The 112,657-nt window shown below is 65.4% G+C and carries 105 protein-coding genes and 2 pseudogenes (2 of these 107 cut by a window edge); 37 read left to right on the top strand and 70 right to left on the bottom strand.

The window, feature by feature from the left end:
- Both QFZ94_RS21005 and QFZ94_RS21000 read left to right on the top strand, forming a co-directional pair.
- Positions 1–352, top strand: the 3' portion of a protein-coding gene (locus QFZ94_RS21005; RefSeq protein ID WP_429459251.1) for an SRPBCC family protein. Its footprint begins 110 nt before the window's first position; the window shows 352 of its 462 coding nt (coding positions 111–462); its start codon lies beyond the left edge, outside the window; its stop codon occupies positions 350–352.
- Positions 336–701 carry an ArsR/SmtB family transcription factor gene (locus QFZ94_RS21000; protein WP_429459249.1) on the top strand — a complete coding sequence of 122 codons (366 nt, stop codon included), beginning with the start codon at positions 336–338 and terminating at the stop codon, positions 699–701. Before QFZ94_RS21005 ends, QFZ94_RS21000 begins: the two co-directional genes overlap by 17 nt.
- A gap of 176 nt (positions 702–877) precedes the next feature.
- Here the strand turns inward: QFZ94_RS21000 and QFZ94_RS20995 are convergent, their stop codons facing one another.
- On the bottom strand, positions 878–1,243 hold the full coding sequence (locus tag QFZ94_RS20995; RefSeq protein WP_013089482.1) for a hypothetical protein: 366 nt from the start codon (positions 1,241–1,243) through the stop codon (positions 878–880).
- 249 nt (positions 1,244–1,492) lie between these two features.
- The gene (gene tam, locus QFZ94_RS20990; protein WP_429459247.1) at positions 1,493–2,290 is read right to left on the bottom strand and encodes a trans-aconitate 2-methyltransferase; all 798 of its coding nucleotides are present in this window, start codon (positions 2,288–2,290) and stop codon (positions 1,493–1,495) included.
- 94 nt (positions 2,291–2,384) lie between these two features.
- Here tam and QFZ94_RS20985 point away from each other — a divergent pair, with 94 nt between their 5' ends.
- The 3 genes from QFZ94_RS20985 (at position 2,385) to QFZ94_RS20975 (ending at position 4,494) form a co-directional block, all read left to right on the top strand.
- Entirely contained in the window at positions 2,385–3,284 is a 900-nt protein-coding gene (locus QFZ94_RS20985; RefSeq protein WP_429459245.1) for a LysR substrate-binding domain-containing protein, read from the top strand.
- Positions 3,285–3,367: 83 nt separating this feature from the next.
- Positions 3,368–3,991, top strand: coding sequence for a glutathione S-transferase family protein (locus tag QFZ94_RS20980; RefSeq protein WP_429459243.1), 624 nt, complete (start codon positions 3,368–3,370; stop codon positions 3,989–3,991).
- Between the two features lie 158 nt (positions 3,992–4,149).
- The gene (locus tag QFZ94_RS20975) at positions 4,150–4,494 is read left to right on the top strand and encodes a hypothetical protein (RefSeq protein ID WP_429459241.1); all 345 of its coding nucleotides are present in this window, start codon (positions 4,150–4,152) and stop codon (positions 4,492–4,494) included.
- Positions 4,495–4,593: 99 nt separating this feature from the next.
- On the opposite strand, the gene fabV is transcribed toward QFZ94_RS20975, so the two are convergent.
- Complete coding sequence (gene fabV / locus QFZ94_RS20970) at positions 4,594–5,790, bottom strand: enoyl-ACP reductase FabV (protein WP_429459239.1); 1,197 nt, start codon at positions 5,788–5,790, stop codon at positions 4,594–4,596.
- A gap of 134 nt (positions 5,791–5,924) precedes the next feature.
- On the opposite strand from fabV, the gene QFZ94_RS20965 reads away from it, so the two are divergent.
- The gene (locus tag QFZ94_RS20965; protein WP_429459237.1) at positions 5,925–8,456 is read left to right on the top strand and encodes a transglycosylase domain-containing protein; all 2,532 of its coding nucleotides are present in this window, start codon (positions 5,925–5,927) and stop codon (positions 8,454–8,456) included.
- A gap of 53 nt (positions 8,457–8,509) precedes the next feature.
- Here QFZ94_RS20965 and QFZ94_RS20960 read toward each other — a convergent pair whose 3' ends face one another.
- Positions 8,510–9,862: an MFS transporter gene (locus QFZ94_RS20960; RefSeq protein ID WP_429459235.1), complete on the bottom strand. Its 1,353-nt coding sequence runs from the start codon at positions 9,860–9,862 to the stop codon at positions 8,510–8,512.
- Between the two features lie 297 nt (positions 9,863–10,159).
- On the opposite strand from QFZ94_RS20960, the gene QFZ94_RS20955 reads away from it, so the two are divergent.
- Entirely contained in the window at positions 10,160–10,567 is a 408-nt protein-coding gene (locus QFZ94_RS20955; protein WP_368586237.1) for a hypothetical protein, read from the top strand.
- A gap of 72 nt (positions 10,568–10,639) precedes the next feature.
- On the opposite strand, the gene QFZ94_RS20950 is transcribed toward QFZ94_RS20955, so the two are convergent.
- From QFZ94_RS20950 to QFZ94_RS20930, 5 genes are all read right to left on the bottom strand, one after another.
- Positions 10,640–11,086 carry a cupin domain-containing protein gene (locus QFZ94_RS20950; protein ID WP_429459233.1) on the bottom strand — a complete coding sequence of 149 codons (447 nt, stop codon included), beginning with the start codon at positions 11,084–11,086 and terminating at the stop codon, positions 10,640–10,642.
- A 4-nt stretch (positions 11,087–11,090) separates the two neighbouring features.
- Positions 11,091–11,774: an FMN-dependent NADH-azoreductase gene (locus QFZ94_RS20945; RefSeq protein ID WP_429459231.1), complete on the bottom strand. Its 684-nt coding sequence runs from the start codon at positions 11,772–11,774 to the stop codon at positions 11,091–11,093.
- A 116-nt stretch (positions 11,775–11,890) separates the two neighbouring features.
- A complete protein-coding gene (locus tag QFZ94_RS20940) occupies positions 11,891–12,961 on the bottom strand; it encodes a DNA-binding protein (protein WP_429459229.1) in 1,071 nt (356 codons plus the stop codon).
- 341 nt (positions 12,962–13,302) lie between these two features.
- Complete coding sequence (locus QFZ94_RS20935; RefSeq protein ID WP_429459227.1) at positions 13,303–13,953, bottom strand: response regulator; 651 nt, start codon at positions 13,951–13,953, stop codon at positions 13,303–13,305.
- A 249-nt stretch (positions 13,954–14,202) separates the two neighbouring features.
- Positions 14,203–14,895, bottom strand: a complete 693-nt coding sequence (locus QFZ94_RS20930) for a response regulator (RefSeq protein WP_429459225.1) — start codon at positions 14,893–14,895, stop codon at positions 14,203–14,205.
- A gap of 511 nt (positions 14,896–15,406) precedes the next feature.
- On the opposite strand from QFZ94_RS20930, the gene QFZ94_RS20925 reads away from it, so the two are divergent.
- From QFZ94_RS20925 to QFZ94_RS20915, 3 genes are all read left to right on the top strand, one after another.
- On the top strand, positions 15,407–16,093 hold the full coding sequence (locus QFZ94_RS20925; protein WP_429459223.1) for an NnrU family protein: 687 nt from the start codon (positions 15,407–15,409) through the stop codon (positions 16,091–16,093).
- Between the two features lie 153 nt (positions 16,094–16,246).
- Positions 16,247–16,954, top strand: coding sequence for an SDR family NAD(P)-dependent oxidoreductase (locus tag QFZ94_RS20920; RefSeq protein ID WP_410848058.1), 708 nt, complete (start codon positions 16,247–16,249; stop codon positions 16,952–16,954).
- Positions 16,955–17,004: 50 nt separating this feature from the next.
- A complete protein-coding gene (locus QFZ94_RS20915; protein ID WP_429459221.1) occupies positions 17,005–17,469 on the top strand; it encodes a RidA family protein in 465 nt (154 codons plus the stop codon).
- Between the two features lie 65 nt (positions 17,470–17,534).
- Here QFZ94_RS20915 and QFZ94_RS20910 read toward each other — a convergent pair whose 3' ends face one another.
- The 6 genes from QFZ94_RS20910 to QFZ94_RS20885 form a co-directional block, all read right to left on the bottom strand.
- Positions 17,535–17,735, bottom strand: coding sequence for a copper chaperone (locus QFZ94_RS20910; protein ID WP_429459219.1), 201 nt, complete (start codon positions 17,733–17,735; stop codon positions 17,535–17,537).
- Between the two features lie 176 nt (positions 17,736–17,911).
- The gene (locus tag QFZ94_RS20905) at positions 17,912–19,210 is read right to left on the bottom strand and encodes an HlyD family efflux transporter periplasmic adaptor subunit (RefSeq protein WP_429459217.1); all 1,299 of its coding nucleotides are present in this window, start codon (positions 19,208–19,210) and stop codon (positions 17,912–17,914) included.
- Positions 19,211–19,244: 34 nt separating this feature from the next.
- Positions 19,245–20,765, bottom strand: a complete 1,521-nt coding sequence (locus tag QFZ94_RS20900) for an efflux transporter outer membrane subunit (protein ID WP_429459215.1) — start codon at positions 20,763–20,765, stop codon at positions 19,245–19,247.
- Positions 20,766–20,819: 54 nt separating this feature from the next.
- Complete coding sequence (locus tag QFZ94_RS20895; protein ID WP_176369334.1) at positions 20,820–21,257, bottom strand: MarR family winged helix-turn-helix transcriptional regulator; 438 nt, start codon at positions 21,255–21,257, stop codon at positions 20,820–20,822.
- A gap of 106 nt (positions 21,258–21,363) precedes the next feature.
- Positions 21,364–22,926, bottom strand: a complete 1,563-nt coding sequence (locus tag QFZ94_RS20890; RefSeq protein ID WP_429459213.1) for a DHA2 family efflux MFS transporter permease subunit — start codon at positions 22,924–22,926, stop codon at positions 21,364–21,366.
- Positions 22,927–23,043: 117 nt separating this feature from the next.
- On the bottom strand, positions 23,044–23,199 hold the full coding sequence (locus QFZ94_RS20885; protein WP_410848053.1) for a hypothetical protein: 156 nt from the start codon (positions 23,197–23,199) through the stop codon (positions 23,044–23,046).
- Positions 23,200–23,393: 194 nt separating this feature from the next.
- Here QFZ94_RS20885 and QFZ94_RS20880 point away from each other — a divergent pair, with 194 nt between their 5' ends.
- On the top strand, positions 23,394–23,816 hold the full coding sequence (locus tag QFZ94_RS20880; RefSeq protein ID WP_410848052.1) for a VOC family protein: 423 nt from the start codon (positions 23,394–23,396) through the stop codon (positions 23,814–23,816).
- Positions 23,817–23,879: 63 nt separating this feature from the next.
- Positions 23,880–24,002, top strand: a pseudogene (locus QFZ94_RS20875) (3-oxoacyl-ACP reductase); the annotation flags it as partial.
- A 33-nt stretch (positions 24,003–24,035) separates the two neighbouring features.
- On the opposite strand, the gene QFZ94_RS20870 reads toward QFZ94_RS20875, so the two are convergent.
- The 5 genes from QFZ94_RS20870 to QFZ94_RS20850 form a co-directional block, all read right to left on the bottom strand.
- Positions 24,036–24,989, bottom strand: coding sequence for a LysR substrate-binding domain-containing protein (locus tag QFZ94_RS20870; protein WP_429459211.1), 954 nt, complete (start codon positions 24,987–24,989; stop codon positions 24,036–24,038).
- Between the two features lie 80 nt (positions 24,990–25,069).
- A complete protein-coding gene (locus QFZ94_RS20865) occupies positions 25,070–26,170 on the bottom strand; it encodes an NAD(P)H-dependent flavin oxidoreductase (protein WP_429459209.1) in 1,101 nt (366 codons plus the stop codon).
- Positions 26,171–26,200: 30 nt separating this feature from the next.
- Positions 26,201–26,380 carry a hypothetical protein gene (locus QFZ94_RS20860; protein ID WP_368586943.1) on the bottom strand — a complete coding sequence of 60 codons (180 nt, stop codon included), beginning with the start codon at positions 26,378–26,380 and terminating at the stop codon, positions 26,201–26,203.
- Positions 26,377–27,585, bottom strand: coding sequence for a YbfB/YjiJ family MFS transporter (locus QFZ94_RS20855; protein WP_429459207.1), 1,209 nt, complete (start codon positions 27,583–27,585; stop codon positions 26,377–26,379). Before QFZ94_RS20855 ends, QFZ94_RS20860 begins: the two co-directional genes overlap by 4 nt.
- Before the next feature lie 120 nt (positions 27,586–27,705).
- Positions 27,706–28,638 carry a LysR family transcriptional regulator gene (locus QFZ94_RS20850; RefSeq protein WP_429459205.1) on the bottom strand — a complete coding sequence of 311 codons (933 nt, stop codon included), beginning with the start codon at positions 28,636–28,638 and terminating at the stop codon, positions 27,706–27,708.
- Positions 28,639–28,865: 227 nt separating this feature from the next.
- Here QFZ94_RS20850 and QFZ94_RS20845 point away from each other — a divergent pair, with 227 nt between their 5' ends.
- On the top strand, positions 28,866–30,230 hold the full coding sequence (locus tag QFZ94_RS20845) for an MBL fold metallo-hydrolase RNA specificity domain-containing protein (protein ID WP_429459203.1): 1,365 nt from the start codon (positions 28,866–28,868) through the stop codon (positions 30,228–30,230).
- A 51-nt stretch (positions 30,231–30,281) separates the two neighbouring features.
- On the opposite strand, the gene QFZ94_RS20840 is transcribed toward QFZ94_RS20845, so the two are convergent.
- From QFZ94_RS20840 to QFZ94_RS20805, 8 genes are all read right to left on the bottom strand, one after another.
- Positions 30,282–30,974 (bottom strand): BON domain-containing protein, encoded by a 693-nt coding sequence (locus tag QFZ94_RS20840; RefSeq protein ID WP_429459201.1) that lies wholly within the window; start codon positions 30,972–30,974, stop codon positions 30,282–30,284.
- A 50-nt stretch (positions 30,975–31,024) separates the two neighbouring features.
- Complete coding sequence (locus tag QFZ94_RS20835; RefSeq protein WP_368586938.1) at positions 31,025–31,459, bottom strand: Hsp20/alpha crystallin family protein; 435 nt, start codon at positions 31,457–31,459, stop codon at positions 31,025–31,027.
- Positions 31,460–31,591: 132 nt separating this feature from the next.
- Complete coding sequence (locus QFZ94_RS20830) at positions 31,592–31,867, bottom strand: DUF1488 domain-containing protein (protein ID WP_368586937.1); 276 nt, start codon at positions 31,865–31,867, stop codon at positions 31,592–31,594.
- Positions 31,868–31,976: 109 nt separating this feature from the next.
- Positions 31,977–32,831, bottom strand: a complete 855-nt coding sequence (locus tag QFZ94_RS20825) for a potassium channel family protein (protein ID WP_368586936.1) — start codon at positions 32,829–32,831, stop codon at positions 31,977–31,979.
- A gap of 159 nt (positions 32,832–32,990) precedes the next feature.
- Complete coding sequence (chrA, locus tag QFZ94_RS20820) at positions 32,991–34,232, bottom strand: chromate efflux transporter (RefSeq protein WP_368586935.1); 1,242 nt, start codon at positions 34,230–34,232, stop codon at positions 32,991–32,993.
- 149 nt (positions 34,233–34,381) lie between these two features.
- On the bottom strand, positions 34,382–35,422 hold the full coding sequence (locus QFZ94_RS20815) for a zinc-dependent alcohol dehydrogenase family protein (protein WP_429459198.1): 1,041 nt from the start codon (positions 35,420–35,422) through the stop codon (positions 34,382–34,384).
- 203 nt (positions 35,423–35,625) lie between these two features.
- Entirely contained in the window at positions 35,626–36,897 is a 1,272-nt protein-coding gene (locus QFZ94_RS20810; protein WP_410848077.1) for an MFS transporter, read from the bottom strand.
- Positions 36,898–37,099: 202 nt separating this feature from the next.
- Positions 37,100–37,975, bottom strand: coding sequence for a helix-turn-helix domain-containing protein (locus tag QFZ94_RS20805; RefSeq protein ID WP_429459196.1), 876 nt, complete (start codon positions 37,973–37,975; stop codon positions 37,100–37,102).
- Positions 37,976–38,235: 260 nt separating this feature from the next.
- Between QFZ94_RS20805 and QFZ94_RS20800 the strand changes: the two genes are divergently transcribed.
- Positions 38,236–39,252: an alcohol dehydrogenase gene (locus tag QFZ94_RS20800; RefSeq protein ID WP_368586931.1), complete on the top strand. Its 1,017-nt coding sequence runs from the start codon at positions 38,236–38,238 to the stop codon at positions 39,250–39,252.
- 132 nt (positions 39,253–39,384) lie between these two features.
- On the opposite strand, the gene katG is transcribed toward QFZ94_RS20800, so the two are convergent.
- Positions 39,385–41,643 (bottom strand): catalase/peroxidase HPI, encoded by a 2,259-nt coding sequence (katG, locus tag QFZ94_RS20795; RefSeq protein WP_429459194.1) that lies wholly within the window; start codon positions 41,641–41,643, stop codon positions 39,385–39,387.
- Between the two features lie 557 nt (positions 41,644–42,200).
- Between katG and QFZ94_RS20790 the strand changes: the two genes are divergently transcribed.
- The 5 genes from QFZ94_RS20790 (at position 42,201) to QFZ94_RS20770 (ending at position 50,037) form a co-directional block, all read left to right on the top strand.
- The gene (locus QFZ94_RS20790) at positions 42,201–43,445 is read left to right on the top strand and encodes a tyrosine-type recombinase/integrase (RefSeq protein ID WP_368586929.1); all 1,245 of its coding nucleotides are present in this window, start codon (positions 42,201–42,203) and stop codon (positions 43,443–43,445) included.
- Between the two features lie 175 nt (positions 43,446–43,620).
- A complete protein-coding gene (locus QFZ94_RS20785; RefSeq protein ID WP_429459192.1) occupies positions 43,621–44,268 on the top strand; it encodes a hypothetical protein in 648 nt (215 codons plus the stop codon).
- 437 nt (positions 44,269–44,705) lie between these two features.
- On the top strand, positions 44,706–45,305 hold the full coding sequence (locus QFZ94_RS20780; RefSeq protein WP_429459190.1) for a DUF2760 domain-containing protein: 600 nt from the start codon (positions 44,706–44,708) through the stop codon (positions 45,303–45,305).
- Positions 45,302–47,161, top strand: coding sequence for an Hsp70 family protein (locus QFZ94_RS20775; RefSeq protein WP_429459188.1), 1,860 nt, complete (start codon positions 45,302–45,304; stop codon positions 47,159–47,161). Before QFZ94_RS20780 ends, QFZ94_RS20775 begins: the two co-directional genes overlap by 4 nt.
- A 5-nt stretch (positions 47,162–47,166) precedes the next feature.
- On the top strand, positions 47,167–50,037 hold the full coding sequence (locus QFZ94_RS20770) for an Hsp70 family protein (protein ID WP_429459186.1): 2,871 nt from the start codon (positions 47,167–47,169) through the stop codon (positions 50,035–50,037).
- Between the two features lie 7 nt (positions 50,038–50,044).
- Here QFZ94_RS20770 and QFZ94_RS20765 read toward each other — a convergent pair whose 3' ends face one another.
- Entirely contained in the window at positions 50,045–50,323 is a 279-nt protein-coding gene (locus QFZ94_RS20765; protein ID WP_429459184.1) for a hypothetical protein, read from the bottom strand.
- Between the two features lie 144 nt (positions 50,324–50,467).
- On the bottom strand, positions 50,468–51,310 hold the full coding sequence (locus QFZ94_RS20760; RefSeq protein WP_429459182.1) for an EamA family transporter: 843 nt from the start codon (positions 51,308–51,310) through the stop codon (positions 50,468–50,470).
- Between the two features lie 120 nt (positions 51,311–51,430).
- On the opposite strand from QFZ94_RS20760, the gene gcvA reads away from it, so the two are divergent.
- Positions 51,431–52,321, top strand: coding sequence for a transcriptional regulator GcvA (gene gcvA / locus QFZ94_RS20755; RefSeq protein ID WP_429459180.1), 891 nt, complete (start codon positions 51,431–51,433; stop codon positions 52,319–52,321).
- A 78-nt stretch (positions 52,322–52,399) separates the two neighbouring features.
- On the opposite strand, the gene QFZ94_RS20750 is transcribed toward gcvA, so the two are convergent.
- The 6 genes from QFZ94_RS20750 to argG all read right to left on the bottom strand — a co-directional run bounded on the left by QFZ94_RS20750 (position 52,400) and on the right by argG (position 61,412).
- The gene (locus tag QFZ94_RS20750) at positions 52,400–54,460 is read right to left on the bottom strand and encodes a D-(-)-3-hydroxybutyrate oligomer hydrolase (protein ID WP_429461872.1); all 2,061 of its coding nucleotides are present in this window, start codon (positions 54,458–54,460) and stop codon (positions 52,400–52,402) included.
- A gap of 270 nt (positions 54,461–54,730) precedes the next feature.
- Positions 54,731–56,554, bottom strand: a complete 1,824-nt coding sequence (locus QFZ94_RS20745; RefSeq protein WP_429459178.1) for an FAD-dependent oxidoreductase — start codon at positions 56,552–56,554, stop codon at positions 54,731–54,733.
- A 37-nt stretch (positions 56,555–56,591) separates the two neighbouring features.
- Complete coding sequence (locus tag QFZ94_RS20740; RefSeq protein ID WP_429459176.1) at positions 56,592–57,086, bottom strand: RidA family protein; 495 nt, start codon at positions 57,084–57,086, stop codon at positions 56,592–56,594.
- Between the two features lie 104 nt (positions 57,087–57,190).
- Positions 57,191–58,732, bottom strand: coding sequence for a transglycosylase SLT domain-containing protein (locus QFZ94_RS20735; protein WP_429459174.1), 1,542 nt, complete (start codon positions 58,730–58,732; stop codon positions 57,191–57,193).
- Positions 58,733–58,866: 134 nt separating this feature from the next.
- Positions 58,867–59,898, bottom strand: coding sequence for a sensor domain-containing diguanylate cyclase (locus QFZ94_RS20730; RefSeq protein ID WP_429459172.1), 1,032 nt, complete (start codon positions 59,896–59,898; stop codon positions 58,867–58,869).
- A 179-nt stretch (positions 59,899–60,077) separates the two neighbouring features.
- The gene (gene argG, locus QFZ94_RS20725; RefSeq protein ID WP_429459170.1) at positions 60,078–61,412 is read right to left on the bottom strand and encodes an argininosuccinate synthase; all 1,335 of its coding nucleotides are present in this window, start codon (positions 61,410–61,412) and stop codon (positions 60,078–60,080) included.
- Between the two features lie 309 nt (positions 61,413–61,721).
- On the opposite strand from argG, the gene QFZ94_RS20720 reads away from it, so the two are divergent.
- Positions 61,722–62,939 (top strand): amidohydrolase family protein, encoded by a 1,218-nt coding sequence (locus QFZ94_RS20720; RefSeq protein ID WP_429459168.1) that lies wholly within the window; start codon positions 61,722–61,724, stop codon positions 62,937–62,939.
- 62 nt (positions 62,940–63,001) lie between these two features.
- Positions 63,002–63,931: a LysR family transcriptional regulator gene (locus QFZ94_RS20715; RefSeq protein WP_429459166.1), complete on the top strand. Its 930-nt coding sequence runs from the start codon at positions 63,002–63,004 to the stop codon at positions 63,929–63,931.
- An 18-nt stretch (positions 63,932–63,949) separates the two neighbouring features.
- On the opposite strand, the gene phnX is transcribed toward QFZ94_RS20715, so the two are convergent.
- Entirely contained in the window at positions 63,950–64,753 is an 804-nt protein-coding gene (gene phnX, locus QFZ94_RS20710) for a phosphonoacetaldehyde hydrolase (RefSeq protein WP_368586959.1), read from the bottom strand.
- Between the two features lie 48 nt (positions 64,754–64,801).
- Positions 64,802–66,055: a 2-aminoethylphosphonate--pyruvate transaminase gene (locus QFZ94_RS20705; RefSeq protein ID WP_429459164.1), complete on the bottom strand. Its 1,254-nt coding sequence runs from the start codon at positions 66,053–66,055 to the stop codon at positions 64,802–64,804.
- Between the two features lie 114 nt (positions 66,056–66,169).
- On the opposite strand from QFZ94_RS20705, the gene QFZ94_RS20700 reads away from it, so the two are divergent.
- A complete protein-coding gene (locus QFZ94_RS20700; RefSeq protein WP_429459162.1) occupies positions 66,170–67,069 on the top strand; it encodes a LysR substrate-binding domain-containing protein in 900 nt (299 codons plus the stop codon).
- A gap of 114 nt (positions 67,070–67,183) precedes the next feature.
- On the opposite strand, the gene QFZ94_RS20695 is transcribed toward QFZ94_RS20700, so the two are convergent.
- Positions 67,184–67,930, bottom strand: a complete 747-nt coding sequence (locus QFZ94_RS20695; protein ID WP_368586961.1) for a glucose 1-dehydrogenase — start codon at positions 67,928–67,930, stop codon at positions 67,184–67,186.
- 813 nt (positions 67,931–68,743) lie between these two features.
- On the opposite strand from QFZ94_RS20695, the gene QFZ94_RS20690 reads away from it, so the two are divergent.
- Positions 68,744–69,631: a LysR family transcriptional regulator gene (locus QFZ94_RS20690; RefSeq protein WP_013089555.1), complete on the top strand. Its 888-nt coding sequence runs from the start codon at positions 68,744–68,746 to the stop codon at positions 69,629–69,631.
- A gap of 35 nt (positions 69,632–69,666) precedes the next feature.
- Here QFZ94_RS20690 and QFZ94_RS20685 read toward each other — a convergent pair whose 3' ends face one another.
- The 3 genes from QFZ94_RS20685 to QFZ94_RS20675 all read right to left on the bottom strand — a co-directional run bounded on the left by QFZ94_RS20685 (position 69,667) and on the right by QFZ94_RS20675 (position 71,566).
- Positions 69,667–70,038 (bottom strand): copper resistance CopC family protein, encoded by a 372-nt coding sequence (locus tag QFZ94_RS20685; protein WP_368586963.1) that lies wholly within the window; start codon positions 70,036–70,038, stop codon positions 69,667–69,669.
- 19 nt (positions 70,039–70,057) lie between these two features.
- Positions 70,058–70,990 carry a hypothetical protein gene (locus QFZ94_RS20680; protein WP_429459159.1) on the bottom strand — a complete coding sequence of 311 codons (933 nt, stop codon included), beginning with the start codon at positions 70,988–70,990 and terminating at the stop codon, positions 70,058–70,060.
- 108 nt (positions 70,991–71,098) lie between these two features.
- A complete protein-coding gene (locus QFZ94_RS20675; protein ID WP_429459157.1) occupies positions 71,099–71,566 on the bottom strand; it encodes a DUF2946 domain-containing protein in 468 nt (155 codons plus the stop codon).
- Positions 71,567–71,773: 207 nt separating this feature from the next.
- Between QFZ94_RS20675 and QFZ94_RS20670 the strand changes: the two genes are divergently transcribed.
- Positions 71,774–73,123 carry a TAXI family TRAP transporter solute-binding subunit gene (locus QFZ94_RS20670; RefSeq protein ID WP_429459155.1) on the top strand — a complete coding sequence of 450 codons (1,350 nt, stop codon included), beginning with the start codon at positions 71,774–71,776 and terminating at the stop codon, positions 73,121–73,123.
- A gap of 27 nt (positions 73,124–73,150) precedes the next feature.
- Here the strand turns inward: QFZ94_RS20670 and QFZ94_RS20665 are convergent, their stop codons facing one another.
- From QFZ94_RS20665 to QFZ94_RS20640, 6 genes are all read right to left on the bottom strand, one after another.
- Positions 73,151–74,065 (bottom strand): ProQ/FinO family protein, encoded by a 915-nt coding sequence (locus QFZ94_RS20665; RefSeq protein ID WP_368624180.1) that lies wholly within the window; start codon positions 74,063–74,065, stop codon positions 73,151–73,153.
- A 91-nt stretch (positions 74,066–74,156) separates the two neighbouring features.
- Positions 74,157–75,521, bottom strand: coding sequence for an ATP-binding protein (locus QFZ94_RS20660; protein WP_368586968.1), 1,365 nt, complete (start codon positions 75,519–75,521; stop codon positions 74,157–74,159).
- The gene (locus QFZ94_RS20655) at positions 75,518–76,180 is read right to left on the bottom strand and encodes a response regulator (protein ID WP_368586969.1); all 663 of its coding nucleotides are present in this window, start codon (positions 76,178–76,180) and stop codon (positions 75,518–75,520) included. The genes QFZ94_RS20660 and QFZ94_RS20655 overlap by 4 nt, the downstream gene beginning before the upstream one ends.
- Before the next feature lie 128 nt (positions 76,181–76,308).
- Positions 76,309–77,142: a hopanoid biosynthesis-associated protein HpnK gene (gene hpnK, locus QFZ94_RS20650; protein WP_429459152.1), complete on the bottom strand. Its 834-nt coding sequence runs from the start codon at positions 77,140–77,142 to the stop codon at positions 76,309–76,311.
- Entirely contained in the window at positions 77,139–78,404 is a 1,266-nt protein-coding gene (gene hpnI, locus QFZ94_RS20645) for a bacteriohopanetetrol glucosamine biosynthesis glycosyltransferase HpnI (RefSeq protein ID WP_368586971.1), read from the bottom strand. Before hpnI (QFZ94_RS20645) ends, hpnK begins: the two co-directional genes overlap by 4 nt.
- Positions 78,405–78,423: 19 nt before the next feature.
- Entirely contained in the window at positions 78,424–78,774 is a 351-nt protein-coding gene (locus QFZ94_RS20640; protein WP_368586972.1) for a hypothetical protein, read from the bottom strand.
- A 382-nt stretch (positions 78,775–79,156) separates the two neighbouring features.
- Here QFZ94_RS20640 and QFZ94_RS20635 point away from each other — a divergent pair, with 382 nt between their 5' ends.
- The gene (locus tag QFZ94_RS20635) at positions 79,157–79,816 is read left to right on the top strand and encodes a response regulator (protein WP_429459149.1); all 660 of its coding nucleotides are present in this window, start codon (positions 79,157–79,159) and stop codon (positions 79,814–79,816) included.
- Positions 79,813–81,216, top strand: a complete 1,404-nt coding sequence (locus QFZ94_RS20630) for an ATP-binding protein (protein ID WP_429459147.1) — start codon at positions 79,813–79,815, stop codon at positions 81,214–81,216. Before QFZ94_RS20635 ends, QFZ94_RS20630 begins: the two co-directional genes overlap by 4 nt.
- A gap of 60 nt (positions 81,217–81,276) precedes the next feature.
- Here the strand turns inward: QFZ94_RS20630 and QFZ94_RS20625 are convergent, their stop codons facing one another.
- The 6 genes from QFZ94_RS20625 to QFZ94_RS20600 all read right to left on the bottom strand — a co-directional run bounded on the left by QFZ94_RS20625 (position 81,277) and on the right by QFZ94_RS20600 (position 86,157).
- Positions 81,277–82,338 (bottom strand): lysylphosphatidylglycerol synthase domain-containing protein, encoded by a 1,062-nt coding sequence (locus QFZ94_RS20625; RefSeq protein ID WP_368586974.1) that lies wholly within the window; start codon positions 82,336–82,338, stop codon positions 81,277–81,279.
- The gene (locus tag QFZ94_RS20620) at positions 82,335–82,523 is read right to left on the bottom strand and encodes a hypothetical protein (protein ID WP_429459145.1); all 189 of its coding nucleotides are present in this window, start codon (positions 82,521–82,523) and stop codon (positions 82,335–82,337) included. The genes QFZ94_RS20625 and QFZ94_RS20620 overlap by 4 nt, the downstream gene beginning before the upstream one ends.
- 26 nt (positions 82,524–82,549) lie before the next feature.
- Positions 82,550–83,710: a bacteriohopanetetrol glucosamine biosynthesis glycosyltransferase HpnI gene (gene hpnI / locus QFZ94_RS20615; RefSeq protein ID WP_429459143.1), complete on the bottom strand. Its 1,161-nt coding sequence runs from the start codon at positions 83,708–83,710 to the stop codon at positions 82,550–82,552.
- Positions 83,707–85,128, bottom strand: coding sequence for a hopanoid biosynthesis associated radical SAM protein HpnJ (hpnJ, locus tag QFZ94_RS20610; protein ID WP_429459141.1), 1,422 nt, complete (start codon positions 85,126–85,128; stop codon positions 83,707–83,709). The genes hpnI (QFZ94_RS20615) and hpnJ overlap by 4 nt, the downstream gene beginning before the upstream one ends.
- A 378-nt stretch (positions 85,129–85,506) precedes the next feature.
- Positions 85,507–85,917: a hypothetical protein gene (locus QFZ94_RS20605; RefSeq protein WP_429459139.1), complete on the bottom strand. Its 411-nt coding sequence runs from the start codon at positions 85,915–85,917 to the stop codon at positions 85,507–85,509.
- A gap of 36 nt (positions 85,918–85,953) precedes the next feature.
- Complete coding sequence (locus QFZ94_RS20600; protein ID WP_007181784.1) at positions 85,954–86,157, bottom strand: cold-shock protein; 204 nt, start codon at positions 86,155–86,157, stop codon at positions 85,954–85,956.
- A gap of 270 nt (positions 86,158–86,427) precedes the next feature.
- On the opposite strand from QFZ94_RS20600, the gene QFZ94_RS20595 reads away from it, so the two are divergent.
- Positions 86,428–87,873 (top strand): NAD-dependent succinate-semialdehyde dehydrogenase, encoded by a 1,446-nt coding sequence (locus QFZ94_RS20595; RefSeq protein WP_410848019.1) that lies wholly within the window; start codon positions 86,428–86,430, stop codon positions 87,871–87,873.
- A 121-nt stretch (positions 87,874–87,994) separates the two neighbouring features.
- Entirely contained in the window at positions 87,995–88,615 is a 621-nt protein-coding gene (locus QFZ94_RS20590) for a GNAT family N-acetyltransferase (protein WP_410848018.1), read from the top strand.
- A gap of 49 nt (positions 88,616–88,664) precedes the next feature.
- Here the strand turns inward: QFZ94_RS20590 and kdgT are convergent, their stop codons facing one another.
- Positions 88,665–89,669: a 2-keto-3-deoxygluconate transporter gene (gene kdgT, locus QFZ94_RS20585; protein WP_429459136.1), complete on the bottom strand. Its 1,005-nt coding sequence runs from the start codon at positions 89,667–89,669 to the stop codon at positions 88,665–88,667.
- Between the two features lie 289 nt (positions 89,670–89,958).
- Between kdgT and kduI the strand changes: the two genes are divergently transcribed.
- The 5 genes from kduI to QFZ94_RS20560 all read left to right on the top strand — a co-directional run bounded on the left by kduI (position 89,959) and on the right by QFZ94_RS20560 (position 93,965).
- Positions 89,959–90,795 carry a 5-dehydro-4-deoxy-D-glucuronate isomerase gene (kduI, locus tag QFZ94_RS20580; protein ID WP_429459134.1) on the top strand — a complete coding sequence of 279 codons (837 nt, stop codon included), beginning with the start codon at positions 89,959–89,961 and terminating at the stop codon, positions 90,793–90,795.
- Between the two features lie 21 nt (positions 90,796–90,816).
- Positions 90,817–91,572 (top strand): 2-dehydro-3-deoxy-D-gluconate 5-dehydrogenase KduD, encoded by a 756-nt coding sequence (gene kduD / locus QFZ94_RS20575; RefSeq protein ID WP_429459132.1) that lies wholly within the window; start codon positions 90,817–90,819, stop codon positions 91,570–91,572.
- Positions 91,573–91,683: 111 nt separating this feature from the next.
- On the top strand, positions 91,684–92,550 hold the full coding sequence (gene kdgR / locus QFZ94_RS20570; protein WP_429459130.1) for a DNA-binding transcriptional regulator KdgR: 867 nt from the start codon (positions 91,684–91,686) through the stop codon (positions 92,548–92,550).
- A gap of 707 nt (positions 92,551–93,257) precedes the next feature.
- Complete coding sequence (locus QFZ94_RS20565; RefSeq protein ID WP_429459128.1) at positions 93,258–93,641, top strand: hypothetical protein; 384 nt, start codon at positions 93,258–93,260, stop codon at positions 93,639–93,641.
- 75 nt (positions 93,642–93,716) lie between these two features.
- A complete protein-coding gene (locus QFZ94_RS20560; RefSeq protein ID WP_026228520.1) occupies positions 93,717–93,965 on the top strand; it encodes a hypothetical protein in 249 nt (82 codons plus the stop codon).
- Positions 93,966–94,010: 45 nt separating this feature from the next.
- Here the strand turns inward: QFZ94_RS20560 and QFZ94_RS20555 are convergent, their stop codons facing one another.
- The 3 genes and pseudogenes from QFZ94_RS20555 to QFZ94_RS20545 all read right to left on the bottom strand — a co-directional run bounded on the left by QFZ94_RS20555 (position 94,011) and on the right by QFZ94_RS20545 (position 95,743).
- Positions 94,011–95,393 carry an MFS transporter gene (locus tag QFZ94_RS20555; protein ID WP_429461870.1) on the bottom strand — a complete coding sequence of 461 codons (1,383 nt, stop codon included), beginning with the start codon at positions 95,391–95,393 and terminating at the stop codon, positions 94,011–94,013.
- A gap of 138 nt (positions 95,394–95,531) precedes the next feature.
- Positions 95,532–95,576, bottom strand: a pseudogene (locus tag QFZ94_RS20550) (hypothetical protein); the annotation flags it as partial.
- The gene (locus QFZ94_RS20545) at positions 95,573–95,743 is read right to left on the bottom strand and encodes a hypothetical protein (RefSeq protein WP_368586985.1); all 171 of its coding nucleotides are present in this window, start codon (positions 95,741–95,743) and stop codon (positions 95,573–95,575) included. The pseudogene QFZ94_RS20550 and the gene QFZ94_RS20545, both read right to left, overlap by 4 nt.
- A 15-nt stretch (positions 95,744–95,758) precedes the next feature.
- On the opposite strand from QFZ94_RS20545, the gene QFZ94_RS20540 reads away from it, so the two are divergent.
- The gene (locus tag QFZ94_RS20540) at positions 95,759–96,649 is read left to right on the top strand and encodes a helix-turn-helix domain-containing protein (protein ID WP_368586986.1); all 891 of its coding nucleotides are present in this window, start codon (positions 95,759–95,761) and stop codon (positions 96,647–96,649) included.
- Positions 96,650–96,684: 35 nt separating this feature from the next.
- On the opposite strand, the gene QFZ94_RS20535 is transcribed toward QFZ94_RS20540, so the two are convergent.
- From QFZ94_RS20535 to QFZ94_RS20515, 5 genes are all read right to left on the bottom strand, one after another.
- The gene (locus tag QFZ94_RS20535) at positions 96,685–97,875 is read right to left on the bottom strand and encodes a 4-hydroxybenzoate 3-monooxygenase (protein WP_429459126.1); all 1,191 of its coding nucleotides are present in this window, start codon (positions 97,873–97,875) and stop codon (positions 96,685–96,687) included.
- 255 nt (positions 97,876–98,130) lie between these two features.
- Positions 98,131–99,702: a threonine ammonia-lyase, biosynthetic gene (ilvA, locus tag QFZ94_RS20530; RefSeq protein ID WP_429459124.1), complete on the bottom strand. Its 1,572-nt coding sequence runs from the start codon at positions 99,700–99,702 to the stop codon at positions 98,131–98,133.
- A gap of 359 nt (positions 99,703–100,061) precedes the next feature.
- On the bottom strand, positions 100,062–101,327 hold the full coding sequence (locus QFZ94_RS20525) for a virulence factor family protein (protein WP_429459122.1): 1,266 nt from the start codon (positions 101,325–101,327) through the stop codon (positions 100,062–100,064).
- Positions 101,324–103,915 carry a bifunctional lysylphosphatidylglycerol flippase/synthetase MprF gene (gene mprF / locus QFZ94_RS20520; protein ID WP_429459120.1) on the bottom strand — a complete coding sequence of 864 codons (2,592 nt, stop codon included), beginning with the start codon at positions 103,913–103,915 and terminating at the stop codon, positions 101,324–101,326. Before mprF ends, QFZ94_RS20525 begins: the two co-directional genes overlap by 4 nt.
- Positions 103,916–104,269: 354 nt before the next feature.
- Positions 104,270–104,413, bottom strand: a complete 144-nt coding sequence (locus QFZ94_RS20515; RefSeq protein ID WP_368586991.1) for a hypothetical protein — start codon at positions 104,411–104,413, stop codon at positions 104,270–104,272.
- Positions 104,414–104,642: 229 nt separating this feature from the next.
- On the opposite strand from QFZ94_RS20515, the gene QFZ94_RS20510 reads away from it, so the two are divergent.
- The gene (locus QFZ94_RS20510) at positions 104,643–106,046 is read left to right on the top strand and encodes an MFS transporter (RefSeq protein ID WP_368586992.1); all 1,404 of its coding nucleotides are present in this window, start codon (positions 104,643–104,645) and stop codon (positions 106,044–106,046) included.
- A gap of 63 nt (positions 106,047–106,109) precedes the next feature.
- On the opposite strand, the gene QFZ94_RS20505 is transcribed toward QFZ94_RS20510, so the two are convergent.
- From QFZ94_RS20505 to QFZ94_RS20485, 5 genes are all read right to left on the bottom strand, one after another.
- Positions 106,110–106,604 carry a DUF421 domain-containing protein gene (locus QFZ94_RS20505; RefSeq protein ID WP_429459117.1) on the bottom strand — a complete coding sequence of 165 codons (495 nt, stop codon included), beginning with the start codon at positions 106,602–106,604 and terminating at the stop codon, positions 106,110–106,112.
- Between the two features lie 89 nt (positions 106,605–106,693).
- The gene (locus QFZ94_RS20500; RefSeq protein ID WP_429459115.1) at positions 106,694–107,359 is read right to left on the bottom strand and encodes a glycosyltransferase; all 666 of its coding nucleotides are present in this window, start codon (positions 107,357–107,359) and stop codon (positions 106,694–106,696) included.
- On the bottom strand, positions 107,356–107,961 hold the full coding sequence (locus QFZ94_RS20495; RefSeq protein ID WP_368586995.1) for an SAM-dependent methyltransferase: 606 nt from the start codon (positions 107,959–107,961) through the stop codon (positions 107,356–107,358). Before QFZ94_RS20495 ends, QFZ94_RS20500 begins: the two co-directional genes overlap by 4 nt.
- Positions 107,962–107,994: 33 nt before the next feature.
- A complete protein-coding gene (locus QFZ94_RS20490; protein ID WP_429459113.1) occupies positions 107,995–109,149 on the bottom strand; it encodes an acyl-CoA dehydrogenase in 1,155 nt (384 codons plus the stop codon).
- A 120-nt stretch (positions 109,150–109,269) separates the two neighbouring features.
- Entirely contained in the window at positions 109,270–111,240 is a 1,971-nt protein-coding gene (locus QFZ94_RS20485; RefSeq protein ID WP_429459111.1) for a hybrid sensor histidine kinase/response regulator, read from the bottom strand.
- Positions 111,241–111,557: 317 nt separating this feature from the next.
- On the opposite strand from QFZ94_RS20485, the gene QFZ94_RS20480 reads away from it, so the two are divergent.
- Entirely contained in the window at positions 111,558–111,752 is a 195-nt protein-coding gene (locus tag QFZ94_RS20480; protein ID WP_429461868.1) for a hypothetical protein, read from the top strand.
- Positions 111,753–111,800: 48 nt separating this feature from the next.
- Here QFZ94_RS20480 and QFZ94_RS20475 read toward each other — a convergent pair whose 3' ends face one another.
- A protein-coding gene (locus QFZ94_RS20475; RefSeq protein WP_429459109.1) for an NAD(P)/FAD-dependent oxidoreductase crosses the window boundary here: on the bottom strand, positions 111,801–112,657 show its 3' portion. The gene runs 202 nt beyond the window's last position; 857 of the gene's 1,059 nt are visible here — the last part of the coding sequence; its start codon lies off the right edge, out of view; it ends in the stop codon at positions 111,801–111,803.

The following is a 112,657-nucleotide window of genomic DNA, read 5'->3' as shown; positions in this document are numbered from 1 at the left end:
GAACCTTGCCGGCAAGCAGTTCGTCGCCGGGCAATCCACGCAGGGGCACATCACCTATCCGGGCTACGAGCACCTGGTGATGGACGTGCTGGTCGAGCGTGTCGAGCCCGAGCATCATCTGTCGTGGCGCTGGCATCCGGCCGCGATCGACATCACGATCGACTACACGCCGGAGCCGACCACGCTCGTTGAATTCGATTTGAGCGAAGTCGAGTCCGGCACGCTGCTGCGCGTCGTCGAATCGGGCTTCGACCAGTTGCCGGTCGGGCGCAGCGCGGAAGCGTTCCGGCTGAACGACGGCGGCTGGGGACAGCAGATGCTCAATATCGAACGATATGTCGGCGCGGGTTAAGGCGGGCTCCGCGAAGGCGGGCCTCAAGGCGACGACGCTGCGCAATTCGGCGGCGGTGTTCGCGGCGCTCGGTGACGAGACGCGCCTGCGTCTCGTCGCGGCGTTGTGCGCGGGCAGCGCGATGTCGATCGCGCAACTGACGGCCGGCACCGACATCACGCGGCAGTCGGTCACGCAGCATCTGCAGGTGCTGGCCGACGCGGGGCTCGTACACGATGTGAAGGTCGGACGCGAGCGCCTGTGGGCATTCGAGCCCGCGCATCTCGACGCGGCGCGCCGTGCGCTCGACGCGATTTCGCTGCAGTGGGATCGGGCGCTGCTGAAGTTGAAGACGGTGGTGGAGGAATAAAGGGCGGGGCGGTCGCGGCGCTTGCGCGAACGAACAAAGATGACGCGCGACGGCGCGTAACGCATTTTTTACCGATTCCAAGCAGCGCAGCGTGCGGGCTAGAGCGGAACAACGCAAAAGGGGCCAAAAATTGGCCCCCAAAACACCGCAAAAAAGGAAGAAAAGCCAGCCCGCGGCTAATCGGCGATCCGCTTGTCGGCTAGCGCGCTCTGACAGTCGGCGATCACCTGCCGGACGAGCCGGGCTTGCGGATCGAGTTCGTCGGTATCGAGAATTTCCTCGACCGCGTCGCGCGCCCAATCGGTATCCACGAAGCGCGCGTGGCGCCGCGCGATTTCGACCGCGGTGGCCGACAGCTTCGCGATGCACAGCCAGTCGGCTTCGCGCGCGCGGCGGTCGAGCCACTTGTGCGCGGACTGCACGTGAAACGCCGCGTCGGGCCAGTCTTCGTTCAGATAATAAGCGCCGAGGCTTCCGCATGTGAGCCAGCACAACAGCTCAAGGCGGTCACGGGGACTCAGATGTTGGCGTACATCACTCATGGCGACGCTCGCTGCAGTAAATGGCTTCCCGGTGAGGCCGGCGGGCGCCGTCCTCCGCTTTTTATACACATTAGCATGCGGAATTCCCGGGCGGCAATTCCTGACCAACCCTAGCGTGCGGCACCGCAACAGGCGAGCTTTCGGGCGAGGCATCCGCGACGTGCGCGGGACGCCCGGTCGAGCCCGCAGCATTCGCCGGCCCCCCCGCCGCACGGCGCTCAGCGGCTTGCGCGGTTTCCGGGCGCGGACTCAGCGTTGGCCGCGCGTCGCGACGATGAAAAGCCGCGGAAACGGCAGCAGCACCGTGCCATCGGCGAGCGCCGGGTAGGCTTTGGCGATTTCGTCGCGATAACGTTGAAGAAACGCGCTGCGTTCGGCGTCGTCGAGCGCGGCGAGAAACGGCCGCAGCGCGCTGCCCTTGAACCATTCGACCACTGCGTCGGCGCCCGCGAGCGGGTGGTGATAGATCGTGCTCCACACGTCGACGCGCGCGCACAGCGGCCTGAGCAGCGCGTAGTACCAGCTCGCGTCGTGGCGCACGGTGCGCTCGACGCCCATCAGCCTGGACGCCCAAGGTCCGTCGGCGGCGATTTCGCGCAACAGCCGGTGCGCCGGTTCGTCGAGATTGGCGGGCATCTGCACGGCGAGGCTGCCGCCCGTGGCCAGTTTTGCCACCAGCGCGGGGAACAGCCGCTCGTGGTCGGGCACCCATTGCAGCACCGCGTTCGCGAGGATCACGTCGAAGGGGCCACGGGCGTCCCACGCCGACACGTCGCCGATGTCGAAGCGCAATTGCGGCAGCCGCCGACGGGCCGCCGCGATCATGTCGGCCGAGCTGTCGATGCCGCTGACCGACGCGCCCGGCACCCGCTCGGCCAGCATCTCGGTCGAGTTGCCCGGGCCGCAGCCGATATCGACCGCGAGCCGCGCACCTTCCAACGGCACCGCCGCGAGCAGATCGCGCACCGGCCGCGTGCGCTCGTTCTCGAACAGCGTGTACTGCTTCGCGTGCCAATCGCTGTGCTCGTTGGTCGTTTTGCCGGTCATCTTTGGCTCCTTCGTGGGGTTCGTTGCGGCCATTCTCGGCCGCGATCAGCCCCGAGTAAAATGAATTTATGATTCCAATTACTTCATTTTTCTAATGAAAATCGACACGCTCGGCGTACAGGCATTCGTCGCGATTGCCGATCGCGGCAGCTTCCAGAGCGCGGCGGATTCGCTGCACGTGACGCAAACCGCGATCACGCAGCGGCTGCGCAAGCTCGAAACCTATCTCGGCGTGACGCTGATCGAGCGCACCACGCGTTCGATGGCGCTCACCGAAATCGGCCTCAATTTTCTGCCGCAGGCGCGCCGGCTGCTCGGCGAGCTGGCCGACGCGCTCGTCGAAATCCGCGAAACGGGGATCGCGCGACGCGGCGACGTGTCGATCGCGTGTGTGCCGACCGTCGGCGTGCAATATCTGCCGCGCATCCTGCAGGCGTATTCGGCGCGCTATCCGCACAATCGCATCAAGATTCTCGATCACGCGTCGTCGGCGGTGGAAGAGGCAGTGTTGCGCAGGGAGGTCGAGTTCGGCATCAATATCGCGCGCGAGCATCATCCGGATCTCGCTGCCGTGCCGCTCACCGAAGACCGCTATGTGCTGATCTGCCACGAAGACCATCCGCTCGCGAAGCGGCGGCGCATCGCGTGGCGGCAGTTGCAGGCGTTCCCGCTGATTTTCGCCGGCGAGGTCAGCGGCAACCGAGCGCTGCTCGACGTCGCGTTGGCATCGAGCGAGCTCGCGCTGCGGTCGTTCTACGAAGTGCAGCGCAGTTCGACCGCGGTCGGGCTCGTCGCGCAGCGTGTCGGCGCGGCCGTGGTGCCCGCGCTCGCGCTGCAGAAGGGCGCGTATCCGAGCGTGCGAACGGTCGAGCTCACGCAGCCGACCGTGTCGCGCACGCTGGTGCTGGTCGCGCGCAAGACCGCGCAGTTGTCGCCGGCCGCACAGGCGCTGTACGACATGATCCGCGAACAGGCGACGCTGAAAAGCGGATGACGCTGCGCCGCGCGCAAGGCAAACTCTCTGGCGGCTGAGTTTGATTCCTTCAACCGTTCTACCGACGCGAGATACAACAACTGATGCTGCAGATACTCGGCAAGACCACCTCGATCAACGTGCGCAAGGTGCTGTGGACCTGCGCGGAACTGGGGCTCGCGTTCGAACAGGAAGACTGGGGCTCGGGCTTTCGCTCGACCGATGTCGCCGAATTCCGCGCGCTGAATCCGAATGCGATGGTTCCCGTGATTCGCGACGGCGACTTCGTGCTGTGGGAGTCGAACTCGATCATCCGTTACCTCGCGAACCGATATCGCGGTGACGCGCTGTATCCGGCCGATCCGGTCGAGCGCGCGCGCTGCGATCAATGGATCGACTGGCAGGCGAGCGAATTGAACCGCTCGTGGAGTTACGCGTTTCTCGCACTCGTGCGGCACTCGCCCGAGCATCAGGACCCGCGGCAGATCGCCGCGTCGTGCGCGAACTGGTCCAGGCATATGGCGATCGTCGAGCAGCAACTCGCGCGCACCGGCGCTTATATCGCGGGCGACGCGTTCTCGCTCGCCGATATTCCGACCGCGCTGTCCGCGAACCGCTGGCTCGAAACGCCGCAGCAGCACGACGATTTGCCGGCGGTAGCCGCTTATATGGCGCGCCTCGCCGAGCGCGACGGGTATCGCAGCTATTGCCGTAACGGCACGCCGTAATCATCGATTCGTGCGAGCGTCGGCAGACCCGCGGATGCTGGCAGATCCCACCCTCAATGCTTACGCATCGCTTTCGAATTGAAGCACCTGACGGCTGCTGCGCGTGCAGCCCGCGTCGCCTACAATGGCGCCCATTTAGCGACATTGAAGGTCCAACGATGCGGGTAACAAAATTCGCGCTGGCTGTGCTGACGGCGTGCTTCACTCTGAACGCGAGCGCCGAAATGACCGCCGCCCAATACAGGAAATGGGCGCACGCCGACAACAACTCGATCTATGCGGCGTACATTACCGGCACGATCAACGCGTTCGGCTGGGCGAACGGCGATCTGGTCTCGCGCAAACAGCGGCAGCTGTTCTGTCCGCCAGAAACGCTCGCGATCGGCAACCAGACGGTTTATCCGCTGCTCGATGCGTTCTTCGCGAACCACCCGGGCATTTCCGACGATTTTCCGATCGGGCTCGCGATTCTGCGCTCATTGCAGGGCGCGTATCCGTGCTGACGTGTGTGCGGAAGGGGTGAGGGGAGGGAGTAAGGGGAGGCAGTCGAGCGGGGGCAACAGCAGGGGCGAACTCGCGATGCGGGCCCGCCCCTCGGGGAATCAAACCTGCACGAGATTCGGAATCTGCACGTCCGGATTGACGTCCGCCTCGTAGTCGACGCCCTTCATTTCAAAGCCGAACAGACGCAGGAAATCGGTCTTGTAGCCGGCGAAGTCAGTGAGTTCGTAGATGTTGTCGTTGGTCACCTGGTTCCAAAGCTCCTGCACGCGGCCTTGCACCTGCGGATCGAGTTCCTTGTAGTCGGCGCGCAGACGGCCCTCGTCGTCCAGATGCGGCTGGCTGCCATAGAGACTGTCCTTGTACAGGCCGTACACCTGTTCGATGCAGCCTTCGTGCGTGCCTTTTTCCTTCATCACCTTGAAGAGCAGCGACAGATACAGCGGCATCATCGGAATCGCCGAGCTTGCCTGCGTGACGACCGCCTTCAGCACCGCGACATGCGCATCGCCGCCTTTGGCCGCGAGCTTTGCGCGGATGCCGAGCACCTTCTGGTCGAGATCCTTCTTGGCCGCGCCGATCGAGCCGTTCCAGTAGATGTCGTGCGTGATCTTCTCGCCGAGGTAGGTGAATGCGGTGGTCTTCGCGCCGTCGGCGAGCACACCGGCTTCGCCCAGCGCGTCCATCCACATCTGCCAGTCCTCGCCGCCCATCACCGCGACCGTGTGCGCGATTTCTTCCGGCGTCGCCGGTTCGAGCACGGTTTCCCTGATCACTTCCTTGTCGGTATCGATGCCGCGCAGATTGACTGCCTTGCCGATCGGCTTTAGCACCGAGCTGAACACTTCGCCCGTTTTCGGGTGCTGGCGCTTCGGCGCCGCGAGGCTGTACACGACCAGATCGACCTGGCCGAGATCGCGTTTGATCACTTCGATGGTGCGCGCCTTCACTTCGTCGGAGAACGCGTCGCCGTTGATGCTGGTCGCGTACAGGCCTTCGGCGGTGGCGAACTTCTCGAACGCCGCCGTGTTGTACCAGCCGGCCGTGCCCGCCTTGGTTTCGCTGCCCGCGCGCTCGAAGAACACGCCGAGGGTCGACGCGCCCGAGCCGAACGCGGCGCTGATGCGCGCGGCGAGGCCGTAGCCGGTCGACGCGCCGATCACGAGCACCTTCTTCGGGCCGTTGGCGATGGGGCCGCGTGCCTTCACATACTCGATCTGTTCCTTGACGTTGGCTTCGCAGCCGGTCGGATGGGTCGATACACAGATGAAGCCACGCACACGCGGTTTGATGATCATGAAGCACCTCTTGTCGGAATTGGCGACATTATAGTGGCCCCGCCGAGGCCGCACGCCATCCCGCGAAGGGAGCAAAAATCGGCGCACCCCCCACATCTTGGTACGATTGCGCCTTTCCCAGCCGACGACAGTACGTGAAGCGCCTCTTTTCCTCCTTTCTGGCGGCCCTCGACAAAGGGCTGACCCTCGCGAACCCGCTGTTCGCGAGGGCCGCGTGGCATCTGCGCCACCCGACCCGCCGCACGTTCGCATGGGGACTCGCCGCGCTGCCGGTGCTGTTCGTGCTGTACGTGCTGCTGCTGATTCCGTTCACGCCGAGCATCGGCGACATCCGCAAGGCGAAGATCGAGCAGCCCGCGCAGATCCTGTCGGCGGACGGCAAGCTGCTCGCCGAGTTCAAGCCGTCGAACCGCGAGTGGGTCAAGCTGAAGGACATCTCGCCGAACGTCGTCAACGCGCTGATCGCGACCGAGGATCACCGCTTCTATCAGCATTTCGGGCTCGACTGGCGGCGTACCGCTTCGGCCGCGCTGCACACGTTTTCCGGCGACCGCCAGGGCGGCTCTACGATCACGCAGCAGCTCGCGCGCAATCTGTATCCGGATGAAATCGGCCGCGCGCCGACGCTGACGCGCAAGCTGAAGGAAGCGATCACCGCGCTGAAGATCGAGGCGTTCTACACGAAGGACGAGATCCTCGAAACCTACCTGAACACGGTGCCGTTCCTGTACAACGCGTACGGCATCGAAATGGCCGCGCGTACCTATTTCGACAAGTCCGCGTCGGAGCTGAACGTGCTCGAAGCGGCGACGCTGACCGGCATGCTGAAGGGCAACGCGTACTACAACCCGGTGCTGAACCCCGAGCGCGCGTTGCAGCGGCGCAATACGGTGCTCGCGCAACTGGTCAAGTACGGCAAGCTGACGCCCGCGCAGTACGACGGGCTCGCCCGCAAGCCGCTGCGTCTGGACTTCGAGCGCCAGATCGAGCCACCCGGACCCGCGCCGCACTTCACGCAGCAGCTGCGCAAATGGCTGGTCGCGTGGGCCGATCGCAACGACTACAACATCTATTCCGATGGACTCGTCGTGCGCACGACGATCGACTCGCGCCTCCAGACGATGGCGACCCAGGCGGTCACGCTGCAGGGCAACCAGTTGCAGAACATCGCGAACTCGGCGTGGGGCACGCGCGCGGGCTGCTCGGCGGACAAGGACCTGCTGCGCACGTTCCTGCGCGAAACGCCCGACTTCCGCGCGGCCAAAGACACGGGCCTGTCCGACGACGACGCGCTCAAACAGCTGTTCGCCGATCGCAAGCTGGTGCAAAGCGTGTGCGACACGAAGACGCGCGTGCAGGCCGACTTCCTCGCGATGGACCCGCGTACCGGCGAGATCAAGGCGTGGGTCGGCAGCCGCGACTTTGGCGTCGATCCGTTCGATCACGTGCAGCAGGCGCGCCGTCAGCCGGGCTCGACGTTCAAGCCGTTCGTGTACGCGGCGGCCTTCGAGGCCGGCGCGAAGCCCGACGACAAACTGCCCGACAATCCGGTCCAGATCGAACTCGCCGGCGGCGAACTCTGGAAGCCGAACGACGAGGACGAGCCGAGCGGCCGCATGATCAGCCTGCGCGATGCGCTCGCGTATTCGCGCAACCGCATCACCGCACAGGTGATGGAGTCGGTCGGTCCGAACCGGGTCGCGAAGCTCGCGCGCGCGATGGGCGTGCGCGACAGCCAGCTCGACCCGGTGCCGTCGCTCGCGCTCGGCACGAGCCCGGTCACGCTGAAGGAAATGGTGTCGGCGTACGGCACGATCGCGAACCTCGGCAGCTACGTCGAGCCGCTGATGGTCACGCGCATCGAGGACCGCAACGGCAACCTGCTGGCCGAATTCAGCCCGGCCACACCGAAGCGCGAGTTGCCCGCCGACGCGGCGCGCACGCTCGTCGACGTGATGCGCGACGTGGTCAGCCGCGGCACCGGCGCGAGCATCCGCACGCGCTTTGGCGTGCGCGGCGACGTCGCGGGCAAGACCGGCACGACCCAGGGCAACGCGGATGGCTGGTTCATCCTGATGCAGCCGCAACTGGTAGCGGGGGCGTGGGTCGGCTTCAACGACAGCCGCGTGACGTTGCGCAGTGACTACTGGGGGCAGGGCGCGCATAGCGCGCTGCCGATCGTAGGCGATTTCTTCCAGCGCGCGCAGCGCTCGCGGCTCGTCGACAGCCACATGAAGTTCGATACCGCGCAGCAGCCCGGCTGGTTGGCCGAGCGCGCCGAACGCTTGCGCAACTGGATCGAGAACCTGTTCACGCGCACGCCGACGCAGCCGGACAAACCGGTCGTGGCGCGTGCTCCGGCGCGGCGTGCGCCGGTGGCGCCGGTGCAGCCCCCGGCGTCTGCCGTGGCCTCCCCGGCGGGGTCAGAGGCAGCGGGTGCGTCCGCGGTGCCGGGCGAAGTGCGCGAATTGCCGCCGTTGCTGCCGGCGCCTGGGTCGGGGCCGGAAGGGGCTCCCACGACGCCGCCCGGCAATACCGTCGACGGTGAAACCCGTGGCGGTGGTGCGGCCGCGCTCGCGCCGACCCCGACGCCAGACGACGTCGTGCCGCCCGATGCGGGCGCTCAGGGCGGCGCAGGGTCGAACAACGGCAGCGCGGTGAACTGAATCCGACCCGGGCGCGCTGCCCGGGTGCGTATCGAACTGGGTGAGGCAGAAGGCTAGGACCTCGCGACGCCCGTTTCACCCGACGGCCGCGCATGCGGATTCCCATGCACCGTCTCGAGCGACGTGTCGTGATGCAGCAGCAACACTGCCGCCATCCCGATCAGCCCCGCGCCCGAGAGGCATAGCAGCCCCGCGCCGAAGCCGCCGGTGCTGTCCTTGATCCAGCCCATCGCGAACGGGCCGAAAAAACCCGCCAGATTGCCGAGCGAATTGATCGCGGCGATGCCGCCCGCGGCCGCCGCGCCCGACAGGAACGCGGCCGGCAAGGTCCAGATCACCGGCAGGCAACCGAAGATGCCGAAGCCGGCAATCGATAGCGCAACCATCTTCAAGACCGGATTGTCGAGCCCGGCCGCGACCGCGATGCCGCCCGCCGCAATGAACAGCGCGATCGCGACGTGCCAGCGGCGCTCGAGGTGTCGATCCGAATGCCGCCCCCACACGATCATGCCGATCAGCCCGACGACGTACGGCAGCGACGTGACGAAACCCGTCTGCAGATTGGTCAGACCGAACGCCTTCACGATCTGCGGCAGGAAGAAGCTCAGGCCGTAGTTGGTCGCGTTCGCGCCGAAATAGATCAGCGCGATGGCGAGCACGCGCGGATTGATCAGCGCCTCCTTTACGCTGAAGTGGCGCACCGCCTCGCGATGCTCACGCTCCTGCTTCTGGCGCGCGATCAGCCATTCGCGCTCCTCGGTGCTAAGCCAGGTGGCATCGGCGGGCTTGTCCGTCAGATAGAGCAGCACCGCGACCGACAGCAATATCGCGGGCGCCGCCTCGATCAGATACAGCCACTGCCAGCCGCCGAGTCCACCGATGCCGTCGAGCGACAGCAGTGCGCCGGAGATCGGGCCGCCGATCACCGTCGACAGCGGAATCGCCGCCATGAAATAGCCGACCACGCGCCCGCGATACGCGGCCGGAAACCACAAGGTCAGCAGAAAAATGATGCCCGGGAAAAAACCGGCCTCGGCGATGCCGAGCAGGATGCGCAGGCCGTAAAACACGTGCGCGGGCGAGAGCCCGGTGAAGCGCGCGATGTCCGGGATGAAGGCCATCGCGCCCGCGAGGATGCCCCACGAGAACATGATCCGCGCGATCCAGCGGCGTGCGCCGAATCGTTCGAGCAGCAGGTTCGACGGCACTTCGAAAAAGAAGTACGCGAGAAAGAATACGCCCGCGCCGAAGCCGAACGCGCTCGCGGAAAGATCGAGCGCCTTGTTCATCTGCAACGCCGCGAAGCCGACGTTGACGCGATCCAGATAAGCGATGAAGTAGCAGAGCATCAGAAACGGGATGAGCCGCATCGTGACGCGATGAAGGGTACGTGCCTCGAGATCCATATGTGTCTCCTCCGGTTCGGCGACCGGTGTATGCCGCTATGTGGTGGGGGTCCGTCCGCGGTTCGATATGCCTGTCTGTCGAACAGGCATCGCTACAGACTAAACGCTCCAAAGGGATTCTGGAAGCTCTTTCGTGAACCACATGGTCCGCTCATTGCGGACTTCGTCGCGGCATCGTGCTCGTGACCATTGTTAAGAGCCGCGCAACAGTGTTTTCGGTTGTATCGGCTGATCTTGCGCGAACGATTCCGGATAATTACTGCCTGACTAATCAGTTAAAAATGCAGGTGATCCACGATGTCGAATCAGGGTTCGGACAGTCTTGCCGGAGCGTGCGCAACGGTGCGGGTATGCGAAGCCGAGTGCGCCGCGCGAGTTGCGAGCGCAGAAAGGAAGAGGGCGCCGCTGCTCACGCGTGTGAGCGCAGCGGTCGCAGTGGCGCTCGCGTGCGCGAGTCTCGTCGGCTGCGCGTCCAGCACGGATGTGGTCGCGAGCGGCAAGCCCGGCAGCTATACGGTCGCCGCTAGCGCGACCGGCGGGCGCATGGCCTGGGCGCGCGCGCACGAACTCGCGATGAACGAGGCGCGCGACTACTGCGATCGTCGCGGCATGCAAAGCAGTGTGAACAGGGAGACGGTCAGCGGCGTCAGCGCGATGACCGAGCACGCGTCGTCGGTCAGCTTCGAGTGTCATCCGCGCTTCTGATGCTGCGTTGCGCGCGCATCGTTGCACCTGCATCGATGCGCGCGGGCGGCGAGGGCCACCGCACGATGACGATTACTTTTTATCGAACGTCACCAGGTGTTGGTCGTTCGTATCCGCGATGAAAATCGCGAGCAGTTTTGCCGGCTCGGTCGTGCTCGCGTTCTCGCTGACCATGTGATGCGCGCCGGGCTTCTCGGTCCACGATTCGCCCGCATGGTAGACGCGCTCCCCGCCGCTATCGACGCGGCTGCGGATCGCGCCCGACAGCACATAGCCCACCACGAACGCCTGGCCATGCCGATGCGGCGCCGACTTGCCGCCCGGCGCATAGTCGACGACGAGCGCGGTCATCGTCTTGCCCGGCACGTTCGCGATCGGGACGGCGAAGGCGGGGGCGATGGTTTCGTGAGGGGCTGCGCTCGCCCCGGCGGTGTCGGCGGCATAGGCGGACTGCCATGCGCCCGTGATCGCGGCGCCGGCCAGCAGCGCCGACGCGAATAGAGTGCGGATCGTGTTCATAGCTTCACTCCACGTCGGCCTGGCACAACGCCTCGGCTTGCTGGTTTGCCACCCGTTCGCCTTGCGCCCACTGCGCCGCAACCGCGGCCAATTCTCCACGCGCACGTTCGAGCGCCACGGCCCGCGCCTCGGGATTGGCGAACTGCAGCGGCTGCGCATCGACGAAAGTCGGCGCGGCGACGCCAAGAAAACCGAATGCCGCCTTCAGCGCCGGCGTCAGCGCATCCATCGATTCATACGGCGAGCCCGCGCGCAGATCCGCGCCGCGGCTCGTGATGAACAATGCCTTGTGCCGGCCGAGCTGCCCGACGATGCGGCCGTCTTCCGCGTGCAGGTAGGTCACGCCGGTCCGCGTGACGCTGTCGATGAACGCCTTGAACGCCGAGGGCATCGACCAGTTGTACATCGGCATGGCGAACACCAGCGCGTCGGCGGCGAGCAGGCGTGCGCACAGCGCATCCGATGACGCCAGCGTCGCTTTCATCGCCGCCGTGCGCTCTTGCGCGGCGGTGTAGGTGGCGATCGCGAACGCTTCGGAGACGTGCGGTGGTGTGTCGACTGTCACGTCCAGATAGTCGACGTCGAACTTGACGCGCTCTTCGCGCAGACGCTCGAGAAAATAGCGGGCGAGCGCGCGGGAATTGGATCGCTCGCGCTTCGCGCTGGCGTCGACGTGCAAGATTTTCATGAGGGCCGTCCTCGCGGTGGGTTTAACGTGAGCTCAGGTTAAACGGTCGACTGGCTTGGTGGAATAACCGGTTTTGTCGAATTCAAGGTAGCCACCTGTGCCGCTTTTGCGCGTTGTTACGACTCGTGTGATTTAGCGCTGGCCGAGCGTTTGACGAACGGTCCGCCCGAGAAACCCGCCACTGCGCGGCCTTGCGCGGGCGATTTTTCGCGGGCGCGGCGGGCAGGGCGCGCGGACGTTTTTTCTGTTCGCGCCGTCTCGATCTGCCGCGACAGCGTGTCGATGCGCTGGCGCAACAGGTCGGCCGCAGCCACGCGTTCGGCCAGCAACGCGTCCTTTTCCGCAAGCTGCCCGCGGGTCTCCGCGTGCCGCGCAACCGAGGCAGCCAGTTCCGCCTTCGATGCGGCCAACTCGTCCCGCAGCGCGTCGCGCTCGGTTCGCGATTCGGCTTCGAGCGTCGCCGCCCGTTCGTGACTCGCCTGAAGCTCCTTGCGCAGACGTTGCGCCGCGGCACGTTCTCCTTCGATTTCGAGTAATGCGCGCTTTTCCGCCGCGGCGAGCCGCTGCTCGTTCTGCTCGTGCGAGCGGCGCAGCTTCGCGAGCTCGTCGGCGAAATCGCGGCGGGCATCGGCGAGCGCGGCGGCGCCTGCCGCGATTTCTTCCTTCGATGCCGTCAGTTGCGACGTCAGCATGTCGTTGGCCGTCTGCAGTTCGACGATGCGCGCCTCGAGGCCGGCTAGGCGCGCGCGCAGGGTCGCGGCGTCGTTGGCCGACTGCTCGGCCCGGTCGACGGCTTCCTGACGCTGCCTGTCCCGTTGGTCGGCCTGTTCTTGCGCCGCGGCGATCTGGGCGTCGGCGTCCTGCCTGAACACGTCCAGCGCGGCGTTCGCGGCGTCGCTGGACAGACGCCACATCTGCGCCGCGAAGTCGCCGGCTGCCGCTGCGACTTCGGGCGGCAAATCGGGACGGCCGACGTCGACACGCGTTTTGTCACGCACGTCGGTCCAGAAATCGCGCAACGCTTTGGCCGGCGCGCTCATGCTGCCTTTGCGGACTAATTGATACAGGCGATTGGCGGTCGGCGTTTCGCCGTAGCGGAAAAACAGCAGCGCGCAGACCTCACGATAAAGCGTCTGCGTGTCGGACGCGTTTTGACGGACGACTTCGATGTCGGCTTCGAGGGTCATGGTGGAAGCGGCCAAGAAATGTTGATGCGTTGATAATACAACGTAAAATGCATGGAATGCTACATAGACGCATCCTACACACGACATTAGTACTATAATGTCGTGTGTAGAATCTGCCGCCCGGGACACCGCAGCGCTGAGGTTCACAACGCCACTTCACCGGCCCGCGACTTGGAAAGTCCTGTGGGCTGAAGACTTGGTGTCAATGTGTAGTGGCCGCGCGCGCCCGAAACGGCAGCGGTCGCGCAGTCCAACGTCGGGAGCGTCGCCAGGGAAGCCGGCACGCGCGGCACGCTCACGCTGATTCCTGCCTAAGCCAAAAACTTACGCGTCGGTTCGTGTTACGAATTGCCGGGCTCCGCGGACGGCACCAATCCGCTTTCCATTCCGTAACGCACCAGGTCCGCGTCTCGCTCGATACTCAGTTTGAGCATTGCCGAGCTTTTTTGCGTACTGATCGTTTTTTTACTGCGACGCAATAGCTCGCCAATTTCCGTAACAGTCATCCCGGAAACAAACAGGCGTACGACCTCCAGTTCACATCGCGTCAATGGGGATCCCGCCGTGTTGCCGCGCCCACCCGGTTTGATCGTGTCCGAGATGGCCGCCATGCGCGGCGACAGATAGCGGCCATTCGCGTAGGCGGCATGTACCGCGATCGTCAGGTTACTGATCGGATCAGCCTTGCTGAAAATACAGCAGTGGCCTCCCTGCATCAGCAGGCGCACAACCGCCGGATTTTCCATCATGCTCAGCACAACCACCCGCACGCTCGGAGAGTGCTGGCGAATGGCAGCGAAAAGCGCCAGTCCGTCGCCATACCGTCCACCGGGCATCACGTAGTCCGAGACGACCACGTCGCAAGGCGAGTTGGTCAGCGCGGCCATCAGTTCGGTCGAATTTATCGCCGTGCCAACCACCGAGATCGTGCTGCTTCTTTCGAGTTCGTATCCCGTCGCGCTTCTCGAAACCTGTTTTTTTGATCCCTTCACGTTTTATGGCGCCTCCAACGCCTCTAATTACATTGCGACGGAAGTCGATTATGACCACATCAAGGATTCGCGTAATACTCGCGGTCTTGAACAGTCTGCGTGCGGGCGACCGTGTTCCGCCGCAGTGACGGCGACTCAATCCAGATGTTTCGTGGTTGAAGCGGGGCGACGGAATCCAGATCCGCAAGAATGCAAGCATTCCGTAAGAGCTTTACATTGTTATTTGCAAGGCTGAATCGCTCCCTGCATTTATTCTGTGGAGGAAGAACTGTCAGACGTCTTCTGCGACGAGGTCACCAGCCCATTTTCCATCGCATACCGAAACAGATCGACTTCTCGTTCAATGCCGAGTTTTTCCATCGCCTTCGATTTCTGCGTGCTGATGGTTTTCTTGCTGCGACTCAATTTCTCGGCAATCTCGTTCACAGTCAGCCCGGATGCAAAAAGACGCACAACTTCGGATTCGCGCTGGCTCAGCACGTCCGATGAGCCCCTGCCCCGACGGTTCCAGTCGATCGACTGGACGATCTGATTGATCGTTGGCGAATAGTATTTGCCGCCGCTATGGACGGCATGAACGGCGGGGATAAGGTGGGCGCCAGCATCGGATTTGCTGACGATGCACGTTACGCCTTGCGTAACGAGCGCACGTATCACCGCCGGGTTGTCCAGCATGGTCAGAACGACGATCTTGATCTCGGGATAGCGACGTCTGATCAGAGAGAACAGCGCGATTCCATCACCGTATTCGCCCGCAGGCATCGCGTAATCGGATACGAGAACGTCGCATTGTGTGCTCGTGAGAAGCGCGATCAGCTCAGTCGAATTCCTCGCTGTACCTACGAGCTGGATTGTCTTCACCTCTGCAAACTCATGCGAGATACCGCTGAGCATGACGGGGTGGTCATCGGCAAGGATGACCCGAATTGCGAACGCATCCATATTGTCAATATCGTCGAGATAGGACCTTTGTATGATAGCCAGCGGCGGGACGTTTGCTCTGCGGGTTTACCTTCACGTTTTGCGATCCCTGGCTTCTTTTAAGCCAAACACCGTCGCAGATCGCCGCAGAGCAGGAAGCTTCGCATTGCAAGGTCGCACGACACGCGATAAAACAGATCGGCGCCCGGGCGGCGACACTCTGCCCGGCCATGTCACACAGCGCTTCGCGGCGCCTCAACCAGCGACCTGCCGCAGCGGCCAGGCAGCGCTTGCTGAATGAACTCCCCCTTGCAAAGTTGGCTTCGGCGATCGTTCGATCACCTACTCTCTTCAACTAACGAGGGGCAGTTCTCGTCCCGTCGACGGGCCGTGTGAAGGCTTGTAACCCTAGCCGGATGCCCGCGCGCGGCAATCGAACTCGCGAAACGCTCGCCGCGCTCATTGCGGCACACGAAGTAGTATTCTCCAGTGCACACGTTCCACCGATCATCTGACTCGAGGAGCCGGGCCCATGGAAAGCACACTCGTCGTGGCGGCATTCGCTTTTGTCGGTAGCCACTTTCTCCTGTCCCATCCGCTGCGGGCCGCTATGGTCCGGGCAATCGGCGAACGGGCCGCCATGGGCGTCTATTCGCTGATCGCGATACTGACGTTCGGCTGGATGGTCATGGCTTACGACCGGACGCCCGTCTCCGAGCCGCTCTGGCCGGCAGGCAACGTGCTGTGGGCGGTTGTGACCGTGGTCATGCTGATCGCATCGATCCTTCTGATGGGCTCGCTGATCCGCAACCCGGCGTTGCCCACCGCGGGCCGCCCCGCTGCTCTTCCCGACGCGGCGCACGGCGTGTACGCGGTGACACGTCACCCGATGATGTGGTCGTTCGCGCTGTGGGGGCTGTGCCATATCGCCGTGTTGCCGGTCACCCGAAACATCGTGCTTGCCGGGGCGATCATCATCCTCGCGCTGGTCGGCGCCGCATTACAGGACCGCAAGAAGCGGCGTCTGCAACCCGATCTGTGGCCCGCATGGGAGTCGCAGACGAGCTATCTGCCGTTCGCGGCGATCGCCGCCGGACGCGCGCGGCTGGGCGGCTTCGGCATGCACGCGCTGGTTGGCGGCGTGGTTTTCTGGCTCGTGGCGACATGGGCGCATATCCCGCTCTCCGGTTGGCCCGCGGGGATCTGGCGCTGGCTCTAGCCGGCCGATTCCACGAGATTTGTTCTCGTGGCGCAAGACTCTTTGTCCACGGTGTGTGTTCGAATTCGCGGCTGATGCGCCTACAGTGCGCTGCATCGAGTCCATCGATTCGAACGGCCAGCAGGCCGAATCAATCACACTGTGAGAGAAACCATGAGCACTTCCAGGGTCGTCATCGTCACCGGCGCATCGCAAGGCATCGGCGCTGAAACCGTCAAAGCCTTCCGCGCGCAAGGTCATCGCGTCGTCGCCACGGCTCGTTCCATCGTACCGGCCGTCGAGGCCGACTATGTCGCCGTGGCCGGCGACCTCGGCGACGCAGCTACCGCCCGCCGCGTCGTCGACGCTGCCATCGAGCACTTTGGACGCGTCGATACGCTCGTCAACAACGCGGGCATCTTCATCGCGAAGCCTTTCACGCAGTACAGCGCCGAAGACTATTCGGCGATTCTCAACGTCAATCTGAACGGCTTCTTTTACATTACCCAGTACGCGATCGAAGCGATGCAGAAGCATGGCAGCGGCCACGTGGTCAGCGTGACCACGACGCTCGCGGAGAAAGCGAACAGCAAGGTGCCGTCGGTGCTCGCGTCGCTGACGAAAGGCGGTCTGAATGCCGCGACGCGTTCGCTCGCCATCGAATATGCGCACGCCGGTATCCGTGCCAACGCGGTGTCGCCCGGCATCATCAAGTCGCCGATGCATCCCGCCGAGTCGCACGCGACGCTCGCCGCAATGCATCCGGTCGGGCGCATGGGCGAGATGAGCGACATCGTGAATGCGATCCTCTATCTCGACTCGGCACCGTTTGTGACTGGCGAAATCCTGCATGTGGACGGCGGGCAGAGCGCAGGCCAGTAAATGGTCTAGCGCCGCCGCCCGCGCTCGACACTACACTCGAGGAGCCCACCATGTCCGTCCAACAGAAACTCGCCGAACTCGGTCTCGAACTGCCCGCTCCGCCGCAACCGCTAGGCAGCTATACCGCTGTCAGTGAAGCCGGCAACCTGCTCTTTATCTCCGGGCAGGTGCCGCTGTCCGCCGGCAAAATGGTCTATACGGGGCGTGTCGGCGAGTCCCTGACGCTCGAACAGGGCCGCAAGGCGGCCCAACTCGCCGCGCTCAACGCGCTCGCGCAGATCTCCCGTCATCTCGGCGGCTTCGAGCGCCTGCATCACATCGTTCGCGTCGAGGGGCACGTCAGTTCCGCCGATGGTTTCCACGATCAGCCCGCCGTGGTCGATGGCGCTTCGGATCTGTTCGCCGCCGTGCTCGGTGACAAGGCGGGACATGCGCGCTCGGCGTTCTCGCATAGCCAGGGTCCCGCCAACGCCGCTGTCGTGATTGTCGTCATTGCCGAGATCGTGCCCGCCTGACCGACCCGAGCGACGCACGACGCATGCCCTGCCCGCCGGGCACATCCGCGCGAGCGTCGTTCGTGTCACCAATCCTTGATGGCCACGTCGTAGTCCTCGTCGTAGAACGCGACCAGAAACTCCTCGGGCATCAACCACGAGTCGACGCTCACGCTTTGCGTGCCAACGTCGACCGCGACTTTCGCGTCGGGATCCACCGACTTCATTGCATGCTCGATCGTCGAAACATCGTCTGCGCGGATTTCGGTTTTCATCGAGAACTTCACGTTTCCCCTCTCCAGTCAGCAACGTTGGATATCGAACGGGACGATGCCCGTCCAGCCATGGCGTGTCATCTACCAGCCGCTGACCGTCGCACCGATCGCACCGCCGAATGACGATGCAGATACTAGCGCCGCCTGCCGTTTCGTGCTCTGTCGCCGCAAGCTCTCCCTGAATCGGATCAACCTGCGTTCGCCTTGCGCTGATGCGTCGCCACGCGTTGCGGTTGCGGTTGCGCCGCCATCGCGCGCGAGACCATTTGGTTTTGCTTGATGATCTTGTCGATCTCGGCGTCGGCCTGAGCATCGTATTGTCCGAAAACATCGGTGCTGTAGCGCGTGTTCCGCGCTGCGCCCAGCTGCGAACCGGATTGGTCGCGCGTATCGGCATCGACCGTCATCGACAGGCCGATACGCAGCGGATGCGCGGCCAGCTCGGCCGGATCGAGCGCGATGCGCACCGGCAGACGCTGCACGATCTTGATCCAGTTGCCGGTGGCGTTCTGCGCCGGCAGCGTCGCGAACGCGCTGCCCGTGCCTGCTGAGAAGCCCTCGATCCGCCCGTGATACCTGGCGCCTCTGCCGTAGACGTCCGAGCTCAGCGTGACCCGCTGGCCAATCCGCATGTGCTTGAGCTGCACTTCCTTGAAGTTCGCGTCGACCCACACGCCGTCGAGCGGCACGATCGCCATCAGCGGCGTGCCGGGCGCGACGCGCTGGCCGACCTGAACCCGGCGTTGCGCGACATAGCCGGTCACCGGCGCCGGCAAGGTATCGCGCGCATAGGCGAGCCACGCGGTCCGCACTTTCGCGGCGGCGGCCTGCACGTCCGGGTGCTGCTCGACCGTGGTGCGGTCGGTCAGCGCGTGATTGGCTTCGCCCTGCTGGCGCGCGGCGTCGAGCGCGGCCTGCGCGACGCTGACCGCGTCGCGGGCGTGCGCGATGTCTTCGGCGGACACGGCGCCGGTATCGGCGACGGCCTCGCGTCGATGCAGGTCGTCGCGCGCGCGGTTCAGATCGGCTTCGCGCTGCGCGACGTTCGCCGCGTAGAAGTCGTTGTTGACATACAGGCCGCTCACGCGACGCACGGTCTGGCCGAGCTGCGCTTCGGCATCGGCGAGCGCGAGTTTGGCATCGGCCGGATCGAGCGTGACGACGGGGTCGCCTTGCTTCACGATTTGCGTGTCGTCGGTGTTGACGGCGATCACCGTGCCAGTGACCTGCGGCGTCAGTTGCACGAGATTGCCGCTGACGTACGCGTCGTCGGTCTCTTCGTGATAGCGGCCCTCGGTGAAGTAGTAAGCGCCGTAGGCCGCGCTCCCGAGCAACACCGCGGCTCCGAGCAGCGCGATCAGGCGCTTGCGGCGTGCCGGCGGCGTGGCCTTGTTGTCGCCTTCGGGCGTGGCGGGCGCTTGCGCGCCGCTCTTGCGTTCGTCTTCCTGATCCGCCAGTTCGCGGTCGGTCGTGATCGAATCGCTCATTGCAGTTCTCCTGACAGGTTTCCCGACGTGCCGTTCAACGCGCGGCAACCGCGGATTTGACTTGACTGGTGGATGCGGCGGCGACATCCGCGTGAGGGTCGGTTTGCGCCGACGTATCGACATAGCCGCCGCCCAACGCCGACGCGAGCTGGATCTGCTGGTCGCGACGGTTCATCTTCAGATTGGCGATCGCCTCGTCGGCGTTCAGCGCGGTGACGTCGGCATTGAGCACGGTCAGCTGATTGGTCAGGCCGGCCTTGTATTGCGTGGTCGCCAGACGATCCGCATCGCTCGCGGCCTGCTGCGCGGCCAGCGCATCGCCGAGCTGCGCGTCGCTCGAGCGGATCTGCGCGATCTGCGTGGCCACGCCGCTCAGCGCGCCGATCAGCGTCTGGTTGTAGGTCGCCACCGCATAGTCGAACTCGGCGTAGCGGCCCTTCAACTGCGCGCGCAGCTCGCCCGCATCGAAGATCGGCAGATGGATCGCCGGGCCCACCGACGCGGTGCGGCTCGCGGCGCTCAGGAAACGGCCGAAGCCGAACGCGTCGAGGCCGATCGCGGCGCTCAGGTTGATGTCGGGATAGAACTCGGCCTTCGCTTCCTTCACTTCGTGCGTGATCGCGTCGACGCGCCAGCGCGCCGCGACGATGTCGGGCCGCCGGCTCAGCAGATCGGCCGGCAGGTTGTCCGGCAGACGTACGTCGTCGCCGACGCCGAGGGTCGGCTGCGTGATCGCGAGTCCGCGGTCGGGACCCTTGCCAAGCAGCGCCGCCAGTTGATAGCGGCTGCTCAGGATGCTGCCGTCGAGCGCGCTGACGCGAGCGCGGCTCGTCGACAGATTCGCCTCGGCCGTCTTGCGCTCCACTTCGGTATCGAGTCCGTTTGCGATACGGCCCGCGGTGATGCGCTCGATCTGCTCGCGCCGCGCGACTTCCTGCTGCGCGATGTCGCGCAAAGCGTAGAGCCGCGCCAGCTCGTTGTAGGTGCGGGCGATCGAGGTGTCGAGCGTGAGCCGGACGACTTCCGCGTCGGCCTCGCTCGCGGACGCCTCCGAGACAGCTGCGCGCAGCGCCTCGCGGTTCTTGCCCCACAGGTCGAGATCGTCGGAAGCGGTGAGCAGCCCCTTGTTCTCGGTCTGCCAGGAGCCGGCGTATGGCGGCGGAATCAACGCGGTGCTGCTGAATTGCTGGCGCGTCAGCGTGTACGACGCATCGACGCGCGGCAGCGTGTTCGCCTTCGCCGTTTCGCTATAGGCTTGCGCCTGCGCGACTCGGGCGCGCGCCTGCTCGAGCGTCGGGCTGCCTTGCAGCGCCTCGGCGATCAAAGCCTTCAGTTGCCCATCGCCGAACTGGTCGACCCAGTCGGCGGATGGCCAATGCCCCTGCTCTTGCGGCAGGCTCCGCGACGTTTCCAGCTGTTGGGGTTGATCGATCTGCTTGTCGCTGTGGATGCCCGCATAGTTTGCACATGCTGCCAGCACCGCGAAAGAGATCACCGAAACACCGACCTTCAGCGAACGGATGACGGTGTTTGCCTTCGAAGTCTGCGTTTTCATTTTCTGATAAATCAGATTAATGAGTGAAAAAAACGCGGCCCACGGCCGCGCCGCTCAATCGCCTGTGAACTTGCGAAGCAGGCGGTCCAGCTCCGCAAACTCGGCCTTCGTGAATTTGCGCAAGCGGGCGTTCAACACATGCGGTGCGACTTCCGGAATCCGCGCGGCGGTTTTCTGCCCTTCCGCGGTCAAGGTCAGATTGACTACGCGGCGATCTTGCGGGTCGCGCGAACGTTCCAGCAGCCCCTTCGATTCCAGCTTGTCCAGCATCCGCGTCATCAGGCCGGTGTCGATTCCGAGCAGCTTCGACAGCTCGAAAGGCGTGGTTGCCACACCCTGCTTCAGCGAAAGCAGGATACCCATCTGCTGGCCGTTGATGTCGAGGTCCTTGAGCGCCGCGTCCATTTCCGCGACGACGACGTTGCGCGCCTTGACGAGCCTGAAGCCAATACTCTCTGTAAGCATGAAGTTCTTCGTCGTGTAGTGGTCCATGGCGGCCTCCTCCTCGTTGATTTGCACAATATCTGCAGTATCAGATAAGATCAAGAAGAGGATGGTGTGTTTGATTTTCCGCTCCAACCGGGTTGCCCAATCGGGTTCAATGTCCGCCGGCGGCTGCCGCGCCCGCGGCACCGCCTTTGGTCGGCTTCGTCACCCAGATCAGCGGGATGATGACGATAAAGATCAGCGCCGAGATCCAGAAGATGTCGTTCAGGCCCAGCATCGTCGCCTGCGCGTTCAGCGAGGCTTCGTAAAACGCCGTGGCCTTGGGAATGCCCGCGTCCAACGCCGCCTGCAGGTGCGCGATCGCGCCGGAAAAACCAGGGTCCTCCACGCTGCTGTGCTCGGCAAGTCGCGCATGGTGCAGGATCGTCCGGTCGCTCCATGCGTTGCTCATCAGCGAAGTGCCCACCGCTCCCGCAAAAATGCGCACGAAGTTGGACAGACCCGCCGCCGCCGGAATCTCCTCCGGCTTCAGCCCCGACAGGATGATCGCGGTGAGCGGCGTGAAGAACAGCGCGGTCGGAATGCCCTGCAGCAACGTGGGCAGCACGAGCGTCCACGCGTCGATGCCGGTCGTGTAGTTCGAGCGCATGAAGAACACCCCGGCGAATCCGACGAACGCGAGCGTGGCGAGCACCCGCATGTCCGAGCGCGGCATGATCTTGCCCATCACCGGCGCGAGGATCACGGCGAAAATGCCGAGCGGCGCGGTCACGAGCCCCGCGTCCACCGCCCGGTAACCGAGGAAGCCCTGAATCCACTGCGGCAGGATCACGAGATTGGCGAAGAAGATCGCGTAGGCGACCGAAATCGCAATCGTGCCGCCGAGGAAGTTGCGTCTGGCGAAAAGCCGCAGGTTGACGATCGGCTTTTCTTCGGTCAATTCCCAGATCAGGAAGAACAGGAAGCTGACCACGGCGACGATCATCAGCGCCCAGATCACCGGCGAGCTGAACCAGTCGAGGTCGCGGCCCTTGTCGAGCATGATCTGCAGCGGTGCGACCCATGCGATCAGCGAGATCAGGCCGACCTTGTCGATCGGGAGTTTGCGGGCCGGCGTCTCGCGATCGCGGTAGATCGCCCAGATCGCGCCCGCGGCAAACAGGCCCACCGGCACGTTGATGTAGAAAATCCACGACCAGCTGTAGCTGTCGGTGATCCAGCCGCCGAGCGCCGGACCCGCGATCGGTCCGACGGTCGCCGTCATCGCCCATAGCGCCAGCGCGTTCGAGCTTTTTTCCTTCGCAAACGACGCGAGCAGCATGGCCTGCGACAACGGCACTAGCGGCCCTGCCACCGCGCCCTGCACGACGCGGGCAACCAGCAGCACCAGCAGGTTCGGAGCGAGTCCGCACGCCGCCGATGACAGCACGAACAGCAGGATCGCCCAGACGAACAGCTTGACCTGGCCGATGCGCTGCGTGAGCCAACCCGTCAACGGAATCGACACCGCGTTGGCCGCGGCAAACAGCGTGATGACCCATGTGCCTTCGTCGATCGACACGCCGAGGTTGCCGGACAGCGTTGGAATCGCGACGTTGGCGATCGACGAATCGAGCACGTTCATAAAAGTGGCGAGCGCTACGGCAAACGTGCCTAACGCAAACTTCGCGCCGGTCAGTTGCGCTGGCGCGCCCGGGTTGGTCGATGGATTCATGTTGCGGCCTCGTCTCGGTTCGAAGCGCCCCTCAGTGTCGGGCGATTATCTGCAATGTCAGATAAATGATTAAAAAAATGCCGCCTTGGCGGTCGAGCAATCTTGAAAGAAGCAGGCTCAACGCGTCGAAGTCCGACTTCGAGAAACGCGAAAGCCGCTCGCTCCATTCGCGAGCCCTGCCCTGAGTTCGCTGGCAATCAGCTGACGCGCCTGCCCCAGCACGGACACCAGCTTCTGCGTCCGCTCGAACTCGTCGTTGATCGAATCGTCCATCGATCGCCTCCGCAATATCTGACTTCAATATATTTGACTTTGCAGATTCAGGCAAGCGGATTTCCTCGCCGTCTGTACTGCATGGTGTAAAACTGAATTGAGCTGCCGGCGACAATCGCTCCGATTTCCTCGGGGCTTTGTTTTCTCCGGCACGGATTCGCGCGCTGCCCGCGCGCTCTGAGGAGGACAGAACGATGGCTGACAAGCCGCTTACCCTGGGTATCGATCACGTCGGACTCACCGTCCGCGATCTGAACCTCACACGCGACTTCTTCGTGAAGTGTCTGGGCTGGAAGCAGGTGGGCGAAAGGCCGGCCTATCCGGCGGCATTTGTATCGGACGGACATGTAGTGTTGACGCTCTGGCAGGTCACTGACCCAAGCCGTCTCGTCGAATTCGATCGCAAGGTCAACGTCGGACTGCATCATCTTGCGTTGCGCGTGGGCAGCGAGGAAGCACTGAAGGATGTGTTCGCGCGCGTGTCCGCATGGCCGGGCGTCAAAGTCGAATTCACGCCCGAAGAACTCGGTGGCGGCCCCAAACGCCACACGATGTTGTACGAGCCGGGTGGCATCAGACTCGAGTTCGATCACGACCCGCGAACCCAGGCATCGTGAACGCGGGCGCGCGCTAGACCGAAGCGCGATCACTCACCGCTTGTTCCTGCGGCTCGCAACTGTCACGCGATCGGCGGCGTGCCTTCCGTGCTGGCCTCGCTGACCAAGGGCGGCCTCGCCGCCGCGATCGGCTCGCTCGCACTCGAGTATGCGAAGCGCGGCATTCGCGCCAACGCGGTGTCGCCTAAGCCGGCCATGCGATGAAGGCGCACGCGCCACTCAGTGTGCGCGCGTGCGCGGCGCGGTCACTGGGGGTATCGTGGGTTTGGCCAACTGCTCGATCAGAAATTCGACGAACGCCCGCACGCGCGAAGTCAGATAGCGAGCGTGCGGATACAGCAGGATGAATGGCCGCGTGCGCCCGCCCGCTTCGCGCAACACTTCCACCAGCCGACCTTCGCGCAGGTCGTCTGCCACGACGAAGCGATACGTCTGAAAGAGACCCGCGCCGGCACGCGCGAGCGTCACGCCGGCGAGCGCATCGCCCGAGGTTCCATAGCTTCCCCTCGTCAGCACGTCGCCATTTTCAGCGGAGCCCTCGAAGGTCCACGCGAGATGACGCCCGCTGCTCGGCATTTCGAACTGGATGCACTCGTGGGTCTGCAGGTCCTCGACGGTTTTCGGCACCCCCGCGCGCTTCAGATAGGCCGGCGTCGCCACCACGACCATCTCCGCATCTTCGAGCTTGCGCGCGACCAGGTTCGAATCGGCCGGTGCGCGTCCGCGTATCGCGAGATCGAAACCTTCGTCCGCGAAGTCGATGTTGCGGTTGCTCAGGTGCGTCTCCACCTGAACTTGCGGATAGCGCTCGCGAAACGCCGGCAGCAACGGCAACACGCGATAGTGCCCATACGGCGTCGGCATGCTGATGCGCAGCACGCCGGCCGGCGTGGTCTGTTCGCCCGTCACTTCGCGCTCGGCGTCCGTCAGTTGCGACAACGTCTGACGGCACTGCTCGAAGTAGCGCCGCCCCGCGTCGGTCAGACGGATCTGGCGCGTCGTGCGCACGAACAGGCGCACACCGAGCCGTTCCTCGAGCCGCGCCACAGAGCGGCTCACGGCCGCCGGCGTCACACTCGCGGCGTTGGCCGCGAGCGTAAAGCTTCCGAGCTCCGCCGCGAGACAGAAAAGCTCGATGCTGCCCAGCAGCAGATCGTCGAATTTGCGTTGCATGCCTGTCTCCGTTTGTATTTTTGTTGCGAGGGATGCGTGCCGATGTCTTCGATCGATGCGAGGCATGAAAACCAGACTGCTCAGCTCCACACCGATTGCAGCCGCTCGATACTTTCACGCGTTTCACGTTCGAGTTGCGCGATCAGTTCGCCGGCGGGCATCGAACGCGCAAGCGGCGCGGCCTGGCCCGCCCATTGCGCGCCGTAGCCGGACTCACCCTTGGCCTTGGCGGCTGCATTGAGCGCTTTGCCCGCGTCGTAGGTGATCGGATAGGAAGGCGTTTGCGGAGCTTTCGGGTCCTCGCCGAGCGCCGTGAAGCGATTGACGATGCTGCGCGCGAGGCGCCCCGAAATGGCAGACGTCAATGTAGTCGAGCGCGCCGCATCGCTGAGCAACGCGCTGCGATAAGCGTCGTCGATCGAGGTTTCCGGGCACGCGACGAAGGCCGTGCCCATTTGCGCCGCCTGCGCGCCCAGCGCGAGCGCGGCCGCGATGCCGGCGCCGTCCATGATGCCGCCCGCCGCGATCACGGGCAGGTCGAACTCGCTCGCCAGCAGACGCGTCAATGCGAACGTGCCGAGGCGCTCGTCACGCGAGGTCGTGTCGAATATGCCGCGATGACCGCCCGCCTCGATGCCCTGCGCGACGATCGCATCGACGCCTGCTTCGACGGCCGCCGCCGCTTCGTCGAGATTGGTCGCGCTCGCGAGCAAACGGATGCCCGCGTGCTTCAGTTGCGCGATCACCGCATCGGGCGGCAAGCCGAAATGGAAGCTGACGACGGCCGGCTTCTCCGCGAGCAGCATCGCCTGCATCGCGGTGTCGACGACGAAGCTCGTGTAGATCTCGGAGAGCGCTTGCGGCGGCGTCGCGCCGTATTGCCGGAACACCGGTTCGAGCCAGGCGAGCCATGCACGCTCGACGGCCGCATCGGGGGTGGCCGGGCGATGGCAGAACACGTTGATGTTGAACGGTTTCGTCGTTAGCTCGCGGGTCTGGTGGATCGCCCGGCGCGCGTTCTCGACGTTCATCGCGGCAACGCCGAGCGAGCCCAGACCGCCCGCGTTCGACACCGCGGCGGCGAGCGCCGGCGTGGTGACGCCGGCCATCGGCGCCTGAATGATCGGCTTGTGGATGCCAAGCGTGCGCAATAACGCCCGATTGTTCGTTTGAGTGCTCATGTTCCCTTTCCCACCGATGCGTTAAAAGGTTCAATGTACCTGCCGGCTTGCCAGCTTGCCAGGTTCCAGCGTGGCCGTGCGCCGGCGCGCGAGGCCACCGCGGGCGATCGGACGCAGCGCGACCCGCTCGTCAACATTGTGCGCCACGCCGATCGACGGCATCGCCAGGACCATACCGATCGCCGGTGCAGATGAAACCGTCGCATTCATTTGGCGCTGCGCGCGGCGAACAGATCGACGGCGAGTGCGAACAGAAGCGCCACCGCGCCAATCGCGTAGAGCACCGGATAATTGCCGCCGCTCGAAGAGAACACGAACGAAAGACCGTAGGCCGCCAGCGCCTGCATCACGGCGAAGCTCGTCGTCGCGCGGCTCCAGGCGTCCTTGACGGCGGACGGATGGTGCACGAGCAACTCGTTCACGCGACCGAGCGCCAGCGGCACGATGCCCGGCGTGAACGCACCCACGATAAAGGCGGACACCATCAGCCCCGCCGGCCCGAATAAGCCCGCGGCCGGAATCGCGACCGCAACGGCCTGCACCAGAAACGCGACACGCAACGCGCGGCCGAACCCCGCGCGATCGGCGAGATGCCCCGCCGCGAGCGGCCCGACGATCGCGCCCAGGCCGTACAGCACCCAGAACTCGGCGCCCGCATCGACGCCCCGGCCGAGCCCGCGCGCGACGAAATCGACGAGGAACAGCATGTGCGGCACGAGTCCCACGGCGTTCAGGCCATATTCGGCATAGAGCGCGCGCAGGCCGGCGCGGGGATACGCAGGCGCTTTTTCGAAGCGCGAATGCGCGGCGGCGTGCGCTGGCGCCGCCTGCTCGGGCCAGCCGTTCCACGCCACGGCGGTCAGCACGAGCGAAACGGCCGCGAGCCCGAGCCACGTCCACGTGAGCCCCTGGTGCAACAGAATCGGCACGATCGTGCCCGAAGCGGCGATGCCGAGTCCGATGCCCGTGAAGATGCCGCCGCTCGCGAAGCCCCGGCGCGCCGCCGGCACGTGCGCAAGGATCGTCGGCGCGGCGAGCACCATCAATGCGCCGCCCGCGAGCCCCGAGGCCAGACGCCAGACGAAAAACCACAGGAACGACACGGGCGCCGCGCAGGCGACGAAGGCGATGGTCACGAGCAACATCATCGCGCGCAATACGGTGGCGGGTTTCGCCACTCGCACCATCGAGCCCGCCAGCAGCGCGCCGGCCAGGTAGCCGCCGAGGTTCGCCGCGCCCAGATAAGCGGCGCTCGAGGCGGGAAACCAGTGCGCGCCGATGATGGCCGGCAAAAGCGGCGTGTAGGCAAAACGCGCGAGACCAATGCCGATCAGGCTCGCGCTGGCTCCGGCGAGGGTGCCTCGCCAGACGTTGTAGCCGGCCGAAGCGGCCGGATTCGAGACGGCTTGCTGCATGACGACTCCCATGGATCGGTGTTGTTAAGCACCTGATGAATATGGAAGGCAGTCTAGATCGAGTCGCGTGCCGAGAGAATCACCGCGCCGTGGAAGTCATTCTTCCGCGTAGCGATCGAATCAGCGTCGATCGGCGTCGATGATTTGCTGGGCCCGCTCGAAATACTCGCGCAGCAGTGGCGCGGCGAAATCGACGAAACTGCGCACCTTCGGCACCGCAAGGCGCCCCTGCGGCGTCATCAGATTGACGGGCAGCGGAGCATGCTCGTTGTCGCGCAGCACGATTTTCAGCGCACCGGCCTTGACCTGTTCGGCCACGTGATACGAGAAAAGCCGCGTGACGCCGTGCCCGTCCACAGCCGAAGCCCGCGCCGCGCGGATCGTGTTGACGATCAAGCGCGGCGTGAAGCGCACGACCTGCGGCAGCGCCGTTTGACGCGCGGCCGGAAAGCTCCACGAGTCGAGCCCGAAATGCGTCATCGAGATGATCGGATGGCTGGCGAGATCGGCGGGCATCGCGATGGCCGGATGCGTGGCGAGATAGTCGGGCGAAGCGACCACCACCCGCCTCACTTCGCCCACCGGAATGGCGACGAGCGTCGAGTCCTGCAGATGCGCGATGCGCAGCGCGACGTCGATGCCCTCGTCGACGATGCTCACGGGCCGGTCGTGCAGGTGCAGACGGATCGACGCCTGCGGGTGGCGATCGAGAAACGCATCGACGATCGGGCGCAGCACCTCTTCGCCCACCGCCACCGCCGCCGTCACGCCAAGCAGGCCGCGCGGCGCGGAGCGCTCGTCGGCGGCGAGCAGGTCCGCCTCCTCGAGATCCGCGAGGATGCGCCGGCACGCTTGCGCATAGCGCTCGCCCGCTTCGCTGAGCCGGATCGTGCGCGTGGTGCGATGTAGCAGCGGCGTGCCCGTGTGCGCTTCCAGAAACGCGATGGCCCGGCTCACTGCCGCGGGCGAGCGGCCCAGCCGGCGGCCTGCGCCCGCCAGACTTCCCTCGTCGAGCGTGGCGACGAATACCTTCATGGCGTCGATACGGTCCATTGCGTGTTGGTTTTGAGATTGGGCTTTGGGAGCGCCGCGGTCTTTTGGGTCGATGAATTCCGGCACGATCTTAGCGGAATACGGGAAGCGTCAGAGCGGCAGTTTGTTTCGCCACTTCGTCCTCGACCGTTTTCGGGCGAGCGCTGCGCAACCGATGATCCAGATCAAGAGTACGGCGCCCACATCCGTTGAAATAGTCCCATCCATCCGCGAGCAACGGAGGAATCATGAAGCTGACCTTTCTCGGTGCGAGCGAGACCGTCACCGGTTCGAAGTATCTGCTCGAAGAACCCGGCTTGCGCATCCTCGTCGATTGCGGGCTGTTTCAGGGCCTCAAGAACCTGCGGCTGCGCAACTGGGCCGCACTGCCGGTGCCCGCCGACTCGATCGACGCGGTGCTCCTGACTCACGCGCATCTCGACCACAGCGGCTATCTGCCATTGCTCGTGCGAAACGGCTTTCGCGGTCCCGTGTATTGCACGCCCGGCACCGCCGCGCTGTGCGAGATCATGCTGCGCGACAGCGCGAAGCTACAGGAAGAGGAAGCGGAATTCGCGAACCGCCACGGCTTCTCGAAGCATCGGCCGGCGCTGCCGCTCTACACGCAGGACGACGCGCAGCGCGCGCTGCATCTGCTTGCGCCCCACCGCTTCGATACGCCGGTCGACCTGCCGCATGGGCTGTGCTTTCGCTTTCTGCCGTCGGGGCACATCCTCGGGGCGGCGAGCGTCGTCATGTGCCGCAATCACAAGGTGCTGGCGTTTTCCGGCGACGTGGGCCGCCCCCACGACCCGATCATGCGTGCGCCCGCGCCGCTCGCGCATGCCGATTACCTCGTCGTCGAGTCGACCTACGGCGATCGCCTGCATCCGGACTCGAACCCGCGCGACGACCTCGAACGGATCTTCAGCCGGACCTTCGCCAAAGGCGGCGTGGTGGTGATGCCGTGCTTCGCGGTCGGCCGCGCGCAGGAAGTCCTTTACTACATCGCGAAGCTGAAAGAGACAGGGCGCATGGCGCACGTGCCCGTCTATCTGGACAGTCCGATGGCGACCAGCGTCACCGACGTGTATCGCAGGCATCTCGCCGAACATCGTTTGACGATCTCCGATGCAAATGCGATCGACAAGGCCGCGATCATGGTCCGAAGCGTCGAGCAATCGAAGGCGATCGCGTCGCATAACGGACCCATGGTGATCATCGCGGGCAGCGGCATGGCGACCGGCGGGCGCGTGCTGCATCACCTGCGTTTATACGCGTCCGATCCGCGCAATACGATCGCGCTGGTCGGCTTCCAGGCGGCCGGCACGCGCGGCGCGGCGCTGGCGGCCCACGAACCGTCGATCAAACTGTTCGGTGAATACGTGCGGGTGCGCGCGAACGTCGAATCGATCCCGTCGCTATCCGCGCATGCCGATTACCGCGAGTTGCTGAACTGGCTGTGGAGTCTGACCGACGCGCCCGCTCGCACCTTCGTCACGCATGGCGAGCCCGCCGCGGCCGATGCGATGCGGCGGCATATCGTCGAGACGCTCGGCTGGTCATGCGAGGTGCCGGTGTATGGGCAAAGCGTCGAGCTCGGGCAGTTTTAGGCCCGTGCAACGGTCGAACGGAATCGTCGGTCGCGAGTGGGAACGTGGCTGTTATCGTTCGGCTGCGTCACCGATGGGTTCGCGTGGCGGGCTCGCATCGACGACGAGATCGTCGACCACCGCGCAGACGCCGGGCGCGCTCCACGCGACGCCGCGCACGACCTTGCGTTCCGCGTATGAGCCCACCTTGCCCGTCAGCGTGACCGTGCCGTCCTTCACCTCGACGCCGATGTGCCTGACTTCGCGCTCGGCGTGCCGCCGCATCGCTTCTTCGATGTTCTTGCTGATCTCGTCGGTCGCCACCTTGCGGCGCACCTCGATCGCGTTCGTCAGGCCGCGAATGCCGCGCATCTGGCCGACCGCGCGCGCGACGATGTGGCGCTGGTAGGCCCAGTCGACCATACCCGTCAGCGTGACCCAGCCTTTTTCCACCTGGATCTTGATCGCATCGTGGGGCACGGCGACGCTCCAGTACAGAATCGCGTGGACCGCGCCCGCCACGTCCTCGTCGCTGTGTTGGTCCGGCTTCGGCAGCCGGACCTGCATGTCCACCGCAACCGCCTTCACACCCGCCACGCGCTGCGCGGCTTTTTCTGCGGCCAGTTTTTCGGCGAAGCTCGGCGGATGGCCCGACAGCGTGACGACGCCGTTCGTCACCTCCACGCCGATATCCGTCGCGGTGACCGCGGGGTCCCATTCGAGTTCTTCCTCGACTTCCCGCTGCAGTTGTCTGTCGGTTTTCACCAGGTGTCTCCTCGCGACTAGCCCGTGCGACGGCGCGCCAGCCTGCCGTGTCAGTCGATGGTCAGCCGCTTGCGATCACCGGACGTCTTTTTCGGCAAGCTGAGCGACAGCACACCGTCCTTATACTCGGCTTTCGCGTTCGCCTCGTCGACCTCGCCGCCGAGCGAGAACGAGCGGCTGAAGGTCCCGGCGTAGCGCTCGCGGCGGATCACGCGCTCTCCTTCCTTTTCCTCCGTGTTGCGCTCGACCTTCGCGTTGATCGACACGACGCTCCCGTCGATCTGCACGTCAATGTCTTTCTTGTCCACGCCGGGCAGTTCAGCTTTCACCGAGTAAGCCGCGTCGCTTTCCGTCACGTCGATCTTCATCGACGCGAGTTCGGTCTCCTGGGTCGACAGCATCGACCGCATCGGCCGGAAGAAACCCTGGAACAGTTCCGACACAGGGTCCAGCGAAAGCGGATCAAAACGCGTCAGATTGCTCATTGCACTCTCCTTAGGATAAGCAGGCCACGACCGGGCCCAGTCGACCGAGCCGAGCTGGGCTCACCATGCCTTCAGCGTAGCGGGGCGCGCGGGCGCGTCGTTGATCCACGTCAAGCGCGTCCGCTCGACGGGTCACGCGGAGAACCTGAAGAACCCGCTATGCAGCAGCACGGGCTTGGCGCCAACCTCTTCGAGCAGTTGTCTGGCGGCCTGTTCGATCTGATAGCGGTGCGCGAGGAACGCCTGGACCAGATCGTCTTCCCGCAGCGAGCGTGCGCCGAAATGATCTTCGAGCGCCTCGGCCGTGATCGCGCATTGCACGGGCCGATCGTCGACGAGCGCCGGAAACGCCAGCACCAGATCCCGGGCGCAGTATTCGGGCATGCAGGATGGAAAGGAAATATGCATGGTGAGGCCCCCACGGGCATGAAGTGCCGCGACGTCTCCAGCTTAAACACGCAATTCACGGCGGATTTGACGTACGTCAAGGCGGCCGCGGCGGTGTCGGCACGAGGAGTCATTCGCCCGTGCGCGTCACGGAGTCCGCATCGGTGTCGCTGCGTCGCGCGGCGGCGTCGAGCGTCTGCCGCAACGCCTTCAGTTCGGCGTGCAGGCGTACGATTTCATCGTTCAGATGCTTGATATCCCGATGCATCTCACGCCGCAACGCCCTCTCTTCCTTGCCGATGAATGCGGCGGCGATGCTCGCGAAGACCAGAGACAACATGCCGTAGCCAAGCAGCACGACAAATGCAGCGAACACGCGCGATGCGGGCGTCGTCGGCGCGATGTCGCCATAGCCGACCGTAGCGCTGCTTTCGAACGCAAGCCACAGCCCTTCGGAGTAGGAATGCACGTGCGGTTCGAGCCAGTAAAAGCCGGCACCGGCCATCGCGAGCACGAGCGCGCCGGCGAGTAGCAGCCACATCAGACGGTTCGGCGTGACGAACTCGCGCAATGACAGCACGATACGCAACGCGACGACGCCCATGAACGACAGCCGCAGCAGCCATTCGACCGGCTGCCACGGCGGCGTGCCGAAACCGGTGCTGAGCGCCGCGCCCAACGCGATGAGCAGGTCGAGCCAGTTGTTTGCGAGCAGCGTCTTTGGCCGTCTGCTCAGATGGGCCAGCCAGGTGAACGACAACGCAAAGCCAGCGAACATGCCCAGGTACAGGGTACGCGACAGGATCAGTGCAAACGGAGTGGGCACCGTCAGTTCGATGTAGAACGCGGGGATCGCGCAGAAGCTCAGCGCGCACAGCCCCCAGCGCAGGCGGCGCCATGCCCGCACGGCGCGCGGGCCGTCGTGCGCGCTTGCACCGCCCAATCCGTAGCCGCCGGGGCCGTGGTCGATCATGTGGTCCGTCATCGCGCGAATGGCTTGCGGCCTGTCGGGTTTCGCGCGATACCGTCGTGGTGCGGCAAACGCACAGAGGCCGCGCGATCATCGTTGCAGGCTAACCGACGCGTGGCTGTCAGCCTTGATGCAGATCAGTGCTTGTGAAAAAGCCGTGCGCGTTTAGCGCTGTCAAAGCGGGTGCCATACGGTTTGAGCAACGCCGGCCGCGACACACAGCACGACGACCGCAAGCGGCGGCACCTTCCAGCGCAGCAACAGCAAAAAGCCGATGCACGCGACGGCGAAATCCGTCGCCGACAACACCGCGCTAGTCCATACCGGCGAATAGAGCGCGGCGGCCAGCAGGCCGACCACCGCGGCATTGACGCCGGCAAGCGCCGCCGCCATCGCCGCACGCGCGCGCAGCGCCTGCCACCACGGCAATGCGGCGAGCACGAGCAGCAGACCCGGCAGAAAGATGCCCACTGTCGCGAGCAGTGCGCCGCTCCAGTGTCTGGGTGGCAGCGCCATCATCCAGCCGAGAAACGCCGCGAACGTGAACAGCGGTCCGGGTACCGCCTGGGCCGCGCCATAGCCAGCCAGGAAGTCGTTGGGCGCGACCCATCCGGTCGCGACGGTTTCGCGCTGCAACAGCGGCAGCACCACGTGCCCGCCGCCGAACACGAGCGCGCCCGAGCGATAGAACGCGTCAAATACGCGCAAGCCTTGCGAGGTTCCGCTTGCCGCCCACAGCGGCAACGCGAACAGCAATGCGAAGAACACCACCAGCGCGGCGATGCCTGCCGTGCGCGACACCTGGAAATCGGCGGTCCGCAGCGCAATGGCGTGCGGCGCTTGCGTCCCCGTGGTCCGGCACAGCGCGACACCGAGCACGGCTCCGGCGCCGATCACGATCAGTTGGGCGTAGACGGTGCCAAGCACACTCAGCAATGCGAGCGATGCGAGCGCGATCGCCGCGCGGCGGCGGTCGGGACACAGACGCCGCGCCATGTCCCAAACGGCCTGCGCGACGACGGCCACCGCGACGAGTTTCAGCCCGTGGATCACACCCGTGCCGAACGCGCCGCCGAGGTCCGGCGCGATCGCGGCAAAGGCCAGCATCACGAGCACCGACGGCAGCGTGAAGCCGCACCAGGCGGCTAGGCCCCCGGCCCACCCGGCGCGCAGCAACCCGATCGAAAATCCCGCCTGGCTGCTCGCGGGGCCCGGCAGAAACTGGCACAGGCCGATCAGGTCGGTGAAGGCTTCGTCGTCGAGCCAGCGGCGCCGCTCGACGAACTCGCGCCGGAAGTAGCCGATATGAGCGATCGGGCCGCCGAAACTGGTCAGCCCGAGCTTCAGAAATGCGCTGAAAACCTCGATAACGCGGGTGAGCCGCGAGCGGCGCGGCGACGACAAATCAGTATCCATGGATGGGCGGGTCGAGCGATGCCGATTTAGCGAGGTGACGGAACCTCGGGTCGGCGACAGGGCCTCGTGTTTTGACGACGCACAGTATAGAGGTCTGCGGCGCGGCGCACGCGTGCCACGTACCATCGCCCCGGCTCGCCGCGCCCCGCCTACGACGCTTCGATCAACACCTTCAGCGCGCGCGTGCTCGACGCGCTGGAGAACGTGTCGTAAGCCGCAAGAATATCGTCGAGCCTGAACCGATGCGTGATCAGACGCGTCGGATCGATCCGCCCCGCCTTGACCGTCTTCATCAGCATCGGGGTACTGACGGTATCGACGAGACGCGTCGTGATCGCGATGTTGCGATCCCACAGCTGTTCCAGATGCAGATCGCACTTCACGCCGTGCACGCCGACGTTCGCGATCGTTCCGCCCGGCGCGACCAGTTGCTGGCAAAGCTCGAACGTCGGCGGAATGCCGACCGCTTCGATCACGCAGTCGGCGCCGACCGCTTCGGTCAGCTTCAGCACTTGCGCGACCGCATCGGTATGCGCGTTGTCGACGCACGCGGTCGCGCCGAAGCGGTGCGCGACCTCGAGCCGATTGTCATCGGGATCGATCATGATGATCTGCGCCGGCGAGTAGAACTGCGCGGTCAACAACGCCGCGAGCCCGATCGGCCCGGCGCCGACGATCGCCACCGTGCAGCCCGGCTGAACTTTGCCGTTGAGCACGCCGCATTCGAAGCCGGTCGGCAGAATGTCGGACAGCATCACGAGCGCCTCTTCGTCGAGGCCGGCCGGAATGCGGTACAAACTGCTTTGCGCATGCGGAATGCGCACGTATTCGGCCTGCGTGCCGTCGATCCGGTTACCGAGAATCCAGCCGCCCGTCGTGCAATGCGAATACATGCCGCGCCGGCAGTAGTCGCAGCGGCCGCACGAGGTGATGCACGAGATCAGCACGTGATCGCCGGCTGCGAGCCCGCTCACCGCGTCGCCGACCTGATGCAGGACACCGACGCCTTCGTGGCCGAGAATGCGGCCCGGCTCGCAGCTCGGCACGTCGCCTTTGAGAATGTGCAGATCGGTGCCGCAGATCGTCGTGCGGGTGACTTTGACGATTGCATCGGTGGGCGCCGCGAGTTCGGGGATCGGCCGTTCGTCGAGCGACTTTTTGCCCGGACCGTGATAGACGAGTGCTTTCATGACGGACTTCTCCTGTGGCCGGAATGAAACACGATGCGTGGCGGCAAAGGGGTTCTCGCGTCAAACCGGTCGAGTCATGCGTCGGCTAGCGGCGGCGGGTACGCCATGCGTCACGCGCTTACATCATGCGCCCCGGCGTCGCGGGCGGCTTGATCTGCGTCAAGCACCCGGGGTTCGACTGATTGCGGGCTGCTGCGTCCGAGCTACGAAAACAACGCCGACACGTCGATGTCGGCCATTTTTTCGAGTTCGTCGCGGCGGGTATCGCACGCTCGCCTGATCGTCGCGCCTGGGATGATCCACACGGCCAGCGAGATGAACGCGAGACTACCGAGCGCAATGAAGGCCGTCGGGTAACCGAAGCGGCTGGCGAGCCATCCGCCGAGCAATGGACTCAGGCAGCCGCCCGCCGCTTCCACGCTTTTCACCGCGCCCTGACCGAGGTTCACCCGCCCGCTGCCATGCAACAGGTGCACGACGAGAGCCGGTATCGCGACGCTTTGCAGCCCGGAGCCCAGACCGTCGAAGATTTGCACCGGCACGATCCCCCACTCGGCCGTGATCCACGCCGCGGTCAGGCCTCGCAGCGGCAGCGTGACCAGTGTCGCGAGGATGACCCACCAGAAACCCCAGCGACGGATCGCGCGGCTCGCGTAGACAGCGGCGCACAGCATCACGAGCTGGGAAATGATGATATTGGCCGCCGTGATCGCGCTGGCGTCGCTGTGGTGGGCCGCCGCCTGCGCAAGGCTGTAAAGCGGCAGCAGCGTGGAATTGCCGAGGCTGAAGGCGGCCAGCGCGAGCGCGAGCAACAGCAACGGGCGGCAGCGGATCAGCGCGCGTACGCTGTCCGCGCGCACCTCCGAGCGATCCTTGTCGTCCTCGTGCGCGAGGCCGCGCGCATAGTGCCGATGCACCGCGCGCGCGGGAATCAGCAACACGGAGACAATGCACGCGATGCCGAACGCCGCCCCGAGCGCGAACACCCAGACGATGCCGAGCCACCAGCCGATCGCGCCGGATAAAGCCGCCGCCACGATGTTGCCGGCGTGGTTCGCCACCTGGTTGCGGCCGTACTGCCGGTCGAAGTTTCTGCGGCCGCTCATGCCGAGCGTCAGTCCCATCAGCGCGGTGCCCATGACCGAGCCCGCTACTGCCGTTGCGATCTGCGAGAGCGCGATCGGCCAGTAGCCGCGCGAGAGCCAGATCACGCACGCGGCGGCGACCGTCAGCGCGCTTGCGGCAACCACCACCGCGCGCCGATGGTAAATGGCATCGACCAGCGCGCCAGCCGGAGCCGTCACGAGCACGCTGACGATGGCCCCCAACGTCAGCACGGTGCCGATCATGTCGGGGCTCCATCCATGCGCTTGCAGATAGATGCCGAGAAAGGGTCCCGCGCCTGCCTGCACATCGGCCGCGAAGAAGCTGACTGCCAGTAAGGGGGTGGTCGGTTTCGTGTTGTGTTCTTCCAGTTTTTGACGGGCGCGAACGATGGACTTCCATCGATCAGTCGTCCGTCCGGACATTGCGCAAGGCGATCAGCGCATATCTCGCCGGAGCATCGAGCGTGCCTGGGACTCAGTAGAAGCCCGTTGTCCATGGAGAGTAAGTGGCGTCGGATTGCTCAAGCTGACCGGCTCGGATGATCGCGCAAAAACCGAAGGCACTGCTATATCACGGCGCACGGTTTGCCGATAATGGAGGTTGCGGCAACGCATGCTTCGCAAGCAACTGCTGATGGCGCGCTTCGGTGGCCTCGTCGGCGGGGAACATGCATTCGATGCGCAGCTCCTGCGCGGCCACGTTTTGCGGTGTGCCCACGGTCGTGACCATCGAGAAATAGCGCAGCACCTCGCCGTCGCTGATGAAGCCGAGTGGAATCATCGGCAGCGTCGCGGGCGTCGTGGAAGAGCCATGATGCGTCTTCCAGTCGCGCGGCACATCGGGATACGCAAGCAGTTCATCGAGTAGACGTTTCGTGTGGGCACCGACGACATGACCCACCGATTCACGATACACGCGTTGCAGCAGGCTTCGCGCGACCTGCTCCCAATCGGCCACGAACGGACGCATGCCGAGCGGATCGAAGATCAGATGCAGCATGTTGCGCGGGCCTTCGCGAGCGGCCATGTCGATGAAGCAGTCGAAAAAGCGCGGCGCCGCGTCGTTGCTCATCAGCACGTTCCAGTCGCGGTCCATCACGAGCGCCGGAAACGGTTCATGCTGACGCACGACCCGTTCTAGCGCGCGAACCACGCCGTTCATCTCCTGCGCATTCCACGGTGCTTCCGAATAGACCGGTGCGTAACCGGCGGCAAGCAGCAGCGCATTGCGTTCGCGCAGTGGCACGTCGAGAGTTTGCGCAAGCGTCAACAGCGTGTCGCGGCCCGGCACGCTGCGCCCGCTTTCGATGAAGCTGATCTGCCGCTGCGAGAAGCCGGCTTCGAGCGACAGATCGAGCTGACTCACGCCGCGCACGTCACGCCAATAGCGCAACAGGCTACCGAGATCGCCCGGCTGCACTTTCGGATCGTGACTCGTGACGTTCATCGTATTGCCCTCCTGTTAATGGGGTGAAAAGAACTGCTTCAGCGCGTGGACGCGTGCCACGCGAATCCCGCCAACTGCGGTTCGAGCGGCGCGCCGTAGTGAAAGACTAGTGACGGCCGCGCGGCGCGCCAATTACATCGGATGTCATCGTCATCGGCCAATTGACGGCGGCTTCTTTCTGGCGACCCGCCTGGGCGCGGACTATGATGTTTGAGTTTGTTCCCCTCTTGTCCCGTTCACCACTGGAAAGGAAGAACATCATGCCCACGATGAAAGCAGTCGAAGTAAAGCAGGCCGGCGGCCCGCTCGAACTGGTCGAACGTGAAGTGCCCGAGGCGGGCGCCGGTCATGTGCGTATCAGGATTCAGGCTTGCGGCATCTGTCATAGCGATGTGATGACCAAGGACGGGCTGTGGCCGGGCCTCAATTATCCGCGCGTGCCCGGTCACGAGATCGCGGGCGTGATCGATTCGCTCGGTGCGGGTGTCGAGGGCTGGCAGCTCGGGCAGCGTGTCGGGGTCGGCTGGCACGGCGGCCATTGCGGCAAATGCGAACACTGCCGCCGCGGCGACTTCGTGCTGTGCAAGTTTGCGCTGATCCCCGGCATCAGCTACGACGGCGGCTACGCCGAATACATGGTAGCCCCGGTCGAAGCGCTCGCGCGCATTCCCGACGATCTGTCCGATGTCGATGCCGCGCCGCTGCTGTGCGCGGGCATCACGACCTTCAACGCGATACGCAATAGCGGCGCGCGCGCCGGCGACGTGGTAGCGATTCTCGGTATCGGCGGTCTCGGTCATCTCGGCGTGCAGTTCGCGCGCAAGATGGGCTTTCGCACGGTGGCGATCGCGCGCGGTCAGGACAAGGCCCCGCTCGCGCAGCAACTGGGCGCGCATCACTACATCGACAGCAAAACGGAAAACGTCGCCGAGAAGCTCCAGGCACTGGGCGGCGCGAAGCTGATCCTCGCCACGGTGACGAGCGGCAAAGCGATGACCGCCACGCTCGGCGGTCTCGGCCTGAACGGCAAGCTCGTGATGGTCGGCGTTTCCGAGGAGCCGATCGAAGTGCCGATCGTGCAGTTCATCATGGGACGCAACTCGGTGCAAGGCTGGCCCTCGGGCACCTCGGCCGATTCGCAGGACACGCTCGCGTTCAGCGCGCTCACCGGCGTCAAGCCGATGATCGAGGAGTATCCGCTCGCCGAGGCGGCGCAGGCCTACGACCGGATGCTGAGCGGTCACGCGCGTTTCAGGGTGGTGTTGAAGATGGTCTGAGTGGATACCTGGGACGCAGACGAAGAAAAAACGCGATTGCCGGCATCCCGGCAATCGCGCTCGATGACTACTCAAAGCTACCTTCAAACACTGCGTCGGCGTGGCAATTAACCACGCGCCGCAGTGGCTGGATCAAGCGAGATCGAAACGATCCAGATTCATCACCTTGACCCACGCGGCAATGAAGTCGCGCACGAACTTCTCCTTACCGTCCTCGCTCGCGTAGACCTCGCTCAAGGCGCGCAGCACCGAGTTCGAGCCGAACACCAGATCGACACGGGTACCCGTCCACTTGACCTCGCCGGTCTTCGCGTCGGCGCCTTCGAACGTTTCCGCGGCCTCCGACACCGGCGTCCATTCCGTACCCATATCGAGCAGGTTACGGAAGAAGTCGTTGGTCAGCGTTTCCGGTTTGTCCGTCAGCACGCCTTCCTTGCCACCGCCCACCTTCAGCACTCGCAGGCCGCCGATCAGCGCCGTCATCTCGGGTGCCGTCAACGTCAGCAGTTGCGCCTTGTCGATCAGCAGCTTCTCCGCCTCCACCGGGAACTTGCCGCCCAGATAGTTGCGGAAGCCGTCGCGGACCGGCTCGAGCGCGCCGACCGATTGGACGTCGGTCTGATCCTGCGACGCATCCATGCGACCCGGCGAGAACGGCACCGTCACCTGCTGCCCGGCGTTCTTCGCAGCCTGCTCGATGCCGGCACTCCCCGCCAGCACGATCAGGTCGGCGAGCGAAATCTTCTTGCCGCCGGACTGCGCACCGTTGAACTCGCTCTGGATGCCTTCGAGCACCTTCAGCACCTTCGCGAGCTCGGCAGGCTGGTTGACTGCCCAGTCCTTCTGCGGCGCGAGCCGGATGCGCGCGCCGTTGGCGCCGCCGCGCTTGTCCGAGCCGCGGAACGTCGAGGCCGAGGCCCACGCGGTCGTGACCAGTTGCGACACCGATAGTCCGGACGCGAGGATCTTCTGCTTCAGCGCCGCGACGTCCTTGTCATCGACGAGCGGGTGATCGACGGCCGGGATCGGGTCCTGCCACAGCAGTTCCTCGGCCGGCACTTCCGGGCCCAGATAGCGGGCGCGCGGACCCATGTCGCGGTGCGTGAGCTTGAACCATGCGCGCGCGAACGCGTCAGCGAACTCGTCCGGGTTGTTCATGAAGCGCCGCGAGATCTTTTCGTAGATCGGGTCGAGGCGGAGCGACAGGTCGGTCGTCAGCATCGTCGGCAGCAGTTTTTTCGACGGGTCGTGCGCGTGCGGGATCGTGGGCTCTGCGCCCTTCGCAACCCACTGATTCGCGCCGGCCGGGCTCTTGGTCAGCTCCCATTCGTGGCCGAACAGGTTTTGGAAATAGCCCATGCCCCACTGCGTCGGCGTCGAGGTCCACGTGACTTCGATACCGCTCGTGATCGTGTCGCCACCCTTGCCGGTGCCGAAGCTGTTGCGCCAGCCGAGCCCCATCTCTTCGAGACCGGCACCTTCCGGTTCCGGACCGACGTTCTCGGCGGGTCCCGCGCCGTGCGTCTTGCCGAATGTGTGGCCACCGGCGATCAGCGCGACCGTTTCCTCGTCGTTCATCGCCATGCGGGCGAACGTTTCGCGGATGTCGACCGCCGCCGCGAGCGGATCGGGATTGCCGTCCGGGCCTTCCGGGTTCACGTAGATCAGGCCCATCTGCACCGCGCCGAGCGGGTTTTCGAGGTTGCGTCCGGGCGGATCGGTGCGGCTCTTTTCGGTGCCGTGCAGTTCTTCGTCGGCGACCAGCACGCCTTCGTCGTCTTCCCTGCCGGCCGCGCCCTTGCCATAGCGCACATCGCCGCCGAGCCAGGTCTTTTCATTGCCCCAATAAACGTCCTGATCCGGTTCCCACGTGTCCTCGCGCCCGCCGCCGAAACCGAATGTCTTGAAACCCATCGTTTCGAGCGCGACGTTGCCGGTCAGGATCAGCAGATCGGCCCACGAAATTTTCTGGCCGTATTTCTGCTTGATCGGCCATAGCAGCCGGCGCGCCTTGTCGAGGCTCACGTTGTCCGGCCAGCTGTTGATCGGCGCGAAACGCTGCTGGCCGCGCCCTGCGCCGCCGCGGCCGTCGCCGATGCGGTAGGTGCCGGCGCTGTGCCATGCCATACGGATAAACAGCGGCCCGTAGTGGCCAAAGTCAGCGGGCCACCACGGCTGCGAATCGGTCATCAGCGCGGCGAGGTCTTTCTTGATCGCGTCGTAGTCGAGGCTCTTGAATGCCTCGGCATAGTTGAAGTCCTTGTCTAGCGGATTGGAGCGGTTCGAATGCTGGTTCAGCAGGTCGACGCGCAATTGCTTCGGCCACCAGTCTCGAATGGTTGTCCCGCCGCCGGCGGTGTGGATGAACGGGCACTTTGCTTCGTTTGACATGCGTTCTCTCCTTTGGAGGATGTCTCCGTTGTCGATCGGAGTCGGTGCAAAGCACTCTCTCCAATCCCATGCAAGGTACTTGTTATGCGTTTGTCATCCTGTCAGGCTTCCGTGGCAACTTGACGATCGAGGAACCCGACAGTCAGCCGAACGATTCGGCAGTGCACTCATGAAATCCAGGGTTGAAGGAAACGCAGCCGGAGTCCCTGACGGATAACTCCGCGGATGACTCCGGCCGACGCGCCACTCCTATTCGAATATAGGCGAGGGCAAACTTCAATAGAATTCGAATCCGGCAATGCCGGTAATAGATGACGACTATAGCGGGCAACAATCGCGCGGCGCGCTCCATTACTGTATGCCGATCGATCGTCGCTGCGTCGAAGCTTGAGCGCGCCCCGCTGTTTTGCGCCAGGCGCGGCCTACTGTGTGATAGGGTTTCGCGTTTCGTCCGCAACAAGATGGGCGCTGTTTTCTTTTCAGGCAAACGCTTCGGACAGCGCCTGAGCGGAGCAGAATGACGCCAACCGGCGTGCGCCCGAGGAGTCTCCCGAACCGTGTCCAAAGCCGTGCCGAAAGCTGCCCCGAACGCTGAGCTCGCCACCGTCCAGCCCGTCGAATCGCTCGTCGTGCCGGAACTGCTCGATGGCCGCGACGGCACCAACCGCGGCGCGGCGGAAAACTCCCAGCTATCGGCGCGCAACGACCTCGACGCCGTGCGCGCGTGGCTCTCCAATTACGCCGATACCAAGACTACCTTCGACAACTACCGCAAGGAAGCCGAGCGGCTGCTGCTATGGGCCGTCGTGCAGCTCGGCAAGCCGCTGTCGTCGCTCACGCACGAGGATCTGCTGCTGTTCAAGGCGTTCATCGCCGATCCGCAGCCGGCCGCGCGCTGGGTGTCGGCGAACGGCGGCAAGTACGCGCGCGGCGACGCGCGCTGGCGACCGTTCAACGGGCCGCTGTCGCCGGCCAGCCAGCGCCAGGCGCTGATCATCCTGAACGCGATGTTCACGTGGCTCGTCAACGCCGGCTATCTGCGCGGCAATCCGATGGCGCTGTTGCGACAGCGCGCGAAGCGCTCGGCGCCGCGCGTCACGCGCTATCTGTCGACGTCGCTGTGGGACGAAGTGAAGCTGTTCGTCGAGCAGCTGCCGCAAGATACCGATGCGCAGCGCGCGTACTACGCGCGCTGCCGCTGGCTGACCACGCTGTTCTATCTGCAAGGCATGCGCATTTCGGAGGTCGCCGGCGGGCAGATGGGCCAGTTCTTCAGAAGGCTCGGCGCCGACGGTCAGGACCAGTGGTGGCTCGAAACGCTCGGCAAGGGCGACAAGGAGCGGATCGTACCCGTGTCGGCCGAACTGGTTCAGGAACTGCGCAGCTACCGGACGCGAAATGGCCTCGCCGCGCTGCCGACCCGCGCCGAGGAAACCCCGCTCGTGCTGCCGTTCAAGGGTCGCAATCGCTGCCTGTCGCGCTCGGCGATTCACGACGCGATCAAAGGCATCTTCGCGGGCGCGGCGATGTGGTTACGCGCGCGCGGTCCCGAATTCGCCGATCGCGCCGACGAACTCGAGCGCGCGTCGGCGCACTGGCTGCGGCATACGGCGGGTTCGCATCAGGCGGACGGCGGCGTCGATCTGCGCACGATCCGCGACAATCTCGGCCACGTGTCGCTGAATACGACCAGCCTTTATCTGCACACCGAGGACGACGCGCGGCATACCGAGACCGTCAATCGGCACCGGATGAACTGGCACGACGCGAAGTCTGAAGAAGGCAATCCGGACGGCCATTAAGCGCGGATCGGGACCCCGGCTGCGCACGCGCAATGGCGCATGCGTTTTCGCCTGCGCGGTTCTCGCCTGCGCAATGACCAACGAATTTCCCCGATCGGCGATTCGCATCTCAAGATGCAAAATGCCCGGCCGTTAAAAGGGCGTCGCTCGACAATTAAACAAGACAAACCGGGGAATGAAGTTGAAAAAGATCACCAAGGCGCTGTTGGCGTCGGCTGCGTGCGCGAGCTTTCTCGCGGGCTGCGTGACCGGTGGGCAAGGCCAGCTCGTCAGCGCCCCGAACCGCCCTACCGAAGTGACCGCGACTGCGTATCAGCCGTTGCCCACCGATGTGTACGTCGCCAATGTGGTCGACCGCGACGTGGTATTTGTCGGCGGCGATACGTATATATGGGTCGCCGGACGGGACGGCGTCCGGCAGCGCCAGTTCTATGCGCATGGCGATCGTCGCGCGGAGGTTTTCCATCGCCGTGAGGAACTGCGTCGTGTGATGGCGAGCCATGACGGTCATCTGCCGGGGTATCCGGGTGACGCGCGTGCGCCGCTCGTGCGCCCAGCCGGTCCCGCGCCGGCGATGGCCGCGCACGGACAGCCGCCGCGCGCCCACAGGCACGCTCCCGGGCCGGTCAGGCCCCCGCACGCAACAGCCGCGCACCGACCGCCGCACCACGCCGACATACACACCGCCGGGCCGGTCAGGCCTGCGCGCTCGATGGCCGCGCACCAACCGCCGCGCCGAGCCGACATGAAAGTCGCTGGGCCGGTCAGGCCCGCGCCGGCACCATCGGGCAAGCGGGTGCCGAAAGAGCCGAGAAAGTCGTAACGTCGCCGCCATGCGCATGATCGCGTAAGCGGCAACACTGCGCGGGGAGAGACCGGCAGGCTGGCCTGCCTCCGCCCCGCGTCAGCGCCGCCAAGCCAAAAGCCGCTCCCAAAGCACCTCCGCACACCGCCCGGTGCCCCCAACTCCCCGCCATTCCCACCCCATTGCCCGCTAGAATTGCCGGCTTTGCCCGCGTCGGGCGCGCCGCAAGGCAAAATACGGGTTTTGCGCGCGCCGCACGCGCGGCCGGCCCGGTCGCGAAGCGTCCCGGACCGTCTGGCGGCCCGGCGGTTGCATGATCATCGCCCAGGGCTCGCGCCCCCGGCCGCGCGACGACCCGCAACATCACAGCCCCGCCCGGCCCGTCAGCTTCGCTGCCCGGCGCACGCGGCGCGGCGAGGACCGCTCGTCCTCAACAGAGCAGATCAGGAGCCTTTATGAGCGATTCGAACCCATCCTTCCTCGGCCGGATTTCGCTGGCCGTGGGCACGTTTTTCCGCATTCTCGGCAATGGCGAGTTCGCCGCCGACGTGCTGCGCCTGCGCAACGGCGAAAAGTTCGGCGCGGCCGCAGCGCCCGCCCCCGCCGCCGCGGCAACCCCGGCACCCGCCCCCACCCCGCAACCGAAGCCGCAACCCGCGCCGGTGCTGAAGGAGGCCACCCCCGACGCCGCGCTGCAACTGCTCGGCCTGCTGCAACGCGACGCGCGCTTCATCGATTTCGTCGAGGAAGACATCAAGGCCTATAGCGACGCCGACATCGGCGCAGCCGCGCGCCTCGTGCACGAAGGCTGCCGCGCGACGCTGCGTGAGCACTTCACGATCCGCCCGGTGCGCGACGAAGCCGAAGGCAGCCGCGTGACGCTGCCCGCGGGCTTCGACGCGAGCTCGGTGCGTCTGACCGGCAACGTGGTCGGCAGCGCGCCGTTTAGCGGCAGCATCAGCCATCGCGGCTGGCGCGTCGACGAGGTGCGTCTGCCGAAGCTCGCGGACGGCCATAACGCGAAGGTCATCGCACCGGCGGAGGTGGAGCTATGAGCGACGCACGCTATTCCATCGGCATCGACCTCGGCACCACGCACTGCGCGCTGTCCTACGTGGACACGCATGCGAGCGACGGCGAGAAAACCACCCAGGAGGTGCTGTCGATCGCCCAGCTGACGGGCCCCGGCGCAATCGACAGCCTGCCGCTGCTGCCGTCGTTCCTGTACCTGCCGCATCCCGACGAGCTGGCCTCCGGCGACCTGTACCTGCCGTGGACCGGCCAGCGCGAATTCGCAGTCGGTGAATTCGCGCGCAATCGCGGCGCCGGCACGCCGATCCGGCTCGTGTCGAGCGCGAAAAGCTGGCTGTGCCATCCGGGCGTCGACCGTCGCGCGGGCATTCTGCCGAATGACGCGCCGCCCGAAGTCACACGCGTGTCGCCGCTCGAAAGCTCGGTGCGCTATCTGACGCACCTGCGCGAAGCGTGGGATCACGCGCATCCGGACGCGCCGTTCGGCGAGCAGGACGTCACGGTGACGATCCCCGCGTCGTTCGACCCGGCCGCGCGCGAACTGACCGCGGAGGCGGCCGAGGCCGCCGGCTTCAAACGCATGACGCTGCTCGAAGAGCCGCAGGCCGCGCTCTATAGCTGGATCCAGAAGAGCAGCGGCCAGTGGCGCAAGCAGGTCAAGGTCGGCGACATCATTCTCGTCGTCGACGTCGGCGGCGGCACCACCGACCTGTCGCTGATCGCGGTGATCGAGCGCGACGGCAATCTCGAACTGCATCGCGTCGCGGTCGGCGATCACATCCTGCTCGGCGGCGACAACATGGACCTCGCACTTGCGCACGTGGTCGCGCGCAAGCTCGCCGCCCAGGGCACCCAGGCCGACGCGTGGCAGCTGCGCGCGCTGACCTACGCGTGCCGCGCGGCGAAGGAAACCCTGCTCAGCGACCCCGCCACCGACACCGTGCCGCTCGTCGTGCCGAGCCGCGGCTCGAAGCTGATCGGCGGCTCGATCCGCACCGAGCTGACGCGCGCTGAACTCACGCAGACGATCCTCGACGGCTTCTTCCCGCAGGTCGACAGCGCCGCGCGTCCGGTGAGCCGCGCGCGGGTGGGTTTGACGCAGCTCGGCCTGCCGTACGCGCAGGACGCGGGTATCACGCGGCATCTGGCAGCGTTCCTCGGCCGTCAGGTCGGCGCACTCGCCGAACTCGAAGGGCTCGGTGAAGCCGCCGCGAACGCGGCCGCGCAGAACGCGAGCTTCCTGCATCCGACCGCGGTGCTGTTCAACGGCGGCGTGTTCAAGTCGACGCTGCTGGTCGAGCGCATCATGAACACGCTGAACGGCTGGCTCGCGGCCGAAGGCGCGGCGAGCGCGCGTCTGCTCGAAGGCGCTGACCTCGATCTGGCGGTCGCGCGTGGCGCGGCTTACTACGGCTACGTGCGTCGCGGGCGCGGTGTGCGAATTCGCGGCGGCACCGCGCGCGCGTACTACATCGCGATCGAATCGGCGATGCCGGCCGTACCCGGCCTCGAGCCGCCGGTGCAGGCGCTGTGCGTCGCGCCGTTCGGCATGGAAGAAGGCACCGACGCGGAGCTGCCCGCGCAGGAGTTCGGGCTGGTCGTCGGCGAGCCCGTGCATTTCCGCTTCTTCGGCTCGTCGGTGCGTCGTCAGGATCAGGTCGGCACGCTGCTCGAATTCTGGGGCCCCGAGGAGTTGCAGGAGCTCGAGGAAATCCAGGCGACGCTGCCGGCGGCCGGCCGTACCGCCGGTGAAGTCGTGCCGGTGAAGCTGCACGCGCGCGTGACCGAAGCGGGCACGCTCGAACTCGAGGCGATCCCGCGCGGCTCCGACGAGCGCTGGAAAGTCGAATTCGACGTGCGCGGCAACCCGAACGCGTGATTGACATGAAGCGGTACAGCGTCGGCATCGATCTCGGCACCAGCAACACGGTGCTCGCGTACGCGGAAGCCGGATCGCAGCAGATCCGCGTGTTCGAGATCGAGCAGCTGGTGAGCCCCGGCGAGGTCGCCGCGCGGCCGCTGTTGCCGTCGGTGCGCTATCAGGCGGCCGACGGCGAGCTGAGCGCGGCCGATCTGCAGTTGCCGTGGTCCGCCGGTGCTCGGGCAGCGTCGGACCACGGCAAGGACACCGGGCAACCGGCCGTGGTCGGCCGGCTCGCGCGGCTGCTCGGCGCGCAGGTGCCGGGGCGGCTCGTCGCGAGCGCGAAAAGTTGGCTGTCGCACGCGTCGGTCGATCGCGTCGCGCCGATCCTGCCGTGGGGCGCGCCCGACGACGTGCGCAAAATCTCCCCGCTCGATGCGAGCGCGAGCTACCTCGCGCACGTGCGCGCCGCGTGGAACCAGCACTTTCCGAAGGCGCCGCTCGAACAGCAGGACGTCGTGCTGACGGTGCCCGCATCGTTCGACGAAGGCGCGCGCGCGCTGACCGTCGAAGCGGCACGGCTCGCGGGACTGCCGTCGCTGCGGCTGCTGGAAGAGCCGCAGGCCGCGTTCTACGACTGGCTGTTCCGGCATCGCGACACGCTTGCCGATGAGTTGTCCCAGACCCGGCTCGTGCTGATTTGCGACGTCGGCGGTGGCACCACGGACCTGACGCTGATCGAAGTCGGCCTGACCGACGACGGCGAGCCGCGCCTGACACGCGTCGGTGTCGGCAATCACCTGATGCTCGGCGGCGACAACATGGACCTCGCGCTCGCGCATCTGGTCGAGGCGCGGCTGTTGGGTGGTGCCGGTGGCGGCGCACAGCCACCGCAGCGGCTGTCGGCGGCGAGCCTGTCGCAGCTGGTCGAGCGATGCCGCGTCGCGAAGGAGCAGTTGCTCGGCGCGCAGGCGCCCGAGTCGGCGCCGGTCACATTGCTCGGCGCGGGCTCGAAGCTGATCGGCGGCGCGCGCACCACACAGGTCACGCGCGTCGAGGTCGAGCAGATCATCGTCGATGGATTCTTTCCGCGCGTGGCCGCCGATCAGCGACCGGGCCGCCCGCGCGGCGCGATCGTCGAATTCGGCCTGCCGTACTCGACCGATGCGGCGGTCACACGGCATGTCGCGGCCTTTCTCGAGCGTTTCGCCGCGCAGTCGCGCAAGGCCCTGGGCGCGGATTCCGGCGCGCCGGACGCATCCGGCACAGCCGCCCTGCCCGTTCCCGACACGCTGCTGCTCAACGGCGGCGTGTTCCGCGCCGACGCGCTGTCGCGACGTCTCGCCGACACGCTCGGCGGCTGGCGCGGCGCGCCGCTCCATGTGCTGCACAACGACAACCCCGACGTCGCGGTCGCGCGCGGCGCGGTCGCCTATACGCTCGCGCGCGCGGGATTCGCGCCGAAAATCGGCGGCGGTTCGCCGCGCAGCTATTTTCTGTTGCTCGACGAAACGCCTGCCGGCAAAGACGTCACCGAGCCGGACGCAGCGCCCGCGCAACGCGGCATCTGTCTGCTGCCGCGCGGCACCGAGGAAGGTCACGAGATTCTGATCGAGGATCGCACGTTCGCGCTGCGGCTCGGGCATCCGGTGCGCTTTCACCTGGTGTCGTCGAGCGCGGACACCGCGTATCAGCCTGGCGAGCTGGTCGACCTCGCGGGCGGCGACTTCGTGCGCCTGCCGCCGATCGCGACGATCGTCCAGCCACGCGACGGCCAGCGCGCCCGCGAAACCGCGGTGCGCATCGCGACGTCGCTGACCGAGGTCGGCACGCTCGACGTCCATTGCATCGAGCTGGACGATCCGTCGCAACGCTGGCTGCTCGAGTTCCAGCTGCGCCATGGCGACGCGCAAGTTGACCTATCCGCCGATGGCGCGCCGCAACGCCACCCCGCGCTCGATCGCGCGATCGAACTGATCGATCGTTGCTTCGGCGCCCGCGCGCATAACGTCGACCCGAAGGAAATCAAACGCCTGCGCGCGCAGCTCGAACATCTGCTCGGCCCGCGCGATGGCTGGAATAGCGCATTGCTGCGCGAACTGTTCGGCGCGCTGTGGGAACGCGCGCGGCGCCGGCGCCGCTCGGCCGATCACGAGCGGCTGTGGCTGAATCTGGCCGGCTATTGCGTGCGGCCCGGCTTCGGCTATCCGCTCGACGAATGGCGCGTCGAGCAACTGTGGACGCTGTTCGACGACGGCATTCAATACGTGACCGACAGCCAGGTGTGGTCCGAATGGTGGACGTTGTGGCGCCGCGCGGCCGGCGGTCTCGGCGAAGACGCGCAACTGCGTGTGCTCGACGCGATGGACTATCTGCAGAAGGCCGCGCAATCGCGTCACAAGCTGCCGTTCGATGTCGCGAAGACCGGCTTTGCCGATATGGTGCGCCTGTCCGCATCGCTCGAACGGATTCCGGCGGAACGCAAGATCGAACTCGGCGAGGCGGTGCTCACGCGCCTGAAAAAGCCCGCGGAAAACCATCAAAGCTGGTGGGCGGTCGGACGGATCGGCGCGCGCCAGCCGTTCTACGGCAGCGCGCACAGCGTCGTGCCGCCCGACGTCGCCGCGCAATGGCTCGACGCAATCCTCGCGCTCGACTGGAAGAAGGTCGACCCGGCCGCGTTCGCGGCCGTGCAGATCGCTCGCATGACCGGCGATCGCTCGCGCGACCTGGCCGACGAATTGCGCGCGAGCGTCGTGCGACGCCTCGAAGCGGCGAGCGCGCCGCGCGCCTGGATCACGATGGTCAGCGAAGTCGTCGCGCTCGATAACGCCGACGAAGGTCGCGTGTTCGGCGAATCGCTGCCGGTGGGGTTGAAGCTGATCGGCGGCTAGAGAGCGGCTAGACCGTTTGGCATGACGCGAAGCTCAGCACCGCTCGCGCCGCGTCCGGATTGCCACGATCCTCGAGGCTTTCCGCGAGCAGCGCGCGAAAGACCGGCAGTTCGTCCTTGCCGTATTTGAGGCCAAAATCGCACAGCACTTCGGCGATCGCCGCTTGCTGGCTGTCGGCGCCCAGCGTGCTCGAAATGTGCGAGCTGCCGCGCGCCAATTCGAGCAGGTAGGTCGAGCGGTAACGGTTCTTTTCGGCCTGTCGGCCGGATCTGGGTCCACGGGGCATCGTAATTTTTGTCTGCCATTGTCGAACCCGCTATCTATCAGCCGAAGCTTAAGGAAATCTTACGGACGAATGGCGCATGGCTTACTTGCCACCCGTCACATCGAGCCAGGTGCCGGTGATGAACGACCCGCATCCTCTGTCCGGTCAAAGCCCCAGACATGCCGCTCCAGCCGCAACGACCAGGCACGCGAGCCAGCGCCCGCCATTGACCGCTTCTCCAAGAAACACCCGCCCGATCAGCACCGCGAACACCACGCTGGTCTCGCGCAACGCCGACACCGCACCCATCGCGCCCGACTGCAGCGCCCAGATCACGATGCCATACGCCGCGATCGACACCAGGCCGCCGACGAGCGACGAGCCCACCGACAGCGGCTCGGCACGTACCGGTGTCCATAACGGCGTGAGGCCGCGAATTGCGACGAACAGCAACGGCATCAGCCAATAGGACATGAACATCCACGCGGTGTAGATCAGCGGCTGACCGTCGGACATTCTGACGCCGATGCCGTCGATCACGGTATAGAGCGCAATCGTCGCACCGGTCGTCAGCGCGCTCAGCACACCCGCGCGCGACACGTGCCGCCCCTGCAACGCGATCGCGATGATGCCGCCCGAGATCATCGCGATCCCGAGCGCGTGCAACGGGCCGATCGCTTCACGCGCGAACAGCGCCGCGCCGAGCGTGACGAGCAGCGGCGACGAGCCACGCGCGATCGGATACGCGAGCGCCAGGTCGTTGCGTCGATACGACCGCACGAGGCTCACGTTGTAGAAGATATGCACGAGCCCCGATGCGACGAGGTAGGGCCAGCAGGCGCTGGCTGGCAATGGGTTGACCAGCACGACGAGCGTGGAGACCGCCGCGATGGCGATGCTCATCCACGTCATGGACAGGAACCGGTCGCGGTTGCCGTGCAGCATCGCGTTCCAGCTCGCGTGAAGCATCGCGGCAAAAAGCACGATGCCACCGGTGTAACTAAGCATGGGGTTTTGGGCCGAGAGTGAGCGGGAATGGCATCAGTGGTACAGCAGGAAGGATATCTATCTTGTTGTCGCCCCTCAAACCAGATAAATTGGCCGCCTGCGTTAGAAATACTCTTGCAAATGAAACGGGTATTGCCTCCGCTCAATGCGTTACGGGCCTTCGAGGCCGCGGGCCGGCTCGGCAGCTTCAAGGAAGCCGCCGTGGAACTGCACGTGACTCACGGCGCGGTGAGCCAGCAGGTGCGTCTGCTCGAGGAATGGCTCGGCGCCTCGTTGTTCAAACGGCATCATCGGCGGGTGACGCTGACGGCGGCGGCGAAAGCCTATCTGGAGGAAATCGGCCCGCTGTTCGAACAGCTGTCGCAGGCAACCGCGCGATACGGTGTGCCCGAAACGCTGTCGCGGACGCTGTCCGTCAACGCACCCGCCACATTCACGTTGCGCTGGCTGGTGCCGAGACTGGCGACATTCCGCGCCGGGCATCCCGACGTGGAGGTGAAGGTGGAAACGTCGAACGGACCGCTGGAGAGTCTGAAAGAGAGTTACGACATCGTCATCCGGGGCGGCCCGGACACGTTCTATGGCTATTCGATGCGGCCATTCCTGTCGGAGGAGAGGCTGCCAGTCTGCAGTCCGGCGCTGTTGCAGCGAGTGCCGCTTCGATCGCCGGGCGACTTGCGGCAACACACGTTGCTGCACACCTCGAGTCTTCCGCGGCTTTGGCCCGACTGGCTGGCGAGCACGCAGCTTGCCGCGCTGAGGCCGGCCGCCACGTTGACCTTCGATCACTTCTATCTGACCTTGCAGGCCGCCATCGACGGCATCGGCGTCGCGATGGGACCGACCGCGCTGGTCTCCGACGATCTCGCCGCTGGCCGGCTCGTCGCACCGTTCGACGGTCCGCGTCTGCGGTCGCGCAGCTACTGCACTTACATTGCGGATGAGAAATCTGGCGATGAACTGGTCGTGCAGTTCCGTTCGTGGCTCGAGCGCGAGGGGATGAGTTCTTGAGCGTAGACGCAGGTCGTCTCACGGCAACGCGCACACAGGCGCTCGCCTGTGTGCACGCATTGCTTCAGCACGCGCCGCTCAATCCGGCACGTTCACCGCACCGTTCGTTGCGGAAATCGCATTGGCGCCCGGGCTCGCCGCGATCGCCGGCAGGTTGGCCGTGGTCAGCGCCGGTGCGGCTCCCGGCGTACCGCCGCGCGGTATCGTGTGAATCACCTGCGACGGCGGCAGCGGCGTGCCGTTCTTCAGATGAGCCCACATCAGGTTGAGCGCCTGAAGATTGTAGTAGTGCAACGGCACGAAACGCGTGTCGAAACCGGCGACGCCGAGGAACGCGTCAAAGTGCTGACCGTTCGTGACTTCGTAAAGCGCCAGCTTGCTCGCGCCGCCCTCGGCCACCTGGTTCAAGCCCAGATACGGCCGCGACGCGTGGTTGATCGGCACCAGCGCATCCGCGCGTCCTTGCACGATGATGGTCGGCTTGCCATGCAGGTTCGCATTTACGCGGATCGCATCGACGCTGGCATTCAGGAAACCATCGATCCACCGCGCGCGCAGGCATGCGGCGCCCGCGTAGCTCGCATCGGCGGTCGCAAGCCGATGATCGGCCGCGCCCGAGGTGCCCGCGTTGTAGATGAGGTTGATGCCGTTGGTCGGCGGCACGCCATTGCCGTTGCCGAACACCGTCAGCATCGGCGAGACCGCCGGCGTCACGCCGGCTGCGCCCGTCGGGCTGGTGGTGCCGAAGCTGAAGTCGCACAGGTTGTCGGACACACTGGCGCGGCCGTACGCATTCACATAGGTCACCGCGACGGCCGGCACTGCCTGCGAGTCCCACATCGGCGCTTGCAGCAGGTCCGAGTCGGTCTGATAGCCGTGCTGATGCAGCAGCGCGAGCGCATTGGTGGCCTGCGTCACCGTATCCGCTCCCGCGATCACGCCAGCCGCCGCGAGCGACGCGCAACGCGCGGTGCGCAGCGCGGTGGTGGTTGCGGTCGGCAGCGCGGTCAGATACGGCGCGCCGGCCGCGGCCGGCGCGAGCGCGGCGCACGGCTGCAGCAGGTTCGCGAGCGTCATGTAATCGGCGAGCGGTTCGCCGAACGCGCCGACCGGCACGCCGCCCTGCGCGACCGACACCTGCGGCGTAAGCCGCATGTTGATCTGCGGCTCGCCGACGACCACTGCCGTGATCAGCCCCGACGTGTCCTGCTCGGCTGCCGCGAGCGACGCGCCGCCGCCGTTGCTGACCGACGCGGCGATCGTCGTGATGCTGCCGCTCGCATAGCGCACCGTGCGCGTCGTGCCATTCAACGCGCCGAACGAATCGTTGAGCGCCCAATATGCGAACTGGATCGCCTGCAACGTGTTCTTGCCCCAGTCCTGCTCGGGGTTCTGTTGCGAGTGCGCATGCTTGAACGCATAGCGGTTCGGGAACTGCCCGTTGAACGTTGCCAGCGTGGTGCCGCCGAATTTCGCGGTGAAGAGGCTCGCCTTGCCCGCTGAGCTCGCATCCTGCAACGTGCCGTCGATCAGCGTCACGCGATTCGTCGACAGTTCATGCGCGCCGTTGCCGCTGCCCTTGTCGGTGTAGGCCACGGCGCAGCCGCGCTTCAAGCCCCACTCGCCGGCCGCCGAAATCGCGCCGTACACGCCGCGCGAACCGGACGACGTCGCGGTGACGATGCACGGCTGGTCTGGATTGAAGCTGGTGGGAATCTGCACGAGCAGGCTCACGTTCTGCGCACCGCTGCCGTCATCGGCATAGGCGAGGTATTCCTTGCCCGCGATCTTGCCTTCGCCCAGCGTGTCGTTGCCGTTCAGGTCGACGTTGGGACCCCAGAAGCGTCCATAGCCGCCGTTCGCCGTCATGTCGACGAGCGCCCGGTAGTTCGACCAGATCGCGAGACGCCGCAATTCGGCGGCCGTAGGTTGCGCGGCATTCGCGATGACCGGCGCGCTCGCCGACGCGAGGCCGGTCTTGCCGAGGCCCGCGGTCAGCAGATCATCGCTGTTGCCGTCATAAGATTTCGTCGTTACCGCGCTTTTGATGAAGCCTGGCAGAACGTTGCTTGGCGGCGGTGGTTGCAGCCCGTCGTCGTTGCTGCTGCCGCAGCCGGCCAGTACGATCGCGGAGGCCATCAGGGTCGCCGCGGTAGTGAGCCTCCAAGGGTTGTGCATGGCCGCCGGGATCTTTTTCGGTGTTGTCATCTTTTCTGTCTCCGTCATTTATACGACGTTGTATTGGCAACGGCACCGAACTTATTACCGACCCCGCTTCATCAGGTTCGCTAGAAAGAGATGCTTCGGATGCCGATGCATCGCTAGCGTGCATTGAGCTTTCGCCGGAGTCAATACACGCTCCTACCGACACATAACGAGCATCAGGATTCGCGCGAAACAGCCGGCCGGCTAGTCGGAATCGGCCATGCGGGTGAACCCGTCGTCGCTCCAGTCTTCGGAGCCCACACCGTGACGAACGAAGAAAACTCCGTGCGGATCGTAACGTTTCTTGATCGAAAGCAGACGCGCATAGTTGGCCCCCCAATACGCGGCTTGCCAGTTTTGCTGAAAATAGCTGCTCTCAGCGACATATGCGCCGTCTGCAGGTGCAAGCTTCCTGAGTTCGTCGATGGCCAGAGCGATCAGCTTCGTATCTCGCTGTGCCTTCGCAACGTCGGGCTCGTGACCGGTCAGTCCGTCGAATGCCGGTGGCCCCTCGCTCGCGAGGATGGCCAAGGCGAACGATTCCGCCACGACTGGATTGACGGGCGTTTGCAGGCCGGCGGCAATCACGTCGACAGGCGCGCCGGCGAGCCCTTTCTGAAAATGAAGTTCGACAGGCCAATAGCGCGTAGCGCCCATCAGCGCATCGACGAGTTCGGGTTGGCGCTCGCGCGTCAGCATTGCGGCGGGCAACCACAGCGAGTCGAAGCTGTGGATCACATGACCGGCCTCGGCGAGATTCTGGGTCCAGAAGAAATTGGCGTCTGGCGCGCCGGGCCGGTCATCGAAACGGACCAGGCCGGGCACGTACCGCGCGAGCGCCTTCCCGTCCCAGCGTATCCTCCCCGGACCGGCGACGATCGATGGCGCCGCCGTCATGGTCAGGTCGTCCTGCAATGCAATCCAGTCCCAGAACGGCTGCCACAGCGCGGCGACCTCTTCTTTGCCGAGTCCCTGAAAGCTCATGGCGATGCGCAGACGCTTGCCCGGCAGCAGCGTGACGAGTTCACCCCAGTGGCGATTGCATAGGCGATCGGCGTAAAGCGCGACGAACCGGCCTAGCAAGCGTTGGTACGCGATATCGGAGCGGGCCACGACTGCGCACGATACGAGGCCGAACACCTCCGGCAGTTCGTGCGTGCGCAACGTCAAACGGCTGACCACGCCGAAGGTGCCGCCGCCCCCGCCTTTCAAGGCCCAGAAAAGATCCGGTTCTCTTCGCGCGTTGACGACCCTGACCACACCGTCCGCAGTGACGACCTCCGCTTCGAGCAGTGAAGACGATGCAATGCCGAATTGTTTGGAGTGCGTTCCAAAACCTCCGCCTTGAATCAGTCCTGCGACGCCCACTGTTCCACAACCGCCGCCCTGTACATATCGACCCACACCGCCGGTAACGGCTTCGTAGGTATGCATCCAGATCGCCCCTGCCCCGACGCTTACCGCGGATCCGGGTGGAATGATCCCGTCACAACCGCTCGGAACGAAAGCATCGTGATTCCTGATCTCGTTCATCGCGCGTGTCCATATCATCAAGGAATCCGGTGCGTTCGAAGTGCCAAGATAGGAATGTCCTGCGCCGCGCACAACGACGCGAAGCTTGCGTTCACGCGCGAAGTTGACGGCCGCCGCCACATGTTCGACCTTTGTCGCCGCGACTACGTAGGCACTCGGTTCGGCTTTCCACGCGCCAACCCACTCGCAGGTCTGCGTCAAGACGGGACTGTCGCCGATGAAGTACGGATTCTTGAGTTCACGGAAGAGCGCAAGGCACTCGGCGTTGTCGGGCGATTCACGACAGGGCTCGAGTGGTGACTCCGGTCGGATCAGGTAGCCATCCACCTGCTGTTTCAGTCGCGCCCAGTCCGAAGGCGTGGGCCATCCCGGTTCACCCGGACGCACGCGTCGCGGGTTCTGCGCAGCGTGAGCGGCATCGAGCCGAAGCAACGGCCAGACAGAGGGAAACAGCGGGACAGCCGCAAGCCACCGGATCAGATCACGCCGCTTCACCGTGGCGCTCCTTCACCGCCTCGCTCGATGCAAGCGCTCAGGCGTCTCGTGGAAGCAGTTCGATTTCACCCTCGATCTCCACGGGAATGTTGAAGGGAAGCTCGGCCATCCCCACCGCGCTGCGAGCGTGAGCGCCGCGCTCCTCGCCAAAGACAGCCAGTATCAGTTCCGAGAAGCCGTTGATCACGGCAGGCTGCCGGTTGAACCCGGGTGCCGAATTGACCATCCCGAACACTCGCGTCCAACACGCGATGCGCTCCAGACTTCCGAGCTCGCGCTTCAGGCTGCCGAGAATAGCGAGGGCGGTGAGGCGAGCCGCCACGAACGCTTGCTCCTGCGAGACCTGACTACCCACCTTGCCAAGTGGCTCGGCCAGCGAGCCGTCCGCGTTGGTCGGTCCATGGCCCGAGATGCAAGCCCTGTTGCCGACTACCCGCACCCATGGAAAAGGAAGCGCCAATCCCGGAGGAAGCTGCAATGGCTCCGGTAGGACGTAGCCAAGCGCGTGCAAGCGATCTTCAATGGTCGACATGTTCAGACTCCGCGTGAATGCCCAACGGCCTTATTCGGGCGCGCGCCTCGATGATCACGCAGCAGCGTCGCTGCGTTGACAGCGCTTTCAGACGAGTACTTCCCTTACGTTCCACCCTGCTTGCGCATCTGCCCGATAGCGCGAGCACGTGCCGCCTCGGCCTCCCGGACGAGCCGGTACGCAACGTAATATTTGAAGACATTGCGCACGTACGTGGTGGGCTCGATGCCGATTTTCTCGGCGACCACGATTTCGACATTGTTGAACCACTTGTTCGGATCGAGACCGCGCGCCGCCGCCTCCTTGCGCATTTTGGCGATGTTTGCGGGTCCTGCGTTGTAGCTCGCGAATGCGAACAGCGAGCGGTCTCTTTCCGAGAAGTGGGCATCGGGAAAGTAACGGGCCATCAGCACGTCGAGATATTTTGCTCCCGCATGAACGTTGGACTCCGCCACCCTGATGTCGCCAACCGCAAGTTCCTTCCCCGTGGCTGGCATCAGCTGCATGATGCCGATGGCTCCCACGTGACTGCGCGCACTCTGGTTCAACTGCGATTCCTGATAGCCCTGAGCCGCAAGCAAGAGCGGATCGAAGCCGTATTGCGCGCCGTATTTTTCGAAGAGGCTAACCGTCTGTTTGAATCGCTTCAGCTCCGCTGACTCCGTATTGTTGGAGATCTGCTTGATGCGCTTCATTTCCTGCTGCAGACGGACTTCCGCGACACTCTGCTTTTTCACGTAATTCAGGTAGAAGTCGTTGATCGCGTCCTGCAGTTTGGGGCTTTTGAAGCGGACCGCCCAGCCGATGTAGCCTGCGTCGCGCACCGCCATGTCGTTGTGCACGACGATTCCCGGCAGTATCGGCGCCCATACCTTCGCCTTCCAGTCGTCCACGACGAGGATCTGGACCAGCCCGGCATTGAGCATCTCCATCGCGTCCTCGTCTTCGAGCGCGTCGGGCAGCGGTACGAGCTTCACGGGGGCTTTGCGTTCCCTGGCGAACCGTGCGTTCAACGCGTTCAGGCTCTCGTAATAGCTGCTGCTCGGTCGCACGTGGACCGTCTTGCCGCTCAGGTCGTCGAGCTTCGCGAGGGCTGGCGACTTCGGCCCGGTCACGACCACTTCGCGTACTGCTGTCCGGTCACGCGGCGACACGAAGTCGACCTGCTTCAGGCGGGCCTCCGTGACCGTCAGATTGCCTGCGGCGATGTCGCCCCGGCCCGCTATCAGCCCTGGGAGCAACTGGTCGCGCGTCGTCGGAATGATCACCAGCGTGAGTGGACGTTTGCCGAGCGTCGCCTGGTACTTCCTGTTCAGATAACGCTCGAAGTCCCGCATCAGGCCGGCGGTCAGCCCACGCTCGTGGCCTTGCTCATTCACATAGAGCGTTCGACTGTAGGGAACCAGTACGCGGATCAGACGCCGGTCGAGCATGGCGTCGAAATCCCCGGTGAACGGTTGATTGCCGAGATCGATACGACGCGCGGCGGGAGTCGAGGCCGGGGCAACTGGGGCTGCCGGAACGGGAACGGCCGACGAGGCGGCCGGCTGCGCGGCTGCAGTTTGGGCGGCGACGCACGTCGCAGCGCCGACGGTCATGCCTGAGCAGAACGCCGCGATGAACAGCAACGTTTGAATGATGCGCATCGTAAAAAGCCCTGCTGCCGCACCCGGCGACTGCGTCGACGTTCACTACGCGCTTCGATATTGCCACGATGGCAACGGTTGGAAATGGGACGTTGGTCCTATAAGCCGTGCCGCCGCCACGACTGAAGATAGAGCTACGCCATCGTCACACGATTTCGCCCATTATGCTTCGAGCGATACAACGCCCGGTCCGCGCTCGCGAAACCGTCCCGGTGCGCGGGCCGCGACAGCTCGCTGATGCGCGTAAGCGACGCGCCAATGCTGACCGTCACCACCCCGAGCGGCGACGCGCGATGTTCGATCGCGAGATCCGCCACGCCCTGGCGCAGCGTTTCGAGCGTGTCTTCGAGCTTCGAGCTCTGCGCTTCGAGCACCAGCAGTCCGAACTCCTCGCCGCCCATGCGCCCGACCACGAACTGCACGCTGTCGGCGGCGGCCTGCATCACCGAGGCGACCAGCCGCAGACAATGATCGCCGGCCTGATGGCCGTAGGTGTCGTTGTACTGCTTGAACCAGTCGACGTCGACGACCACCGAGCCCATCACGTCGCCGTCGCGCGCCTCCTTCCAGCGTCGCGCGATGGTTTCGAGCAGAAAGCGCCGGTTGTACAACTGCGTGAGCGGATCGATCGCGGTGGCTGTGCGCATTTTCAGATCGTTTTCGATCATCGCGCGCAGGTAGTGGAACACGCCGCGCTGGCCCGCATCGAGCTGGCCCGGTGCCGGGTCCATCGCGCACAGCGCGCCGACGATCTCGCCGTTCGGCGCGCGTAGCGCGATCGCTGCGTAAAAGCGCACGAACGGATGACGCTTGACCAGCATGCATTCGCCAAAGCGGCTGTCGTTGTGCGCATCCTCGATCACGAACAGATCGGCGTCGCGCACCGCGTAGTCGGCGAGCGAACGCGCGCGCGTGACGAGCGGCATCGCCATGCCGACCTCGGCGCGATAGTGCTGATACTCCTCGTCGAGCAGCACGATCGCGGTAATCGCCGCGCCGGTCACGCTCTTCAGAATCTCCGCCGCGTGCGTGAAACACTCGCGCATCACCTGGTCGTCGTGCAACAGCCACTCGATGACCGAAGACTCCACCTCGGGTTCGCCGCCGGCGGTCGAGTCGACTGGCATCCGGCTGGCGAGGCGGTCGATACTGTGAGCGAGTTGCACGGAAGGGTTCCAGAATGGGCTTAGCTTATGTCAACGGCATAGGCAGGCCAAACTTGAGCACAGAATGTGGGACCGCGCGCACGCGCCGGGGCGCATCCGGCGGCCCCAAAGAAAATGGGCCGGCTCTCGCGAGCCGGCCCATCGATCGATGCGACGTTCAGGTAGTCGGACGCGCCGCTTTATTCCTTGTCGCCCTTCACCTGCGGCAGCGCCGACGTTTCGTTCGACGACAGCAGACCCGCCTGCGAGTAAATGCGCAGCTTGTCGCGCGTGTCCTTGATGTCGAGGTTGCGCATCGTCAGCTGGCCGATGCGGTCGCGCGGCGAGAACGTCGAAGCGACCTTCTCCATCGACAGACGCTCGGGCTGATACGTGAGGTTCGGCGACTTCGTGCTGAGGATCGAGTAGTCGTTGCCGCGGCGCAGCTCGACGGTCACTTCGCCGGTGATCGCGCGCGCGACCCAGCGCTGCGCGGTTTCACGCAGCATGATCGCCTGCGGATCGAACCAGCGGCCCTGGTACAGCAGACGGCCGAGGCGGCGGCCGTTCTCGCGGAATTGCTCCATCGTGTCTTCGTTGTGGATACCGGTGACGAGACGCTCGTAAGCGATATTGAGCAGCGCGAGGCCCGGAGCTTCGTAGATGCCGCGGCTCTTCGCCTCGATGATGCGGTTCTCGATCTGGTCGCTCATGCCGAGACCATGACGGCCGCCGATACGGTTCGCTTCGAGCAGCAGTTCGACTGCGTTCGGGCACGTCTGGCCGTTCAGCGCGACCGGCTGGCCTTCCTCGAAGCGGATCGTCACTTCTTCCCTGGCGATCTGCACGTCGTCGCGCCAGAACGCGACGCCCATGATCGGGTTGACGATCTTGATGCCGGACTCGAGGCTTTCGAGATCTTTTGCTTCGTGCGTCGCGCCGAGCAGGTTCGAGTCGGTCGAATAGGCCTTTTCAGCGGACATCTTGTAGTCGAAGCCCGACTGGCGCATGAACTCGGACATTTCCGCGCGGCCGCCGAGTTCGTCGATGAACAGCTGGTCGAGCCACGGCTTGTAGATCTGCAGGTTCGGATTGACGAGCAGACCGTAGCGGTAGAAACGCTCGATGTCGTTGCCCTTGTACGTGCTGCCGTCACCCCAGATGTTGACGCCGTCTTCCTTCATCGCGGCAACCAGCATCGTGCCGGTCACGGCGCGGCCGATCGGCGTGGTGTTGAAGTAGGTGACGCCCGCCGTCGAGATATGGAACGCGCCGCACTGCAGCGCCGCGATGCCTTCCGCGACCAGTTGCGCGCGGCAGTCGATCAGGCGCGCGCCTTCGGCGCCATATTGCGTGGCGCGACGCGGGATCGAATCGTAATCGTCTTCGTCGGGCTGACCGAGGTTGGCCGTGTAGGCATACGGCACGGCGCCCTTCTTGCGCATCCAGTGCAGCGCGGCGCTGGTGTCGAGGCCGCCGGAAAACGCGATACCGACCTTCTGGCCGATCGGAAGACTTTCAAGGATTGTACTCATAAGCAGTAGCGTTAAACTCGACGTACGGGGAGATTTGGGGGTAACAGCTAGGTATCGGGCAAGCCTGGCGATCAGGCAAGTTACGCGGGAGTATACCGCGAACCGCCGTCCGGCCTTGGATTTTGCCGGTCGGCGCGGCCCTCCGCCGCGATCTCGGCGCGTCGAATTCCCGGATCAATTCACGCGTTATCAGCCGTAACGGGGAGCGATTTATGATCGTCTCGGGGTAGCATCGCGGGTTGCGTCAACGCACCGGCCGCGTCTCCCTTGCACCCCGTGCACCCCGTTCACTCCCCTTGCCTACCGCTCATGACCACGACCACTCCACGCCCCACGACGAACGCCTCGCTGATCACCAACGTGCGTCTCGCCGACGGCAAGCGCGTCGAGGTGTCGATGGTCGATGGCCGGATCGCCGCGCTCGGCGCCGCTCTGCCGCGCGAGCCCGGTGTGCCCGTCGAGGACGGCGGCGACGCGCTGCTGCTGCCAGGTTTCGTCGAAGGGCATACGCATCTGGACAAGACCAACTGGGGCTTGCGCTGGTATCGCAACGAAGTCGGACCGAAGCTGACCGACCGGATCGAAAACGAGCGCCGCTGGCGCGCCGAAAGCGGCCACGACGCGGGCGCGCAATCGCTCGCGCTCGCTCGCGCGTTCCTGGCGGCCGGCACGACGCGGGTGCGCACGCACGTCGATATCGACACCGACGCGGGCCTGCGCCATCTCGACGGCGTGCTGGCCACGCGCGACACGCTGCGCGACGTGCTCGACCTGCAGATCGTCGCGTTTCCGCAATCGGGTCTGCTCGGCCGGCCCGGCACCGACGCGCTGCTCGATCGCGCGCTGGCCGCGGGCGCCGACGTGCTCGGCGCGCTCGATCCCGCGCTGATCGACGGCGATCCGGTGAAGTCGCTCGATCTGACCTTCGCGCTCGCCGAGCGTCACCGCAAGCCGATCGACATTCATCTGCACGAGCCCGGCGAAATCGGCGCGTTCACGTTCGGTTTGCTGCTCGATCGCGTCGCCGCGCACGGCATGCAGGGGCAAGTAGTGGTCAGCCACGCGTTCTGTCTCGGCGCGCTGCCCGAGCGCGAACGCGATGCGCTGCTCGCGCGTATCGCCGAGCTGCGCGTCGCGCTGCTGACCACCGCGCCGCCGTCGGTGCCGGTGCCGCCGCTCACCGCTTGCCGCGCGCACGGCGTCACGCTGTTCGGCGGCAACGACGGGATTCGCGACACGTGGACGCCGTACGGCTCGCCCGACATGCTGGAACGGGCGATGCTGATCGCGATGCGCTACGGCCTGCGCCGCGACGACGATCTCGCGCTCGCGTTCGATTGCGTCAGCGGCGTCGCCGCGCGCGCCTGCGGATTCGAGGCTTACGGTTTGCAGCCGGGCGCGCGCGCCGATCTCGTGCTGGTCGACGCCGACACGCTCGCGCATGCGCTCGTCGCGCGGCCGGTGCGCAAGCTGGTGGTCGCCAACGGCCGCATCGTCGCGCGCGATGGCGCGCTGGTCGCGCGGTAGTTCAGGATGGGCGCGAACGCGGCCCCGCCGTGCGCAACAACAAAGACGTTTCTTGCACTCAGATGATCAATCTTTTTCAGGCCATGCAGGCCTTCGTCAAAGTCGCCGATGTCGGCAGCTTCGCGCAGGCCGCCGCGCAACTGAACGTGTCTACGTCGGTCGTCACGCGCCATGTGTCGAGCCTCGAACAGCATCTCGGCATTCGGCTGTTTCAACGCACCACGCGCAAGGTTGTGCTCACCGAGGCCGGGGCGCAATACGCGGACGGTTGCCGCGTGCTGCTGGCGGAACTGGAGGAAGTGGAATCGCGCGCGACCACGGCGTCGCGCGAAGTGGCCGGCGACCTGCGCATTGTCGCGCTCGGCAGTTTTTCGCTGTTCCGGCTGACGCCGCTGTTCGCCGAATATCAGGCGCGCTTTCCGCAGGTGAACCTGCGCGTCACGCTGACGGAAAAGCGCGTCGATCTGCTCGAAGGCGGCTTCGATGTCGGCATCGTGACCGAGCATATGATCCGCTCGGAGTCGCTGGTGGTACGGCGTCTGATCAACTCGCACGCGGTGCCGGTGGCCGCGGCCGCGTATCTGGCGCAGGCCGGTCGTCCGCAAACGCCGGCCGAGCTGGGGAGGCATCGGCTGATCGCCGCGCCGTTCGACACGACCGGCACGATGTGGATTTTCCGCAAGGGTGACGGCGACGCCGAAAGCGCGAGCGGGGGCGGCGACGACAGTGGCGAGAGCATCGCGATCGATGCGTCGTTCACGGTCAACAGCATGATCATGCAGAAGCAGGCCGCGCTCGGCGCGATGGGCATCGCGCTGCTGCCGCTCGAAATGGTCGAGGACGAATTGCGCGCCGGCACGCTGGTACGCGTGCTCGACGGCTATGCGGTGCTCAATGGCGACGTGGCCGTGTCGCTTGTGTACCCGAGCCGCGAGTTCGTGCCGCGCAAGGTGCGCGAGTTCATCGATCTCGCGGTCGGCTTCTTCAAGTGACGTTATCGGGTTGACGCTTCAAGGCCGCTCGCCGCGCGCGAGCCGCGCGTCGATGTCGTAGACGACCGGCATCAGATCCGCGACGCTGTCGATCACGTAATGCGCGCCCGCCGCCTTCAACCTATCGATCGCGGCGGTGCGGCGCGCGGCGAATTCGTCGGCCGGCAGCGCCTTCACCTCGGCCTCGCTCATGCCGAACGCGTTGCCGCTCACCGCGACGCCGACCGCCCACGTGCCGCCGTTGATGCCCTCTTCGATGCCGACCTCGGTGTCGTCGACCTTGATCGCCTCTTTCGCGCGCCATACGCCGAGTTGCGGCAGCGTCCGGTAGATCATATACGGGGACGGCCGCCCTTCCGGCGTATCGCCGGTGCACACGATGCTGTCCGGCGAGAAGCCCTGCGCGGCCGCGCCCGGCACGATTTCGTCGATGATCTCGCGGGTATAGCCGGTGGTCGTGCCGATGCGGATATCGTCGTGACGCAGTGCGCTCGCGACCTCGGCGACGCCAGGGATCACCGCGCTATAGCTCGCTGCGACCGCGATGTTCTTCGGCACGAACACGTCGTACACGGCGTCGATATCGGCGTCGGTCGGTGTATGGCCGTGACGCTCGGCCCAAGCCTGCGCGACGCGCGGCAGCGCCATCAGCGCCGCGATATGCGGCCGCTTCGCCATACCCATCGGGCCGCGTGCTTCGTCGATCGTGATCGGCACGCCGAACTGCTCGAAGGTCTCGACGAAGGCGCCCATCGGCGCGCGTGAACCGTAGTCGACCACCGTGCCGGCCCAATCGAAAATCACTGCCTTCACGTATTTCATCTGCTTGAATCCCCGGGAATCCTAAAATATTGGGTTTGCCGCCGCGGCTCAGGCCGCCTGCGCGAGCGCCTTGCGTTCGTCGAGCGCGGCGGGCGGCGGCGCCGCATGCGTGACGCCCATCATGCGCAGCGCTTGCGCGCAGGCTTCGACCACGCGACGCATCACGTGCTCGTCGACCAGACCGATGCAGCCGATGCGGAAACTGTCGACCACCGTCAGCTTGCCTGGATAGATGATGAAGCCCTGCTCCTTCATCAGTTCATAGAAGCGCGCGAATTCGAACGACGGATGCGCGGGCGAGAAAAACGTCACGATGATCGGCGAGCGCCAGTGCGCGCTGAGCAATGGCTCGAAGCCGAGCTCGTACATACCGGCGACCAGCACGTCGCGATTGTTCGCATAGCGCGCGAGCCGCGCCGGCTGGCCGCCCTCGAGCCTGAAAAGCCGCAGCGCCTCGAGGAACGCGGCCACCGTATGCGTGGGTGGCGTGAAGCGCCACTGGCCGGTGCGATTCATCACGTCCCATTGATCGTAGAGATCGAGCGCGAGCGAATGGCTGCGGCCCTTCGCTTCGCAGAGCGCGCTCTTGCGCGCGATCACGAAGCCGAAACCCGGCACGCCCTCGATGCACTTGTTCGCCGAGGACACGAACGCCTCGCACGCGATCTGCCGCACGTCGAGCGGCACCGCGCCGAAGGCGCTCATCGAATCGATCAGCAGCTTGCGGCCGTGCTTCGCGACCGCGGCGGCAATCTCTTCGAGCGGATTGAGGATGCCGGAGCTCGTTTCGCAATGGATCGCGACCACGTGCGTGATCGACGGATCGGCGGCCAGCATGCGCTCCACTTCGACACCGCGCGGCGGCAGGTAGTCGCCCTTGTCGAGCAGCGTGCAGGCGCGGCCGAGGTAGCCGAGCGTGGTCGCCGCGCGCTTGCCGTAAGCGCCGTTCGCGAGCACGAGCGCATGGCCGTCGCGCGGAATCAGGCTGCCGAGCATCGCTTCGACGCAGTAGCTGCCGCTGCCCTGCAGCGGCACGCAGTCGTAGTCGCCGGCGGTGTCGCCGGCGATTTCGAGCAGGCTCGCGCGCAACTGAGCGGTCATCGCGCGGAAGTCGCCGTCCCATGAGCCCCGGTCGCGCAGCATCGCCTGTTTCGTCGAGAGTGCCGTGGTCAGCGGACCCGGTGTCAGCAGGTAAGGCTCGCCGCCAGCCGGGGCCGCACAGGATGTCGTGCCACGGATGACCGATGTTGCCGCGGCCGCAACGCTCAATGCAGCGGCCGAACCGCCGATCGCGCTTTCCATGTCGGGTACTCCGATATCGCTATGTCGATACCTCACACGATATCGAAACGCCGACCATCGGTAAAATCGATATAATCGATGTAGGTATCGCAAAAACTTATCGGCGAGGCACACGTGCAGTACGCGCAATTGCGGGCGTTTCATGCGGTCGCTGAGCATGGCGGCTTTTCGAAAGCGGCACAGGCGTTGTCGTTGACGCAGCCAGCCGTGTCGGATCATGTCCGGCGGCTCGAACAGGATTACGGCGTCAAGCTGTTCGAGCGCGGGCCGCGCGGCGTGGAGACGACCGAACTCGGGCTGCGCCTGTTCAGCGTGACGCGGCATATGCTCAGCTGCGAGCGCGACGCGCGCCAGCTGCTCGAATCGGCGGGCGGACTGGAGTCGGGTTCGCTATCGCTCGCGGCCGATGCGCCCGATCTCGCCGTCGCGCTGATCGGCGCGTTTCGCCAGCGGCATCCGGGCATCGTCGTCACGCTGTCGATCGCCAATGCGGCCGAGTGCATGCAGCGTGTGCTGTCGAGCGCGGTCGACGCGGCGATTACGGCCGCGCCGCAGGTGCATAGCCGTTTGCAATCGCGCGTGTTGCGGCGCGATCCGCTGGTCGCGATGGTGCCGGCCAGCTATCCGGCCGCGAAGAAGCGCCGCCTCAGTTACGCGGAGCTCGTCGAACAGCCAATGATCTTCCGCGAGCCGCAATCGGTCACCCAACAACTGCTCGAAATCGAGCTCGTGCGCGAGTCGTTGCAGGTCGAACCGGTCATGTACGTGGATGGCCGCGAGGCGCTCGAGGAAGCGGTCGCGCAGGGAATCGGGGTTGGCGTGATCGCGCGCGCCGAGTTCAACGAGTCGCGGCGCATCCGGATGGTGCCGCTGGTCGACTGCCGAGTGCAGATGATCGAATCGCTGACGCGGCTCGCCGAGCGGCCGGGTTCGAATCTGCTCGACGCGTTTTTCGCGGTGGAATTGCCGGGAGCGGAAACCGAGTTCTCGGTCGGCGAGGTTCAACGCGCGTAGCTCGCGCGCCGTCGCTGCAACGAGCGGCGCGGCCGTCGTGCTACCGGCCGCGCCATCCGTTATCGCCCTCAATTTGAAAAGCGGGTTGCCAGAAGCGTTGGCAACCCGTCGGACTTAGCGCGAGCCGCCGCTCGCGATCAGGCTCTCGCCCGTCAACCAGCGCGAGTCGTCCGAAGCCAGGAACGTGACGACATCGGCGATATCGTCGGGCTGGCCGATACGGCCGAGCGGCGTCGTGCTGATCGCCCACGTTTCGAAGTCCGAGCCGATCACCCCGGCGGTGTGCGTACCTTCGGTCTCGACCATGCCCGGATTCACCGAATTCACGCGGATCTTGCGCGGACCGAGTTCCTTCGCGAGCACGCCGGTGATCGCATCGACCGCGCCCTTGGTCCCCGAATAGACCGCGGTGGTCGCCGGTGTGATGCGGGTCACGACCGAGCTCACGTTGACGATGCTGCCGCCTTCGCCCAGATGTTTGGCCGCCGCCTGCGTCACCAGCAACAGACCCAGCACGTTCACATCGAAGTGCTTATGAAAATGCGCTTCGGTGATTTCTTCGAGCGTCGCGAATTCATAGACCCCCGAGTTGTTGACGAGAACGTCGAGCCGGCCATAGGTTTCGATCGCCGTATCGATGATGCCCTTCGCGTCCGCGGCCTTCGACACGTCGCCGCCAACCGCGACCGCCTTGCCGCCCGCCGCGGTGATATCGGCGACGACCTTGTCGGCGCCCGCGCGGCTCGACGCATAGTTCACCACGACCGACGCGCCTTGCGCCGCCAATGCCTTCGCAATCGCCGCACCGATGCCTTTCGATGCACCCGTTACAACCGCTACCTTGCCTGTGAGCTTGCTCATCATCGTGTCCTTTCAATGGTTCGCGCCGGCATGCCTCGCGAGAAGTCGCGAGGTCCACGCCGCTAAAAGCTGGAATGCAGTGGCGCTGTCACAAGTCGTAAATTTAGGCATCGCGCGAGATCGGATAAAGCGGCTCGAGGCGAATTGACACGCCGCTTCCGACGAACAATCGATTCGAAGCGGATTTGGTTGAATCTGTTTACGGGGGGCTTACGAAGATTTCGGGCGATACGCGATTTATTCGCTGCGCCTTTATTTCAATGCTTGCGCAGCAGCGCGATCTGCGCCGCCACGCTCGCAAGCACCGCGAGCGCACCGAGCGTATCGAGAATAATGGGCCACATGATCTCCCCCCTCTGCTATCCGCTGCCCTGACGTCATTTAAACGAACGCGCGCGCCGTTGATTGAACGGCGACGCCAGGCGGACAGATAAAGAACCCGCGACGAAAAGTCCTCGAGCCCCTACAGATAGAGTACTGCCGGCACGACGAACACGCCTGTGCCGCGCGGGCACCGGCAGGCGCAACGGCGCGCATAACGGTAGGACGAACGAAGAGATCATCGGCACGGCATCCATTGAAACGATGCCGGCAATTTTGCTGCGTCGCTGATCTGCATGCGCGAGCTGAATGTGTTGCCGCGCGCGGAAAAGGCGCTCGTGCGCCATCTGGCCGGAATCTGACGGTGCTGTTGCTATCATTCGTTGCCTTCGCGGAGCGCTCGTGCGGGAGCACAGAGCAGTAAACGGACACTCAGCCCGCGGCATTCCAACACCAATCCGATCGCCGACGCATCACACCTCTGAGGCATGCATGGAATTTCGCCAACTTCGCTACTTCATCGCGGTCGCCGAGGAGATGAACATCACGCGGGCGGCCAATCGTCTGCATATGACGCAGCCGCCGCTGTCGCGGCAGATCCAGCAAATCGAGGAAGACGTCGGCCTGCCGCTGTTCGAGCGAGGCTCGCGGCCGTTGCGGCTCACCGAAGCCGGCCGCATTTTCTACACCCAGGCGAAACGTCTGATCGATGAGGCCGACGAGCTCGCGCCGCTCACGCGCCGGCTCGCGCAACTCGCGGAGCGCATCGTGATCGGCTTCGTGCCGTCTACGCTATATGGCGCGCTGCCCGCGGTCATCCGCTCGTTTCGCGAGGCCGCGCCGCATATCGAGCTATCGCTGATCGAGATGTTCACGATCGAGCAGTTGGCCGCGCTCAAAGGCGGCCGCATCGACGTCGGCTTCGGGCGGCTGCGCTTCGACGACGCGCAACTCGCGCGCGAAGTGCTGGTCGAGGAACGGATGATCGCCGCGTTGCCGCAGGACCATCCGCTCGCGCGGCAGAAGAAGCCGCTGACGCTCGCCGCGCTCGCCGAGGAAACGCTGATCGTCTATCCGAGCACGCCGCGGCCGAGCTATGCGGACCAGCAGATCTCGGCGATGCACGACCAGGCGCTGGAGCCGAAGGCGATTCACGAAGTACGCGAGTTGCAAACCGCGCTCGGTCTGGTCGCCGCGCAGGTCGGCGTATGTCTGGTACCGGAAAGCGTCGAGGGCTTGCGCGCGCATGGCGTCGCGTACCGGCCGATTCCGTCGGCAAGCGCCGCGTCGCCGATCATCATGAGCCGGCGCCTGCAGGACGAATCGCCCGCGACGATGCTGATGTGCTCGCTCGCGCGGCAGTTGTTCAAGCGGGTTTGAGCGCCGCTTGCGCGGGCACGGCCCATCGTGCCGCCCTACTTCACATCGAAGCCATAGTCCCCATGCGTTCGATGCCCGTCCGGCGCCACCGCGATCCAATGCACGGTGTAGTGTCCGGCCGCGAGCGTCGGCAGCGGCAGCGTCATCACCGCGGGCTGCTGCGCATCCACCGATGACTTCCGTGTGCCGACCTGCTTGCCGCTCGCATCGGTCACGCTCAGCGAGCTGAACGCCGGTTCGAGCGGCCCGTCGAAGGTCAACTTGACCTGCGCGGGCGCGGCCACCGATGCGCCCGCGCCCGGCTCCTGCTTTTGCGGAAACACATGCGCGAGCGCCGCGCTCGCGAGCGTCAAGCCGGCGATCAGTGCCGCCACGCGCATCGCGTGATATTCGAAGCTGTTCATCATCGTTTTTCTCCTGCGTTGCTCATGGAAACAGTGGCTTGCCGAGCGTAGTCGGCGCAATGTCGTCGAAGAACAGATGCGCCTGCACCAGAATGCCGACGTGCGAGCCGCTCGCGCGGTTGATCGGAAGCTGCGCCTCGACGCCGAACTGTCCATAGCGATTGATCCAGATAAAGCCCGGATTGACCGTGCCGGTCGTCTGCCCCTGGCTGCGCGACAGTGGAATCTCGACGAGCGGGATCAGGTTCGCGAACGGCTGCGGCAGACCCGCGTCGTGCACGTGCTGCTGCAGATACGGCAGGCTGTACTGGACGGTGAAGCCGTAGTTGAACGCGTTCGGCTGACCCGCGCCGGTGTTGAGCGCGGGGGCCGCCTCGGCCGTGATCGCGACCGGGCGCAGATACGCGAGCGAATCGGGCAGATCGCCCATGCCCTTGCCGATGTAGACGGTCGGCGAGATCGTCGAGAAGTTGTCGGCGATCGCTCGACTGCCGGTGCCGCCGAGCTCCGCTGTGACGCCGATCGACGTCATCAGTTCGTGCGGCTCGTTCACGTACAGCAGGTACTTGAGGCCGACGCCGAAGTTGTTGAAGCCGGCCGCGCGCGGGTTGTTCTGCATCACGTACCCGCCGTCAATCGACACCGCCAGGCGCGGCGTGATCAGCTTGTCGTATTCGAAGCTGAACGTGTTGATGCTCTGGTCGCCGTTGTCGCCGGGCACGCGCTGATGGCCGTACTCGAAATTGGCTTCGTCGCCGACGCCGGGGTCGTCGACTGCGAGCGTCGACGGGAAGACGCGGTTGCCGGCGATCGCGTGCGCCTGCGCGATGGACGGCGCGGTGATCAGGCCTACGACGCCGCACGCGGCGTAAGCGGTGTAGGCGACATACGTGGCAGCCGCGATGAGCGGCGCCGCGCGCGGCGGACGGCCGTCGCGCGTTGCTGATGTGTGCATGAGTGCATCCTGTCTGATCGGTGATGACGAGGCCGGCGCGCGCCGTCGGACGGACGCGCGCGAGCAAGCGCGATGCACGTCGGCGCATCGCGTCGTAAGGGATTCGGATCAGGAAGCGGAAGGTGGTGCGCGGGGCTGCGCGAAGGTCAGCGGTTCGACACGGCGCACGCTGTCAAAGCGCGTCGCGGCCGTATGCTGGCGCGCGCGCACTGCGGCGACGAACAGCATGCCGACGCTCGGCATCACCGGAAGATGCGCGAGCAGGCTGCAATAGCCGCAGGCATCGCCGGACATCTGCGCGTGCTTGTCCGTGGGATTACCGGCGTCGGCGCTGTCGTCGGCATTGTCGGGCGGGTTGGCGGTGGTCTGGGTGGCCTCGGGCGTGCCGTCCTGCATTCGCATGCCCGGCATCGACACCATGTCGTCCATCGACGCCATCCGGCAATGCTCGCCCGTCATCGCGTCGGCGTGGCGGTGGGCGGCTAGCGTCTGCGAGATCGTCGGCGCGAGCGTCGTCAGCAGGATCGCGAGCAATCCCAGCCAGCTGCCGATCTTCCGATGCCGACGATTCAACATGCGCCCTGCGCCACGCCGCGAGTTGTGTTGTCCACTACTGCCAGACCGCGATTTGCGGCAAATTATGCCATGTACGTCATTATTCTTCGGCCGCGGCCGGCGGGCTCCGTCGAGCGCCGTGCGCCCGGTCAATAGAACGAACCGTCACGGCAAAGCCGCCCCGCACAGGCGACAATGCCTGCTCCCGGCTTCAGGCACGGAGTCTTCATGAAAGCGCACCGTCCGCGTCCTCCGCACTTTCCCGCCGAACTGACGCGCGCGGAATGGCGCGAGCACCTGCTGCCCTACTTCATCACGGCGCTGCTGGTCGCATTCGCGATCGTGCTGATCGTCTGGATCGCCAATCCGGCGCCGCCGCGCACGATCGCGATCAGCGCCGGTCCGCGCGACAGCTCGTTCGTCGTCACCGCGAACCAGTACCGCAAGATCCTCGCGCGCAACGGCATCCGCCTGAACGTGCTCGAATCCGATGGTTCCGTGCAGAACCTGCAGCGGCTGCTGGACCCGAAGCAGCACGTCGATATCGCGTTCGTGCAAGGCGGAGTGGCCCAAGGGCTGGATACGTCGTCGCTGGTGTCGCTCGGCAGCGTGTTCTATGTGCCGATCGTCGTGTTCTATCGTGGCGCGGCGCTCACGCAACTGGCGCAGCTCGAAGGCAAGCGGATCGCGATTGGCCGCGAAGGCAGCGGCACGCGGCTGCTCGCGCTGCAACTGCTCGCGGCGAACGGCATCGAGTCCGGCGGCGCGACGACGCTGGTGCCGAGCGACGGCCTGCAGGCCGCCACTCAGCTGGTCTCCGGCGAGGTCGACGCGGCGCTGCTGAGCGGCGATTCGGCAACGCGCGGCCTGATGCTGCGACTGTTGCGCGTACCCGGCATTTCGGTGATGAATTTCGACGAAGCCAGCGCCTATACGCGCGTGTTTCCGTTTCTCGACCAGATCGACCTGCCGCCCGGCGTGCTCGATCTGAAGCGGCGCATTCCGCCCGAGACCGTCCACCTGATCAGCCCGACGGTCGAACTCGTCGCGCGCAGCACGCTGCATCCGGCGATTTCGGATCTGCTGATCGAAGCGGCGCAGGAAGTGCATGGCGCCGCGGGCCTGTTGCAGCACGCCGGCCAGTTCCCGACGCCGGTCGAGCACGAATACCGGATCAGCGAAGATGCGCAGCGCTATTACCGGACCGGCAAGGGCTTTTTGTATCGGACGCTGCCATTCTGGCTCGCGAGCATCGGCGATCGCACACTGGTCCTTTTGTTGCCGGTCGCCGTGCTGCTGCTGCCCGCGATGCGGGTGATTCCGGCGCTGTACCGGTGGCGGGTGCGCTCACGCATCTATCGCTATTACGGTTCGCTGATCGCGATCGAGCGGCACGCGCTCGCCGGCGCAACCGACGAGGAGCGCACACAGCTACTGGGGCAACTGGACGAGATCGAGGCGGCGCTGAACCACCTGCGCATGCCGCTAGCGTATGCGGATGCGTTTTATGTGCTGCGGGAGCATGTGGGATTCGTGCGCAGCCGGCTGACGGCTGCGCCACCCGTCATGGCCTCGTGAGCGAGGCCGCGACGGGCGATGCCAGAGTTAGGCCTGGGAGGGAGTGGAAGCTTGGGATTCGGATTGTGCGCTGGTTTGCGTCGGGGTGTCCGCGCTGCCGGCGGCATTCGCCGCTACGGCTTCCGGTGCTGCGGCAGCGGCATCCGCTTGCGGAACCGCCTGTTGCGCGACTGGCGCTACCGCTGCTTCGGCCTGCGGCTCGTCGGCGGTCGCCGTCTCGGACGGTGACGATGTACCGGCACCCGTCTGTGCATTCGCGCTTGCCGTCGCCGCGGCGGCCTTCTGCGCGCCCTTCGCCGCGCGATGCGCGAGCAGGCGCTGCGCACCGGCCGCTTCTTGCGCCGTCACCTTGCCGGCTTCGACACCCGCCAGATCGACGCGCGCGGCGCCTTCGACGAGGCTCTTCCAGTAGCGCCCGCCACGGCACCACGTCTTGATCGCGTCGCGCAGTTCGGCTTCGGTCAGCGACAGCTCCTTCGCGTGCTCGACGAGGTCTTCGAAAACGCCGATCTTCAGCGGCAGCTTCGGTGCCGGATTCTTCGGGAAAGCGATCGGGAAGCGCTTTTGCAGACGACCGATCGAGCGCACCACCGGGTCCACCGGCTTGGCGTCCGCCGCCGCAGTCCTGGCGGGCCCGGCGCCCTCGGGTGCGGCGTGATGGGCGGGCTGCGGGCGGCCGGGTCGCGTGCCCGGCTTGCCGTCCGGCCGACCACCGGCCTTCGCGGCCGGCTTCCCACCGGGCCGGCCACCGGGTTTCGTGCCCGGATTGGCGCCACGCTCGGCGTTAGATCCAGGATGTGCCCCAGGATTTGAAGCGGGCTTGCCGGCGGACTTCGAAGCGGGGCGCGCAGCCGATTTGCGATCGGGCTTGCCGGCGCCCTCGGCGGCGGCTCGCGCCGCGGCCAGTTGCTTCTTCAGTTCAGCGAGTTGTTCGAAACCCATAGTGCACAACCAATCTGTCGATCTGTAAAAATGAGATTGTAGCAGCGTGCGCCTATATGCTTGTGACAACCGCTAGCCGCAATGACGATCGTTAATTCGCGGCCGTGACGGGCGCATCGGCGGCGGGCGCGTGCAGCCCGGTGACCGACACCCGCAAGCCCGGCGCGCCGACGTTGTTGCGCAGCGACAACCCTAGCTGATGCCGCTCGGCGATCCGCGCGACGATCGCGAGACCGAGCCCGCTGCCCTCGCCCTTCGACTCCTCGCCGCGATAGAAACGGTCAAACACGCGTTCGAGCTCCGCCTCCGGAATTCCTGAGCCGCTGTCGACGACCTCGAAGCCAACCTGCTCGCCCGTGCGCCGCAGCACCACGTCGACACGGCCGCCCCGCGGCGTATGACGAATCGCGTTGTTGATCAGATTCCCCAACAACACGCTGATACTGTGCGGCTCGGCGAGCACGGTGTAGGCGTCGTTCGGCGTGCGCGCCTGTTCGCATTCGAGGCCGAGATCGATCTCGCGCAGCTCCGCGAGCACCGAACAATCGCTGACTGCCTGCTCGCCGATGCGGCGCAAGCTCACCGGCACCGTCGAGGTGACCGGCTGTGCATCTTCGCGCGCGAGCGTCAGTAGTTGCTGCACGAGGTGGATGATCCGGTTCACCCGATTTTCGACACGCTCGAGCGTCTGCCCCTCGCCCTTCAGCGAGCCATCGCGCGACGCCGCCTGCAGTTGCAGCTTCAGCGCCGCGAGCGGCGAGCGCAGCTCGTGCGCGGCATCGGCGATGAACGTGCGCTGCGCCTGCGACGCCGTATGCAGCCGTTGCAGCAGATCGTTCAGCGCTTCGACGAGCGGCCGGATTTCGACCGGCACGTTGCCGTCGAGGCGCAGCGGTTCGAGCGAATCGATCGAACGCGTCGCGAGCGCGCGCGACAGCGCGCCGATCGGCGCGAGCCCGCGCGCGACTACCAGCAGCACGAGCGCGATCGTCACCGGCAGCAGCACGCCGAGCGGCCACAGCGTGTGCAGCGCAAGATGCAACGCGAGGTCCTCGCGCACCGAGACGGGCTGCGCGACCTGCACGTAGCGGTCTGGCTGCGCGACGCCGAAGATGCGCCAGTGGTACTCACCGCGCGGCACCGTGTGGAAGCCCGGCGCCAGACGCTCGAACATCGGCGCCTGCGCGGAGTGATAGATGAGCGTGCCGCTCTTGTCCCAGATCTCGATGACGATGCGGTCGTCGGCGAGATCGCCGAGGTCGGGGGGGCGACGCTCGCGCAGGCCCGCGCCGCTCAGCGACGACGGCAGCGACAGCGCGACGGTGCGCAGTTCGTAGTCGAACAGCTCGCTCGCCTCGCGCCGCGCGGTATGGAAGATCGCGAAAGCCGCGACCATCGACGCCGCCGCCATGCCGAAGATCAGCCAGCCGAGCAGCCAGCGGCGAATCGACCTCATCCGCACCTCTTCAGGCGGTAGCCGACCCCGCGCACGGTCACGATCTGGTCCGCGCCGATCTTGCGCCGCAGACTGTGCACATGCACTTCGATCGTGTTGCTGCCGACTTCCTCGCCCCAGCCGTACAGCTTTTCTTCGAGCTCGGCCTTCGTGAACACGCGGGTCGGCTCTTCGATCAGCGCCTGCAGCAGCGCGAATTCGCGCGGCACCAGCGCCAGCGGCACGCCTTCCTTGGTGACTTCATGCGCGGCGGGGTCGAGCGTCAGTTCGCCGTGGCTGTAGACCGGCTGCTTCTGGCCGGTGCGCCGACGCAGCAGCGCGCGAATGCGCGCGGCCAGTTCGTCGAGATCGAACGGCTTGATCAGGTAGTCGTCGGCGCCGGCGTCGAGACCGCGGATGCGTTCGTCGATCGCGTCGCGCGCGGTCAGGATGATGACCGGCGCCGCGCCGCCGTTGCGGCGATATGCGTTCAGCACGTCGATGCCGTCTTTTTTCGGCAGGCCGAGGTCGAGCAGCACGAGGTCGTACACGCCGTTATCGAGCGACAGTTCCGCCGCACGGCCGTCCTCGGCCCAGTCGATCGCGTAGCCGGCGCGGCGCATCGCGCCCAGCACCGATTCCGCGATCATGTCGTCGTCTTCGACCAGTAGCAGGCGCATGGCCTCTCCCCTCGTTCGTGCGGTTTTGGCCTCGGTATTATCGGCCGCGGCAGCTTAACGAACGCTTACGGGTTCTGAGGACGCGTCGAGCGGTTATCCGGGCTTTTTGCGTTTCGCGAAGCATGACGCTACGCAAGCACATCCGCGAACCCGCCGACTCGCGCGCCGAGCGCGCGGATCGCGGCGGCCACCTTTGGCGACAACAGCGCCTGCAACTCGTCGGCATGCCGGTAGTCGTGCATGCCCTCGCTCAGCGCGTCGCCGGCCAGCGCCGGATGACAGTAGATTTCGCCGACGCCATGCGGCAGATTCGCGAGTGCGGCGAGCCAGGTCGCCTCGTCCATCCGTCCGCTCGCCGCGATGCCGACCACGTAGTCGTTGTGCGCGATCCCCGCGCGCTCGAGCCGCGTCTTCACGTGCGCGATCCACGGCCGCAGCCACAGCGGCGCGTTCGCTTCGAACGGCAGACGCATCGCCGTCATGCCGTAGTCGCGGCCGATGTCGAGGATCAGGCCGAGCACGGTCGGATGCAGATGAAAATGCTTGTGCGTGTTCACGTGGTCGAGCGTGAGGCCGGTCGCGGCGAAGGCTTCGAATTGCGCGCGGATTTCGTACGCGAGTTGCCGGCGCACGTGCGGCAGAAAGAAGAAGCGCACACCGTCGCGCACCATGTTGCTGCTGAAGCGGCCGTTCTCGTCGAGCAGCGCGGCGACCTGCTCGCGCGGCGCCAGCGCGGCGCCGTCGGCCAGCACCAGATGCAGGCCCACCCGTAGTTCCGGGAGCGTATGCGCGCGCGCAACCGCGTCTTTGGCGGCCGGCGCGCCGACCATCAGACTCGTCGCGCGCAGCACGCCGTTGCGGTGCGCGCGCTCGACCGCGAGATTGACGCGCTGATGCAGGCCAAAATCGTCGGCGGTGATGATCAGTCCGCGCGGCTGGGCCGGCTTGCCGCGCGCTATCACGTAAGGCTGTCCAGCCGACCGCTGCGCTCGGCGGACGGCGTGCCGAGCTGCATGCGCTCGCCGCGCCACACGACGTGCGAACCGAACGCGCTGACGAGCCACTGGAGCGCGAGCAGCGTATCGCGCAACGGCACCAGCGGCAGATCGCGCCAGAACGTGCGCGCACGGCGCGCCGCACGCCAATGCAGCAGCAGGCGCGCGCCAACGCAAAGCGCGGTGGCCGACGCGCTCGCGACCACCGCCGCGAACGGCGCGTGAGCACACGATGCGAACGACACGGTCAGCCCGGCGCCCGTCAACATCCACGGCGTGGGGAAGGTGATCAGCAGCGACACGAAACCCGGCGGATTGACCGAGCGGATCGTGCGCAGCCAGCGCGTTTCGCGCTGCCACAGCGCCGCGAAGGTCGGCTCGATCACGTCGGTGGCGACCATCACGCGCGACAGCACCGTTTGCAGACCGAGTGCGCGCACGTGCTCGGCGAGCCAGTAGTCGTCGGCGAGGCAGTTTTTCAGCGCCTCGAAGCCGCCGATGCGCTCCAGCGTCGCGCGCCGCAACGCGAGGGTCGCGCCGAAACCGAAGCGCCGCGAGCCCATCGCGTGCGCGACTCGCACCGACGGCGCGAACCACTCGTTGATGAACAGCGCACCGACGCGCGGCCAGAAGCCGCCGACGCCGCGCGCGACGTACAGGCACGTAACCACGCCGACGCTCGGGTCCGCGAGAGGCGCGGCGACGCTGTCGAGATAGTCGGAGTCGACCGCGATGTCGCTGTCGGCGATCACGATCACGTCGTGGCGAGCACGTGCGGCCATGTTGATCAGGTTGCTGACTTTCAGATTGCTGCCGTGTACGCGCGTGTCGATAGCGAGTTCGATGTCGCACTTCGGATAGGCGGCCTGCAAACGGCGCACCACTGCGATGGCGGGATCGTGCGGCGACGAGACGCCGAGCACCAGCTGAAAATGCTGATGCCGCTGCTCGCAGAAGGTTCGCAGATTCTCGTACAGACGCGGCTCGGCGCCGCACAGCGGCTTCAGCACGCTGACACCGACCTGCGCGAACGGCCCGCATGGGTCATCGGGTGAACCCATTAGCGAACGGCTGAGCGCGCGATTGACTGCCCTGCCGCCATGATGGTTCGATTTATGCCGCGCGGTGAAAAACGGCATGGCGAGCGCGGCGGCTACCGTGTAGATCGAAGCGCTAACGCAGCCGGCTAACAGAAGCCATTGACATGCAATCAACGCGTGGGCCGCCATTGTGTGTCGTCCGTATCCGTCAGTGCTCGGCCAGCACGAACGGTTGCCCCGTTAGCCGCAGATGAAGCACGACGAGCCACCGGCGTGGACAGTTGGCTGAGATCACGGCCGGCCACGCGCCGCGAGCAGCGCGAATCGCGTAGTCGCGCCGCACCGCGAACTCGAACGCGACCTCGGAGAATTCGCGCGCGATCACGACGCCGCCGATGATCAGCGCGAGCGCGAACAGCCTGAACGATGCCGAGGCGAAAAAAGCGTCGGAGACCGGCAGTACAGGCAGCGCGATGCACAGCAGCGCTTCGGTGCCTGCGGCGGTCAGAGACGCGACTAGCAAATGGGCTCGTAGCATGTCGATGGTGACTCGCTTCATAACGTGCCTCGTGCGGGGCCTTGCAGCCTGACCAGATGCTGGCATTGGGCGGGACTCGTCGATACGTCCATTGACGCTATCGACCAGCATAAAGAATGCCTCGCGCGTCACTCCATCGAAGTCCTTACGATCAGATTGCGATGGTCTGACGACAACTTGGTCTCGCACATGCATCACGATCTGCGACGACCATTTTATAGCGCGTCGATGGTATCGATTCAAGCTGAAGGAAACCTTAAGCATCCGCATGGCATAAAGCGGCTAACGAACGGCGTGGTTACACTTCGGAACACCGCGGATTGTTCGTATAGACGGATCAATGTCGCTTGCATAAAAATGCAGGACCTTATGCAATAAATCCACACCTTGGAATATTTGCCTCATGCGCTTACTCCTCGTAGAAGACGACGAGCTCATCGGCTGCGGTGTCGAAGCGGGCCTTCGCCAGGCCGGCTTCACGGTCGACTGGGCCCGCGACGGCCACAAGGCCGGCCTCGCGCTCGACACGACTCAATATGCATTGGTGGTACTCGACCTCGGCCTGCCGCGCGTGAGCGGCACCGAGTTGCTCAAACGCATGCGCGACGCCGGCAATGACGTGCCGGTGCTGGTGTTGACCGCGAAAGGCACGGTCGTCGACCGCGTCGGCGGTCTCGAAGCGGGCGCCGACGACTATCTCGGCAAGCCGTTCGATCTCACCGAGCTGATCGCGCGGTGCCGTGCGCTGTTGCGCCGCGCACAAGGCCGCAGTATCAATCTGATTCGTTACCAGAACCTGACAGTGAATCCGGCCGCGCAAACGGTGCAGATCGACGAGGCGCGCGTGCCGCTGACATCGCGCGAATGGGCGATTCTGCTGCAACTGCTGACCAATCTCGGCATTCCGCAGTCGCGCTCGCGGCTCGAAGAAAGCCTGTACGGCTGGCAGGAGGAAATCGAAAGCAATGCGATCGAGGTGCATGTGTCGAACCTGCGCAAGAAGCTCGGCGCAAATCTGATCAAGACCGTGCGCAATATCGGCTACGTGATGGAGAAAGAATGATCGGTCCGTCGATCCGGCGGCGCCTCGTGCTGCTGGTGCTCGCGAGCATCGCGCTCGTCTGGGGCGGCGCGCTCGTGTCGAGCTACCGGCAGGCGACGCGCGAAGTCGGCCTATGGGAGGAAGCGCGCCTCGCCGAACTCGCGCAAGTGCTCGCGCTGCTCGATCCGGCCAATCTGATGACGCTCGCGAATGCGCGCATCGACGTGCGCGAAGAAGAGAAAAGCGCCGAAGCCGGCGCGAACAACTCCGATGACGACGACACGCTGCCGCGCGATGCGCTTTTCCAGGTGCGCACGGCCGACGGCGTCGTGCTGGCAGGCAGCCCGCAACTGCACGCGCTCGCCGCGTGGGATTTGCCGTTGCCGCCCGCGAGCGGCGCGCAAGACGTGATGCTCGTCGGCGAGCTGTATCACTCGTTCACGTTGCGCGAGACCGCACTCGGTCACAGCGTGCGTGTGTTCGAGCCGGCCAATACCCGCAGCGACCTGGTGAGCGAAATCGCGAGCCGCATCGCGCGGCCCACGCTGATCGCGCTGCCGGTGCTCGCGCTGCTCGTATGGTTCAGCATTGGCTGGAGCCTCGCACCGCTAAAAGTGCTTTCGGCCGCGCTCAGTTCTCGCGACATCAACCGCATGGAACCGGTCGGGATCGGCCGCACGCCGATCGAGGTGCGCCCGCTCGTCGATGCGATCAACCAGATGCTGGCGCGTCTGCAGCATGCTCTCGAACTCGAGCGCGCCTTCACCGCCGATGCCGCGCACGAACTGAAGTCGCCGCTCGCCGCGATCAAGGTGCAGGCGCAGGTCGCGCTCGCGGAGCCCGACATCGGGCTGCAGCGGCTCGCGATGGAGCGCGTCGTGCAAGGCGTCGATCGCAGCGCACGGCTCGCCGAGCAGTTGCTGCTGCTCGCGCGGCTCGACGTGCAGGAGAAGCTGCCCACCGAGCCGCTGAAGCCGGCCGCGATCGCGAAAGATGCGCTGCTCGCGAACCGGCGTAATGCGCAGCAGAAACACATCAACGTGATGCTGGTCGGCGACATGCTCGCCGAGATCGATGCGGAGCCGGTGCTGATCGGCATCCTGCTCGACAATCTGCTCGATAACGCGATCAAGTATGGGCGTGCGGGGGGCAACGTCGAAGTCGCGGTGCGCCATGCCGACGGGCACGTGCAACTGAGCGTGCGCGATGACGGCCCCGGCGTCGCGCCGGACGATCTCGCGCGCCTGACGAACCGCTTTTTCCGCGCGACCGGCAATCAGGCGACCGGCAGCGGGCTCGGTTTGTCGATCGTTGCGCGGATCGCCGAGCATTTCGGCGCGCATCTGCAGCTGGGAGCGGGAATCGGGGGCCAGGGGCTGGCGGTGCAGTTGTCGTTTCCGGCCTATCGCGCGCCGCGCTGACGGCGCGCGGCGTTCGCGTCAAAGACGCGAGCGGGAAGCGGGGAACCGCGAGCCGATCGCTCAGCGCCGCTCGCCGCCGCGGTTCGCATCAGCGACGCCCGAACGCTGTTTGGCCAGCCCGGCGCCCACGCCGGGTGGCTTGGCATGCGGCCGCGCGTTGCCGGACGCCTCGAACAACTGCCACGCGATCAGGCCCGGCACGAACATCAGCAGGTCGCGAATGCGCCGCGCGGCGGCGAGCGCGAGACAGGTCGCGGGATCGAGTCCGAGTGCGCCGCCAATCAGTACGAAAGCGCCCTCCTGCACGCCAAGACCGCCCGGCACGAAGAACGCGGCGCTGCTGACCGCCTGGATCAGCGATTCGATCACGATCGCCTCGACGAGCGTCACGCGCGCGCCGAGGAAATACAGCGCGAGCCAGATTTCGAGCGAAGTCAGCACGCATTGCAGCGGCTGCCAGAAGAACAGATAGCGCAGCACGACCGCGCGGCGTCGCCAGATCACCTTGATCGACTGATCGATCTGCGCGGACTGGCCGACCAGCGCGGTCAGCTTGCCGCTCGTCATCCGGTTCGCCACGCGTGTGATGCGCTCGAACGGATTCGCATGCTGCACGAGCCCGAACAGCAACAGCAGCGGCGTCAACGCGACCACGCCCCAAGCGAGCTGCCCGGCGAGCCGCAGCGCGCCCGATTGCGCATTGGCGAACAGAAAGCCGATGCCGACCATCGTGAACATCAGCTGACTGATCAGCGTCAATTGCATGTCGACGATGGTGCTGGCGACCGCTGTCGATGGCCGGACGCCCCAGCGCTTGAACATGCGGAACGCCACGAGTTCGCCGCCGATCCGCGCGACCGGCAGCATGGAGTTGACCGATTCGCGCACCCATACCAGATGCATCATCCTGCCGAAGCTGGGGCGGTTCGCGCCGCGAATCAGCGAGCGCCAGTCGCACGCATTGGCGACCATTGGCAGCACGTGCGCCAACGCGGCCAGCACGAGGCCCGCGCCGGCCGCGCGCAACGCGCTGAGCACCGCGCGCGGATCTTCGCGCCAGACCAGCCACAAAGAGATCAGCAAACCCGCGAGCGCGGCCCCGCGGCCCAGATGCTTCATCATGCGCGCACCTCGCACGCGACCTCGATTGACCTGATGCGCCGCACGCCGCGTGCCGCGGCATGGGTGGCCGTATGGGTTGCCGAGTGCGCCGCCGCCTGAGGCGCCTGTGCCGCCTGTGCCGCCGGGCCGCTGCCGTGCGTCTCCAGGGCGGTGCCGTTTCGCCTGCTCGATACTTCTTCGCTCATTGACCGCCCAATCTGCCGTTCGTTCGTCATTCGTCCTGTGCCGCCGACAGCAGCCCGTCGCCGTCGACCTTGAAGCTGAAGCCCCGCCAGGTCACCCGCGACGAGCGGAAGCTCGCGACGAAAATCGCAAACGATACGATATCCCATAACGGCAGTAGCCACAGATCGCGGCAGCGCTGACGCAACGCCCGATCCGCGCGCCACTTCAACGCGACACGCGCGAGCACCGTCATTGCTGCGAGCAGCCACGCCCACGGCGCGCCGCCCGAGCACGCGAGCGCGAGCAGCGCGAACGGCAACGGATGCACGAGCGCGGTGCCGAGGTGTCCGAGCGGATCGATGCGGCGGATCGTGCGGCTCCAGCGCAGTTCGTGCGTCACGAGTTGCGCGGCGCTCGCTTCGACACAGGCATGCGCGATCGCGAACGGCGGAATCGTGACCTGCTCGCCCGCCGCGCGCACCGCCGCGCCGATTTCGTAGTCTTCGGCCAGATGCCGCACGAACGGCTTGAAGCCGCCGATCCGCTCGTAGGTGTCGCGCCGCATCGCGATGGTCTGGCCGAAGCACGGCCGCGCGAGCCCGAGCGCGAGTCCGGTGACGACGCCCGGCAGGAACTGGTAGTTGGTGGCGATCGCCGACAGCCGCGGCCAGAAACCCGGATCGGGCTGGCCGCGATACGCGCAGGTGACCAGCCCGACGCCCGGCTTCTGCAATTCGCCGATCACATTGCGCAGATAGTCGGGGCCGACGCACACGTCGCTATCGGCGAACACGAGCACGTCGTGGCGCGCCTGCGGCAGCATGTTGAGGATGTTGCTGATCTTGCGGTTCGGTCCGTACAGACGCGCATCGGTGACAACGGTGATGTCCGCCTGCGGATGCAGGCGCCGCAGTTCGTCGACGGTTTGCAGCGCGGGGTCGGCGGAGTCGTGCACGCCGAACAGGAATTGCACGGGCCCCGGATAATCCTGGGCGCAGAAGCTCGACAGATTATCGAGCAGCGCCCACTCGTTGCCGTGCAACGGTTTGATAACCGCAATGGGTGGAAAGCTGGAGGGAACGGCCACCGCTCTAGCGAAGAAGCGCCCGATCAGCGCGCTCGCGAGCACGGTGTAGCCGATGCCGACAACAGTCGCCGCCGCGCACGCGTACGCGAGCGTGACGGCGGCGATGTGTACGGCGCTCACGCCTCGTGCGCGCGCAGGAAGCGGAAAAATTCGACGCCTTCGCGCAGGCGCCGTTTCATCATGTCCCAGCTCGTCAGCATTTCGCGCAGGATCTCCCAGATCTTCGACGGCCGGAAATAAAAGCGCTTGTAGAAGTTCTCGAGCTGATGGTACATCTCGTCGCGCGACAGATGCGGGTAGCCGATCGCCGCCAGCTGCACGCCCTGCTTGCTGACGAGATTGATCACCTTGTTCTCCGCGAGCCAGCCGCTCTCGACCGCCTGGTTATAGAGCCGAGTGCCCGGATAAGGCGCGGCGAGCGACACCTGAATGGTCAGCGGATTGATCTCTTTCGCGTACTCGATGGTCTTCTGGATCGTTTCCTGCGTCTCGCCCGGCAAGCCGATAATGAAAGTGCCGTGCACCTTGATGCCGAGCGTGCGGCAGTCCTGCGCGAAGCGTCGCGCGATGTCCGTGCGCAGGCCCTTCTTGACGTTCAGCAGGATCTGGTCGTCGCCGGACTCGTAGCCGACCAGCAGCAGGCGCAGGCCGTTTTCCTTCATGATCTTCAGCGTCGAGTAAGGCACGTTGGCCTTCGCGTTGCACGACCACGTGACGCCCAGCTTGCCCATGCCTCGCGCAATTTCTTCGGCGCGCGGCTTGAAGTCGGTGAACGTGTCGTCGTCGAACATGATCTCCTTGACTTCGGGCATGTTGTCGCGAATCCACTTCACTTCCTCGAGCACGTTCTCGACCGAACGCACCCGATAGCGATGGCCGCCGACCGTTTGCGGCCACAGGCAGAACGTGCACTTCGAGCGGCAGCCGCGGCCGGTGTACAGCGACACGTACGGATGCTTCAGATAGCCGTTGAAGTAGTTCTTGATGGTCAGATCGCGCTTGTAGATCGGCGCGACGAAGGGCAGCTCGTCCATGTTCTCGAGGATCGGGCGCGCTTCGTTGTGTTCGATCGAGCCGTCGGGGGCGCGGTAGCTCAGGCCCAGGATCTGCGAGAACGGCTTGCCCTCGGAGATTTCCTTGCAGGTGTAGTCGAATTCCTCGCGGCAAACGAAGTCGATGGCCTCGGTCGCGATCAGCGAATTATGCGGATCGACCGCGACCTTCGCGCCGACCATGCCGATCAGCAGCGACGGCTTGCGCTTCTTGAGGTCCTCGGCGAACAGTGCGTCGGTCGGGAAGGATGGCGTGCTGGTGTGGATCACCACCAGCTCGTATTGCGAAGCGATGTCGAGCACGGCTTCGACGGACAGGCCGTCTGCCGTTGCGTCGAGCACGCGGCTGTCGGGAACGAGTGCGGCGGGTTGTGCGAGCCACGTCGGATACCAGAACGAGCGAACTTCACGCTTGGCCTGATAGCGCGAACCCGCACCACCATCGAAGCCGTCGTACGACGGCGCCTGCAAGAACAGAGTTTTCATGGATGCTCCAGCAAGCCTTTATAGGCGCTTTCAGTTTTCAGTCAGGAATCTATCTGTTCCATTGCCCGAATGCAGGTCGTGAAAGCCTGTGCTCGACCCGCACGTAGCGGCGGCCGCGGTCCGGAAAGGCCACGGGCAGTGGCGCAAATAGTACGGAGCAAAGCTGAAGGAAACCTGAAGAATAATACTGCGTTCGACCGCCCGCGGCATGCTCCGATAGGTCGATTTGTGCAATCGACGCGCTCGTGTAACCGTGTCGCATGGATGTCGTTTCGGTGTGGTAAATGCATAGGTTGTCGCGTGGTTTGCGCGCTAGCCCACCGGCGCCTCCCATTCACATCACATTCACGCGCGCGGACGTTCGGCCCGACGCGTCGCCTAGTGCGCAAGATGCCTTGCCCATTCGAGCCAGCCGAGATTGAGGGCCGCGTTTACCACTACGCCCGTCGCCGACGCGAGAGCAGCGATCATGGTCCAGAAGGCCGAGCGCCGCGCCGCGCGCGCCGAAGTGTGCGCGGCGGCTGCCGCGTCACGCGACGCGCTCGCCGCCGCCTGCGCGATATGCGACGACGCTTCCATGCGCGCGAGCGACCTCAGCGCAAAACCGCGCTCGTCGTCGTGCGTGGCCGCGGCCGCGTCGTGCTCGGCTTCATCGCGCTGCGCCCGTTCGAACAGATAGCGATGACAGAACGGTGTAAGCGGTTCGTCGGGATAGCGCGCGGCGAAGGTTTTCGCATAGGCGGCGCCGCCATTGCGCTCGATCTCCGCGTAGGCGGCGTCCTTATCCATCGTTACCTCGCATGCGGATGAGCCGCGAGGCCGGCGTCACACGGGCTTTATATCTGCCGCCTGCTTGCCTTTCGGCCCCTGCTTGATTTCGAAGCTGACTTTCTGATTTTCTTGCAACGACTTGAAACCTTCGGATCGAATCTCCGAAAAATGCGCGAACAGATCTTCGCCGCCGTCATCGGGGGTAATGAAGCCGAAGCCCTTCGCGTCGTTGAACCATTTCACTGTTCCGGTTGGCATGGCGATGTCCTCGTGATGCGCTGTAGTAGCGGTTGAATGGGATTCACGCAGCGCTGACGCCGCGCCCCGGCGAGACCCGCAAAGTCGCTCCGGTGCCAAGCCTCAGCAAGCCGCATGCCACGAGCAGGCGCCCGAGAGCCGCGTCCGGTGCGATTGCCCGCAATCAGATAAGATAAATGGTATCGGCAATTCATTCATGGCCGCGTAGGTGTGTCGCCTCGTGCCGCACAACCGCGCGGCCAGTTGTTTTCCCTCTCACAGGAACCCAGCATGGCCATCTCGAGCTATACCGATACCCGTCTTCTGATCAACGGCGAATGGTGCGACGCCGCCAGCGGCAAGACCCTCGACGTGATCAACCCCGCGACCGGCCAGGCCATCGGCAAGGTCGCGCATGCCGGCATCCCCGATCTGGACCGCGCGCTCGAAGCCGCGCAGCGCGGCTTCGAAGCCTGGCGCAAGGTGCCGGCCAACGAACGCGCCACCATCATGCGCAAGGCTGCGGCTCTCGTGCGCGAGCGCGCCGCCGACATCGGCCGCCTGATGACGCAGGAACAGGGCAAGCCTTTCGCCGAGGCGCGCGTCGAAGTGCTGGCCGCCGCTGACATCATCGAATGGTTCGCGGATGAAGGCCGCCGCGTGTATGGCCGCATCGTGCCGTCGCGCAACCTCGCCGCGCAGTCGCAAGTGCTGAAGGAGCCGATCGGCCCGGTCGCCGCGTTCACGCCGTGGAATTTCCCGGTCAACCAGGTCGTGCGCAAGCTGTCGGCGTCGCTCGCCTGCGGCTGCTCGTTCCTCGTGAAGGCGCCGGAAGAAACCCCGGCGTCGCCGGCGGCCCTGCTGCAGGCGTTCGTCGAAGCCGGCGTGCCGCCCGGCACGGTCGGCCTCGTGTTCGGCGATCCGGCCGAAATCTCGAGCTACCTGATCCCGCATCCGGTGATCCGCAAGGTCACGTTCACCGGCTCGACGCCGGTCGGCAAGCAGCTCGCGGCGCTGGCCGGTTCGCACATGAAGCGCGCGACGATGGAACTCGGCGGCCACGCGCCGGTGATCGTCGCGGAAGACGCCGACGTCGCGCTCGCGGTCAAGGCAGCCGGCGCCGCGAAGTTCCGCAACGCGGGTCAGGTGTGCATCTCGCCGACGCGCTTCCTCGTGCACAACAGCATCCGCGAAGAGTTCGCCAACGCGCTCGTCAAGCACGCTGAAAGCCTGAAGCTCGGCGACGGTCTCGCCGAAGGCACGACGCTCGGGCCGCTCGCCAACGCGCGCCGTCTGAGCGCGATGGCCAAGGTCGTCGACGACGCTCGCAAGACCGGCGCGAAGGTCGCGACGGGCGGCGAGCGCGTCGGTACCGAAGGCAACTTCTTCGCGGCCACCGTGCTGACCGACGTGCCGCTCGAAGCCGACGTGTTCAACAACGAGCCGTTCGGCCCGGTCGCCGCGATCCGCGGCTTCGACAAGCTCGAAGAAGCGATCGCCGAAGCGAACCGTCTGCCGTACGGCCTCGCCGGTTACGCGTATACGAAGTCGTTCGCCAACGTGCATCTGCTGTCGCAGCGCATGGAAGTCGGCATGCTGTGGATCAACCAGCCCGCCACGCCGACGCCGGAAATGCCGTTCGGCGGCGTCAAGGATTCCGGCTACGGCTCGGAAGGCGGCCCGGAGGCGATGGAAGCCTACCTCGTCACCAAGGCTGTCACGGTGATGTCGGTTTAATCAAGCTAATCACGCGCTAGAGGAACGGCGCCGCGGGTTCGCCGGTCGCGTCGTTCCGTAGCCTGGATCAACCGATCTGCCAGGTCCACGAGTGTTCCGCTCGCGGACCTTTTTTATTGCCATGAACGATATCTCCGCCGAATCGATGCAACCCACGCTGAGCGGCTCGTTCGTCGAGCTGCGGCCGCTGCGCGAGGACCACGCGCAGGCGCTCGTCGACGCCGCCGCCGACGGGCAACTGTGGGACATGAAGCTGACCGTCGTGCCGGGCCCGGCGACGATCGATGCCTATATTGCCAGGGCGCTCGCCGGCCGCGCTGCGGCCAAGGTGATGCCGTTCGTGATCGTGCGGCGTGACGAGGAAGACGGGAATGACGGCGCCGGCCGCATCGTCGGCAGCACGCGGTTCTGGAAGATCGATCGCGCGAACCGCAAGCTGGAAATCGGCCATACGTGGCTCGCCGCCTCGGCGCAGCGCTCGGTCGTGAACACCGAGGCGAAGTATCTGCTGCTGTGCCACGCATTCGACGTGATGCGCTGCGTGCGCGTGCAATTCACGACCGACGAGCTCAACGACAGATCGCGCGCGGCGATCCTGCGCATCGGCGCGAAACAGGAAGGCATCGTGCGGCACGAGCGGATCATGCCCGATGGACGCAAGCGCAACTCGGTGCGCTTTAGCATCATCGACGACGAATGGCCCGAGGTGAAAGCGATGCTCGAAACGAAGCTGGCGCGCTGAGGGGCGCGCCAGCTTCCTGCTACTGACTCATTCAGACAGCTGCATCGCGCTACTCGTTGAGCGGCGCCGCCTGCGTCACCGTGGCGAACTCCTCGCGCAGTGTGCCGCGCGGTTGATGCCGGCGCACCCACAGCGCCGTGAGGATCGGCACCAGAATCGCGGTGACGAGGCAAGCGGTGGCGACCATGGCGGTTGCGGCCGGCACCAGCGGTTTGAAGCTCGGAATCATGTCGGCGATGATCGCCGGATTCGCGACCGCGGCCCCCGCCGTCGACGACGCGGCGAGCCCCGCCGCCCCATTGCCGCCGGCGATCCAGCGATCGGCGAGAATCAGCGGCACGCCGGTCACGACGATCACGCCGAGCCCCAGCACGATACCCGGCAAACCGCTCGTGACGATCAGGTTCAGATCGATGCCGTTGCCGAGCGCAAAGCCGAAAAACGGAATCAGCGGATGCACACAGCGGCCGAACAGCTCGCGCAGCTCGCTATCGAAGTTGCCGAGCGCAAAGCCGATCAGAAACGGCAGCACCGCGCCGACGAACAGCCGCGGCTCGAAGAACGCCACACCCGTGGCGCCCAGAATGATCATGCTGATCAGCGGCCCCGATTCGACCGACATCAGCACGAACGCGCCCGCCTCTTCCTTCGTGCCGTACTGTTGCATCACGGCAGCGTAGAGACCGCCGTTGGTCATGTCCATCGAGGTCGTGATCGCGAGCAACGACAGCCCCGCGAAGAGCCCGGTCTTGATGCCGTCGATCGGAATGAAGCGCGCCGCGATCAACGTGACGATCCACGCGACCAGCATCTTGGTTGCGAGCAGCGTGCCCGACTTGCGCAGCACGGTGCCGGTTGCGCGCAGGTCGATCGTTGCGCCCATGCAGAAGAACCATACCGCCAGAATCGGCACGGTACCGGTAATCAGGCCGTTGGTGAAAGAGCCGAAATATTTGCCCGCGCCGGGCGCGAACGTGTGCACACAGGCGCCGAGCAGCAGCGGCACCAGCATCAGACCGCCTGGAATGCGGTCGATGGCCTTCTTGATTTTCATGCCTCCTCCATGGACGGTGACGTCCCGTTATCGGATCGATGACCCGTGTTGGTGTCCCGGTCTATGCCGGGCTCTCCCTGTCCGGCGCAATATAGCACCATGAAAGGAACGCCGTTCCGCTTTATTTAATAAGGCCGACTATCGTTTACCCGGCCGTTCGCGCCACGTGTTGTCAGCTGCGATCGCTCGCCGAAACATTTTCGGACCAGCGTTCCGAAATCGCGATTCTGCGTTACAGTCTCGGCACGAGGCGGCACCGCACCCCGCATACCGACAGGAGAACAATTCAATGGACGTGAGACAGGCCATCAACAGCGAATACGCGAAAACGCTCGACACTACCGGGCTGCGGCGCGAGTTTCTGGTCGAGCAGATCTTCGAGCGCGATGCGTTGAAGCTCACGTATAGCCACATCGACCGGATCATCGTCGGCGGCGTGTGGCCGGTCGAGCGCGCGGTCGAAGTATCGGGCTCGCTCGGCAAGGCGATCGGCGTCAACTATCTGCTCGAGCGGCGTGAACTCGGCGCGATCAACATCGGCGGCGACGGCTGGGTCGACGTCGACGGCACGCGTTACACGGTGCGCCGCGAAGAGGCGATCTATATCGGCAAAGGCGCGCAGGCGGTCGCGTTCGGCAGCGCCGACGCCAGCCAGCCGGCTAAGTTCTACCTGAACTGCGCGCCCGCGCACACCAGCTATCCGACCCGCACGATCTCGCTCGATCAGGCCTCGCCCGAAGCCCTGGGCGACGCGGCCACGAGCAACCGCCGCACCATCTACAAGTTCATCGTGCCCGACGTGCTGCCGACCTGTCAGCTGTCGATGGGCATGACGAAGCTCGAACCGGGCAGCCTGTGGAACACGATGCCCTGCCACACGCACGAGCGCCGCATGGAGGTGTATTTCTACTTCAACGTCGCCGACGACGCCGCCGTCTTCCACATGATGGGCGAGCCGCACGAAACACGGCATATCGTCGTGCGCAACGAGCAGGCGGTGATCTCGCCGAGCTGGTCGATTCATTCGGGTGTCGGCACGCGCGCGTACACGTTCATCTGGGGCATGGTCGGCGAGAACCAGATGTTCGGCGACATGGACCATCTCGCGGTTCGCGAACTGCGCTGAGCGAACATGAGCCCGACCACAATGAATACTTTCGATCTGAGCGGCAAGGTCGCCATCGTGACCGGCAGCAACACCGGCCTCGGCGCCGGCATGGCCGTCGCGCTCGCCGCGGCCGGCTGCGACATCGTCGGCGTCAGTCGTACGGACGCGGGCACGACCGCCGCGCGCGTCGAGGCGCTCGGACGCCGCTTCGCCGACGTGCGCGCCGATCTCGCGTCGAGCTCATCGGTCGACGACATCGTGCGCGCCGCGGTTGAAGCGTTCGGCCGCCTCGACGTGCTCGTCAACAACGCGGGCATCATCCGCCGCGAAGATGCGCTCGAGTTCGGCGAAGACGACTGGGACGCGGTGATGGACGTGAACCTGAAGAGCCTGTTCTTTCTGTCGCAGGCCGCGGCGCGTCAGTTCGTGCGGCAGCAACGCGGCGGCAAGATCATCAACGTCGCGTCGATGCTGTCGTTCCAGGGCGGCATCCGCGTCGCGTCGTACACCGCGTCGAAAAGCGGTGTGCTCGGTCTCACCCGGCTGCTCGCCAACGAATGGGCCGCGCATGGCATCAACGTGAACGCGATCGCGCCCGGCTATATGGCGACCGCAAACACCGCCGCGTTGCGCGACGACGCGCAGCGCAACGAAGAAATTCTCGGGCGCATTCCGGCCGGCCGCTGGGGCGTGCCCGAGGATCTCGCGGGGCCGGTGGTTTTTCTCGCCTCGTCGGCGTCGGACTACGTGCATGGGCATACACTGGCGGTGGATGGCGGCTGGCTCGCGCGCTAGCGACAGCACAAGCTCGCCACCAGCGCATGCGACGCGCTATGCTCTCGCGCCGGGTGAGCATCGGCTCGATGCGGCAGCGGCGCGGCTTGGCACAGACAGGGAATGACGGACATGGCGGCAACGGGAATACACAAAAGCACTGCGCGCGACAAAGCGCTCGACAAGGCGCTCGACGCGGACAGCGGTGAGCGAGGCGAATCGGCATCGTCGATCGGGCGCGTGTTCGCGATTCTCGGCGCGATCGGCGACACCGGGCAGATCGGCATCAGCGAGCTTTCGCAACGGCTCGGCATGTCGAAGACGACCGTGCATCGCGTGATTCAAACGCTGAAGGCGCTCGGCTACGTGACCCAGGAAGTCGAAACCGAGCGCTATCGGCTGACGATCCGCCTGTTCGAGCTCGGCGCGAAAGCGCTCGAAAGCGTCGATCTGGTACGCGAGGCCGACGTCGAAATGCGCCGTATCGGCCAGATGACGCGCGAAGCGGTACACCTCGGCGCATTCGACGACGACGCGATCATCTACATCCACAAGATCGATGCCGACTACGGGCTGCGCATGCAGTCGCGAATCGGCCGGCGCAATCCGTTGCATAGCACGGCGATCGGCAAGGTGCTGCTCGCATGGATGGACCCGGCCGATGCGCGTGAGGTGCTCTCGCACATCGAATTTCGCAAGTCGACGCAAAAAACCTTGACCTGTGCCGAAGCGGTGCTGAGCATCCTGCCGCACGTACGCGAGCAGGGCTACGGCGAGGACAACGAGGAGCAGGAAGAAGGCCTGCAATGCATCGCGGTGCCGGTCTTCGACCGCTTCGGCCGCATGATCGCCGGTCTGTCGATTTCCTTTCCGACGATGCGTTGCGGCGCCGATACGAAGCAGCATTACGTCGCGCTGCTCAAGGAAGCCGGCCTCGCGATTTCGACGCGGCTCGGCTATCGCGAAGCGACCGCCCAGGAGCCCGCGGCCGCGCAATAAGTTGCGCACGCGCGCGCTGCGTGCGCGATGCTTTTTATCCACTCCACAGCAGCATAAGACAGGCTGATGACGCTACCGGTGTAGCGTCATTTCATCGTGCTCGCACGAATGCATGGCGAGCCCGATGACCAGTCTGCAACCGAATGTATCTGCGCGGCATAGATAAGGCGAAATTGCATTCGCTTCTTTTTTCAGCAATCGATGCGCCGAACCTTCGCTTCACATCCATGCATCGCCTGCCATTGAATGCGGTTTTTTTCATAGCCTCTTCAAGGGTTTGCCCGCACGCCTGACCATCGCGTGGCGTTTCGACATCTAACCGCAGGCGCTTCCCCTCCCCGTTCATCGCACTCGCATGCCCATGTCAATGCGACCTCCAATCGACACGTCCTGTTACACACAAACACATCGGTAATCGCGCCGCTCAGTAGAGTTCGGTTCAAACGAAAGCGATTCAGATAGAACGCTTCGCACGACAGGCACTCGCAGCACAGATTTCAGGGAGCAACATCATGAAAAAAATCCTCGCACTGGTCATTCTTGCCGCCACGCTCGGCGGCGCGTTGAGCGGCTGCATCGTCGTCCCTGGCGGCGATCATCCGCATCACGACCACTACTACGAACGCTATTGATCGGGCCATCACGCGCAGTAGGTGCGCGTCCGGCTCGCCACTCCACTACAGACATCCACACAACAGAGAACAATCATGAGTCTTTCACGCAACCGCTGGGTATCGTTGAGCGTCGTCGCGGGTCTTGCGATCGGCGCATCGACGGCCGCTTTCGCGCACGTCGACGTCGGCGTGAATATCGGGGTGCCGGGCATCGCAGTCGCGCCCGCCGTCGTTGAGGCTCCGCCGCCCCCGCCGGTCTATGTGCAGCCCGCGCCCGTGTATGCGCCTGCGCCGCCTGCGGTCGTGATCGCGCCGGGCTGGTACGGTGATCGTTACTACGATGGTCGTCGCTATTGGGAGCGTCGCGAGTGGGAACGTCACCACGACGAATGGCGCGATGCACGCGGCCCGCATCGCGACTGGCACGACAACGACTGGCACGACAACGGCTGGCACGGTCACGGGCATGACCATTGATGGAAGCCAGGTGGCGTTAATCGCGCCACCACGCCGCGCTTGCATTCGCGCCACCCCTTTGACAGGAGCGACGACGTGCTACGCAATGATCCGAGACGAGTAAGCGCACAGGTCGACGGTGCGCACATCTGCGCCGAATACAGCGAGCTGACCGGCCAGCTGTGCCTGCGCCAGGACGGCACGCTGGTGCGCGAATGGTTTCCACCGCATTCGTGGATAGCGATCGCGTCGGTGGCCGGCGCGCGCCACTGGGGCACGCGGCCGACCGACGACGAATTGCTCGCGCTACTGCACAACGAAATGGCGTTGCTGCGCGCGACCTAAGGTCTGCGGGTTGTCCGAGCATAGCGGCACGCCCGCCGCCGCACTTCACTCGATCGCTATGGCGCCGACGTTGTCATCGACCGATGCGCGATCGAGCGGCTCGCGCCGCATCATCAGCACCACCCCGCCCGCCGCGATCACGGCCGGCACCGCGAGCAGGCTGAACACCGCGCCGAACTGCCAGCCGAGCCCCATCAACGCAGCGCCGACGAGCGCGCCCGCCACGCCGCCGACCCGGCCGATTCCCAGCATCCACGCCACGCCCGTCGCACGCGCCCGGGTCGGGTAGAAGCTCGCCGCGAGCGCCGACATCGACGTGACCGCGCTGGTCGCGACCGTGCCGGTCAGGAAGATCAGCGTGCCGAGCCAGACCTGATGGCCGACGCCCCGCCCGACCAGCAGCACGAGCGCGCCAACGAGCACATACGTGAACGCGATCACCCGATGCCCGGCGAAGCGATCCATCACCCAGCCGACGCACAGATTGCCGAGGATGCCGCCAAGCGGAAACAGCGACGTCATCAACGCCGCCTTTTCACCGGAGAAGCCCGTGTCCTTGAACAGCGTCGGCAGCCAGTTGGTCAGCAGGTAGTAAATCAGCAGCCCCATGAAATAGGCGAGCCACAGCATCAGCGTGCCGAAACGGTAGCGCGCCGACAGGATGATCGCGAGCGCCCACTGCGAGCGCGACTCGCCGCTATTGCGGCGCACGTCGACCGCGAAGAAGCGGCATCCGTCGAAGCGGTCGTGCGGCGCGATGCGTTGCAGGATTCGCGCGATCCGTTGATCGGCCCGCTTGCGCACCGCGAGGAATTGCGCCGATTCCGGCAAGAGCAGGATCAGCAGCACGCTCAGCACGATCGGGCCGATGCCGCCCGCGACCAGCACGCTCGGCCAGCCGAAATGCGGAATCAGCCAGGCGGATGCGAAGCCACCGAGCGCGAGCCCGCCCGAAAAACCGCAGAACATCGCATTGACCGCGACCGCTCGGATCCTCGCGGGTGCGTACTCGGACATCAGCGTGACTGCGTTGGGCATCGCCGCGCCGAGTCCGAGGCCGGTGAAAAAGCGCAGCACGGTCAACGATTCGATCGACGTGGCGCGGGCCGCCGCGAGACTCCACAGCCCGAAGAAGAACACCGACAGCACCAGCACCGTCTTGCGTCCGATCCGGTCCGCGAACGGGCCGGCCGCGAGCGCGCCGATGCCGAGTCCCACCAGCGCCGCGCTCATCACCGGCCCGAGCGCACTGCGCGCGATGCCCCACTGCTGCACGAGCGACGGCGCGATAAAGCCGATCGCCGCGGTGTCGAAACCATCGGCTGCGACGACCAGAAAGCACAGCACCAGAATCGTCCACTGGAACGGCGAAAAACGCTCTCCGTCGATAAAGGACTGCACATCTACACTGCGTTCGGAGCGGCTCATGTGCGGGCTCCTTTCTGCCTGGTCATTGCTATGTCTCCTTGAGATGAAGAGGTGTTTTCTTGTTGTTCGAATTGCCTGATCGCCATCGACGCTCAGCACCGTGCCCGTGACATGGCTGGCTGCGTCCGACGCGAGAAAGCCGATCGCGTTGGCGATTACTTCGGAATGCGCAAGGCGCGTCATCGGCGTGCGCTTCTCGGGATCGGCATCGCGAGCCGGTCCAAGACGTCGATGAACTCGGCCATGCCGCGCGGACGGCATTCGGCCGCGTCTTCGATGGAAAAAAGTATAGCCACGCCCTTCGGGACGAAATTGGACAAAGGCAGCGCATCGCAGGACAATTCGAACATAGGAGACGACACTGCATGAGACATATCCCTAACTACGATCTGTATGGAGAGTCCGCGCGGCCGCCGTGGTACGACGCGTTCAATTTCGAATGGATCGTCGAGCGCAGCCGTCCCAACGACTGGCATATCTCCGCGCACCGGCACGATGCGTTGCTACAGATTCTCTATATCCGCAGCGGTTCGGGCTACGTGCTGATCGAAAGCGAAAAGCTCACGATCGAAGCGCCATGCCTGATCCTGCTTCCAGCACAAACGGTGCATGGTTTCGTGTTTTCGCCGGAGATCGACGGGCTCGTGATCACCGCCGCGCAGCGCGCGTTGGAGTCGATTTCGAAAGCGGTGTCGCCGGGCCTCATGCCGGTGCTGCAACGGCCCGCGCTGATTCCCGTGCGGCCCGCCATCGGCGAGCGCACGTTGATGCCGTTGTTCGGTTTGCTGGAGCAGGAATTTCGCGGCAGCGCGCGCGGCCATATCGCCGCGGGCATGTCGCTGATGATTGCACTTTTTGTGCAGGTCGCACGTTTGACCGATGCCGCGTTAAGCGCGGGTGCGAGCGTCAATGACCGGCGCGCCGCGCAGATCAAACGGCTACGCGAACTGATCGCCGCCCATGTGCGCGAGCATCTGCCAATCGATTTTTACGCGGGAAAATTGGGGGTGACCGCGGCGCAGCTGGGCCGTATCTGTCGTGAGGAACTTGGCCATTCGCCGCTGTCGCTCGTCAACGACCAGTTGATACGCGAGGCGCAACGCGATCTGGTGTACTCGGGTTCGAGTATCAAACAGATCGCGCATGCGCTCGGTTTCGAAGATGCGGCCTATTTCAGCCGCTATTTCCGCAAGCAGACCGGTGTCACGCCCAAGGAGTTTCAGGCGGCCGCGCATCGGGATCTGTCGATCAATTAGCGATCCCGATGACCGCGCGGTGCTTGCAGTGGCATTTACAGATACGCCTGCATCTGCGCGCCGGCGGCGCCGACGTAGTTCTCCGCCAGTACCGTCGCGGCCGTGCGCGACGTCGTCACGTACTCCAACTCGGCAATCTGCAACTGCTGCTCGAACGCCGAAGCGCCTTCGATACGATGCAGCATGCTGGTCATCCAGTACGAGAAGTGCTCGGCGCGCCAGATGCGCTTAAGCGCGGTTTCGCTATAACGGTCGAGCAAATCCGTGCGGTTTTCCTTGTACAACGCGTCGAGCGCCTTGCTGAGCACGTTCACGTCGGCGACCGCGAGGTTCAGGCCCTTCGCGCCGGTCGGCGGCACGATATGCGCGGCGTCGCCAGCGAGGAACAGGCGGCCGTACTGCATCGTCGTCGATACGAAGCTGCGCATACCGACGATATTCTTCTGGAAGATCTTGCCGTCGATGATCTTGTGGCCTTCATCCGAATCGGCGCGCGCATGCAGTTCCGCCCAGATGCGATCGTCGGACCAATTGTCGACCGAGTCCTTCGGATCGCACTGGAAATACATGCGCTGCACGTTCGGCGAGCGCGTGCTGATCAGCGCAAAGCCGCGCTCGTGGCGCGCGTAGATCAGTTCGTCCGACGACGGCGGGCCTTCGCACAGAATACCGAACCAGCCAAACGGATAGACACGCTCGAAATCCTTGCGCAGCGCCTGCGGAATCGCCTGACGCGACACGCCTTGCGAGCCGTCGCAGCCGATCACGAAGTCGCATTGCAGTTCGTGCTCCGCGCCTTCGTGGCGATAGCGGATCGACGGCTTATCGGTATCGATGCCGTGCACCGACGTATCCGACACGCCGAAACGCAGTTCGGCGCCCGCGGCGACGCGCGCCGCGACGAGATCCTTGATCACTTCGTGCTGGGCATAAACCGTGATCGCCTGACCGGTGAGGTCGGTCAGATCGATGCGGCGGCGCTTGCCGTCGAACGCGAGTTCGAAACCGTGATGCAGCGCGCCTTCGGCTTTCATGCGTTCGCCGACACCGGTCTGCGTCAGCAGGTCCATCGTGCCCTGCTCGAGCACGCCGGCGCGAATCGTCGATTCGATCTGATCGCGGGTGCGCGTTTCGAGCACGACCGAGTCGATACCGCGCAGATGAAGCAGATGGGAAAGAAACAGACCAGCAGGGCCAGCACCGATGATGCCAACTTGGGTGCGCATAGATGTCTCCTGAAATGCGGGGATGAAATTTGCGCCCAGTGTGACGATCGTGACGCCTATCCCGCAATGCGATATGGCGGATAGGCCGTATCGCGTCAGGCGATAGAAGGTGTGAGAGAGGAGCCGGTGCAGCGTCGCTGTATCGGCCGCAAACGCAAGACTGGCGGGCCTTTCCGGCGATTCGGACGACACCCGGCTCGTTTTGCCGGCGTGGCGTCCACTCAGGTAAACCCCGATCCGCTAAATGAGCTTCGACTAGCCGAGAAACAGTCGGTAGACAGGATTTTTCGTTTCTTCCCAGCACGGATAGCCGAGCGTTTCGATGAAGCGCTCGAACGCTGCATGGTCGCTCTCGGGTACCTGAATGCCGACCAGAATCGAGCTGTAGTCCGCACCCTGGTTGCGATAGTGGAACAGGCTGATGTTCCAGTTCGGCGCCATCGACGACAGGAATTTCATCAGCGCACCCGGACGCTCGGGAAACTCGAAGCGGAACAGACGTTCGTCGCGCGCGAGCGGCGAACGGCCGCCAACCATATAGCGGATGTGCTGCTTAGACAGTTCGTCGAAGGTCAGATCGACCGTCGCGAAGCCGTGCGCTTCGAATGCGCCGGCGATCTGCGCCGGTTCGCTGCGATTGCGGATCTGCACGCCGACGAAGATATGCGCCGAGTTCGCGTCGGCGATCCGGTAGTTGAATTCGGTGACGCTGCGCGTGCCGACCAGCTCGCAGAAGCGCTTGAAGCTGCCGCGCTCTTCGGGGATCGTCACCGCGAAAACGGCTTCACGTGCTTCGCCCACTTCCGCGCGTTCGGCGACGAAGCGCATGCGGTCGAAGTTCATATTCGCGCCCGACGTGATCGCGATCAGCGTCTGGTTCTCGATGCCTTCCCGTTCGGCGTACTGCTTCGCGCCCGCCACCGCCAATGAACCCGCCGGTTCGAGCACGCTGCGCGTGTCCTGGAACACGTCCTTGATCGCCGCGCACAGCGCATCGGTGTTCACGAGCAGCACTTCGTCGAGATATTCGCTGCACAGACGGAAGGTTTCCTCGCCGACGAGCTTCACCGCGGTGCCGTCGGAGAACAGGCCCACTTCGTTCAGCGTCACGCGCTCGCCCGCCTTCAGCGAAGCGGCCATCGCGCACGAATCATCGGTCTGCACGCCGATCACCTTGATCTCCGGGCGCACCGATTTCACGTATGCCGCGACACCGGCCGCGAGCCCGCCGCCGCCGGTCGGCACGAAGATCGCGTGAATCGGCCCCTGGTGCTGGCTCAAAATTTCCATCGCGACGGTGCCCTGGCCGGCGATCACGTACGGATCATCGAACGGATGCACGAAGGTCAGGCCGCGTTCTTCCTGCAGCTTGACCGCGTGACCGTAGGCATCGCTATACGATTCGCCGAACTGCACGACCTCGACGGTCGGCCCGCCATGCGTGCGGATCGCGTCGACCTTGACCTGCGGCGTCGTCACCGGCACGACGATGATCGCTTTCACGCCCATGCGTGCGGCCGACAACGCGACGCCCTGCGCATGATTGCCCGCCGATGCGGTGATCACGCCGCGACTGAGCGCTTCGGCCGGAATATGCGCCATCTTGTTGTACGCGCCGCGCAGCTTGAACGAGAACACCGGCTGGTTGTCCTCGCGCTTCAGATAGACCGGATTGCGCAGCCGCGCCGACAGGTTCGGCGCGCGTTCGAGTTCGGTCTCGCGCGCCACGTCGTAGACGCGCGCGGTCAGGGTCTTTTTCAGGTAGTCGTGAGACGGCGCGACGCGCGCGGCTGCGGCGACGGCCTGTTCGAGTTCGGTTAACAGCACGGCAAGCTCCTGGGTGGCAATATCGATGCAACAACGAATCGACCGAGATCGACATCAAACGATGGCGACCGCAGCATGTTCACCAGGAGGCAGGTAGAAAATGAACCTGAAAGCGGACATAAAAAAACCCGCCTCGTTTGGCGGGTTATGTGTCACTGCAAGTCGACGCGCGCTAACCCACCATTCGATGAATGATGCTAATAATCAGCGCAATACGGATGTCGAGGCAGTTCATGCGGGCGATCTTCGTCGACTTGGCAGGCGTTGTCAATCTCCGCGGACCACGGTTCCGTCCAGAACGGACCCAAAAAAAGGGGCGCGCCGTCAAGCGCGCCCCGCTGATACGCCCACCGCAGCAATCAATCGCGCACGCCGCTCTGCTTCTTGAATGCCACGAGAATGCGTCGCTCCAGCACGTTGTAATCGCCGCCGAAGTGATGATCGCCGGAGGTGCGGATGACTTCGACACCGCTCTTGTCGAGCGCCGGACACAGCGTGTCGGTCTCGCTCTCGCCATAGAAGCATTGAACGATCGACGGCGGCACATGCGTCAACTCGGGTCGCACGTTCAGCGCCTTGTCGCTCGCGGGCATGCCGAGCCAGCCGCCGACGCGGATCTGGAAGTCGGCGTCGGGCGCGAAGCCGAGCAGCGACATCAGCGACACCTTATCGCGCTGCGCCTGCGGCAGACGGTTATACGCGAACGGCATCACGTCGGCGCCGAACGAATAGCCGATCAGCGCAATGTGCTGCGCGTGCCAGCGCTCGCCATAGGTTTGCATCACGCGCGCGAGATCGCGGCTCGTTTGCGCGGGCGGCTTCTCGCTCCAGAAATAACGCAGGCTGTCCCAGCCGACCACCGACACGCCATCTTTCTGCAGCGCCTGCGCGATCGTCTTGTCGAGATCGCGCCAGCCGCCATCGCCGGAAATTACGATCGCCATCAGGCCGTTCGGATGCGCGGCCGGCAACTCGATCAGCGGCAGGTCGGACACATCGTCGGCACTCGTCGAGACCGGCTGTAGATGCGGGGTCAGCAAATCGACGAGACGCGCGCGATCGGCGTTGCCCGTGCTCGCCTTTTCGACGAAGCCCGGCACCTTATCGCGGATCACGGTCGGGTCGGGCGGACACGGTTGAAAGCGCGCGTCGAGTGTGCGGTCGGCGTCGACCGACACCGCGCCCGCGATCGTATTGGACGGCGCCTGCTCGAGCACGTGCATCGCCAGCGTTGCGCCCTGCCCCGTACCCGCGACGATCGGCGCGAAGTAGCGGCTCGACTGCGATTGCCGTTCGAGTTGATGGCTGAGCGCCTCGGCATCGCCCACCAGTTGATGGCAGGTTTCCTTTTTCGCGGCAAGGTTGGCCTCGTAGCGCGCGATATCGACGCCAACCGTCATCGCGCCCGCTTTCGCGAGCGCATCGGCGCTCTGCTGATCGGCCGCGCTCCAGCCGCTCGCCTGCGAATACAGCACGACGAAGCCGCGCAGCGGCCCCTCGGGCTGCGTGACGCGCACGTCGCCATAGCGGCCGCCCGGTACGGTGGTGGTGGCCGCGTGCGCGAGCGCGCCGCAGCTCAGAACGCTCGCCGCGACGGCGAGCCGGAACAACGGATGCAATGTCATGAACGCCGGCCTCCTGCCAGCAGCGACAGGTCCGCGAGCGTGAAGAACACGCCCGAACCGGATGCCGCGAGATAGCGCGGCTCCCAGTGCGGCTGGAACTTGCTCTTGAAAGCACGCAGTCCGCGGAAGTTATAGAAGCGGCCGCCGAAGCGCCACACGATGCCGGCCAGCCGATGCCAGCGCGACGCGAGCGGAGTCGGCTGCACGCCGGAGAGCGGCGCAATGCCGAGACTGAGCGAGCGGAAGCCCGCCTGCTTCAGATGCAGCGCAAGCTGCGTGAACAGATATTCCATCGCGTACGGCGACGCGCTTTCGACGTGACGCATCACGCCGACTGTCGCCTCGGTATTCATATCGGTCGTCATGAAGGTCACGAACGCGACCGGTTCCCCGTTCTGGCGCACCAGCATCACCGACTGCGCGGCGAGGTATTCGTCGTGGAAAGCCGCGACCGAGAAACTCTTCTCGCGCGCATCGTGGCTGCCGAGCCAGCCGTCGGAAATGCCGCGCAGCGTTTCGAGCGACGCCGGCACACGCGCCTGATCGATCACTTCGACGCTAAAGCCGTCGCGCTCGCCGCGCTTGAGCGCATAGCGCAGATGCGCGCGGTGCGAGCCCTTCAGATCGAAGTCGTCGAGCACTACGTGCGCTTCCTCGCCGAGCTTCATCAACGTGAGGCCGGCGTCGAGATACAGCGGCAGTGCATTCGCACGCACCTGGTAGAACGCGGCGCGACCGCCGTGCGCATGCGCGAGCGCGACGAACTTCTTGATGAGGCCCGCCCACTCTTCGCGCGGCCCCACCGGATCATGCAACGCGGCCCACGTGCGGCCGTATTTCGCGTACATCAGGAACGCCTCTCGCGATTCCGAAAACAGGAAGCTCTTGTCGCCCATCAACGCGAGACCGGCATCGCTGCGTTCCTGCGCGCGCACGATGCGCGCGGCGTCGAGCAGATCTTCGGGCGCCGGCTTCACGAAGCGGCCCGGCGCCGGACGCAGCAATTGCCAGAACGAGAAGGTCGCGGCGAACACGCTCGCGGCGAGCGTCGCGCGCAGCGCGCGCGGCGCGCGCTCGTCGAACGCGAATTGCCACCACAGGTCGCGCGTGTACGGCACGTCACGGAAAGCGAACAGCATGACCCACGTCGCGAACATCAGCACCATCGCGATCGACACAAGCCAGCCGGCCGTGAAACGCTCGGCGAACAGCGACGAATGACGGTTGAAGCGCTTGCGCGTCGCGAGCAGCAGCACGATCAGCATGCCGAGCACACCGGCTTCGACGAATGCGAGACCCTTGGTCAGCGACAGCGCAAGGCTCAGCAACGCGAGCGCGAGCGTCATCCACCATGCCGCATCGAGCCGCCGCAGCAGCCCACGCGCGACGAACAGCAGCAGCACGCCGACCACGCTGCACAACATCGCCGAGCTTTCGAGCACCCACAGCGGCACCACGTTGCGCAGCATATGAATGCGCTGCCAGAACGCCGGCGTCGCACTCGAGATGACCAGCATGCCGCCGACAACGAACGTGACGAGGCTCAGAAACAGCGGCGCGAGTTCCGACACGCGCTCCGCCTGCAGCATCGACAGACGGTTCTTCAGCGCGCGCCCCTCGAAGCCCGCGAGCAGCGCCGCGGAGACGACCAGCGGCACGCCGAAATAGATCGCGCGATACGCGAGCAGCGCGGCGACCATCTGATGCATCGGCACGCTGCCGCTCAGCGTGAACACCATTGCGGCCTCGAACACGCCGACCCCGCCAGGCGTATGGCCGATCAGGCCGAGCAGCATCGCGGCCGCGTAGACGGTGATGAAGCCGATGAAGCTCACGTTCGCATGCGGCAGCAAGGCCCACAGCGCGAGACCCGCGGCGACCACGTCGAGCACCGCCAGCGCGACTTGCGCGAGCAGATCACGGCGCGCGGGAATATCGAACGAGAGCCACTGCCAGCGCGTGCGGATCGGCCGGGTTTCGCGGCGGCACGCGGCGGCCGCGAGCGCCAGCGCGATCAGTAGCGCAGCGCCGCTCCAGCGCAGCGCGACTGGCGACAGATGCAGCATCGGCGCGAGCTGTCCGGCCATACCGACCATGCCCAGTGCGGTCATCAATACCAGGGCGAGTGCGAGCGACACGCTCGTGAACACCGTCATGCGGCCGATCTGCGCGGGCGTGATGTTCGCGACGCCGTACACGCGCGCGCGCACCGCTCCGCCCGTCAGCGCGCCGAAACCGGTCGCATTGCCGAGCGCCGAGCCGGCCGTCGCGCCGACCCACAGCGCCGCGCGCGGCACGCTCGCGCCGAGATAGCGCAGGCCGACCGCGTCGCGCCCGACCAGCGCGACGTAGCTAAGCGCGGTCGCGCCGAGCGCGCCGATCCACTCGCGCGGCGACAGCTCGCGCAATTCGCGTATCACCGAACGGTAATTCACCGCCTCCGACAGATGCTGCAGCACGACCAGCAGCAGCCCGCAAATAACGAGCGCGAGCACGGGCGACAGAAGTCCCCGGCTGCCAAGCACTTTCGCTGCACGGCCGAGCAGCGCGCGCAGGCGCTCGAAGCTGTGTTGAAGTCGGTGGAACATGGTCAATGCGGGCCTTGCGAGAGCAGTCGCGGCGACGGGTGCGTCACGCGCGGTATCGCCTGTGGCGACGATTACAAAGTGATAACGGCAAAACGTGCAAAAGGTTGACAGCAATAGCAATTTTGCTGTCGGTTGACCTGCGCGGCGCGCGGCAAAAGCGCGCGAGCGATATCTGGAAGGGAAACGGCGATGGCGGGCCGGAACTGGCCCCAAGCGGAGGTTTCTGGAGGGACTGATGGCGGAATGACGAGCCGAACGCCACCCGCCTGGTGGGGCCAGAAAGCACAATGCCCGCTACTTGAGCGGGCATCGACACGGTTGGCAGGGCCTGCGCGGCCCGTGCGCAATACGCGCTTATTGCGGGCGACGATACGCTTCGGCGATCACCGCGCAGTTTTGCAGATGCAGGTTGAGCGCATGCAGCGCCAGCGCACGCAGCTTGCCGAAGAACGTAGTGGCGGCGGGGGTGGAACGGACAGCAGTCGATGCGGTGTTCATGGCGGCTCCTTATTAGGGTTTCTACCTACGCAATAACCCGATTATAACCATCTCGTGCCGCAGCGCAACAAAAATCAATATTTATTGGCGGCATCGCAACGCCGCCGTCGCGTGTTGGATACAGAAAGGGTAAAGGGGCAGCATCGGCCGCGCAGGTATTAACAATCCGCACCGTACAGGTGCAATAATGCCCCCTTTGCCTGCGACGCTTCGCCGCAGCCTCGCCGTCATGACCGTCGCCCAGACTCAGAAAGCTCTGATTGCGCCCCTTATCGTCGCGTGCGCGATGTTCATGGAAAGCGTCGACGCCAATGTGATCGTCACCGCGTTGCCGGCCATGGCGCGCGATTTCGCCCGCGATCCGGTCACGCTGAAAATCGCGGTCACGAGCTACGTGCTCGGGCTCGGTGTGTTCATCCCGGTATGCGGCTGGCTCGCCGACAAGTTCGGCGCCCGCACGGTGTTCCGCACGGCGATCGGCATCTTCGTCACGGGCTCGCTGTTGTGCGCCGCGTCGAACTCGCTTGCCACTTTCACGGTTGCGCGTTTCATTCAGGGCGTCGGCGGCGCGATGATGGTGCCGGTCGGGCGGATCATCATCTTTCGCGTGGTGGAAAAAGCCGACTTCATCCGCGCGATGAACTATCTGAGCGTGCCCGCGATGCTCGGCCCTGCCGCCGGTCCGCTGCTCGGCGGCTTCATCACCACGTATCTGCACTGGCGTCTGATCTTCTTCATCAACGTGCCGATCGGCATTCTCGGCATCTATCTGACCAATCGCTATATCGCCAATACGCGCGAACCGGACCCCGGCCCGCTCGACTGGATCGGCTTCCTGTTGTCGGCGGCGGGCGCGGTGCTGCTGCTGCTCGGTTTGTCGCTGGTCGGCGGCGAACTGATTTCGAATACCGACGCGTTCGGCATGTGCGCGCTCGGCGCGGTACTGCTCGCGATCTACGTCGCGTACGCGCAGCGCGTCGCGCTGCCGCTGCTCGACTTGCGCTTTTTCAAGGTGCCAACTTTCCAGGCGAGCGTGCTCGGCGGCTCGCTGTTTCGCATCGGCCTCGGCGCGCTGCCATTCCTGCTGCCGCTGCTGCTGCAGGAAGGCCACGGTATGAGCGCGTTCCAATCGGGGCTGATCACCTGCGCGTCGGCGTTCGGCGGCATGTTCATGCGCACGATCGCCTCCACCGTGCTGCGCCGCTTCGGCTTTCGCCAGGTGCTCGTGTTCAACGCGGCGCTATCGGGCATTTCGATCGCCGCGTGCGGACTCTTTTTCCCGCACACGCCGACATGGATCATCTGGGTCGTCGTGCTGCTCGGCGGTTTCTTCCCAGCGTTGCAGTTCACCAGCCTCAATTCGCTGACCTACGCGGAGATTGCGAGCCGCGACGTCGGCCGCGCGACGAGCCTCGGCAGCGTCGTGCAGCAGATGTCGCTCGGTCTCGGCGTGACGGTCGGCGGGATCGTGCTGCAGATTTCGCGCGCACTGAATGGGCATCCGAGCATCACGTGGTCGGATTTCTGGCCCGCGTTTCTGGTGGTCGGGCTGTGCTCGTTCGCGTCGATTCCGGTCACGCTGCGCTTGCCGCGCGGCGCGGGCTCGGAGATTTCGCGAGGCGGGCGCGGCTGAGCTGCGCGTTGAGTCCTTACAGCCCGCCCGAACAAGCGCCCCGCGCTGCACGCGTTCGGGCGCTCACTCGCGCTTGCGTATCACGCTCACCTCGCCATTGCGTTCGAGGATCGCGGCGGCCACGTTGTCCATCGAGCGCGAGCCGATTTTCTGCCGCACGCTTTCCTCGATGTCGGTGCGCGTGATGAGCGCCGCGTGCATTTCGTTCGCGTGGAACTTGCCGTCGCTGAACACCTCGCGCTCGACGCCACACACCAACAGCTCGAAGCGGCGCGAACGTATAAACGCCCACGCGAGCACCCGGTGACATACGACGATCACCAGCGACGCGACCACGGTCGCGATGAACGGCGACGCCCCGACAATCGCGCGGCTCAGCATCGCGCCGAGCAGAATCACGACGACCAGATCGAACGGCGTGCGCTGACCGAACGAGCGCCGCCCCGATACGCGAATCAGCACGATCGCGATCACGAACACGACGATCGAGCGCAGCCCCATCTGCAACGGGTCGAGATCCCTACCCTGGCCGAATAGAACGAAAAACGCGTCCATCATGTTCGTCCTCCCCGCGGCTTATTGCCGTGCCAATGTTCCGGTATCCGGATCGTTGCGAGCGAGACCCGCTCGCGACGCAGCGCCGTCGCTCAGGCCAGCGCGCGATCCGTCGCCCATCCGATGAGCGTATCGCCGAAACCGCCGCGCGCGCGGGCCGCGGTGCGCGCGCTCGTGGTCACGCGCGGCGCGGCGCTCCACGCGATGCGCGCGCCCGTCGCGATCAGGCGATCGACGAGCGCGACATCCTCGCTGCACCTGAGCGGCGGAAAGCCGCCCGCGCGCCGATAGGCTTGCGCGGAAACGCCGAGGTTCGCGCCGTGCACGTGACGATGTCCGTCGGCGTCGACATAGGTCTTGCGAAAATATTCGCGCACGCTGTGCGGATGCGCGCTCCAGTCGTCGACGGCGATCGAGCCGCACACCGCATCGGCGCCGAGCGCCAATTGCGCGGCGAGCCAATCCGGCGACACGCGGCTGTCGGCATCGGTAAACGCGAGCCAGCGCGCGCCGAGCGCGAGCAGCAGCGACGCGCCCAGCGCCCGCGCGATCCCGACGTTGCGCGCCTTCAGCGTCAGCGTCTGCACGCCGTAGGCGCGCGCGATCGCCCCGCTGAAATCGCTGCACGCGTCGAGCGCGACGACGATCCGCACCTCTTCGCCGGCGAGCGCCTGGTGTCGCGACGCTTCGAGCAAGGCCGCGAGGCACCCCGCGATCAACGCCTCTTCGTTATGCGCCGGGACGATCACGCCGATCATAGAAGCCCCTCTCGCTGCGCGACCGAACGTGCGTCGCGCGACCACACGTCGATCAGCAAGTCGGCTTCGTCGTGATGCGCGAGACGCGCGAGGCCGCAGCGCGCATCGAATAGCGCGTGCGCGCGGTCGGCCGATTCGCGCGCTTCGGCGAACGGCCGGCGCCAGTGGCAGGCGAGCAGCGTGCCATCGGTCGTCAGCGAGCCGGCGATGCGCGCGGCCAGCGTTTCGAGCTCGGCCGCGTCGAGATAGTACGCAAACTCGCTGATCACGATCAGATCGAACGGCCCGTGCTCGGTCGGCCATTCGCACGGCACGCTGCGCTGTTCGATCCGCACGTTCGATGCGCCCGCCACGCGTTCGCGCGCGAGCGCGACCGCGCGCGGGTGCAAATCGGCGGCGAGCAGCGCGTCGCAGCGCGTCGCGAGCCCGGCCGTCAACTCGCCGTTCGCGCAGCCCGGTTCGAAGCCGTTGCGATAGCGCGGCCGCGGCAGCAGCGCGAGTGTCAGCGAACGCTTGCGGCGTTCGTACCAGCCTTCGCGCAAACGCCACGGATCATCGCTGCGTCGGTAAAGTTCATCGAAGTACCGCATCGGCGAGCTCATCTCAGCGATCCTCCGAAGGCTGGGGAACAAAGGTCATAGCGTCCACGACGTGAGTGTTTGCGACGACGCGTGATCCGATGCCGGCGCGGCGCTCGTGTCGGCGGACGCGACGAGCCGTTCGCCAAGCGCGGCGAGATCGCGTTGCGCGTGGCTTTGGCGCAGAAACACCGGCAGGTCGGCGACCGCTCGCGCGAAGCGCGCGTCGCGGCACAACGGGCCCGCGCCGAGCGCGCGTGTCGCCTGATCGATGACGGCGCTCGCGGCCTGCTCGACGGCAAGACGCGCGCGCAGCACGCGCGTCTGCGCATCATCCGAAGGGCGCGCGTCGATCCACGCGGCGGTTTCGCGCAGTACCGCGGCGGCCGACTGCAATGCGACATCGGTCGCACCGAGATGAGCCAGCCGATGCGCATCCGCGCGCCGGGCGCACGCGTCGCGCAGCGTGCGGCCGATCTGCGCGGCCGCACCGTACCAGCACGCGGCGATACCGGCGCCGCCATGCCAGAAGCCCGCGCGCCGCAGATATTCATGCGGCGCGCCGACGAGCGTCGCAACGGTGTCGTTGAACGTCACATCGGCGCTCGCGGTCGCCCACATGCCGACGGCCTGCCACTTCGATGTGTCGATCGAGATCGAGCTCTGGTCCAGCGCGACGGCCGCGAGCACCGGCTCATCATTGCGCCAAGCGGTCACGAGCGCATGGGTGAGCGCCTGCGCGCCGGAGCACCAGGCTTTGGTGCCGGACAGGCGCACCTGAGCGCCCTCGCCGAAAACGTTCTGGATTCCTTGATTGACCGCGCGCACTCGCGCGTCCGGCGCTTCGGCGGCCCACACGCCCCAGCGGCTTGCCGGCGGCGGCAGCGGACCGTTCAGTTCGGCGAGAATCGCGAGCGCATCGGTATGGCCTTCGAACAGTTTGACGAGACCGAGGTCGCGCGCGGCAACGGCGGCGAGCGCGCGCCAGCGCACCAGCGTCTCGCCATGCCCCGGCAACGGCAAGCTCGGCGCGCGATCGTAGCCGCGCTCGATCAGATCAGCGAGCAGTGCTCCGAGAGCAGCGGGATCGTTCGCATCGAAACGCGCGTCGCGCAGGAAATCGTCGAGCGACGGTGCGCGGCCGCCGTGTTGATTAGAAATCTGCCGTGACTGGGCCTTGAAGCTGGCCGCGTGGTCGCGCGTATCGAGCATCGTGCCTCCCTGCACCGTTTCGATCCGCGGCCCGCCGCGCGGCGGCGGACCGGAACGTATGCAGAGTCGCAGCAAACATCGTGCCCCAGCTGACGACGCAGCCGCGCAGCAAAAAAGCGCCTACGTCCCCCCGCTTCCGCTCAGTCGTCCATCCGTCTTCGTGAGCAATGCGTCGAGGACCGCCATTTCGACCGGCTTCACCAGGTGCGCATGGAAACCCGCTTTGCGCGTGCGATCGAGATCGCTTGCATGACCGAAGCCCGTCATCGCCGCGTACATCGTGCGAGCCATCTCGGGCAGCGCGCGCAACGCCGCGAGCGTCGCATAGCCATCCATCTTCGGCATCGCGAGATCGATCAACGCGAGATGCGGCGAGAAGCGCGGCGCGATCTGCAGCGCCTGCTCGCCCTCGTAGGCGATACGCACCTCATGGCCCTTCAGTTCGAGCAGCATCGCGAGGCTGTCGGCCGAATCGCGATTGTCGTCGATCAGCAGAACCCGCAGCGGCTGCACGTGGGGCGCGGCGCTGATCGCGCCGCTCTCCGCGGTGTCGGACTGCGCCGAGAGCGGCAGACTCAGCGTGAACGTGCTGCCAAGGCCCGGTCCTTCGCTGCTCGCGACGATGCTGCCACCATGCATCTCGACGAGCGACTTGCACAGCGTCAGGCCGATCCCAAGACCGCCTTCGCCGAAGCTTTGCCCTTCCTTCTCCTGCGCGAACAGCTCGAAGATCTTGTCGAGCGAGCGCACCGGAATACCGCAGCCGACGTCGCGCACTTCGAGCACCGCCATGCGAAAGTCGACCCGTCCACGCATCTCGATCACGCTGCCGTGCGGCGAAAATTTCGACGCGTTGTGCAGCAGGTTTTGCAGCACCTGCACGAGCCGCGTCATGTCGCCGCGAATGCTCACGGGTGCGTCGGTGACCTGGGCGACCACGCGCTGCTCGCGCGAGTCGGTAAACGGCCGCGCCGCTTCGATCGCGCGCGTGACGAGCTCGGTGAGATCGACCCGCGCAATCCGCAGTTCGACCTTGTCGGACATGATGCGGCCGATATCGAGCAGATCGTCGACGAGTCGCGTCAGGTGCGTGACCTGGCGATCGATCAGATCGCGCGCGCGCGCGACCACCGGGCTCAGATTGGCTTCCATCTGCATCGTGCCGACCGCGTTGCGCACCGGCGCGAGCGGATTGCGCAGTTCGTGCGCGAGCGTCGCGAGAAATTCGCGCATGCGCTCACCGGAGCGCTCGAGTTCCTCGCGCCGGCGCCGCTCGGTGAGATCGCGCGTGACCTTGGCGAAGCCGCGCAAGCGTCGCGATTCGTCATAGACGGCCGTGATGATCACGTTGGCCCAGAACGTCGAGCCGTCCTTGCGCACGCGCCAGCCTTCGTCTTCGACGGTGCCGATCTGCCGTGCCATCGCGAGTTCGCGCGCGGGCTTGCCGGCCGCGGCCTCCTCGGGCACATAGAACTGCGAGAAGTGCCGGCCGACGATTTCGTCATGCGTATAGCCCTTGATGCGCGCGGCGCCCGAATTCCAGCTGACGATGAAGCCTTGCGGATCGAGCATGAAAATCGCGTAGTCCTTCACGCTATCGACGAGCAGACGGAAGCGCTCCTCGCTCTGGCGCAGCGCTTCGAGATATTCGCGCTGCGCGGTCAGGTCGCGCGTGATCTTCGCGAAGCCGGTGACCTCGCCCTGCTCGTTGCGTATCGCGGTGATCACGACGTTCGACCAGAACGTCGTGCCGTCCTTGCGCACGCGCCAGTCCTCGTTCTCGAAGCGGCCGGTGTGCGCCGCCTGTTCCAGCTCGTAGCCTGGGCAGCCGCGGGCGACGGCTTCCTCGGTATAGAAGCGCGAGAAATGCTGGCCGACGATCTCGTTTTCCGTGTAGCCCTTCAGCTTCTGCGCGCCGGCGTTCCAACTCACGACGTGGCCTTTCGCGTCGAGCAGAAAGATCGCGTAGTCCGAGATCGCCTGCACGAGCGACCAGTAATCGACGCTAACGGGCGCCGACGGCGCGGCCTCGGCCTGCACTCGAGCGGGCTCGCCGTGGACGCGGAGAGTAGAAGCATCAAGCTGGGTCATGGCGGACACGTAGTTGGAATTGTTGTGTTTAGCAAATCTCGCGCCTGGCCGGCGCCGAAGCCTTCGCGCAAACGCTTGCGCGGCCCACGCATGGGCCGGGATACCTCGCGAAGGGCGCCCGCGCGCCGGCTCATAAGGCGCACAGCTTATAACGGCGGGCCCCGCGCTTGCTAGCCGGTCATCACTGAAAGCGTCGCCGCGCGGCGGTTTCGGCTTTCGGTTTTACCCTTCGACAGCAAAAACAGGAGTGTCAATTGAAAAAGCTATTCACGACTATCGCCACGAACTTCGCGGCCCCGTGCGCCCTCGCTGCGGCATTGAGCTTCGCATCCACCGTCGCGCAGGCGGAAGGCTGCGCCAAAGGCGCGGTCGTGGGCGGGGTGACCGGCCACGTTGCCGGACATCATGGGACGGCGGGTGCGGCCGCGGGCTGCGCGATCGGCCACCATGAGGCGAAGAAGAAAGACAAGGCCGCGAGCGCCGCCGCCGCGAGTCAACCCGCTGGAAAATGATGCCAATGGCCGGTCCGGCTCGACGTCGCTGCGCTTGCGCGCACGCCGTCAGCCGGCCGCGCCGATCTTTTCCGCGAGCTTCGTGTCGTAGCTCGAATGGACATGCACGCGTTTCTTGTCGGGATACGCGTAAGCGTACGCCTTGCGCAGCGCGAGCGACGCCTCGTGAAAGCCTGACAGGATCAGCTTCTGCTTGTTCGGATAGTTCGCGATGTCGCCGACGGCGAAGATGCCCGGCCGCGAGCTTTCGTAGTTCGAGGTATCGACATCGATACGCCCGCCGTGAATCTTCAGTCCCCACTGCGCGATCGGGCCGAGATCCGCGACGAGTCCATACAAGGCGATGAGGTGTTCGGCTTCGAGCTGGGTCTCGCCATGGATCTGCTTCAGCGTCAGGGAACGCAGCGCGCCGTCTTCCACTTCGAGCGCCGCGATCGCGCCGATGACGAAGTCCATCTCACCCGCCTCGACCGCGCGCCGCATCAGCTCGACGCTCGAATCGGCCGCGCTGAAGCCGGCGCGCCGATGCACGAGGGTCACGCGCCGCGCGACCTTGCGCAATGCCAGCGCCCAGTCGAGCGCCGAATCGCCGCCGCCAGCGACGACCACGTTCTTGTCGGCGAAATCGGCGAGGCGCGCCACGCTGTAGTGCACGTTGCGCTTTTCCAGCGGCACGGCCTCGGGGAGCCCGAGCTTTTGCGGGACGAACGCGCCATTGCCGGCGGCGAGCAGGATCGCCGCGACGTCGAACACGAGGCCGCGCTGCGTGCGCACGGTCCAGCGGCCGTCGTCGCGTTGCTCGACCGTGTCGACGCGCTGTTCGAGGTGAATCGGCACATCGAACGGCTTGCATTGCGCGACCAGTCGCTCGACCAGTTCGCGCGAGGTGCATGACGGGATCGCCG

Origin of the sequence: Paraburkholderia sp. JPY465 (genome assembly GCF_050436725.1) — a bacterium.
Classification (GTDB): domain Bacteria; phylum Pseudomonadota; class Gammaproteobacteria; order Burkholderiales; family Burkholderiaceae; genus Paraburkholderia; species Paraburkholderia youngii.
This window is presented reverse-complemented; position numbering and strand designations above follow the sequence as displayed.

Excerpts from the sequence above, each read along its gene's own strand:
- QFZ94_RS21000 (WP_429459249.1), top strand. The coding sequence starts at position 336 with ATGTCGGCGCGGGTTAAGGCGGGCTCCGCGAAGGCGGGCCTCAAGGCG.
- QFZ94_RS20995 (WP_013089482.1), bottom strand. The coding sequence starts at position 1,243 with ATGAGTGATGTACGCCAACATCTGAGTCCCCGTGACCGCCTTGAGCTG.
- tam (WP_429459247.1), bottom strand. The coding sequence starts at position 2,290 with ATGACCGGCAAAACGACCAACGAGCACAGCGATTGGCACGCGAAGCAG.
- QFZ94_RS20985 (WP_429459245.1), top strand. The coding sequence starts at position 2,385 with ATGAAAATCGACACGCTCGGCGTACAGGCATTCGTCGCGATTGCCGAT.
- QFZ94_RS20980 (WP_429459243.1), top strand. The coding sequence starts at position 3,368 with ATGCTGCAGATACTCGGCAAGACCACCTCGATCAACGTGCGCAAGGTG.
- QFZ94_RS20975 (WP_429459241.1), top strand. The coding sequence starts at position 4,150 with ATGCGGGTAACAAAATTCGCGCTGGCTGTGCTGACGGCGTGCTTCACT.
- fabV (WP_429459239.1), bottom strand. The coding sequence starts at position 5,790 with ATGATCATCAAACCGCGTGTGCGTGGCTTCATCTGTGTATCGACCCAT.
- QFZ94_RS20960 (WP_429459235.1), bottom strand. The coding sequence starts at position 9,862 with ATGGATCTCGAGGCACGTACCCTTCATCGCGTCACGATGCGGCTCATC.
- QFZ94_RS20955 (WP_368586237.1), top strand. The coding sequence starts at position 10,160 with ATGTCGAATCAGGGTTCGGACAGTCTTGCCGGAGCGTGCGCAACGGTG.
- QFZ94_RS20950 (WP_429459233.1), bottom strand. The coding sequence starts at position 11,086 with ATGAACACGATCCGCACTCTATTCGCGTCGGCGCTGCTGGCCGGCGCC.
- QFZ94_RS20945 (WP_429459231.1), bottom strand. The coding sequence starts at position 11,774 with ATGAAAATCTTGCACGTCGACGCCAGCGCGAAGCGCGAGCGATCCAAT.
- QFZ94_RS20940 (WP_429459229.1), bottom strand. The coding sequence starts at position 12,961 with ATGACCCTCGAAGCCGACATCGAAGTCGTCCGTCAAAACGCGTCCGAC.
- QFZ94_RS20930 (WP_429459225.1), bottom strand. The coding sequence starts at position 14,895 with ATGGATGCGTTCGCAATTCGGGTCATCCTTGCCGATGACCACCCCGTC.
- QFZ94_RS20925 (WP_429459223.1), top strand. The coding sequence starts at position 15,407 with ATGGAAAGCACACTCGTCGTGGCGGCATTCGCTTTTGTCGGTAGCCAC.
- QFZ94_RS20920 (WP_410848058.1), top strand. The coding sequence starts at position 16,247 with ATGAGCACTTCCAGGGTCGTCATCGTCACCGGCGCATCGCAAGGCATC.
- QFZ94_RS20915 (WP_429459221.1), top strand. The coding sequence starts at position 17,005 with ATGTCCGTCCAACAGAAACTCGCCGAACTCGGTCTCGAACTGCCCGCT.
- QFZ94_RS20905 (WP_429459217.1), bottom strand. The coding sequence starts at position 19,210 with ATGAGCGATTCGATCACGACCGACCGCGAACTGGCGGATCAGGAAGAC.
- QFZ94_RS20900 (WP_429459215.1), bottom strand. The coding sequence starts at position 20,765 with ATGAAAACGCAGACTTCGAAGGCAAACACCGTCATCCGTTCGCTGAAG.
- QFZ94_RS20895 (WP_176369334.1), bottom strand. The coding sequence starts at position 21,257 with ATGGACCACTACACGACGAAGAACTTCATGCTTACAGAGAGTATTGGC.
- QFZ94_RS20890 (WP_429459213.1), bottom strand. The coding sequence starts at position 22,926 with ATGAATCCATCGACCAACCCGGGCGCGCCAGCGCAACTGACCGGCGCG.
- QFZ94_RS20885 (WP_410848053.1), bottom strand. The coding sequence starts at position 23,199 with ATGGACGATTCGATCAACGACGAGTTCGAGCGGACGCAGAAGCTGGTG.
- QFZ94_RS20880 (WP_410848052.1), top strand. The coding sequence starts at position 23,394 with ATGGCTGACAAGCCGCTTACCCTGGGTATCGATCACGTCGGACTCACC.
- QFZ94_RS20870 (WP_429459211.1), bottom strand. The coding sequence starts at position 24,989 with ATGCAACGCAAATTCGACGATCTGCTGCTGGGCAGCATCGAGCTTTTC.
- QFZ94_RS20865 (WP_429459209.1), bottom strand. The coding sequence starts at position 26,170 with ATGAGCACTCAAACGAACAATCGGGCGTTATTGCGCACGCTTGGCATC.
- QFZ94_RS20860 (WP_368586943.1), bottom strand. The coding sequence starts at position 26,380 with ATGAATGCGACGGTTTCATCTGCACCGGCGATCGGTATGGTCCTGGCG.
- QFZ94_RS20855 (WP_429459207.1), bottom strand. The coding sequence starts at position 27,585 with ATGCAGCAAGCCGTCTCGAATCCGGCCGCTTCGGCCGGCTACAACGTC.
- QFZ94_RS20850 (WP_429459205.1), bottom strand. The coding sequence starts at position 28,638 with ATGGACCGTATCGACGCCATGAAGGTATTCGTCGCCACGCTCGACGAG.
- QFZ94_RS20845 (WP_429459203.1), top strand. The coding sequence starts at position 28,866 with ATGAAGCTGACCTTTCTCGGTGCGAGCGAGACCGTCACCGGTTCGAAG.
- QFZ94_RS20835 (WP_368586938.1), bottom strand. The coding sequence starts at position 31,459 with ATGAGCAATCTGACGCGTTTTGATCCGCTTTCGCTGGACCCTGTGTCG.
- QFZ94_RS20830 (WP_368586937.1), bottom strand. The coding sequence starts at position 31,867 with ATGCATATTTCCTTTCCATCCTGCATGCCCGAATACTGCGCCCGGGAT.
- QFZ94_RS20825 (WP_368586936.1), bottom strand. The coding sequence starts at position 32,831 with ATGACGGACCACATGATCGACCACGGCCCCGGCGGCTACGGATTGGGC.
- chrA (WP_368586935.1), bottom strand. The coding sequence starts at position 34,232 with ATGGATACTGATTTGTCGTCGCCGCGCCGCTCGCGGCTCACCCGCGTT.
- QFZ94_RS20815 (WP_429459198.1), bottom strand. The coding sequence starts at position 35,422 with ATGAAAGCACTCGTCTATCACGGTCCGGGCAAAAAGTCGCTCGACGAA.
- QFZ94_RS20805 (WP_429459196.1), bottom strand. The coding sequence starts at position 37,975 with ATGAACGTCACGAGTCACGATCCGAAAGTGCAGCCGGGCGATCTCGGT.
- QFZ94_RS20800 (WP_368586931.1), top strand. The coding sequence starts at position 38,236 with ATGCCCACGATGAAAGCAGTCGAAGTAAAGCAGGCCGGCGGCCCGCTC.
- katG (WP_429459194.1), bottom strand. The coding sequence starts at position 41,643 with ATGTCAAACGAAGCAAAGTGCCCGTTCATCCACACCGCCGGCGGCGGG.
- QFZ94_RS20785 (WP_429459192.1), top strand. The coding sequence starts at position 43,621 with ATGAAGTTGAAAAAGATCACCAAGGCGCTGTTGGCGTCGGCTGCGTGC.
- QFZ94_RS20780 (WP_429459190.1), top strand. The coding sequence starts at position 44,706 with ATGAGCGATTCGAACCCATCCTTCCTCGGCCGGATTTCGCTGGCCGTG.
- QFZ94_RS20775 (WP_429459188.1), top strand. The coding sequence starts at position 45,302 with ATGAGCGACGCACGCTATTCCATCGGCATCGACCTCGGCACCACGCAC.
- QFZ94_RS20770 (WP_429459186.1), top strand. The coding sequence starts at position 47,167 with ATGAAGCGGTACAGCGTCGGCATCGATCTCGGCACCAGCAACACGGTG.
- QFZ94_RS20765 (WP_429459184.1), bottom strand. The coding sequence starts at position 50,323 with ATGCCCCGTGGACCCAGATCCGGCCGACAGGCCGAAAAGAACCGTTAC.
- QFZ94_RS20760 (WP_429459182.1), bottom strand. The coding sequence starts at position 51,310 with ATGCTTAGTTACACCGGTGGCATCGTGCTTTTTGCCGCGATGCTTCAC.
- gcvA (WP_429459180.1), top strand. The coding sequence starts at position 51,431 with ATGAAACGGGTATTGCCTCCGCTCAATGCGTTACGGGCCTTCGAGGCC.
- QFZ94_RS20750 (WP_429461872.1), bottom strand. The coding sequence starts at position 54,460 with ATGGCCTCCGCGATCGTACTGGCCGGCTGCGGCAGCAGCAACGACGAC.
- QFZ94_RS20740 (WP_429459176.1), bottom strand. The coding sequence starts at position 57,086 with ATGTCGACCATTGAAGATCGCTTGCACGCGCTTGGCTACGTCCTACCG.
- QFZ94_RS20735 (WP_429459174.1), bottom strand. The coding sequence starts at position 58,732 with ATGCGCATCATTCAAACGTTGCTGTTCATCGCGGCGTTCTGCTCAGGC.
- argG (WP_429459170.1), bottom strand. The coding sequence starts at position 61,412 with ATGAGTACAATCCTTGAAAGTCTTCCGATCGGCCAGAAGGTCGGTATC.
- QFZ94_RS20720 (WP_429459168.1), top strand. The coding sequence starts at position 61,722 with ATGACCACGACCACTCCACGCCCCACGACGAACGCCTCGCTGATCACC.
- QFZ94_RS20715 (WP_429459166.1), top strand. The coding sequence starts at position 63,002 with ATGATCAATCTTTTTCAGGCCATGCAGGCCTTCGTCAAAGTCGCCGAT.
- phnX (WP_368586959.1), bottom strand. The coding sequence starts at position 64,753 with ATGAAATACGTGAAGGCAGTGATTTTCGATTGGGCCGGCACGGTGGTC.
- QFZ94_RS20705 (WP_429459164.1), bottom strand. The coding sequence starts at position 66,055 with ATGGAAAGCGCGATCGGCGGTTCGGCCGCTGCATTGAGCGTTGCGGCC.
- QFZ94_RS20695 (WP_368586961.1), bottom strand. The coding sequence starts at position 67,930 with ATGAGCAAGCTCACAGGCAAGGTAGCGGTTGTAACGGGTGCATCGAAA.
- QFZ94_RS20690 (WP_013089555.1), top strand. The coding sequence starts at position 68,744 with ATGGAATTTCGCCAACTTCGCTACTTCATCGCGGTCGCCGAGGAGATG.
- QFZ94_RS20685 (WP_368586963.1), bottom strand. The coding sequence starts at position 70,038 with ATGATGAACAGCTTCGAATATCACGCGATGCGCGTGGCGGCACTGATC.
- QFZ94_RS20680 (WP_429459159.1), bottom strand. The coding sequence starts at position 70,990 with ATGCACACATCAGCAACGCGCGACGGCCGTCCGCCGCGCGCGGCGCCG.
- QFZ94_RS20675 (WP_429459157.1), bottom strand. The coding sequence starts at position 71,566 with ATGTTGAATCGTCGGCATCGGAAGATCGGCAGCTGGCTGGGATTGCTC.
- QFZ94_RS20670 (WP_429459155.1), top strand. The coding sequence starts at position 71,774 with ATGAAAGCGCACCGTCCGCGTCCTCCGCACTTTCCCGCCGAACTGACG.
- QFZ94_RS20665 (WP_368624180.1), bottom strand. The coding sequence starts at position 74,065 with ATGGGTTTCGAACAACTCGCTGAACTGAAGAAGCAACTGGCCGCGGCG.
- QFZ94_RS20660 (WP_368586968.1), bottom strand. The coding sequence starts at position 75,521 with ATGAGGTCGATTCGCCGCTGGCTGCTCGGCTGGCTGATCTTCGGCATG.
- QFZ94_RS20655 (WP_368586969.1), bottom strand. The coding sequence starts at position 76,180 with ATGCGCCTGCTACTGGTCGAAGACGACGACATGATCGCGGAATCGGTG.
- hpnI (WP_368586971.1), bottom strand. The coding sequence starts at position 78,404 with ATGGCGGCCCACGCGTTGATTGCATGTCAATGGCTTCTGTTAGCCGGC.
- QFZ94_RS20640 (WP_368586972.1), bottom strand. The coding sequence starts at position 78,774 with ATGAAGCGAGTCACCATCGACATGCTACGAGCCCATTTGCTAGTCGCG.
- QFZ94_RS20635 (WP_429459149.1), top strand. The coding sequence starts at position 79,157 with ATGCGCTTACTCCTCGTAGAAGACGACGAGCTCATCGGCTGCGGTGTC.
- QFZ94_RS20630 (WP_429459147.1), top strand. The coding sequence starts at position 79,813 with ATGATCGGTCCGTCGATCCGGCGGCGCCTCGTGCTGCTGGTGCTCGCG.
- QFZ94_RS20625 (WP_368586974.1), bottom strand. The coding sequence starts at position 82,338 with ATGATGAAGCATCTGGGCCGCGGGGCCGCGCTCGCGGGTTTGCTGATC.
- QFZ94_RS20620 (WP_429459145.1), bottom strand. The coding sequence starts at position 82,523 with ATGAGCGAAGAAGTATCGAGCAGGCGAAACGGCACCGCCCTGGAGACG.
- hpnJ (WP_429459141.1), bottom strand. The coding sequence starts at position 85,128 with ATGAAAACTCTGTTCTTGCAGGCGCCGTCGTACGACGGCTTCGATGGT.
- QFZ94_RS20605 (WP_429459139.1), bottom strand. The coding sequence starts at position 85,917 with ATGGATAAGGACGCCGCCTACGCGGAGATCGAGCGCAATGGCGGCGCC.
- QFZ94_RS20600 (WP_007181784.1), bottom strand. The coding sequence starts at position 86,157 with ATGCCAACCGGAACAGTGAAATGGTTCAACGACGCGAAGGGCTTCGGC.
- QFZ94_RS20595 (WP_410848019.1), top strand. The coding sequence starts at position 86,428 with ATGGCCATCTCGAGCTATACCGATACCCGTCTTCTGATCAACGGCGAA.
- QFZ94_RS20590 (WP_410848018.1), top strand. The coding sequence starts at position 87,995 with ATGAACGATATCTCCGCCGAATCGATGCAACCCACGCTGAGCGGCTCG.
- kdgT (WP_429459136.1), bottom strand. The coding sequence starts at position 89,669 with ATGAAAATCAAGAAGGCCATCGACCGCATTCCAGGCGGTCTGATGCTG.
- kduI (WP_429459134.1), top strand. The coding sequence starts at position 89,959 with ATGGACGTGAGACAGGCCATCAACAGCGAATACGCGAAAACGCTCGAC.
- kduD (WP_429459132.1), top strand. The coding sequence starts at position 90,817 with ATGAATACTTTCGATCTGAGCGGCAAGGTCGCCATCGTGACCGGCAGC.
- kdgR (WP_429459130.1), top strand. The coding sequence starts at position 91,684 with ATGGCGGCAACGGGAATACACAAAAGCACTGCGCGCGACAAAGCGCTC.
- QFZ94_RS20565 (WP_429459128.1), top strand. The coding sequence starts at position 93,258 with ATGAGTCTTTCACGCAACCGCTGGGTATCGTTGAGCGTCGTCGCGGGT.
- QFZ94_RS20555 (WP_429461870.1), bottom strand. The coding sequence starts at position 95,393 with ATGAGCCGCTCCGAACGCAGTGTAGATGTGCAGTCCTTTATCGACGGA.
- QFZ94_RS20545 (WP_368586985.1), bottom strand. The coding sequence starts at position 95,743 with ATGTTCGAATTGTCCTGCGATGCGCTGCCTTTGTCCAATTTCGTCCCG.
- QFZ94_RS20540 (WP_368586986.1), top strand. The coding sequence starts at position 95,759 with ATGAGACATATCCCTAACTACGATCTGTATGGAGAGTCCGCGCGGCCG.
- QFZ94_RS20535 (WP_429459126.1), bottom strand. The coding sequence starts at position 97,875 with ATGCGCACCCAAGTTGGCATCATCGGTGCTGGCCCTGCTGGTCTGTTT.
- QFZ94_RS20525 (WP_429459122.1), bottom strand. The coding sequence starts at position 101,327 with ATGACATTGCATCCGTTGTTCCGGCTCGCCGTCGCGGCGAGCGTTCTG.
- mprF (WP_429459120.1), bottom strand. The coding sequence starts at position 103,915 with ATGTTCCACCGACTTCAACACAGCTTCGAGCGCCTGCGCGCGCTGCTC.
- QFZ94_RS20515 (WP_368586991.1), bottom strand. The coding sequence starts at position 104,413 with ATGAACACCGCATCGACTGCTGTCCGTTCCACCCCCGCCGCCACTACG.
- QFZ94_RS20510 (WP_368586992.1), top strand. The coding sequence starts at position 104,643 with ATGACCGTCGCCCAGACTCAGAAAGCTCTGATTGCGCCCCTTATCGTC.
- QFZ94_RS20505 (WP_429459117.1), bottom strand. The coding sequence starts at position 106,604 with ATGATGGACGCGTTTTTCGTTCTATTCGGCCAGGGTAGGGATCTCGAC.
- QFZ94_RS20500 (WP_429459115.1), bottom strand. The coding sequence starts at position 107,359 with ATGATCGGCGTGATCGTCCCGGCGCATAACGAAGAGGCGTTGATCGCG.
- QFZ94_RS20495 (WP_368586995.1), bottom strand. The coding sequence starts at position 107,961 with ATGAGCTCGCCGATGCGGTACTTCGATGAACTTTACCGACGCAGCGAT.
- QFZ94_RS20490 (WP_429459113.1), bottom strand. The coding sequence starts at position 109,149 with ATGCTCGATACGCGCGACCACGCGGCCAGCTTCAAGGCCCAGTCACGG.
- QFZ94_RS20485 (WP_429459111.1), bottom strand. The coding sequence starts at position 111,240 with ATGACCCAGCTTGATGCTTCTACTCTCCGCGTCCACGGCGAGCCCGCT.